The 88,891-nt window shown below is 49.1% G+C and carries 72 protein-coding genes, 2 tRNA genes and 8 pseudogenes; 44 read left to right on the plus strand and 38 right to left on the minus strand.

What is annotated here, in order from left to right; all coding sequences use genetic code 11:
- Positions 1–52: 52 nt before the first annotated feature.
- From ACTHTQ_RS04630 to tgt, 4 genes are all read right to left on the minus strand, one after another.
- The gene (locus tag ACTHTQ_RS04630) at positions 53–403 is read right to left on the minus strand and encodes a helix-turn-helix domain-containing protein (protein ID WP_440363242.1); all 351 of its coding nucleotides are present in this window, start codon (positions 401–403) and stop codon (positions 53–55) included.
- Positions 404–493: 90 nt separating this feature from the next.
- Positions 494–892 carry a c-type cytochrome gene (locus tag ACTHTQ_RS04635; RefSeq protein WP_440363243.1) on the minus strand — a complete coding sequence of 133 codons (399 nt, stop codon included), beginning with the start codon at positions 890–892 and terminating at the stop codon, positions 494–496.
- A gap of 123 nt (positions 893–1,015) precedes the next feature.
- On the minus strand, positions 1,016–2,026 hold the full coding sequence (hemH, locus tag ACTHTQ_RS04640; protein ID WP_440363244.1) for a ferrochelatase: 1,011 nt from the start codon (positions 2,024–2,026) through the stop codon (positions 1,016–1,018).
- Positions 2,027–2,111: 85 nt separating this feature from the next.
- Positions 2,112–3,227, minus strand: coding sequence for a tRNA guanosine(34) transglycosylase Tgt (tgt, locus tag ACTHTQ_RS04645; RefSeq protein ID WP_440363245.1), 1,116 nt, complete (start codon positions 3,225–3,227; stop codon positions 2,112–2,114).
- 237 nt (positions 3,228–3,464) lie between these two features.
- Between tgt and ACTHTQ_RS04650 the strand changes: the two genes are divergently transcribed.
- The 11 genes from ACTHTQ_RS04650 (at position 3,465) to accD (ending at position 13,265) form a co-directional block, all read left to right on the plus strand.
- Positions 3,465–3,541, plus strand: a tRNA-Val gene (locus ACTHTQ_RS04650).
- A 52-nt stretch (positions 3,542–3,593) separates the two neighbouring features.
- Positions 3,594–5,507, plus strand: coding sequence for a threonine--tRNA ligase (gene thrS, locus ACTHTQ_RS04655; RefSeq protein ID WP_440363246.1), 1,914 nt, complete (start codon positions 3,594–3,596; stop codon positions 5,505–5,507).
- Positions 5,508–5,524: 17 nt separating this feature from the next.
- Positions 5,525–6,046 carry a translation initiation factor IF-3 gene (gene infC, locus ACTHTQ_RS04660; RefSeq protein ID WP_440363285.1) on the plus strand — a complete coding sequence of 174 codons (522 nt, stop codon included), beginning with the start codon at positions 5,525–5,527 and terminating at the stop codon, positions 6,044–6,046.
- A gap of 142 nt (positions 6,047–6,188) precedes the next feature.
- Positions 6,189–6,386 (plus strand): 50S ribosomal protein L35, encoded by a 198-nt coding sequence (rpmI, locus tag ACTHTQ_RS04665; RefSeq protein WP_003675505.1) that lies wholly within the window; start codon positions 6,189–6,191, stop codon positions 6,384–6,386.
- 12 nt (positions 6,387–6,398) lie between these two features.
- Positions 6,399–6,758 (plus strand): 50S ribosomal protein L20, encoded by a 360-nt coding sequence (rplT, locus tag ACTHTQ_RS04670; protein WP_003675502.1) that lies wholly within the window; start codon positions 6,399–6,401, stop codon positions 6,756–6,758.
- Between the two features lie 248 nt (positions 6,759–7,006).
- The gene (gene pheS, locus ACTHTQ_RS04675) at positions 7,007–7,996 is read left to right on the plus strand and encodes a phenylalanine--tRNA ligase subunit alpha (protein WP_003683075.1); all 990 of its coding nucleotides are present in this window, start codon (positions 7,007–7,009) and stop codon (positions 7,994–7,996) included.
- Positions 7,997–8,099: 103 nt separating this feature from the next.
- Entirely contained in the window at positions 8,100–10,463 is a 2,364-nt protein-coding gene (gene pheT, locus ACTHTQ_RS04680; RefSeq protein ID WP_440363247.1) for a phenylalanine--tRNA ligase subunit beta, read from the plus strand.
- Between the two features lie 114 nt (positions 10,464–10,577).
- A complete protein-coding gene (locus ACTHTQ_RS04685; protein WP_003680933.1) occupies positions 10,578–10,880 on the plus strand; it encodes an integration host factor subunit alpha in 303 nt (100 codons plus the stop codon).
- The gene (locus tag ACTHTQ_RS04690) at positions 10,864–11,211 is read left to right on the plus strand and encodes a hypothetical protein (protein ID WP_049344100.1); all 348 of its coding nucleotides are present in this window, start codon (positions 10,864–10,866) and stop codon (positions 11,209–11,211) included. The genes ACTHTQ_RS04685 and ACTHTQ_RS04690 overlap by 17 nt, the downstream gene beginning before the upstream one ends.
- A gap of 326 nt (positions 11,212–11,537) precedes the next feature.
- The gene (gene trpA / locus ACTHTQ_RS04695; protein ID WP_137040538.1) at positions 11,538–12,323 is read left to right on the plus strand and encodes a tryptophan synthase subunit alpha; all 786 of its coding nucleotides are present in this window, start codon (positions 11,538–11,540) and stop codon (positions 12,321–12,323) included.
- A gap of 75 nt (positions 12,324–12,398) precedes the next feature.
- Positions 12,399–13,265: an acetyl-CoA carboxylase, carboxyltransferase subunit beta gene (accD, locus tag ACTHTQ_RS04700; RefSeq protein ID WP_440363248.1), complete on the plus strand. Its 867-nt coding sequence runs from the start codon at positions 12,399–12,401 to the stop codon at positions 13,263–13,265.
- 63 nt (positions 13,266–13,328) lie between these two features.
- Here accD and ACTHTQ_RS04705 read toward each other — a convergent pair whose 3' ends face one another.
- The 6 genes from ACTHTQ_RS04705 to ACTHTQ_RS04730 form a co-directional block, all read right to left on the minus strand.
- A complete protein-coding gene (locus ACTHTQ_RS04705; protein WP_070749644.1) occupies positions 13,329–13,775 on the minus strand; it encodes a GatB/YqeY domain-containing protein in 447 nt (148 codons plus the stop codon).
- Positions 13,776–13,872: 97 nt separating this feature from the next.
- Positions 13,873–14,085, minus strand: coding sequence for a 30S ribosomal protein S21 (gene rpsU, locus ACTHTQ_RS04710; RefSeq protein ID WP_003680926.1), 213 nt, complete (start codon positions 14,083–14,085; stop codon positions 13,873–13,875).
- A 277-nt stretch (positions 14,086–14,362) separates the two neighbouring features.
- Positions 14,363–16,210, minus strand: a complete 1,848-nt coding sequence (locus tag ACTHTQ_RS04715; protein ID WP_440363249.1) for a transglycosylase SLT domain-containing protein — start codon at positions 16,208–16,210, stop codon at positions 14,363–14,365.
- A gap of 178 nt (positions 16,211–16,388) precedes the next feature.
- Positions 16,389–16,856, minus strand: coding sequence for an FxsA family protein (locus tag ACTHTQ_RS04720; protein ID WP_049329207.1), 468 nt, complete (start codon positions 16,854–16,856; stop codon positions 16,389–16,391).
- Positions 16,857–17,023: 167 nt separating this feature from the next.
- A complete protein-coding gene (locus tag ACTHTQ_RS04725; RefSeq protein WP_440363286.1) occupies positions 17,024–18,541 on the minus strand; it encodes a polyamine aminopropyltransferase in 1,518 nt (505 codons plus the stop codon).
- A 124-nt stretch (positions 18,542–18,665) separates the two neighbouring features.
- Entirely contained in the window at positions 18,666–19,736 is a 1,071-nt protein-coding gene (locus ACTHTQ_RS04730; RefSeq protein WP_440363250.1) for a porin, read from the minus strand.
- Positions 19,737–20,064: 328 nt separating this feature from the next.
- Between ACTHTQ_RS04730 and ACTHTQ_RS04735 the strand changes: the two are divergent.
- The 5 genes and pseudogenes from ACTHTQ_RS04735 to ACTHTQ_RS04755 all read left to right on the plus strand — a co-directional run bounded on the left by ACTHTQ_RS04735 (position 20,065) and on the right by ACTHTQ_RS04755 (position 27,319).
- Positions 20,065–21,684, plus strand: a pseudogene (locus tag ACTHTQ_RS04735) (ABC transporter substrate-binding protein).
- Positions 21,685–21,759: 75 nt separating this feature from the next.
- Complete coding sequence (locus tag ACTHTQ_RS04740) at positions 21,760–23,556, plus strand: aminopeptidase P family protein (protein ID WP_440363251.1); 1,797 nt, start codon at positions 21,760–21,762, stop codon at positions 23,554–23,556.
- Between the two features lie 232 nt (positions 23,557–23,788).
- Positions 23,789–24,709 carry an oligopeptide ABC transporter permease OppB gene (gene oppB, locus ACTHTQ_RS04745; protein ID WP_036472303.1) on the plus strand — a complete coding sequence of 307 codons (921 nt, stop codon included), beginning with the start codon at positions 23,789–23,791 and terminating at the stop codon, positions 24,707–24,709.
- 72 nt (positions 24,710–24,781) lie between these two features.
- Entirely contained in the window at positions 24,782–25,690 is a 909-nt protein-coding gene (oppC, locus tag ACTHTQ_RS04750; RefSeq protein WP_003683112.1) for an oligopeptide ABC transporter permease OppC, read from the plus strand.
- A 24-nt stretch (positions 25,691–25,714) separates the two neighbouring features.
- Entirely contained in the window at positions 25,715–27,319 is a 1,605-nt protein-coding gene (locus ACTHTQ_RS04755) for an ABC transporter ATP-binding protein (RefSeq protein ID WP_440363252.1), read from the plus strand.
- 84 nt (positions 27,320–27,403) lie between these two features.
- Here the strand turns inward: ACTHTQ_RS04755 and ACTHTQ_RS04760 are convergent, their stop codons facing one another.
- On the minus strand, positions 27,404–28,681 hold the full coding sequence (locus ACTHTQ_RS04760; RefSeq protein ID WP_440363253.1) for an O-acetylhomoserine aminocarboxypropyltransferase/cysteine synthase family protein: 1,278 nt from the start codon (positions 28,679–28,681) through the stop codon (positions 27,404–27,406).
- A 194-nt stretch (positions 28,682–28,875) separates the two neighbouring features.
- Here ACTHTQ_RS04760 and ACTHTQ_RS04765 point away from each other — a divergent pair.
- Positions 28,876–29,088: pseudogene (locus ACTHTQ_RS04765) on the plus strand (IS30 family transposase); the annotation flags it as partial.
- Between the two features lie 245 nt (positions 29,089–29,333).
- Here the strand turns inward: ACTHTQ_RS04765 and ACTHTQ_RS04770 are convergent.
- A tRNA-Ser gene (locus ACTHTQ_RS04770) sits at positions 29,334–29,424 on the minus strand.
- 79 nt (positions 29,425–29,503) lie between these two features.
- Complete coding sequence (gene yaaA / locus ACTHTQ_RS04775) at positions 29,504–30,283, minus strand: peroxide stress protein YaaA (RefSeq protein WP_440363254.1); 780 nt, start codon at positions 30,281–30,283, stop codon at positions 29,504–29,506.
- A gap of 170 nt (positions 30,284–30,453) precedes the next feature.
- Between yaaA and ACTHTQ_RS04780 the strand changes: the two genes are divergently transcribed.
- Positions 30,454–30,843 (plus strand): RidA family protein, encoded by a 390-nt coding sequence (locus ACTHTQ_RS04780; RefSeq protein WP_036472307.1) that lies wholly within the window; start codon positions 30,454–30,456, stop codon positions 30,841–30,843.
- Between the two features lie 70 nt (positions 30,844–30,913).
- Positions 30,914–31,744: a symmetrical bis(5'-nucleosyl)-tetraphosphatase gene (locus ACTHTQ_RS04785; RefSeq protein ID WP_070849511.1), complete on the plus strand. Its 831-nt coding sequence runs from the start codon at positions 30,914–30,916 to the stop codon at positions 31,742–31,744.
- Positions 31,745–31,799: 55 nt separating this feature from the next.
- Here ACTHTQ_RS04785 and ACTHTQ_RS04790 read toward each other — a convergent pair whose 3' ends face one another.
- Together ACTHTQ_RS04790 and ACTHTQ_RS04795 are read right to left on the minus strand one after the other, a co-directional pair.
- Positions 31,800–33,173 (minus strand): FAD-binding oxidoreductase, encoded by a 1,374-nt coding sequence (locus ACTHTQ_RS04790; protein ID WP_440363255.1) that lies wholly within the window; start codon positions 33,171–33,173, stop codon positions 31,800–31,802.
- Positions 33,174–33,268: 95 nt separating this feature from the next.
- Positions 33,269–33,535 carry a hypothetical protein gene (locus ACTHTQ_RS04795; RefSeq protein ID WP_440363256.1) on the minus strand — a complete coding sequence of 89 codons (267 nt, stop codon included), beginning with the start codon at positions 33,533–33,535 and terminating at the stop codon, positions 33,269–33,271.
- Positions 33,536–34,042: 507 nt separating this feature from the next.
- On the opposite strand from ACTHTQ_RS04795, the gene ACTHTQ_RS04800 reads away from it, so the two are divergent.
- From ACTHTQ_RS04800 to ACTHTQ_RS04820, 5 genes and pseudogenes are all read left to right on the plus strand, one after another.
- Positions 34,043–34,525 carry an FKBP-type peptidyl-prolyl cis-trans isomerase gene (locus ACTHTQ_RS04800; RefSeq protein WP_003683125.1) on the plus strand — a complete coding sequence of 161 codons (483 nt, stop codon included), beginning with the start codon at positions 34,043–34,045 and terminating at the stop codon, positions 34,523–34,525.
- A 217-nt stretch (positions 34,526–34,742) separates the two neighbouring features.
- Positions 34,743–39,030, plus strand: a pseudogene (gene glgB / locus ACTHTQ_RS04805) (1,4-alpha-glucan branching protein GlgB).
- A 145-nt stretch (positions 39,031–39,175) separates the two neighbouring features.
- Positions 39,176–41,161, plus strand: a pseudogene (gene glgX / locus ACTHTQ_RS04810) (glycogen debranching protein GlgX).
- A 312-nt stretch (positions 41,162–41,473) separates the two neighbouring features.
- Positions 41,474–43,954 (plus strand): annotated as a pseudogene (locus ACTHTQ_RS04815) (glycogen/starch/alpha-glucan phosphorylase).
- 157 nt (positions 43,955–44,111) lie between these two features.
- Entirely contained in the window at positions 44,112–45,224 is a 1,113-nt protein-coding gene (locus ACTHTQ_RS04820) for an IS5 family transposase (RefSeq protein WP_440363257.1), read from the plus strand.
- Positions 45,225–45,368: 144 nt separating this feature from the next.
- On the opposite strand, the pseudogene ACTHTQ_RS04825 reads toward ACTHTQ_RS04820, so the two are convergent.
- Positions 45,369–45,785, minus strand: a pseudogene (locus ACTHTQ_RS04825) (gamma carbonic anhydrase family protein); the annotation flags it as partial.
- A gap of 452 nt (positions 45,786–46,237) precedes the next feature.
- Between ACTHTQ_RS04825 and ACTHTQ_RS04830 the strand changes: the two are divergent.
- The 3 genes and pseudogenes from ACTHTQ_RS04830 to ACTHTQ_RS04840 all read left to right on the plus strand — a co-directional run.
- A complete protein-coding gene (locus ACTHTQ_RS04830) occupies positions 46,238–46,861 on the plus strand; it encodes a biliverdin-producing heme oxygenase (protein WP_440363258.1) in 624 nt (207 codons plus the stop codon).
- Positions 46,862–47,073: 212 nt separating this feature from the next.
- On the plus strand, positions 47,074–48,996 hold the full coding sequence (locus ACTHTQ_RS04835) for a transferrin-binding protein-like solute binding protein (protein ID WP_440363259.1): 1,923 nt from the start codon (positions 47,074–47,076) through the stop codon (positions 48,994–48,996).
- Between the two features lie 237 nt (positions 48,997–49,233).
- Positions 49,234–49,842, plus strand: a pseudogene (locus tag ACTHTQ_RS04840) (IS5 family transposase); the annotation flags it as partial.
- Between the two features lie 221 nt (positions 49,843–50,063).
- Here ACTHTQ_RS04840 and ribBA read toward each other — a convergent pair.
- Positions 50,064–51,403 (minus strand): annotated as a pseudogene (gene ribBA, locus ACTHTQ_RS04845) (bifunctional 3,4-dihydroxy-2-butanone-4-phosphate synthase/GTP cyclohydrolase II).
- Positions 51,404–51,592: 189 nt separating this feature from the next.
- Between ribBA and ACTHTQ_RS04850 the strand changes: the two are divergent.
- Positions 51,593–52,204, plus strand: a complete 612-nt coding sequence (locus ACTHTQ_RS04850) for a DUF4230 domain-containing protein (RefSeq protein ID WP_440363260.1) — start codon at positions 51,593–51,595, stop codon at positions 52,202–52,204.
- 66 nt (positions 52,205–52,270) lie between these two features.
- Here ACTHTQ_RS04850 and ACTHTQ_RS04855 read toward each other — a convergent pair whose 3' ends face one another.
- Positions 52,271–53,518 carry an N-acetylmuramoyl-L-alanine amidase gene (locus ACTHTQ_RS04855; RefSeq protein WP_250590200.1) on the minus strand — a complete coding sequence of 416 codons (1,248 nt, stop codon included), beginning with the start codon at positions 53,516–53,518 and terminating at the stop codon, positions 52,271–52,273.
- Positions 53,506–53,976, minus strand: a complete 471-nt coding sequence (tsaE, locus tag ACTHTQ_RS04860) for a tRNA (adenosine(37)-N6)-threonylcarbamoyltransferase complex ATPase subunit type 1 TsaE (protein WP_063076419.1) — start codon at positions 53,974–53,976, stop codon at positions 53,506–53,508. The genes ACTHTQ_RS04855 and tsaE overlap by 13 nt, the downstream gene beginning before the upstream one ends.
- A 171-nt stretch (positions 53,977–54,147) precedes the next feature.
- Here tsaE and pheA point away from each other — a divergent pair, with 171 nt between their 5' ends.
- From pheA to ACTHTQ_RS04875, 3 genes are all read left to right on the plus strand, one after another.
- Positions 54,148–55,236: a prephenate dehydratase gene (pheA, locus tag ACTHTQ_RS04865; protein ID WP_440363261.1), complete on the plus strand. Its 1,089-nt coding sequence runs from the start codon at positions 54,148–54,150 to the stop codon at positions 55,234–55,236.
- A gap of 237 nt (positions 55,237–55,473) precedes the next feature.
- Positions 55,474–55,812 (plus strand): hypothetical protein, encoded by a 339-nt coding sequence (locus ACTHTQ_RS04870; RefSeq protein WP_440363262.1) that lies wholly within the window; start codon positions 55,474–55,476, stop codon positions 55,810–55,812.
- 75 nt (positions 55,813–55,887) lie between these two features.
- Positions 55,888–56,658: a putative phage abortive infection protein gene (locus ACTHTQ_RS04875; RefSeq protein WP_440363263.1), complete on the plus strand. Its 771-nt coding sequence runs from the start codon at positions 55,888–55,890 to the stop codon at positions 56,656–56,658.
- 63 nt (positions 56,659–56,721) lie between these two features.
- On the opposite strand, the gene ACTHTQ_RS04880 is transcribed toward ACTHTQ_RS04875, so the two are convergent.
- The 6 genes from ACTHTQ_RS04880 to ACTHTQ_RS04905 form a co-directional block, all read right to left on the minus strand.
- Positions 56,722–57,951, minus strand: a complete 1,230-nt coding sequence (locus tag ACTHTQ_RS04880; RefSeq protein ID WP_440363264.1) for an HlyD family type I secretion periplasmic adaptor subunit — start codon at positions 57,949–57,951, stop codon at positions 56,722–56,724.
- Between the two features lie 88 nt (positions 57,952–58,039).
- Positions 58,040–60,253: a type I secretion system permease/ATPase gene (locus tag ACTHTQ_RS04885; RefSeq protein ID WP_137040562.1), complete on the minus strand. Its 2,214-nt coding sequence runs from the start codon at positions 60,251–60,253 to the stop codon at positions 58,040–58,042.
- A 43-nt stretch (positions 60,254–60,296) separates the two neighbouring features.
- Positions 60,297–61,526: a TolC family protein gene (locus ACTHTQ_RS04890; protein WP_440363265.1), complete on the minus strand. Its 1,230-nt coding sequence runs from the start codon at positions 61,524–61,526 to the stop codon at positions 60,297–60,299.
- Positions 61,527–61,829: 303 nt separating this feature from the next.
- Positions 61,830–63,089 carry an RsmB/NOP family class I SAM-dependent RNA methyltransferase gene (locus ACTHTQ_RS04895; protein WP_440363266.1) on the minus strand — a complete coding sequence of 420 codons (1,260 nt, stop codon included), beginning with the start codon at positions 63,087–63,089 and terminating at the stop codon, positions 61,830–61,832.
- Positions 63,090–63,123: 34 nt separating this feature from the next.
- A complete protein-coding gene (locus ACTHTQ_RS04900) occupies positions 63,124–63,972 on the minus strand; it encodes a DUF1853 family protein (RefSeq protein WP_440363267.1) in 849 nt (282 codons plus the stop codon).
- Positions 63,973–64,032: 60 nt separating this feature from the next.
- Positions 64,033–64,848 carry an RNA methyltransferase gene (locus ACTHTQ_RS04905; protein WP_440363268.1) on the minus strand — a complete coding sequence of 272 codons (816 nt, stop codon included), beginning with the start codon at positions 64,846–64,848 and terminating at the stop codon, positions 64,033–64,035.
- Positions 64,849–65,023: 175 nt separating this feature from the next.
- On the opposite strand from ACTHTQ_RS04905, the gene ACTHTQ_RS04910 reads away from it, so the two are divergent.
- The 6 genes from ACTHTQ_RS04910 (at position 65,024) to ACTHTQ_RS04935 (ending at position 69,726) form a co-directional block, all read left to right on the plus strand.
- The gene (locus ACTHTQ_RS04910) at positions 65,024–65,809 is read left to right on the plus strand and encodes an inositol monophosphatase family protein (protein WP_036490235.1); all 786 of its coding nucleotides are present in this window, start codon (positions 65,024–65,026) and stop codon (positions 65,807–65,809) included.
- 264 nt (positions 65,810–66,073) lie between these two features.
- On the plus strand, positions 66,074–66,877 hold the full coding sequence (proB, locus tag ACTHTQ_RS04915; RefSeq protein ID WP_440363269.1) for a glutamate 5-kinase: 804 nt from the start codon (positions 66,074–66,076) through the stop codon (positions 66,875–66,877).
- A 6-nt stretch (positions 66,878–66,883) separates the two neighbouring features.
- Positions 66,884–68,137, plus strand: coding sequence for a glutamate-5-semialdehyde dehydrogenase (locus ACTHTQ_RS04920; protein ID WP_440363270.1), 1,254 nt, complete (start codon positions 66,884–66,886; stop codon positions 68,135–68,137).
- An 87-nt stretch (positions 68,138–68,224) separates the two neighbouring features.
- Entirely contained in the window at positions 68,225–68,536 is a 312-nt protein-coding gene (gene grxD / locus ACTHTQ_RS04925) for a Grx4 family monothiol glutaredoxin (protein ID WP_003681608.1), read from the plus strand.
- Positions 68,537–68,684: 148 nt separating this feature from the next.
- Positions 68,685–69,311: a uracil phosphoribosyltransferase gene (gene upp, locus ACTHTQ_RS04930; RefSeq protein ID WP_039864255.1), complete on the plus strand. Its 627-nt coding sequence runs from the start codon at positions 68,685–68,687 to the stop codon at positions 69,309–69,311.
- A gap of 97 nt (positions 69,312–69,408) precedes the next feature.
- Positions 69,409–69,726, plus strand: a complete 318-nt coding sequence (locus ACTHTQ_RS04935) for a DUF2322 family protein (RefSeq protein WP_440363271.1) — start codon at positions 69,409–69,411, stop codon at positions 69,724–69,726.
- Positions 69,727–69,787: 61 nt separating this feature from the next.
- Here ACTHTQ_RS04935 and trxA read toward each other — a convergent pair whose 3' ends face one another.
- The 10 genes from trxA to ACTHTQ_RS04985 all read right to left on the minus strand — a co-directional run bounded on the left by trxA (position 69,788) and on the right by ACTHTQ_RS04985 (position 78,030).
- Positions 69,788–70,120 carry a thioredoxin TrxA gene (trxA, locus tag ACTHTQ_RS04940; protein WP_070585756.1) on the minus strand — a complete coding sequence of 111 codons (333 nt, stop codon included), beginning with the start codon at positions 70,118–70,120 and terminating at the stop codon, positions 69,788–69,790.
- 125 nt (positions 70,121–70,245) lie between these two features.
- Complete coding sequence (locus ACTHTQ_RS04945) at positions 70,246–71,811, minus strand: ABC transporter ATP-binding protein (protein WP_440363272.1); 1,566 nt, start codon at positions 71,809–71,811, stop codon at positions 70,246–70,248.
- An 81-nt stretch (positions 71,812–71,892) separates the two neighbouring features.
- Positions 71,893–73,446, minus strand: a complete 1,554-nt coding sequence (locus ACTHTQ_RS04950) for a fatty acid--CoA ligase (RefSeq protein ID WP_440363273.1) — start codon at positions 73,444–73,446, stop codon at positions 71,893–71,895.
- A 181-nt stretch (positions 73,447–73,627) separates the two neighbouring features.
- Positions 73,628–73,774 carry a DUF333 domain-containing protein gene (locus ACTHTQ_RS04955; protein WP_440363274.1) on the minus strand — a complete coding sequence of 49 codons (147 nt, stop codon included), beginning with the start codon at positions 73,772–73,774 and terminating at the stop codon, positions 73,628–73,630.
- Positions 73,767–74,552 (minus strand): TatD family hydrolase, encoded by a 786-nt coding sequence (locus tag ACTHTQ_RS04960; protein ID WP_440363275.1) that lies wholly within the window; start codon positions 74,550–74,552, stop codon positions 73,767–73,769. The genes ACTHTQ_RS04955 and ACTHTQ_RS04960 overlap by 8 nt, the downstream gene beginning before the upstream one ends.
- A gap of 4 nt (positions 74,553–74,556) precedes the next feature.
- The gene (locus tag ACTHTQ_RS04965) at positions 74,557–74,910 is read right to left on the minus strand and encodes a PilZ domain-containing protein (RefSeq protein WP_003682949.1); all 354 of its coding nucleotides are present in this window, start codon (positions 74,908–74,910) and stop codon (positions 74,557–74,559) included.
- A gap of 10 nt (positions 74,911–74,920) precedes the next feature.
- The gene (locus tag ACTHTQ_RS04970) at positions 74,921–75,901 is read right to left on the minus strand and encodes a DNA polymerase III subunit delta' (RefSeq protein ID WP_440363276.1); all 981 of its coding nucleotides are present in this window, start codon (positions 75,899–75,901) and stop codon (positions 74,921–74,923) included.
- 322 nt (positions 75,902–76,223) lie between these two features.
- Entirely contained in the window at positions 76,224–77,540 is a 1,317-nt protein-coding gene (locus tag ACTHTQ_RS04975; RefSeq protein ID WP_440363277.1) for an MFS transporter, read from the minus strand.
- Positions 77,537–77,725 (minus strand): cbb3-type cytochrome oxidase assembly protein CcoS, encoded by a 189-nt coding sequence (ccoS, locus tag ACTHTQ_RS04980; RefSeq protein WP_003681462.1) that lies wholly within the window; start codon positions 77,723–77,725, stop codon positions 77,537–77,539. The genes ACTHTQ_RS04975 and ccoS overlap by 4 nt, the downstream gene beginning before the upstream one ends.
- Positions 77,725–78,030: an HLGFF motif protein gene (locus ACTHTQ_RS04985; RefSeq protein WP_440363278.1), complete on the minus strand. Its 306-nt coding sequence runs from the start codon at positions 78,028–78,030 to the stop codon at positions 77,725–77,727. Before ACTHTQ_RS04985 ends, ccoS begins: the two co-directional genes overlap by 1 nt.
- Positions 78,031–78,266: 236 nt before the next feature.
- On the opposite strand from ACTHTQ_RS04985, the gene ACTHTQ_RS04990 reads away from it, so the two are divergent.
- Positions 78,267–79,463 (plus strand): acetate kinase, encoded by a 1,197-nt coding sequence (locus ACTHTQ_RS04990; protein ID WP_440363279.1) that lies wholly within the window; start codon positions 78,267–78,269, stop codon positions 79,461–79,463.
- 149 nt (positions 79,464–79,612) lie between these two features.
- Here ACTHTQ_RS04990 and ACTHTQ_RS04995 read toward each other — a convergent pair whose 3' ends face one another.
- A complete protein-coding gene (locus ACTHTQ_RS04995) occupies positions 79,613–82,375 on the minus strand; it encodes a TonB-dependent receptor domain-containing protein (protein WP_440363280.1) in 2,763 nt (920 codons plus the stop codon).
- 385 nt (positions 82,376–82,760) lie between these two features.
- Positions 82,761–83,222: a c-type cytochrome gene (locus tag ACTHTQ_RS05000; RefSeq protein ID WP_440363281.1), complete on the minus strand. Its 462-nt coding sequence runs from the start codon at positions 83,220–83,222 to the stop codon at positions 82,761–82,763.
- A 132-nt stretch (positions 83,223–83,354) separates the two neighbouring features.
- On the opposite strand from ACTHTQ_RS05000, the gene ACTHTQ_RS05005 reads away from it, so the two are divergent.
- The 6 genes from ACTHTQ_RS05005 to ACTHTQ_RS05030 all read left to right on the plus strand — a co-directional run bounded on the left by ACTHTQ_RS05005 (position 83,355) and on the right by ACTHTQ_RS05030 (position 88,706).
- Positions 83,355–84,179, plus strand: coding sequence for an SDR family oxidoreductase (locus tag ACTHTQ_RS05005; protein WP_070633432.1), 825 nt, complete (start codon positions 83,355–83,357; stop codon positions 84,177–84,179).
- Positions 84,180–84,292: 113 nt separating this feature from the next.
- The gene (locus ACTHTQ_RS05010; protein ID WP_283122017.1) at positions 84,293–84,766 is read left to right on the plus strand and encodes a Fur family transcriptional regulator; all 474 of its coding nucleotides are present in this window, start codon (positions 84,293–84,295) and stop codon (positions 84,764–84,766) included.
- Positions 84,754–85,683, plus strand: coding sequence for a CobW family GTP-binding protein (locus ACTHTQ_RS05015; RefSeq protein ID WP_440363282.1), 930 nt, complete (start codon positions 84,754–84,756; stop codon positions 85,681–85,683). The genes ACTHTQ_RS05010 and ACTHTQ_RS05015 overlap by 13 nt, the downstream gene beginning before the upstream one ends.
- Positions 85,684–85,782: 99 nt before the next feature.
- Positions 85,783–86,838 (plus strand): ABC transporter permease subunit, encoded by a 1,056-nt coding sequence (locus tag ACTHTQ_RS05020; RefSeq protein ID WP_440363283.1) that lies wholly within the window; start codon positions 85,783–85,785, stop codon positions 86,836–86,838.
- A gap of 36 nt (positions 86,839–86,874) precedes the next feature.
- Positions 86,875–87,915 carry an ABC transporter permease gene (locus ACTHTQ_RS05025; protein ID WP_049333261.1) on the plus strand — a complete coding sequence of 347 codons (1,041 nt, stop codon included), beginning with the start codon at positions 86,875–86,877 and terminating at the stop codon, positions 87,913–87,915.
- 110 nt (positions 87,916–88,025) lie between these two features.
- A complete protein-coding gene (locus tag ACTHTQ_RS05030) occupies positions 88,026–88,706 on the plus strand; it encodes a sulfite exporter TauE/SafE family protein (protein ID WP_440363284.1) in 681 nt (226 codons plus the stop codon).
- Between the two features lie 98 nt (positions 88,707–88,804).
- Here ACTHTQ_RS05030 and ACTHTQ_RS05035 read toward each other — a convergent pair.
- Positions 88,805–88,891 (minus strand): IS3 family transposase (locus ACTHTQ_RS05035; protein ID WP_159069391.1); only part of this gene is annotated, 87 nt, incomplete at its 5' end.

The raw sequence follows: 88,891 nt of genomic DNA on the forward strand, positions 1-88,891 counted from the left end.
CTTTTGGGCAGGTTTGCGATGTGCAGCAGGTATTTGAGCGGGTGTTGCGCCCTCAGTGTTTGGACGGTTTGGCTTTGTCCTTTTCAGTCCGCTTTTGGCCGAGGGCTTTTAACTCCTTTAGGTAGGCAACCTTTGCGCGCATATAGCACAACTCTTCGATAAGCTCTGCCTGTGTTTTTTCGTGGTCGGGTTTATCGGCGATGAAGGGGTTTTTGCGGTGTTGGGGCATGGTTTTGGATTGGGGATGTTCGAGTGCGCCGATACCGCCTTCTTGATAGGCGCGTATCCATCGTCGCAGGTGGGTTCGGGAGATGCCGTAATGATCTGCGGTACGCTGTTGGCTGCGTATATGCAGGTAGTGGAGTACGGCTTGGTATTTGAAGTGTAATGTATATTTGCTCATAAAAAAACTGCACCTTGTGAGTTGGAGGGGGGATGTCCAACTTTTGGGGTGCAGTTCAATCTTTCAGACGGCCTTTAGGGGAGAGACGTTTTATTTTTTCCCGTGAGATTTTTTGACATCTGCTTCAGTAATCGTACCGTCGCCATTATTGAAGGCGTTCATGATGTAAGTGGCAACGGCGGCAACATCGGCATCGTTGATGGCGGTAGAAGGCATAAAGCCGTTGTAGGATTTGCCGTTTACTTTAATCGGGCCGTTGATGCCTTTGGTCATGCTTTGCAACAGGGCTTGCGGTTTTTTGTTGATATAGTCGGACTGGAATAAAGGCGGGAACATGGCACCCCGGCCTTCACCTTTTTTACCATGGCAGGCAGCGCAGTTGGTTTCGTAAATTTTTTGTCCTTTGCTCATCAGCGCGGCATCAGCGGCAAAAGCGGTTGGGATGCTGAGTGCGGTCAGAAGGAGTAGGATAGGGCGGAGTGCAGTCATGATGTGTTCCTTTTTGAGTAGTGTTGTTTTTGATGGCTACACGCTTGGTTTGCGTTTTAATAGCTTGATGATAACGCTAAAGGCCGTCTGAAAGTGAATTTTTCAGACGGCCTTTGGTTTAGGTCAAATCCAGCCTTGCAGATTGGCCCGACTTAATTGTGCAAGTGCGGCAATCCAGTCAGCGGAATCGTTGAGGCAGGGGATGTAACGGTATTCTTTGCCGCCTGCGGCGTGGAATTGTTCGCGTCCCATAATGGCGATTTCTTCCATGGTTTCGAGGCAGTCGGCCAGGAAGCCGGGGCAGAATACGTCGAGTTTGGTTGTGCCTTGTTTCGGTAGCTGATCAAACAGGGCTTGTGTGCTGGGCTTGACCCATTGGGATTTGCCAAACTGGCTTTGGAAAGAAACGATGTATTCTTGTTCGGACAAGCCCAATGCTTGCGCCAACAGCTTGGCGGTATGGTGGCACTCGTTAGGATAAGGGTCGCCGTCGTCGTGATGCTTTTGCGGAATGCCGTGGAAACTCAACATCAGTTTTTCGCTGCGTCCGTTTTGAGCCCAATAGGCTTCAATATGCTGCTTCATGGCTTGAATATAGGCGGCATCGTCGTAATAACGGGAGACGGTGCGGACGCTCATTTGGTTGCGTTGCAGCAATAACTCTTGAAACACTTTGTCCAAAGCCGCGCCGGTAGAAGAACCGGCATATTGCGGATAGAGCGGAATGACCAGCAATTTGCCCACGCCTTGGGCTTTGAGTTCCGCCAAAACATCAGCAACGCTTGGATTGCCGTAAGTCATGGCATGACGGACGATGACATCGGGCAAATGTTTGGCCAGGGCTTCTGCTTGGCGGTGTGTGTAAACCTCAAGCGGCGAACCTTCTTTAAACCAAACTTTTTCATAGGCATGCGCGCTTTTTTTCGGGCGAAAAGTCAATACCAAGCCACGCAATATCGGTTGCCATAAGAGCTTGGGCAGTTCGACAACGCGTTGATCGGACAGAAATTCTTTCAAGTAAGGCTTGACTGCGGCAGCAGTGGGCGCGTCAGGCGTACCGAGGTTGAGCAGCAGGACGGCGGTACGGTTTTGTGCGGTGTAGGCTAAGGGCGGTTCGATATGGAAACGGGGCATGATTGTGCTTTATTAATTAAGAATATTGAGGCCGTCTGAAAAGCAGTTTGAATCCAAACCTAATTTCAGACGGCCTTTAAAAGGATTAATCCACACCGTGGGCGCGGTTTTCATGGAATTGCGCCTGCCAATCGGCAAATTTGCTTTGTTCGATGGCTTCGCGCATTTCTGCCATGATGACTTGGTAGAAGTGCAGGTTGTGGATGGTGTTGAGCTGTGCGCCCAAGATTTCGCCGACTCGGTGCAGATGATGTAGGTAGGAGCGGCTGAAATTCTGGCAGGAGTAGCAGGTGCAGCTTTCATCAATCGGACGCTTGTCGAGTTTGTGTTTGGCGTTTTTGATTTTCAAATCGCCAAAACGGGTAAACAGCCAGCCGTTACGCGCATTGCGGGTAGGCATGACGCAGTCGAACATATCCACGCCGTGTGCCACGCCGTACACCAAGTCTTCAGGCGTGCCGACGCCCATCAAATAATGAGGTTTGTGTTCCGGCAAGATAGGGCCGACAGCGCGCAACATACGGTACATTTCGGGCTTAGGTTCGCCAACGGACAAGCCGCCGATGGCCAAGCCGGGGAAGTCGAGCTCTTCCAAACCTTTCAGCGATTCTTCGCGCAAATCTTCATACATCGCGCCTTGTACAATGCCAAACAGCACATTCGGATTTTTCAGGTCTTCAAAAGCCTTTTTGCTGCGTTCCGCCCAGCGCAGGCTCATTTGCAGCGATTTTTGCGCTTGACTGTGCGTTGCTTCGCCAGGGGTGCACTCGTCCAACTGCATCACGATGTCGGAATTCAACACGGTTTGGATTTTCATCGACACTTCGGGCGAGAGGAATAGTTTGTCGCCGTTGATCGGGCTTTGGAATGTACATCCTTCTTCGGTCAGCTTGCGCATATCGGATAACGAGAATACTTGGAAACCGCCCGAGTCGGTCAAAATCGGCTTATTCCAACCGATAAATTCGTGCAGGCCGCCGAATTGTTCGATGACTTCCAAACCCGGGCGCAGCCACAGATGGTAAGTGTTGCCTAAGATGATTTGCGCTTTGATGTCATGCAGGTTTTGCGGGTTCATCGCTTTGACCGAACCATAAGTGCCGACCGGCATAAATACCGGCGTTTCGATTTTGCCGTGGTTCAGTTCTAAAGTGCCGCGTCTGGCATGACCGTCTTTTTTGTGTAAGGTGAATTTGAGCATAGTAATAATAGATTGGACGTTCGCGTGTGTGCGAAATGAAAGGGCAGATTATAAAGGATTTTTCGTTGGTTGACGGCTGGATTTTATCTTTGTCAAAACAATGCTTCAGACGGCCTGAATGACGGAGGAAATAAAAAATGAGGTATAAATCAAACAAAAATATTCAGGCCGTCTGAAAAGTATTTACAGATGCTTGCAAAAGGGAACACGCTTCGTTACAATAAGCGACTTAGATGAAGGCACATAGCTCAGTTGGTTAGAGCACCACCTTGACATGGTGGGGGTCGTTGGTTCGAGTCCAATTGTGCCTACCAAATTTCCATAACGGCTTTATGCCGTTATTTTTTAATGTTTTGGAGCTTTCTGATGTTGAACATTACCTTGCCGGACGGTTCGGTCCGCCAATATGAATCACCCGTTACCGTGGCGCAAATTGCAGCGTCTATCGGTGCAGGTTTGGCAAAGGCAACGGTAGCGGGCAAGGTTAACGGTAGATTGGTGGATGCTTGCGATCCGATTACCGAAGATGCCCATGTTCAAATCATTACGCCTAAAGACAAAGAAGGCGTAGAAATTATCCGCCACTCCTGCGCGCACTTGGTTGGTCATGCAGTCAAGCAGCTCTATCCTGATGCCAAAATGGTTATCGGCCCGGTGATTGAAGACGGGTTCTATTACGATATCGCAACTGAAAAACCATTTACGCCTGATGATGTGGCCGCTATCGAAGCGCGCATGAAAGAGTTGATTGCACAAGACTATGACGTTATTAAAGTGATGACGCCTCGTGCAGAAACCATCAAAATTTTCCAAGATCGCGGCGAAGAGTACAAATTGCGTCTGATTGAAGACATGCCTGAAGTGGAAGCAATGGGTATGTATCACCATCAAGAATACGTCGATATGTGCCGCGGTCCTCACGTTCCCAATACCCGTTTCTTGAAAAACTTCAAGCTGACCAAGCTGGCAGGCGCATACTGGCGCGGCGACAGCAATAATGAAATGCTGCAACGTATTTACGGTACGGCTTGGGCAAGTAAAGACGAATTGAAAGCCTATATCCAACGCATCGAGGAAGCAGAAAAACGCGACCACCGTAAGCTGGGTAAACAATTGGATTTGTTCCACCTGCAAGATGAAGCGCCGGGTATGGTGTTCTGGCATCCTAAAGGCTGGGCTTTGTGGCAAGTGATTGAGCAGCATATGCGCAAAGAGCTGAATGCTGCAGGTTATAAAGAGGTGAAAACGCCTCAGATTATGGATAAAACCTTCTGGGAAAAATCCGGCCACTGGGAAAACTATAAAGACAATATGTTCGTGACCAGTTCCGAAAAACGCGAATACGCGGTTAAACCGATGAACTGTCCGGGTCATGTGCAAATTTTCAATAACGGCTTGCGCTCATATCGCGATTTGCCGATGCGTTTGGCTGAGTTCGGTTCTTGCCACCGCAATGAACCAAGCGGTGCGTTGCATGGTCTGATGCGTGTTCGCGGTTTTGTGCAGGATGATGCACACATCTTCTGTACTGAAGATCAAATCGTTGATGAGGCACGTGCATTCAATGAATTGCTGGTTCGCATTTACAAACAATTCGGCTTCCATGATGTTGCCGTGAAGTTGTCTCTCCGCCCAGAACAACGTGCAGGTTCTGACGAAGTTTGGGATAAAGCCGAACAAGGCCTGCGTGATGCATTGACCGCTTGCGGCGTAGAGTGGGAAGAATTGCCTGGCGAAGGCGCATTCTATGGTCCTAAGATTGAATATCATGTCAAAGATGCCTTGGGTCGCTCTTGGCAGTGCGGCACCCTGCAGTTAGACTTTGTATTGCCGGAGCGTTTGAATGCAGAATATGTAACAGAAAACAACGACCGTGTGCGTCCTGTAATGTTGCACCGTGCTATTTTGGGTTCATTGGAACGCTTCATCGGTATTTTGATTGAAAACCATGCAGGCTCATTCCCATTGTGGCTTGCACCGGTTCAAATGGTGATTATGAATATCACCGAGAACCAAGCAGATTATTGTCGCGAAGTGGCTGCTAAATTACAGGCAGCGGGCTTCCGTGTCGAATTGGATTTGCGTAACGAAAAAATCGGTTACAAAATCCGTGACAACAGCCAATACCGTTTCCCTTATCAAATCGTCGTCGGCGATAAAGAGAAACAAGAAAACAAAGTTGCGGTACGCCGCAAAGCAGAAGATTTGGGTTCTTTGAATGTAGATGATTTTATTGCACAATTGCAGCAAGAAATCACTGACGCCCTCGTCAATCATTAATTTTTATAGGAGTATTCATCATCGCTCAAGAACGCGAAGCACGAATCAATGGTGAAATTACCGCCAAAGAAGTGCGATTAATCAGTGAGTCAGGCGATCAGCTTGGTGTCGTTTCAGTTCGTGAAGCTCTGGCTATGGCCGAAGAGCAAGATGTCGATTTGGTAGAAATTTCCCCGACTGCCAAACCGCCCGTATGCAAACTGATAGATTACGGTAAATACAAATACCAACAAGCCAAGAAGCGCGACGAAGCCAAGAAAAACCAAAAGCAGGTACAAATCAAGGAAATTAAATTCCGTCCGGGTACTGATGAAGGCGACTATCAAATCAAGATGCGCAACATCAACCGCTTCCTTGCCGATGGTGACAAAGTTAAAGTGACATTGCGTTTCCGCGGTCGTGAGATGGCACACCAACAATTGGGCGCCCAACTGCTTGAACGCGTAAAAGAAGAGTTGGCTGAAGTGGCACAAATCGAGTCCTTCCCTAAAATGGAAGGCCGCCAAATGGTGATGATGATTGCGCCTAAGAAAAAATAAAGCTATAATGCAAGGCTTATTTCGATTGCCGCTCGAAATAAGGTTTAATTAGCGGCAAAAACCGTGGTATTTTGGGTTCCAAGTGTTTGAAATTTATTTCAAAACCCCTTATACCTTATCTAATAACGAATGGAGTTTTCCAATGCCTAAAATGAAAACCAAGTCTAGCGCGAAAAAACGCTTTAAAGTACTGGGTAACGGTGGTGTAAAACGCGGTCATGCGTTCAAAAGTCACATCCTGACCAAAAAAACCACTAAAACTAAACGTCAATTGCGCGGCACCGCTATGGTTGATTCACGCGATTTGGCTTCTGTTGCTAAAATGTTGCCCTACGCTTAAGGAGTTTAGAATATGCCACGCGTAAAACGCGGTGTTACCGCTCGTGCTCGTCACCAAAAAGTCTTCGCGTTAGCCAAAGGCTACCGCGGTCGTCGTAAAAACGTTTACCGTGTTGCCAAACAAGCGGTAATGAAAGCCGGTCAATACGCATACCGTGACCGTCGCCAACGCAAACGTCAATTCCGTCAACTGTGGATCGTTCGTATCAACGCAGGTGCCCGTGAAAATGGTCTGTCTTACAGCAAATTCATGAACGGCCTGAAACGCGCTGCTATCGAAATCGACCGCAAAGTATTGGCTGATTTGGCTGTATTCGACAAAGCTGCATTTGCACAATTGGTTGAAAAAGCTAAAGCTGCTTTGGCTGCTTAATTCGATAAGATTATTTAAAAAGGAAGCTTATGCTTCCTTTTTTCTTTTCTTAAAGAAATCCTATGTAGTTGATTTTCTTTCTTTAAACTCTATTTTTTTATACTAATTTGCGATAAAATAGGCCTCTCTTATCAAACGGATTGGCCGCAGTAAGACAAAAGGCCGTCTGAACGGGTTTGAAATCAAATCCAACAGACGGCTTTGTTGTTTTAGACGGCCTGCTATCAACAAACAGACGATAAACCACTATGGAAAATGTAAACCGTATCGTTGCAGAAGGTATTGCCGCTATTGAAGCCGCGCAAGACTTCAATGCTTTAGAACAAATTAAAGCACGCTATCTTGGTAAAACCGGCGAATTGACCGGACTTTTGAAAACTTTGGGTCAAATGTCTCCTGAAGAGCGTAAAACCATAGGTGCGCACATCAACGAATGCAAAAATCAGTTTCAGACGGCCTTTAATGCCAAACGCGATGCCCTAAATGAAGCCAAGCTGCAAGCTCAATTGGCTGCAGAAGCCTTGGATATTACTTTGCCGGGCCGTGCGCAAGAACATGGCGGTTTGCATCCAGTTACTTTAACTTTGCAACGTGTGGTCGAGCTGTTTCACGGTATGGGTTTTGAAGTAGCGGACGGCCCTGAAATCGAAGACGATTTCCATAATTTCCAAGCCTTGAATATTCCTGCAAATCACCCAGCGCGTGCGATGCAAGATACTTTCTACGTTGAAAACGGCGACGTTTTGCGCACACACACTTCGCCTATTCAAATCCGCTATATGCTCGACAAAAAAGAGCCGCCTATCCGCATTATTGCCCCCGGCCGCGTTTACCGTGTAGACAGTGATGCCACTCACTCGCCTATGTTCCATCAGGCTGAAGGTTTGTGGGTAGAAGAGGGTGTGACTTTTGCCGACTTGAAAGCTGTGTTTACTGATTTTATCCGTCGCTTCTTTGAACGTGATGACCTGCAAGTGCGTTTCCGTCCGTCTTTCTTCCCGTTTACTGAGCCTTCAGCCGAAATCGATATCATGGGTGAAAATGGCAAATGGTTGGAAGTAGGCGGTTGCGGTATGGTACATCCTAACGTGTTGAAAAACGTCAATATTGACCCTGAAAAATATACCGGTTTCGCCTTTGGTATCGGTCTTGACCGCTTCGCTATGCTGCGTTACAACGTGAACGACTTGCGCCTGTTCTTTGATAACGATTTGAACTTCTTGAAGCAGTTTAAATAAATTTCAGATGGTCTTTTGATAGGCCGTCTGAAAAGTGAATAGATATTACTGATTTCGTCTGATAAAAATTTGTTTCAGACGGCCTGATAGTAGAGAAAATAATATGCAATTTCCTTATTCATGGCTGAGAACCCAAGCCAATCCTGATCTTTCTGCCGATAAACTGGAACATCTTTTGACCATGGCCGGTTTGGAAGTGGAAGAAATCGATACTGCTGCCCCTGCTTTCAGTGGTGTGGTTGTTGCCGAAGTGAAATCCGTTGAGAAACATCCTGATGCAGACCGTTTGAACGTTACCCAAGTTGATGCCGGTACGGGTGAGTTGGTTCAGATTGTTTGTGGTGCGCCGAATGTCAAGCCGGGTATTAAAGTGCCGTGTTCGTTGCCGGGTGCAGTTTTGCCGGGCAATTTCAAAATTAAGCCGACTAAAATGCGTGGTGTACCATCAAACGGTATGTTGTGTTCGACCAATGAACTGGGTTTGCCTGATGATGGTGTAGACGGTCTGCATATTCTGCCTGAAGATGCGCCTGTCGGTGCCAATATCCGCGAATACTTGGATTTGGACGATACGCTGTTTACGTTGAAAATTACGCCTAACCGCGCTGATTGCTTGAGTGTTAAGGGCATTGCGCGTGAGGTTTCTGCGTTGACTCAATGTGCGTTTACGCCTGTTGAAATTCAGACGGCCTCTATCGGCAGTGAGAAAAAACAGGCTGTCCGTATTGATGCACCGGCTGACTGTGGCCGTTTTATCAGTCGCGTGATTGAAAATGTCAATGCGAAAGCGGCTACCCCTGATTGGATGAAACAACGTTTGGAGCGCAGCGGTATCCGCAGCATTTCCGCATTGGTGGACATCGGCAACTATGTGATGCTGGAAATCGGTCAGCCTATGCACGTTTTCGATGCTGACAAGCTGTCAGGCAGTTTGATTGTCCGCCGTGCTCAAAATGGCGAGACTTTGGCGTGTCTGAACGAGAAGACGGTTACTTTGGCTGACAATACACTGGTGGTCGCTGATGAAAAAGGTGCGTTGAGCTTGGCCGGCTTGATGGGCGGCGAGGCAAGCTCGGTTTCAGACGACACGCAAAATATTGTGTTGGAAGCAGCTTGGTTTGCTCCGGAGATTATTGCCGGTAAATCCCGTCAATACGGTTTTGGCTCGGATTCGTCGTTCCGCTTTGAGCGCGGTGTGGATTACCGTTTGCAGGCCGATGCCATTGAGCGTGCTACCGAATTGGTTTTGCAAATCTGCGGCGGTGAGGCAGGCGAAATGGTGGAAGCGTTGGGCAGGCTACCTGAAAACAAACAGGTCGAATTGCGTTTGGGTCGTCTGAAAACCGTGTTGGGCGTGGACATTCCTGCCGAACAGGTGGAAACCATTTTGCAGCACTTGGGCTTGCAGCCTGAAAAAACGGCGGAAGGTTTCCGTGTTACCGCGCCGAGTTTCCGTTTCGACATCGAAATCGAAGCTGATTTGATTGAAGAAATCGGCCGCGTTTACGGTTATGAAAATATTCCTGACGACTATACTTCAGGCCGTCTGAAAATGTTGGTTTTGCCTGAAACCAAACGCCCGCGTTTTGCGGTTTATAACGAAATGGCAGCTCGCGGTTACCGCGAAGTGGTCAGCTATGCGTTTGTGGATGAGCAATGGGAGCAAGACTTTGCTGCCAATACCAATCCTATCCGCCTGCAAAATCCGTTGGCGGCTCAGTATGCCGTCATGCGTTCTACGCTTATCGGCGGTTTGGTGGAAGTTTTGCAAAACAATTTGAACCGTAAGCAAAACCGTGTACGCGTATTTGAGATTGCCCGTGTGTTCAGCAAAGATTCGGCTGATCAATTTGTTCAAAACGAACGTATTGGCGGTTTGTGGTATGGCTCTGTGCTGCCTGAGCAATGGGGCGAGAAAACACGCAACGTAGATTTCTACGATATGAAAGCCGATGTTGAGAGCCTCTTGAAAAACAAGGAAGTAACATTTGTTAAAACTGAACATCCGGCATTGCATCCGGGACGTGCCGCCAATATTGTTTCAGACGGCCAAGTAGTTGGTTTTGTTGGCGAGTTGCATCCGAAATGGCTGCAAAAATATGATTTGCCGCAAGCGCCGCTGGTGTTTGAAATCGATATGGATGCGGTATTGGGTCGTGAGAAAACCCGTTATCAGTCCGTATCCAAATTCCAACCTGTACGCCGAGATTTGGCATTTGTAATGCCTGAGGCTGTAACGCATGATGATTTGTTAAATGCCCTGAAAGCGGCGGCGAACAAGCTGGTTCAAGAAATCAGCGTGTTTGACGTTTACCGCGGTACGGGAGTGCCTGAAGGCATGAAGAGCGTTGCCGTCAAAATCATTTTGCAAGATATGGAAAACACGCTGACAGATGAAGTCATCGAGCCTTTGGTTGCGAAAATGATTAAAGCGGCAGCCGAAAAAGACGCACAGCTTCGCGCTTAACATAAGACAAAAGTTGTCGCCAAAAATCGCCAATAATATTTGATTTTTTGGTGAGGACTTGATTTTTAAAAGAATTTTGGTAATAATTGCACCAGTTTGAATGAAGGTAAACACATGACACTAACTAAAGCAGAATTGGCTGATATTTTGGTCGACAAAGTCAGCAACGTCACCAAGAATGATGCCAAAGAAATCGTCGAGCTCTTTTTTGAAGAAATCCGCAGCACTTTGGCGCGTGGTGAAGAAATTAAAATTTCCGGTTTCGGCAATTTCCAATTGCGCGACAAACCTCAACGCCCTGGCCGTAACCCTAAAACAGGCGAAGAAGTGCCGATTACCGCACGCCGTGTGGTAACTTTCCATGCCAGCCAAAAACTCAAAGGCATGGTGGAGCATTACTATGACAAACAACAATAATCCGGTTATTCCTGCTAAGCGTTATTTTACGTTGGATGAGATGTGCCAATTGGTGCAAATCAGTCCGGCTCAGTTTGCACAATGGCAACATGAAAATAATGTTGTAATTGGATACGGTGGCGATCGATATACGCGCTCAGATGTGGTTAAGTTGTTGAAACTGAAAGATACGTTTGAACCATATATCGATACGTTCAGCCGTGGCGCTTTGGATGCAAACGGCAATCCTGCCGCCAATGCCGAAGAAGTGCGTCATGGTCTGATGCAGGTTTTGTCTGATTTGGAGCGTCATCTGGGTTCTGAACAACAAAACCACCATGTCGAGCTATAATCGATAAGGAAATTGTGATCAAAAGTGCGAAGGCATACAAAGATTTGCATAATTGATTCTAATAAAGGCTGTTTGAATGATTTTCAGACGGCCTTTATTGTTTTATATTGCTTTCAAAATATCAGAATCTTGATTGCAAATGATTCTATGAAATAGCCGTAAATGTTATACTTAGCCTCTTGTTTGCCGATTGGGAAGAAACAGTCATTAGATAATGCGGATAGACGCCGCCTTTTCATGGCAGACTGAGGTTTTTAAAACAAATGTAACGGTAGAATAAACAGGCTGCCGGACAACATTCAAATCGATGAAATGGATAGCAGAAAATGAGCAGAATCCAACAAACTTTCTCAGCGCTCAATGGCGCAAAAGCACTGATTCCTTATATTACGGTGGGTGATCCTAGCCTTGAGACAACCTTGGCATTGATGCATAGCCTGGTGGCTAATGGTGCTGATATTTTGGAACTGGGTGTGCCGTTTTCTGACCCGATGGCGGATGGCCCGACTATTCAACGTGCGGCTGAAAGGGCGTTGGCAAATCATGTTTCTTTGCGAGATGTATTGGAAACAGTACGCTTGTTTCGCCAAACCAATGATAAAACGCCGGTTGTGTTAATGGGCTATTTGAACCCAGTACATAAAATGGGCTATCAGGCGTTTGCGCAAGCGGCTGCCGAAGCAGGCGTAGATGGCGTGTTGACCGTGGATTCTCCGGTAGAAACCATTGCGCCTTTACATGAGTCGTTGAAAGCACAAGGTATTGATTGTATTTTCCTTATTGCGCCAACGACAACTGAGGAGCGTATTCAAATTATTGCCAAAGTGGCCGGCGGTTTTGTGTATTATGTATCGCTCAAAGGCGTGACTGGTGCGGCAAGTTTGGACACTGAAGAAGTTTCGCGTAAAATAGAGCTTTTGCGCAAATACATCGATATTCCGATTGGTGTCGGCTTCGGCATCAATAATGCGGAGAGTGCGCGTAAGATTGGTGCGGTGGCGGATGCCGTTATTGTCGGCAGCCGTATCGTCAAAGAGATTGAAAGCCACGCAGGTAGCGAGGCTGAAGCAGTAGGCGCGTTGGTTAAAGAGTTGAAAGACGCGATTCGCTAAATTTTTCCATTCCATTGTTTCAGACGGCCTTACGTTCAACTGGCCGTCTGAATTCTGAATCCTAAGGAGTCATTCATGAGCTGGCTAGATAAAATTCTTCCTCCGAAAATTAAAAACCGAAGCAGTTCGTCCAGCGTCCCTGAAGGTCTGTGGCACAAATGTCCGTCTTGTTCGGCAACGGTTTACTCAACCGAGTTGAAACAAAACAGCGAAGTCTGCCCGAAATGTAATCATCACAATCCGCTTTCTGCGCGCGAACGTTTGGACCTGCTTTTGGATGAAGAAGGCCGTGAAGAGATTGCAGCCAATATTAAACCGACAGACCCGCTGAAATTTAAAGACAGCAAAAAATATCCGGATCGCCTCGTTGCTGCGCGTAAAGCAACCGGTGAAGACGATGCTTTGGTCGTTATGAAAGGCACCATGAACGGCCTGCCTGTCGTGGTGGCTGCGTTTGAATTTCGCTTTATCGGCGGATCCATGGGTTCGGTAGTGGGCGAGCGTTTCGTGCAGGGTGTACGCCGTGCTATTGCAGATAATTGTTCGTTTATTTGCGTGGCGGCTTCCGGTGGTGCGCGTATGCAGGAGGGTTTGAACTCTTTGATGCAGATGACGAAAACCAGTGCGGCTTTGCATTTGCTGACTGAAAAACGTCTGCCGTTTATTTCCGTATTGACCGACCCGACCATGGGCGGCGTATCTGCCAGCTTTGCCTTCTTGGGCGATGTGGTTTTGGCAGAGCCGAATGCTCTGATTGGTTTTGCAGGTCCGCGCGTTATCGAGCAGACTGTACGCGAAACCTTGCCGGAAGGTTTCCAGCGTGCAGAATTTTTGTTGGAGAAGGGCGCAATCGACCAAATTGTCGATCGTCGTTCCATGAAAAAACGTATCAGCGATTTGATTACTTTGTTGCGTCATGAAAGTAAAGTAACTGCTGCTTGATTAGCACAATAAGAAAGGCCGTCTGAAAGTAATATTTCAGACGGCCTTTTTGATTATTGATGATTAAGCAGTCAATGCGGCTTTCAAAACCTTGTTGACTTCACCCATGTCGGCTTTTCCGGCCAGACGGGTTTTCAGTACACCCATAACTTTGCCCATATCGGCCATGCCTGATGCACCGGTTTCTGTAATGACTGCTTCAACGACAGTCTTGATTTCTTCTGCGGACATCATTTGCGGCAGGTAGCGGTTGAGGATTTCGATTTCCGCGTTTTCTTTATCAGCCAAATCTTGACGGCCGGCTTCGGTATAGATTTTGGCGCTGTCTTTGCGCTGTTTCACCATCTTGGTCAGGATGGAGATGACTTTTGCGTCATCGGCTTCGGTACGCTCATCTACTTCAAATTGTTTGATGGCGGCATTAATCAGGCGGATGGTGCTTAAAGACACTTGGTCTTTGGCACGCATGGCGGTTTTCATGTCTTCGGTTAATTGTGTTTTTAGGCTCATAATGTTCTCACTTTATATAAAAAATGCTGTCTGAAAAACCAAACACACCGCAAAGCTGCCCTTGCGGTGTGTTGTTTATCACAGGGCAGGCCTGTAATTAGTACATTTTAGGAGGCAGTTGTTGGCTGCGCAGACGTTTTTGCAGACGTTTAGCTGCAGCAGCTTTTTTGCGTTTGCGTTCGGTAGTTGGTTTTTCGTACGCTTCACGGGCGCGCAGCTCGGTCAACAGACCGGTTTTTTCTACGGCACGTTTGAAACGACGCATGGCAACTTCAAATGGTTCATTCTCTTTAACACGAATAGCAGGCATTTTATTTCCTTTAAATTTTGTTTAATCAAACCGTTTTAAGAAATAGAGGACGGTTTGTCATAATGGGGGAGTTGTTGTATCGCTGGTTTGCCTAGGGCAGGGCGGGATACGCGCCGTGATGTAAACATCACCTCCTAACAAGTCGGCTTTTGCCGTGCAAGTGACCTTTTCGGTCAGAAACAATCGGGCGATTATCTTATAAACCCGATAGTCTGTCAAGATTGCAGGTCGTCTGAACGTTTGATTCTGTCTCACTTTTCAGACGGCCTATTAGGTATTAATAGCGGCCGGGAACCGTACCCATACGTTGTTTCAACGAAGTTTGCGGTTCGTTGAATAATGACGCGTAATAAGTCGCGTTGGTCATGACTTTTTTCACGTAGTCGCGGGTTTCGGTGAATGGGATGGTCTCGGCATAGATTGCGCCTTCCAAAGGCGAAGAAGCCTGCCAGTTGCGGGCGCGGCCGGGGCCGGCGTTGTAGCCTGCGGTAGCCATTACTTCGTTATTTTGCAGGCGGCGTTTGGCATCTACCATGTACCAAGTACCCATGCGGATGTTGCCGTCCATAGTGTAGAGTTCGCTGCTGCTCATACCGATTTTACCGGCGATTTCGCGGGCGGTTGCAGGCATGACCTGCATCAGGCCTTGCGCGCCGACGCTGGATTGCGCGCCCATGACAAAGCGGCTCTCTTGGCGAATCAAACCGTAAACCCATGCAGGGTCAACGCCTGCCTGTGCGGCATAGCGGACGGTAATATCCTTAAATGGCGAGAGATAGCGCAGTTTGTAGTTGAGTTTATGGTCAGTACGGTCGGCGCTGTTGATTGCCATGTCGTAGAACTGGTTGTCAAAAGCGACTTGTGCGGCAGTCAGCAGGTTGTCTTCGTTGAAATCGCGAGTGGCAAAACGCCATTCTGCCTGTGCCTGACGGCGCATTTTGGAATCGCCGTTGCTTTGGCTGTTTTTAAATAGAACCAATGCGCGTTTGATGGCACCGTCTTCGCTCATGCGGCGGACGTCTCTGGCATCGGCATCAGAAACGTTGTTGCGCGTATTGATGCGGCGGCCCAATTCTTCACCTGCCATTACGGCGTAGAAATTGCGGCCGGAAGCGACGGCTTTTTCGTACATTTCTTTGGCTTGGCTGCTTTTGCCTTGTGCGGCAAAGCTGCGGCCCAGCCAATATTGCCATGTCGGGTCTTTTTGCAGTTTTTCAGGCATATGCTGAATCACGCTTGCCAATTCGTCCCAACGTTGCAGGCGCAAAGCGGCGCGTGCGTACCATTCCAATTGTTCGTCGGTCAGTTGTTTGCGGTCGGAAACGCGGCCGTAGTAGCTCAAAGCAGTCGGCATGTTTTGGCTTTGTGCATGGTAGTGGCCCAGTACGCCCCATGCGAAGCTGCGTTGTTCGCGGCTGAGGCCGGATTCCATGTCGGACAGGGTGGCGGCGGCAGAAGCGGATTTGCGTGCATCTTTGCCGATCACGCTCAACAGGCTGTATTCGGTCGCACCTTGCGCGCCACCTTCAAATGGGCTGCCCAATGCGGCGGCGAGGTTGCGTGCATCTGTGGTTTGGCTGTTGCTCAACAAGCCACGCACGCGACGCCATGCGTCGTTGGTGTTCAGACGGCCTGAAGCTGCCGCGCTTTCAACCAAGCGGGTACAGCCGGCAGGCAGTTTACCGGTAACGCGAACCAGTTCGGCAGCTTTGCTGTAATTGTCGCTGCTCAAATCGGCATAACATTGCACTTCTTGTGCGACGCCGGCGGCGTTCAATTTACTGAATTCTTGACGGAACAAATCCCATTGGCCGCGCGTGCCCAAGGTTTTCAGCCATTCGTTGCGGACGTTTTCAGCCATTGCGCTGTCACTGGCTTGGGATAAAAATTGTTGTACCCAAGCATCGTCGCCACGTTTGGCGGCATCGATGGCGCTTTGGTATTGGCTGTAATCGGACAGGACTTTGGATTCGCTGTCGGCGCGGCGTGAAGGTATAGAAGTAGATTTAGGCTGAACGACGGTTTCGGTATTCGAAGCAGTCTGTGTGTTTTGGGTGGCGCACGCCGATAAAACAGCGGCGGTAATCAAGCTGAGGAAGAGAGGGAAAAGACGTTGAACGTTCATTGGATACCGTGTCGTTTTTATAATCAAAATAACTGCTTATTTTAAATGATTTATGCGGAATAACCGAATTACAAACCGATATTTACATTTTCAAAGCCCGGAAATGACTAAGGCCGTCTGAAATATGAAACACTTTTGAGGTATTCTTATTTCAGACGGCCTTTTATGAAGGAAGTCGTCAATCGGGTTTGTGTTCGATATAGTCTTGCGGTTTGTCGGCTTTGCCGGTGCGCGTAACCGTATATTCGCCTTCGATAATATCTTCATCATCTTTGGCGGAGCTGTAAGTCTGGCGGCTTTGGAAAGACTGCGTAGAAGAAACGGCCGCGTTACCTTTAAATGGAATCAGCAAGAGCAGGGCAACGGCGGTTGAAATAAAGCCGGGGCTGAGCAGGAAAACCGCGGCGGCAGTATAGCGAATCGGCCACAGCATCTGATAGAGGGAAATGTTTTGTCCGCTGCGGACGGCTGCGCCTGCGAGCAATAAGCCGGAGATGCCGGTATGGCGCAGCATAAAGATACCGCTGATAAAGCTGAGAGCCATCAAAAATAGCGTCCAACCGCCGCCAAGCCAGTCGGCAACCCAGACGATGGACATGATTTCCAAAAAGATTAAAACCAAAAAACCGATTCCAAAATACTGCATAAGTGTTTGTTCCTTCATTCAACGGATAGTGTCGATTGTGTTCTATCTAGATAAAGATAAACCTTATTTTTTCAAGCAAATGCTGTGTGAAAAAGGGTAAACGGGCGATGAGGCCGTCTGAACGGAGATAAAAAGAAGACGGATGTTTCAGACGGCCTTTAGATATTCTATCGCATCACATTGTTCCAATCGCTTTCAAAATAACTGACGAGAATTTGGTTGTTCAAATAATTTGCTTCCACCTTGCGCCTTGCCATATCGGGCGGAAAGCGGAACATTTCGGCAACAGTCTGGGCATTGAGATAGCGTGTGGGTACGTCGAATTTTTGCGGAATGGGGAAGCTTTGGTCAAACCCTGCCAACACAAATCCCCATTCGCCAAAGGAAGGGACGTAAACATGATAGGGCGCGGTATTCAACTTGGCCGCTTCGAGGGTGGCAACGACCGACCAGTAGGCGTTGGGGGCGAAGTAGGGCGAGGTGGATTGGACGACGATTTTGCCCTGCGGCTGAAGATGGCGGGCGACGAGGCGGTACATGGGGACGGAGTAGAGTTTGCCCAGCGAGAAATTGGACGGGTCGGGCAGGTCGATGATGATAACGTCGAATTTTTCAGACGACCTTTCCAGCCATTTGGCGGCATCGTCGTTGACGACGTGCATTTTGGGATGGGACAGCGAACCTTGGTTGAGCGCGCTCAAGGTGGCAGAGGTTTTAAAGGTGGCGGTCATGTCGGGGTCGAGATCGACCAAAGTAACATTTTTGATCTGCGGATATTTTAAGACTTCGCGTGCCGCTAATCCATCGCCGCCGCCAAGAATCAGGACGCGTTCGGCGTTCGGCACCATCTGCATGGCAGGCAGAACGAGTGCTTCATGGTAACGTGCTTCGTCGCGTGAGGAGAATTGCAGGTTGCCGTTGATATAGAGGCGGGTGTCGTCTTTCCAGCGTGTAACGACCAGCCGTTGGTAGGGCGAATGGCTTTGATAGACGACGGGGTCGCCGAAATAGCTTTGTTCGGCTTTGAAAGAGATACGGTCGGCGTAGACGAAGGCGGCGGCGAGGACGGACAAGACAATCAGCGCGCGCAGGCGGATGGCGTGGTAGCGGGGTAATTCGGATTTGAATACACGCGCGGTCAGATAGGCGACGGCGGCGTTGAAAATGCCAAACAACAAGGCGGAACGTGCCATGCCGAGTTTGGGGGCGAGCAAAAGCGGAAACAACAGAGAGACGGCAAGTGCGCCCAAGTAATCGAAGGTCAATACTTTGGAAACGAGTTCTTTAAATTCCGCACCTTTTTGGTTTAACACGCGCATGACTAAAGGAATTTCCATGCCGACAACCATGCCGACAATCAGTACAAAAGCGTAGAGCAGGGTGCGGAACGGGGCGGCGGATAAACCGAAGGCCACAAATAATGCCAGCGCGGAGATGCCGCCGATGATGCCGACCAGAAGTTCGATTTCGATAAAGCGGTGCAATACGTCTTTATCTTTAATGTATTGGGTCAGGTGTGCGCCGATACCCATTGAAAACAGATAAAGCCCGATGACGGAGGAAAACTGCAAAATACTGTCGCCCAAAAGATAGCTTGCGAGCGCGGCGATGATGAGCTCGTAAGCAAGGCCGCAGCTGGCGACGATAAAAACGGAGATGATGAGGGTGCGGTGGGCGGTCATGATGACGTTTTTGTTGCTTGAGTGTGGGCAATGTAATGATTTTTAAGGTGGGCTGCAAGTTTATTTATAGGATGTAGAAAAGGCCGTCTGAACAAATTGTTTCAGACGGCCTTTAATCTGTCAGGCATTAATAGCGGTGTTTAAATACCATGCCCACTGCGTAAGAAGATTTTTTCGGCAAATCTTTGTCGTATTTCGGATTGACGTTTTCTTTCAACCAGCCGGCGCCGAGTGTGGCAGTTGTCCGTTTGGAGAAGCTGTAATCAGTGCTGACGGCAACGTGTTTGTAGTCTTCGCCGATAGAGCTTTTACCGTAGGCGAAGCCGATTTGAGGTTTGAAATTGCCTACTTTGTATGAGCCGGACACCATAAACTCTTTGGTGTTGTTGATTTCTTTGTCGTAAGAACCAGCTACGTTGCCTGCCGCATCTTTCCATACGCCCCAGCAGCTGAAGCCGTCGCAAGTGTTTTTGGCGTATTGGAACGCGGCATCGACGGAGATTTTGTCTTTGCTGTATCCGGCCATGAATGCATGGGCTTGGAAGTCTTTGGTTTCGTTCGGAGAGTCGTTGGGTGCGTATTCGGCAGCGTAGTGGGCGTTAAAGCCGTTGTTTGGGTGGTTGTAGTCCACACCCCAGCCGAAAACCCAGTCGCCGTCACGTTTTTTGTCCGGATTCCAGTCGTTGTTGTTGCGTGCGGCATTGGAACCAGGGGAGACGTTGAATTTGAATTGGAAACCGTTTTTCCAAGGAGACTCATAAGCCATAGAAACGCGGCGTTGGCCGAAGCGGGAAATTTTGCCGAACTCCAAAATCGAGCTATTGGTGTCGAACGGGTTCAGATAAATGCTGTTCATGGGTGTACTGATGTAACCCATTTTGACGGTACCAAGGTTTTTGTAGCTGTTGAGCGCGACGTATGAGTCGGCAGTGCCCCAGCCGCCCCAGCGGTCGGAATCGAAGTAAATAAAGGAGCCAAGTTGCCATTTCAGCCATAAGTCGTTGTTGAGTCGTACTTCATCGGAGAGATAAAGACTGGAACTTTTATCGGAAATGGTTGTATTGGTTACGCCGGTTTTATTGTTGTGTTCGACCTCGGTCATAATGTATATGGTACCGCTCATTTTAGGTTCGGCGTGGGCGATGCTCATGGAAGAGCCGATGAGGGTAATGGCAACAAAACAAGATAACTTGTTCATTTTGTTCTCCTTTTATGTCTTTTTCTTAATTGGGGACGGGGTATTCGGATAATCTTATTTGACAAATTATAAAAAATCAATACATTTGTAATTTATCGTAGGATAAATTGAAAAATAGTTTTCAGTTACGTATTTTTGTGTTAATTTGCCAACAATCTTGGATGGCTCACTATTATCCTGATGGAATATGTGGTTTAAAACACTATTTTCATGACTTGAAATAGATGATTTAACTGCACTGGAAAAATTCTAAATAAATGTAGTCGAGTGTAGTTTGAATCATCAGGCCGTCTGAAAAAGAAGAATACCCAAAAAGAAGGAATGAAATATGGCCGGAAAAACCTATCCGCTGTTGGCTGCATCATTGGCTGCCGTATTCGCGTTGTCGGCGTGCAGCCGTGATGTCAAGCCTGCTCCTGAGTTTAAGCGTACCGATTATGAGCGCGTGGTGGTCAGCAACGGCGTCGAGCCGGGTACGCTGGATCCTCAAATGAGCGGCGATATGGCGGCCGGTGCGATTATCCGTCAGTTGATGGATGGTTTGGTCGGTACGGATGCCGAAGGCAAAACCATTCCTGCTTTGGCGGAAAAATGGGAGAGCGAGGGCAAGCGTATTTGGACCTTCCATCTGCGTGATGCCAAATAGAGCAATGGCGATCCGATTACTGCCGAAGATTTTGTATACAGCTTCCGCCGTCTTGCCGATCCGGCCACTGGCGCACCTTTCGGCAGCTATTTGGTCGATGCCCAAGTGGAAAATGCGGAAGATATATTAAACGGCAAAGCCAAGCCTGAGACATTGGGCGTCAAGGCGTTGGACGCGAAGACCCTGCAATTTACGCTGATTGCGCCCGTGCCTTATTTCCCCGATATGCTGATTCAGCAATTCACATTTCCGGTTCACCGCGCCACTGTTGAAAAATACGGCAATAAGTGGACGCAGCCCGGTCATTACGTTTCCAGTGGCGCCTATCTTTTAACGGATTGGAAAGTCAACAGCCACATCAATATGGAACGCAATCCCAATTATTACGATAAAGACAAAGTGGCCATTCCGAAGGCGGTGTTCTTATCAGGCAGCGGCGAGTACAACCGTTATCGCGCCAATGAAATTGATGTGACCTACGGTATTCCCAGCGATCAGGTCAAAGTGGCGGATATTGAGTTTCCGGGACAAGTAAGACGCACGACTTCTTTGTGCAGTTGGTATTTGGAGCCGAACCACGAAGCGGCGCCGTTTAATGATCCGCGCGTCCGCAAGGCGCTCAATATGCTGACGCGCCGTGACATCGTCGTCAAAGTGGGCGGCCGAGGCGATACGCCTGCGTTCCAATTGACGCCGCCGCAAATGCAGGGCGTGATTCCTGTGTATCCTGAGTGGAAAGAGTGGACGCCTGAAAAACGTATTGAAACTGCGCGCAAACTGTTGAACGAGGCAGGCTACAACGATGACCATCCGCTTGAGTTCGATATTTTGTACAGCACCAGCGAAGCGTCCAAAAAACAAATTACTGCCGTGCAGTCGGTGTGGAAAGCCGCCATTCCGTTTATCCGTCCGACTTTGTCCAACGAGGAATGGAAAACTTATTTGGATACGCGCGCGCAAGGCAATTTCAAGGTTTCGTTCAGCGGCTGGTGTTCCGATTTCAACGATCCGGCGGGTATGCTCAATATCTTGAAATCCAACAACTCAAACAATGCATTCCGCTACAAAAGCGCGGCGTTTGACACATTTATGAACAATACGCTGAAAGATGGTGTCAGCAAGGAAGCGCGCAGCCAGCTCTATGCCGATGCGGAGAAGCAGCTTCAAGAAGACGCTGCACTGATTCCGCTGTATCATCAGGTTGAAGTGCGTATGGTCAAACCTGATATCATCGGCTATTCCGACAAAGACCCTTTGCGGAACTATACAGTCAAGAACTGGTCGTTCGCACCGAAAAAATAGATTGATTATAGACAGTACAAGTTTTCAGACGGCATTGATGACAGAGGCCGTCTGAAACAATAGGAGATATAACACATGAAATCTGTACAACAACGTTTGTCCGCTTTACGCGAAGCCATGAAAAAACATGGCGTGGACGCGTTTGTCATTCCTTCCGCCGATCCGCACCTTTCCGAATACCTGCCCGAGCATTGGCAGGCACGCCGCGATTTTTCCGGCTTTACCGGTTCGGCCGGTACTTTGGTGGTGACCGCCGATAAAGCAGGCGTGTGGACGGACAGCCGCTATTGGGAACAGGCCGGCCAACAGCTTGCGCCGAACGGCATTGAGTTGCAAAAAATGGGCGTTGATGCGCCTTATACCGAGTGGTTGGCACAAAATCTGCCCGAGGGCGCAGTGGTCGGCGCGCCTGCCGATATGTTCGCACTCAGCGGCGAGCGCGGTTTGAAACAGGCACTTGCCGCCAAAAACATTCGCCTCGAATATCCTGAAACCTTGTTGGACGAAGTTTGGGACGACCGTCCTGCATTGCCGACTCCGGAAATCTACGTTCACCATCCCGACTATGTTTCCGAAACGGCGGCCGAAAAACTGGCCCGTATCCGTGCGGCCATGAAAGAGCAGGGCGCAGAGGCGCATTTGGTTTCTTCTTTGGACGACATCGCTTGGATTACCAATCTGCGCGGCGATGATGTGCCGTTCAACCCCGTGTTCTTGTCCCATTTGTTTATCAGCCAAGACAAAGCTGTATTGTTTACCGATGCAGGCCGTCTGAAAGCCGAATCTGCCGAAGCTTTGAAAGCAGCAGGTTTTGAAGTATTGCCTTATGCGCAAGCGGCGGACTATTTGGCAGGCGTTAACGGCACATTGCTGATTGATCCGAACAAAACCGCTGTCGGCACTTTGCGCCGCCTGCCTGAAGACGTCCGTTTGATTGAAGCCATCCACCCAAGCACATTCTTCAAATCTGTTAAATCCGATGCCGACATCGCCCATATCCGCAATACCATGGCGGAAGACGGCGCGGCATTGTGCGGCTTTTTTGCCGAGTTTGAACAAATTTTGGCGGACGGCGGCGAATTGAGTGAGCTGGACATCGACGGCATGCTCTACAAACACCGCAGCCAACGTCCCGGCTTTATTTCGCCAAGTTTCGACACCATCGCCGGCTATAATGCCAATGCCGCATTGCCTCATTACAGCGCGACACCGGAAAACAACAGCAAAATCAAAGGCGACGGTATGCTGCTGATTGACTCCGGCGGCCAATACTGGGGCGGTACGACCGACATCACGCGCGTGGTGCCTGTCGGCAATCCGAGTGCGGCCATGAAGCGCGATTACACTTTGGTGTTGAAAGCGCATATTTCTCTGGCGGAAACCATTTTCCCCGAAAACATCAAAGGCCCGATGATTGATGCCATCTGCCGCAAATCACTCTGGCAGGCACAATGCGATTACGGTCACGGTACAGGTCATGGCGTGGGCTATTTCCTCAATGTGCATGAAGGCCCGCAAAGCATTGCCGTTGCCGCCGTGCCGCAACCGCATCACGCGATGAAGTCAGGCATGCTGACTTCCAACGAGCCGGGTCTTTACCGTCCGGGCAAATGGGGTATCCGTATCGAAAGCCTGGTAATCAACCGTCCGGTTGAAAACCCAGAGGAAACCGAGTTCGGCAAATTCCTGTATTTTGAAACCGTTACCCTCTGCCCAATCGATACGCGCCTGATCGATACCAAACTGATGACCGGCAGCGAAATCGAATGGCTGAACCAATATCACGCCGAAGTGCGCCGCCGTCTTGAGCCTTTGACAGAAGGCGCGGCCAAAGCATGGCTGATTGAACGCACCGAACCTTTGGCGCGTTAACGTGAAAGGCCGTCTGAAACGGCGGATACAAAGTTTCAGACGGCCTTATAACAACAATTATCTAAAAACTAAAAAAACCTTACCCGACTCCGAATAAAAACAATAACCCGGTCGGAATAGAGAGAGAAACCGGCGCGGCGACGTTACAGATGCCTGCTGCCATTCATTCGATTTCCGCTTCAGGTCAGCTTGTTTTCACGAGTCCGGTATGTTCAAACAGGACAGCCTGATTATGTTGAAATTCATCATCAAACGGATATGTGCTTCCATCCCGACCATGCTGGTGTTGATTACCGTATCGTTTTTCCTGATGCGGCTTGCACCGGGCAGCCCGTTCACAGGCGAACGCAATTTGCCGCCTGCGGTCATGGCCAACATCGAAGCGAAATATCACCTCAATGACCCGATGTACCTCCAATATTTCCACTACCTCAAGCAGTTGGCGCAGGGGGATTTGGGACCGTCGTTCAAATATAAAGATTTCAGCGTTAATGAGTTGCTTGCCCAATCCCTGCCGGTATCGGCAGAACTTGGTTTTTACGCCTTTTTAATCGCCGCCATCTTCGGCATGTTTATCGGCATTATCGCCGCCTTAAAACAAAACAGCTGGCTGGATTATTCGCTGATGAGCGGCGCGATGACCGGTATCGTCGTTCCCAGTTTTGTGATGGCGCCGGTATTGGTGCTGGTGTTTGCCGTCAGATTGCAATGGCTGCCTGCGGGTGGCTGGAACGATGGCGCACTGATGAACTTGATTCTGCCTGTCGTTACTTTGTCCATCGGTTATGTGTCCAGTATTGCGCGGATTACGCGCGGCGCGATGATCGAAGTATTGAACAGCCCCTTTATCCGCACGGCACGCGCCAAAGGCCTGCCCATGAGCCGCATCATTCTGCGCCATGCGCTGCGTCCCGCCATGTTGCCGATTGTTTCTTTCTTAGGCCCGGCATTCGTCGGCATCATCACCGGCTCCATTGTGATTGAAAACGTGTTCGGTATTCCCGGCGTCGGACAATTGTTTGTCAACGGCGCGCTCAACCGCGACTACGGCATGATTTTGGGTTTGACGATTTTGGTCGGCATTATGACCATTTTGTTCAACGCCATCCTCGATATTCTGTATGCCATTATTGACCCGAAAATCCGTTATTAATCCCATTTGCGCAAAGGCCGTCTGAAACGTTCAGACGGCCTGAAGAAAGAATAAAAAGCGAGAGAGAATATTATGTTATTCAAAAAGAAGCAGACTCAGGCCCTTGCAGAGGCAGCAGAATACGCCCAAGTACACGGCAAAAGCCTGTGGAGCGACGCATGGCGGCGTTTTAAACAGAACAAAGCGGCGGTGTACAGCATTATCATCCTGTTGTTGATCAGTATTTTTGTGATTGTGGCACCATGGATTGTCCGCTACACCTACGACTTCACCGACTGGGACAATATGCAGATTCCGCCGTCCTTTTCTACCCATCACTATCTGGGTACGGATTTGCTCGGCCGCGATTTGTTGTCGCGTGCGGCAACCGGCGGACGTATTTCCTTGCTGGTCGGTGTTGCCGGCGCATTGGTGGCCGTTGTTATCGGTACGCTTTATGGTGCGATTGCCGGCTTTATCGGTGGTAAGCTCGATTCGCTGATGATGCGCTTTTTGGAAATTTTGAACGCGTTTCCGTTTATGTTTTTCGTGATTCTGCTGACTACGTTCTTCGGCCGCAACCTGCTTTTGATTTTTGCCGCCGTGGGTTTGGTGTCTTGGCTGGACGTGGCGCGTATCGTGCGCGGTCAAACCTTGAGCTTGAAGCATAAAGAGTTTGTCGAAGCGGCGCGTGTGAGCGGCGTGGCAAAACGTAAAATCGTGACGCGCCACATTATTCCGAATGTTTTGGGTGTGGTGATGGTGTATGCCTCTTTGCTGGTGCCGGGCATGATTATGTTTGAATCCTTTTTGAGCTTCTTGGGCTTGGGAGTGCAAGAGCCGATGACCAGTTGGGGTTCGATGTTGCAAGAAGGCGCGATTTCGATGGAAGCCGCACCTTGGCAGCTGCTTGTGCCGAGTTTCTTCTTGGTAACCACTTTGTTCTGTTTCAACTTTATCGGCGACGGCCTGCGCGATGCGCTCGACCCGAAAGACCGCTAAACCACAACCAAAAGGATAATCAAAATGACAAAACAGTTACTGGTTGTAGAAAATCTGGACATCAATTTTGAGCTGCATGAGAAAACCGTTCATGCCGTGCGTAATGTCAGCTTTAAAGTGGCAGAGGGCGAAACATTGGCTTTGGTCGGCGAGTCCGGCTCGGGCAAGTCTGTAACGTCCATGTCCGTTATGCGCCTGTTGCCTGAAAAATTTGCCCGATACAGCAAAGATTCGCGCATTACTTTTGACGGCATTTCCATTTTGGATGCCGATGAGAAAACCCTGCGTGATTTGCGCGGCAACCGCATCAGCGTGATTTTCCAAGAGCCGATGACCTCGCTCAATCCGTTTATGCGTATCGGTGCGCAGCTGATTGAAGCGGCGCGTGTGCACAATAAAAAGCTCGGCAAAAAAGAAGCCGGGCAGAAGGCATTGGCATTGCTGGAGCGTGTGGGCATCAAAGAAGCCGAACGCCGCATGAAGCAATATCCGCACGAGTTTTCCGGCGGTCAGCTGCAACGCATCATGATTGCCATGGCACTCATCAATGAACCTGACTTGCTGATTGCCGACGAACCGACCACGGCTTTGGATGTGACCATTCAAGCCGAGATTCTCGATTTGCTCCACGATTTGCAACAGCAAATGGGCATGGCGATTATCTTCATTACCCACGATTTGGGTTTGGCGGAACACTATTCCAAAACCGTCTGCGTCATGCGTAACGGCGAAATTGTCGAGCGTGGCAAAATCAAAGAAGTATTTGTTCATCCGAAACACGAATATACTGCCGAACTCATCAATGCCATTCCAAAAGGCATGAAAGAGCCGGAAGAAAACAATGCCGGTGTGTTAATCGATGCCGATAATGTCAATGTTTCTTTCGTATTGAAGCAAAACTTTTTCGGCAAACCGCTCAAAACTTTTGATGCCGTCAAAGGCATCAGCTTCAAAATTAAAGAAGGCGAAACATTGGGCGTCGTCGGCGAGTCCGGTTCCGGCAAATCCACGCTGGGCAAAGCCGTCATGCAGATGCTGCCTTATACCGGCCATATCTCCTTTGAAGGCAAAGACCTGAAAAACTATACCGCCGAAGAAGCACGCCGTCTGAAATCGCAACGGCAAATTGTGTTCCAAGATCCGTTCGGTTCGCTTTCACCGCGCCTGACCGTTGGCGAAATTATTGGCGAAGGTTTGACGGTTCATCATCCTGAAATGACCAAAAAAGAACGTATCCAGCGTGTTTTGGAAGTCATGAAGGAAGTGTCCCTGCCGCTTGACGCGCTCAACCGCTATCCGCATGAATTCTCCGGCGGCCAGCGTCAGCGTATCGCGATTGCACGCGCCGTTATCCTGCGCCCGAAATTCATTCTTTTGGACGAGCCGACCTCTGCACTTGACCGCTCCGTACAATCCAAAGTGGTCGAACTTTTGCGTGACTTGCAGAAGAAATACGGTCTGACTTATATGTTCATCAGTCATGATTTGTCTGTTGTGCGCGCCGTCAGCGACAACGTGATTGTGATGAAGCAGGGCGAAATGGTTGAGTACGGCAGCGCGGATCAGATTTTCCACCATCCGCAAAACGACTACACCAAACGTTTGATTAACGCCGCATTTGATTTGTAGAAAAGGAAAAGGCCGTCTGAAAAGAAATTTTCAGACGGCCTTTTTAAGCGGAGGCTTTTTTCATCTAATTAGCGCAGCTATTACCTATACCTGTGCGGCATCCAATGCCTGTGCCAAGTCGGCAAGCAAATCGTCGATATGCTCGATACCCACGCTCAGGCGTACCATGTCGGGGCTGACGCCTGCTGCGGCGAGTTCTGCATCGTCAAGCTGACGGTGGGTCGTTGTAGCGGGATGGGTAGCCAGTGATTTGGCATCGCCGATATTCACCAAGCGCAGGAAGAGTTGCAATGCGTCAATAAACTTCGCGCCGGCTTCACGACCGCCTTTAATACCAAAACTCAGCAAACCTGAGGCTTTTCCGCCGTAGTCTCGGTCAATCAAGGCTTTATATGGACTGTCAGGCAGGGCGGGATAGTTTACCCATTCGACCTGCGGATGTTTCCTTAAGAATTCGGCTACTTTTAGGGCGTTTTCGCAATGACGTTCCATACGCAGGGCGAGGGTTTCCAAACCTTGAAGCAGTAAAAATGCGCTGTGCGGAGACAGGGCGGCGCCGGTATTACGCAATGGGACGACACGGGCACGGGCGATATAGGCTGCCGCACCAAAATGTTCGCAGTAGTTTACGCCGTGGTAAGACGAATCAGGCTGATTGAAGGTTTTTTCAAAACGCGGATTGCCTGCCCATTGGAATTTACCGCCGTCGATAATGGAACCGCCAATCGTTGTGCCGTGGCCGCCGATGTATTTGGTCAGGGATTGGATAACGATGTCGGCGCCGTGCTCGATCGGGCGGAATAATGTGGGCGTAGCAACGGTATTATCTACCATTAAAGGCAGACCTTGAGCGTGTGCGGCTTGGGCGAATGCCTGAATATCGACAACATTGATGGCGGGATTGCCGATGGATTCGCAATACACCAGTTTGGTTCGGCTGTCGGTATTGGCGGCGATTTCTTCGGGTTTGGCAGGATCGATAAAGCGCACTTCTATGCCTTGGCGCGGCAGGCTGTGGGCAAAGAAATTGTATGTGCCGCCGTAGAGGGTTTTGGTTGCGATGATGTTGTCGCCTGCTTCAACCAAAGTTTGAACGGCATAGGTAATTGCAGCCATACCGCTGGCGACAGCCAATGCGGCGATACCTCCTTCCAAACGGGCAACGCGTTCTTCCAGAACGGCAGTGGTCGGATTCATGATTCGGGTGTAGATATTGCCCGCAACCTCAAGGTTGAACAAGTCTGCGCCGTGTTGCGTGTTGTCGAAAGTGTAGGAAGTGGTTTGGTAAATGGGGACGGCAGCGGATTTGGTAGTCGGTTCGGATTGATAGCCTGCATGCAGGGCAATGGTTTCCCGTTTCATTTAAATATCCTTGTAGCGATTAAATAATGATAAATAGAGGCCAGCAGATTTGGATTTGAAGGGCAAACTTTCCATAACGGAAAAGTTTGGATATAGCAACATACGGTCTTTTATATAAGAAAGATTACCATGAGTGATACGCAACTGACCCAAGAAGAACGATACCACATTCAAGACCTGTCCTGCCACCACACCATCATCGAATGACACCCCATCACGCTACCGTTTGCCGCGACCTCCTCTAAAGATAAAAGCGACGGCGGTACTTTGTGGCAACATCTCAGAATATGCAGCAAATCCTACTGCAAACGATACGGCAGCACATGGCTCTGAGGCAAAATGCACGATCGCGTCAGCATGGAAAATGCCTCTCCATTGTCGAGCAAAAATTCCGCATTGGTAATGGGTAGGGCGATACCATTGGTGGCAAAGATCAGAAAAGCGAATACCTATGCAAAAATCCCCCAAATTCCTAAATGTCTGGGTAGGACTTTAGGAATTTGGGGGATTTTTCAAAGGTATTAGGCCGTCTGAAACTGCGTTATAGAAAGTTTCAGACGGCCCTTGGGTATTCTTTGGATTTGAAAATAAAAAAAGACTTGAATCATCAAGTCTCGCATTTCATTTTCAGTAGATAAAAAAATATCAAGAATGGCGGAAGCGGTGAGATTCGAACTCACGGAGGGCTATCAACCCTCGACGGTTTTCAAGACCGTTGCATTAAACCGCTCTGCCACGCTTCCATTCTTGAAGCCGTAATATTAATGGAACTTACGGCCTTTGCCAAGAGGTATTTTAGAAAAAATATCTAGGATTCTGTTTTTATTTAGATTGTTCTTCACGCATGAATACCCATTCGGCTTCGTTTGAAGCTGCTTCATTGAATGAATAGCCCTCGTAGTCGAAGTTTTTCAGCATTTCAGGATCGGTAATTCCGTGTTCTGCCGCGTAGCGCACCATCAAACCGCGCGCACGTTTGGCGTAGAAGCTGATGATTTTGTATTTGCCGTTTTTCTCGTCTTTAAAAATCGGTGTAATCAGGCGTGCGTTGAGTTTTTTGGTGTTGACGGATTTGAAATATTCTTGTGAGGCGAGGTTGATTAAAACGTCGCTGCCGGCTTGCTTCAGTGTTTGGTTGAGCAGGTCGGTGATTTTATCGCCCCAAAATTCGTAGAGGTTTTTGCCGCGTGAGTTGGCAAAGGCCGTACCCATTTCCAAGCGGTAGGGCTGCATCAAGTCGAGCGGGCGCAGTACGCCGTATAAGCCGGAGAGCAGGCGGACGTGTTGTTGCAGGTAGTCGATTTGCTCCGGCTTGAACGTATCGGCGGCGATGCCTTCGTAGACGTCGCCGTTGAACATAAATACGGCCTGTTTGGCGTTTTCAGGGGTAAACGGCGTGTGCCATACGGCATTGCGTTCGGCGTTGAGCAGGGCGATTTTGTCGGAAACATGCATCAGCTCGGCGATTTGTTGAGGGGCAAGCTGGCGCAACTCTTGCATCAGGATTTCTGCTTCGGGCAAAAGGTCGGGCTGGGTAAAGCTGCTGACGGGGGAGGGGTCTTTTTCGTTGAGGTTTTTGGCTGGGGATAAGACAAAAAACATGATAATTTCGGCTTTGAAATGAATAATGTGTGGAATTGTAGGTTTAAAATCGGGGAAGAACAAGACGGGCTAAACGCATTAATTGAATGCTTTTATTGAAACGTATTTCTGTTGAAAGTAAAATTCGAAGCTTCCACCTGATTCTGACATTTCTACTTGAGGAGAATATCATGTCTAAAACCATTATCCATACCGACAAAGCCCCTGCCGCGATTGGGGCATACAGCCAAGCAGTGCGTGCAGGCGATACGGTTTATATGAGCGGTCAGATTCCTTTGGATCCGGCTACGATGACTGTGGTCGGTGATGGCGACTTCCGCGCCGAAGCAGTGCAAGTATTTAAAAACCTGCAAGCCGTAGCCGAAGCGGCAGGCGGTTCTTTGAACGATATCGTCAAACTCAATGCTTATTTGACTGATTTGGCCAACTTTGCCGTGTTCAATGAAGTGATGGCTGAATTTATCGAACAGCCTTTCCCTGCGCGTGCGGCGGTTGGCGTAGCCAGTCTTCCTAAAGGTGTTCAGGTTGAAGCAGAGGCAGTATTGGTTTTAAATGCATAATTGATGTTTTCAGACGGCCTGGGCTGGGCTTGAGGCCGTCTGAAAATAAGAACAACGGAAAACAATAATAATGGCACATTACGCAATCGGAGACATTCAAGGCTGCTTTGACGAGCTGACTTTGCTGCTTGCCAAAATCGGCTTTAATCATGGTACGGACACCCTTTGGCTGGTCGGCGATATTGTTAATCGCGGCCCGAAGTCATTGGAAACCCTGAAATTTGCCAAAGAGCATGACAGCAGTGTGCAAATGGTTTTGGGCAATCATGATTTGCATCTCTTGGCAGTCGGTTGCGGTGAAGGAACGCTCAAGCGCAGCGATACGGTTGAGCCAATTTTGACTCATCCCGAGAGTCAATCCCTATTGGACTGGCTGCGTCATCAACCGCTTTTGGTGCGCGGCAACAGGCATGTGATGGTGCATGCCGGCATTTTGCCACAATGGTCGGTTGATAAGGCCGAAAGCCTTGCCCGTGAAGCTGAGGATGAATTGCAAGGTAAAAAATACAGGAAATTTTTTGGCAAAATGTACGGCAACAAGCCGACTGCATGGACGGATGATTTGACCGGCTATGAGCGCCTACGCATGATTATTAATGTCTTTACCCGTATGCGTGCGCTGACGTACAAAGGCGAGTTGGATTACGAATATAAATCCACTTTGAAGAAAATGCCGCTTTACCTGCGCCCTTGGTTTAAAGCGCCTGATAGGCAGAATTTGGATTATATTACCGTGTTCGGACATTGGTCGTCATTGGGCTACGTTAATACCGATCAGGTTATCGCTTTGGATACCGGCGCGTTGTGGGGCGGAGAGCTGACAGCGGTCAATTTGGATACCAACGAAGTGATACAGGTACCGTCGTTGGGCGGATTGGACTGGAAAACGGCATTAAAATAGTTTGGATAAGACAAAAAGGCCGTCTGAAATGTTTCAGACGGCCTTCTTGTCTGTGTTAATCCAAAGAAGGCAGGAGTTTGCCCGGATTCATGATGCCGTAAGGGTCAAGCTGATTTTTGATGGCATGCATCAGAGCAAGTTCGGCTTGTGTGCGCACTCGGGGCAGCCAATGTTTTTTAATAATGCCTACGCCGTGTTCGGCGGCAATGGTACCGTGGCAGGCAAGGATGTTTTCATAAACAATGGTATTGACGGCATCTTCGTATTGGTAGGCTTCGTTGCTCAATACGTTGGGTAGGAATGTATTGTAATGCAGGCTGCCGTCGCCCAAATGTCCGAAGCAGACAATTTGTATGCCGGGAAAACGGGTTTCCAAGGCAGGCGCGCATTGGCGGACAAAGGCGGCTACTTGGGCGATAGGGACGGCGATATCGTGTTTGATGCTGGTGCCGAGTTTGCGTTGGGAAGCGGAAATATTTTCACGCAAGGTCCATAAGTCGGATCGCTCTTGTTCGGATTGCACCAAGATGCTGTTTTCCCATCCGTTTTGATAGAGAAATTCGGCAAGCTTTTCATCCAGTCCGGCATCGGGAACGGAATCGGCAAGTTCAATCAAAATATGCCATTGCGCATCGGCAGGCTTTTTGAGTTGGCTGAATTCCGAAGATAAATCAAGGGCAAAGCGGCTGATCAGCTCGAAGCTGGTCAAGCGCTCGGCAAAATGACCTTGCACCGCAGTTAAAAGCGAGACGGCGGATTCAATATCATCTAAACCTACCCATACGGTTGCTTTGGTTTTGGGTTGGGCAAAGAGTTTGAGTGTGGCGGCGGTAATAATGCCCAATGTTCCTTCGCTGCCGATAAAAAGATGGCGCAAGTCGTAGCCCGTTGTGTTTTTGTGCAGGGGCTGAAGATGGGAAACCAGTTCGCCGTTTGGTAAAACGACTTCCAAACCCAATACCAAATCACGCATACTGCCGTAACGCAAGACATTTAAACCGCCGGCATTACAGGCAATATTGCCGCCGATTTGGCAAGAGCCTTCGCTGGCAAGGCTGAGTGGAAACAGTCGTCCGGCTTCGGCTGCCACATTTTGAGCATTCTGCAAAATCACGCCTGCTTCAACCGTCATGCTGTTGTCGGCAAGGTTGATATCGCGGATGCGGTTGAGCTTGGAGAGATTGAGCAGTACGCCTTCGGTGGTTACCGTTGCGCCGCATAATCCGGTATTGCCGCCTTGCGGGGTTACGCGGATACGGTTTTCAAAACAGAAACGCATGATTTTCTGCATGCTCTCGACAGAGTTCGGCTGTAAGACAATATCCGGCGAAGAAACAAAACGACGGCGTTGGTCGTTTAACAAGGCCGGAGTAGCTTCAATGATTTCAGAGGCGGAAAGAAACTCAGCAAAACGGTCGTGAAGGTGCATGGCAGTCAGGCGGAAAAGTCGGGAAGGGGTGTGTGAGGAATGTAAAAAAGCAGGATACGCAATGGTATCCTGCTTTTCTTATATTCAAAAGAATATTATTTAGCAGCTTCAGAAGCAGCGGCTTCAGTAGCAGAAGCAGCAGCTTCAGTAGCAGATGCAGCAGCTTCGGTAGCAGAAGCAGCGGCTTCAGTAGCTTCGGTAGCAGCAGAAGCGGTAGCTTCGGTAGCAGATGCAGCAGCTTCAGTAGCAGAAGCAGCGGCTTCAGAAGCAGCAGAAGCAGCAGTTTCAGCAGCTTTATCAGCACCGCCACAAGCGGCCAAAGCTAAAGACAACAAAGCAGCAGCGAACAGAGATTTTTTCATTTTTGAGGACCTTTTTTAAATCGATTTAAACTAAAAATAGCCGTTAAACGGCCTGTACAGTAGAAATTCATTGCTGAATTTTCGTTATTATGCCCCACGGGGTTGGTCAATGCAACGTTGCTTAACCTTTTATGGACTAAAATCAATACAAAATTAGCGAAAATAATGTAAATCAGGGAGGCAGGTAAAAAATCATCTAAAAATATTCATAATTAATGAAAATTTTAAAAATCATTTATATTCAATAGCTTGATTATTTTCAACTGTTGTTGGTTTTAAGGGTTTGGAATGTTTTTGCGTTTGGGGAAATTTTTGTAATTTAGCAACTTTGTGTTGTGAAAAAGCAACTTTTATGGATTGGAATCATTCAATTTGGTTTTTTATATGGGCTTTTTTGGTTTTGTTGTGTTTGCCAAAAGTATTTGTTTAAGGTAAACCGATTGTTGAGTTACAGCTGTGATAGAATAGCCTGAACTTGACTTTTAAATATTGATTAAGGACGACATGATGTCTATTGTTAAAAATTCCGTAGTTTCCCTGCATTATGAAATGTACGATGCAAACAACCAGCTGTTGGACAAAACTGAAGAGCCGATTGCTTACCTGCATGGCGGTTATGACGGTATTTTCCCTTTGGTGGAAGAAGCGTTGCACGGCAAAAATGTAGGCGATACCGTTGAAGTGGCTTTGTCGCCTGATGATGCCTTTGGCGAACAAGATCCTGAGCTGGTGCGTATTGAAGATGTAAGCGTGTTCCCTGTCGAAGTTGAAGTCGGCATGATGTTTGAAGCCGATGATCCGGAAACCGGCGATGTATTGATTTATCGTGTAACCGATGTTGCCGACGGTAAAGCCGTAGTGGACGGCAACCATCCTTTGGCCGGTATGAAAGTATTGTTCAAAGCGACTGTTGAAGGTGTACGCGATGCGACTGAGGAAGAAATTGCCCACGGTCACGTACATGGCCCGCACGGTCATCACCACCACTAATCAGGTTTGAAGCATGATAAAGGCCGTCTGAAAAGGAATGAAACCTTCCTTTTCAGACGGCCTTTAAGTTTTTACAAGACAGATAAATAGGAAATTTTGGCGCAGGTCAAATCAAACAGGGAAATCTGGATTTTGTTAGAGACTACAATAAACTACATGTAACGGTGCGACACAATCTGTATTAAGATTCAGATATTGGTAAAACAGGCAGAATGCAATGAGTGAAACATTGGAGCAGCAGGCTGTAGAGGCCGGTATTGATTTAGGCTACCACGACATCAACGGTACATATCATGCGACCAAACCTGAAGTGTTGGAATCGATCGTTGCTGTTTTGGACAAAAGCAAACCGGATTCAGACGGCCTTTATCTGAATACGATGGTCGCGCATGAAAACGGCGAAGAATCTTTACAGATGCCGTCTGAATTTCATGGTGCGGAAGTGGTCGTATTGAGTGATGAGGCGGATGAGTGCCAGAGCTTGACTTTATATCCGGGCGACAACGATACGCTTTGGGTTAAGCTGCCCCGACTGGCTTGCGGTTATTACACTTTGTCGGCCGAGACCGGCGGAAAATGTTGCCTTGTACGCCTGATTGTTGCTCCTGAATCGGTTTACCAACCCAAACTGCTTGCCAATGGCGGTCGGATGAATGGTTTGACCATGCATTTGTACAGCCTGCGTTCCGAGCACAACTGGGGTATAGGCGACTTTACCGATTTGCTGAACCTGATGAAATATGCGGCAGAGAAAAAGCTGGATTTTGTCGGTATCAACCCTTTGCACGCCTTGTTTACCAGCAAGCCTGTCTTTGCCAGCCCGTATAGCCCTTCTTCGCGCGAATGGCTTAATCCGATTTACTTGGATATCGAGAAAGTCGGTGCGTTTACTTATAACGAGCAACTGAAAAACTGGCTGGCACAACCGAAAATTCGTCAGCGCATTGCTGCTTTGCGTGTTACGGAAACGGTGACTTATACGGCGGTTTGGGCATGCAAACGTGATGCGCTGCATATGGCGTTTAACGCGTTTGAACAGGATACTTGCGAAGCTGCGGCAAATGAACGTGCTGCATTTGAAGCATTTGTATTAGAAAAAGGCAAGGCTTTGCAAGGCTTCAGTTTGTTTGAGGCTTTGGACCAGTATTACAGCCGTCCCGGACAAGTGGGCTGGCAGTCATGGCCGTCTGAATTTCATCAGCCTGATGGCGAAGCAGTAGAAAAATTTGCGCGCAGTCATGAGCGGGAAATCCGTTTTTATATGTGGCTGCAATGGCTTTGCGCGGAGCAGTTGCAAGAAGTTAACCAAGCTGCTGCCGAATACGGTGTCAAGCTTGGTATTTACGGCGATTTAGCAGTCGGCGTGGCGCGAGGCAGCGCGGATACTTGGTTACACCACCAAGATTATTGTATGGACGTATCGGTCGGTGCGCCACCCGATCCTTTAGGGCCAACAGGGCAGAATTGGAATTTGCCGCCGCTTAATCCGTCGATGTTGAAACATACGGGCTATGAAAAGTTTGCCCATCTGTTGCGCGAAAACATGCGCCTGTATGGCGTGTTGCGGATTGACCATGTGATGGCGCTGTGTCGTTTGTGGTGGGTTTTAAACGATAAAACAGCAGATTTCGGTGCATACGTGCATTACGACACCGAAGTGACTTTTGCCATATTGGCTTTGGAAAGCCAGCGAAACCGTTGCGTCATCATTGGCGAAGATTTGGGTACGGTACCCGATCAAGCGCGTTATCTGCTCAACCGCTATCAAGTGTTCTCCTACAAAGTGATGTATTTCAGCAAGGGCTGGAACGGTTTCCAACTGCCTGAAGAATACCCTGAGCAGGCGATTACGGTCATCAGTACCCACGATGTCGCGCCGCTGGCAGGTTATTGGATGGGCAAAGATTTGGATACGATGTTCAAACTCGGTACTTTGCCTGATGCAGCCGCTTTTCAGACGGCCTTGGATGAGCGCGAACACGATAAAGCCGATTTGCTGGACAAATTGAAATATACCGGCTGTCTGGGTGCAGACGTGCAAATGCCGGCAAAAGCCGATGAAACTTTGCTGGCGGCTTTGCACAAATACGGCGCATTGAGCCGCAGCAAGCTTTACGCCATACAACTGGAAAACCTGCTGGGCATCATTGACAATTTGAATGTCCCCGGCGTGCCGGACGGTTATCCGAACTGGGCGCAAAAAATGCCGGTTTCTTTGGAAGATTTCCTACAACACCGCCTCATGGGCGGCCAACTTGCCATTATTGACGAGGTACGCATGAAAACAAACAGCTAAATCAAGGCTTATCATGAACTTGACCAAATCGAGCGCGATACGGTCGAAAGCCTGTTTCTTGCCACCCACAGCGACTTGTTCGCTTATCTGGGACGACACCGCCTTGCAGAGGGCGATGAAGTGGTGCGCGTTTTAATTCCCGGCGCAGTAAGTGTGAATATTGTGAACCGCCGCAGCGGCGAACTCATCGTGCCGTCTGAAAAAATTGATGAACGCGGTTTCTTTGTGGCTGTTTTGCCCGATGATGCACCCGATTACGCTTTGAGTATCCGTTATACCGAAGACTCCGAGCCTGTGATTGAAGAAGACCCTTATCATTTCAGCTCTGCGTTGCAAGACATGGATTCCTGGCTGTTGGCCGAAGGCAAGCACCTGCGTCCTTATGAGACTTTAGGCGCGCATTTTGCCGAGTTGGACGGCGTGAAGGGCGTACGCTTTGCCGTATGGGCGCCAAATGCGCAACGCGTTTCCGTTATCGGCGAATTTAATAACTGGGATGGCCGCCGCCATGTGATGCGTTTCCACCGCGACAACGGCATTTGGGACATCTTTATTCCGGCAGTCAAACTCAACGCCCTCTACAAATTTGAAATCCGCGATGCCAACGGCGATGTTCGTGAAAAAGCTGACCCGTATGCCTTTGGTGCAGAGTTGCGTCCGAATACCGCGTCTGTCGTGCGCGGTTTGCCGGAAAAAGTGGAAGCACCCGACTTTCCGCGCCCGTGCCAACGCCATTGATGCGCCGATCAGCATTTATGAAGTGCATTTGGGTTCTTGGAAACGCAATCCCGAAAATAATTTCTGGTTGACTTACGAAGAGCTGGCCAAAGAATTGGTGGCATACGTCAAAGACATGGGCTTTACCCATATCGAGTTCCTGCCTGTTTCCGAATATCCGTTTGACGGCTCATGGGGCTATCAGGCAACCGGTTTGTATGCGCCGACCAGCCGTTTCGGTTCGCCGGAAGAATTGCGCGCATTGATTAAAGCCGCGCACGACGAGGGTATCAGCGTTATCCTCGACTGGGTGGTCGGCCATTTCCCAACCGATGATCACGGCCTGGCCAAATTTGACGGCACCGCGCTTTACGAACATGCCGACCCGCGCGAAGGCTACCACCAAGACTGGAACACCCTGATTTACAACTTCGGCAGAAACGAAGTGAAAAACTTCCTGCAAGGCAACGCCCTGTATTGGATAGAACGTTTCGGCTTTGACGGTATCCGCGTTGACGCGGTGGCTTCGATGATTTACCGCAACTATTCGCGCAAAGACGGCGAGTGGATTCCAAACCAATACGGCGGCCATGAAAACCTTGAAGCCATCGCTTTCCTGCGCGATACCAACACCATATTGAAAGAGGAAGTTCCGGCTGCGACTGAAATCGCCGAAGAATCTACTTCGTTTGCCAATGTAACCCGCCAAGAAGGTTTGAATTTCAGCTTCAAATGGGATATGGGCTGGATGAACGATACTTTGCGTTACATGATGGAAGACCCCATCAACCGCAAATACCACCATAACAAAATGACCTTCGGCATGATGTACCAGTACAGCGAAAACTTTGTCCTGCCGCTTTCACACGATGAAGTCGTGCACGGCAAACGCTCGCTGCTCGGCCGTATGCCCGGCGACTGCTGGCAACAATTTGCCAACCTGCGCGCCTACTACGGCTTTATGTACGGCTTCCCCGGCAAAAAACTGTTGTTTATGGGCAACGAGTTTGCACAAGGCCGCGAGTGGAACTACAACGAAGGACTGGATTGGTTCCTGCTGGAGCAAGAGGGCGGCTGGCACAAAGGCGTACAAGACTTTGTGCGCGAGTTGAACCATGTCTATAAAGACACCGCGCCGCTTTACCAATTAGACCAATGGCCTGAAGGCTTTGAGTGGCTGGTTGCCGATGACGGCGACAATTCCGTATTCGTCTTCGAGCGCCGCGACCGCGAAGGCAACCGCGTTATCGTCATCAGCAACTTCATGTCTGTGGTGCGTGAAGGCTACCGTTTTGGTGTGAATTCTGCCGGCGAATACCGCGAAATCCTCAATTCAGACGACCTGCATTACAAAGGCAGCGGCGTTTCTGCCGGCGCAACGGTGGAGACAGAAGAAGTTTGGTCGCATGGCAAACCAAATTCCCTGTCTGTTACCGTACCGCCGTTGGCAACCGTTTACCTGTATCAGGCGGCAGTCAAAGACGAAGCGTAAATCAACTTTGAGGGTGGGCATTATGTCGGCCTAATCAGCTGAAAATTAAAAGATAGTGACATCAATATGACTCAAGGCCGTCTGAAAGATTTTCAGACGGCCTTATATTGGACACGAAACCAAATACATACCAAGGAATCATTCTATGACTGCCAAATCATGGCATATCGAGGAAGGTAAGCCTTATCCCATGGGCGCGACCCTGACAAGCAAGGGCGCGAATTTCGCCTTGTTTTCCATCAATGCTGAAAAGGTAGAATTGTGTCTGTTTGATAAAGATAAAGAAACCCGTTTGGAGATGCCTTCGCGGCGCGGTTCGGTATTTTACGGATTCGTGCCGGACGTTAAGGCAGGGCAGCGATACGGTTTTCGTGTGTATGGACGTGAAAACGCAGAATACGGCTCATGTTTTAATCCCAACAAATTGCTGATTGACCCGTATTCCAAAAAAATTGACGGCAAACCAAGCTACCGTACCGCCGAAGAAATGGCATGGTTCAGGCCGGAAGATGAACGCGACAATGCCGCCGTTGCACCGAAAAGCGTCGTGATCGGACGCAGCCGATTTAATTGGGCCAAAGATTGCCGTCCGGAGATACCGTGGGGCAAAACCGTTATTTATGAAGCCCATGTCAAAGGGTTTACCAAGCAGTTCCCCGATTTGAAATATGCAGGCACTTATAAGGCCTTGAGTGATAAACGGTTTTTGGCTTATCTGCAAGAATTGGGGGTGACGACGGTCGAGCTGCTGCCGATTCATTATCATCTGGACGAATACCATTTTCAGCAGATGGGTTTGAGCAATTATTGGGGCTACAACACTTACTCCCATTTTGCCGTCGAGCCGTCTTATGCCGATAATCCCGAGCGTGCGGCGGCGGAGTTTAAACAGGCAGTCAAAGCCTTGCATCAGGCAGGTTTGGAAGTGATTTTGGATATCGTGTACAACCACACGGCAGAGCAGGACGACAAAGGCCCGATGCTGTGTCAGCGCGGTATCGACAACACCTTATGGTATTGGCACACCTCTTACTGCAGCTATGAAAACTGGTCAGGTTGCGGCAATACGCTCAATATTGTCCGTCGCGACGTTACCCGTTGGGCGGCAGACAGCCTGCGCTATTGGGCCGAAGAGTTTCATGTTGACGGCTTCCGTTTCAACTTGGGAACCGTATTGGGACGCGAACCCGATTTCCAATCGTACGGCCGTTTTTTCCAAGTTCTGTATCAAGACCCTATATTGGCTGGTTTGAAGTTGATTGTCGAAGCCTGGGACATCGGCGAGGGCGGCTATCACTTGGGCAATTTCCCGCAACCTTTTGCCGAATGGAACGGCCGTTTCCGTGATGATATGCGCGCGTTTTGGTCTTGGGAAAGCGGTAATTTGGGCGCATTTGCCGAACGCTTGGCCGGGTCGTCCGATATTTTCAACCACAGCGGCCGCCGACCGTCTGCCAGCATCAACTTCATTACTGCACACGACGGCTTCACTCTGCGCGATTTGGTCAGCTACAACAAAAAACACAACGAAGCCAACGGTGAAAACAACCGCGATGGGCATAATGAAAACATCAGCTACAACCACGGCGTAGAAGGCGAAACCGATGATGAAGAGGTTTTGCTCAACCGCGAATACACTTCCAAAGCGTTGCTTGCCTCCTTATTTTTATCTAACGGTACGCCCATGCTTTTGGCCGGCGATGAGTTCGGCAACAGTCAGCAAGGCAACAACAACAGCTACTGCCAAGATAATCCGATTACATGGTTGGATTGGCAAAATGAGTCCTATGTGTTGCAAGATTACACTTAAGAGCTGATACGCGTCCGCAGCCGAATCAAGCTGCTGACAGATGATTGCTGGTGGGGAGAAGAGCGTGTGCAATGGCTCAATGCCGATAGCAGTCCGATGACCGAATATTGTTGGCACAACAGGGGCAGTAAGGCGATTCAGATTGTTTTGGACGACGAGTGGCTACTGTTGGTAAATGCCAAACGTAGTCGCCAGTTATTTAATCCGCCTCAAGGTAATTGGGAGATTTCTTGCGTACCATCAGAGAAATTAAATTACGAAGAACCAGGAAAATGTGTTGTTGAGCATATGGGTATTTTGATTTTGCATAAAATAAAGTAAATGATAATCAAACTATTATTTAATTAACTCTTTGATATGTTGTTGGTATTTGTTCATTTTAGCTTTATGGTATAAATCGAAAATGCCGATAAAATGATTAATGGTTTAATTGTTAATTAAATGTTTTGTAAAGAAAAAATATACTTTTTTTAAATCTTTTCGCTATAATCCCCTTGGTTTGTAACAAACCTACGCATCATTCCTTTCAGACGGCCTGTTGCCGTTGTCAGGCCGTCTGAAAACCGAGTTTTGTTGTTTTTAATAAAACCATCAGGCGCGTTGTCCAGTGCCTCACGCTAGAGAAAGGCTTCCATGGCTAAGAAAAAACTCCCCATCTCCGGTTACGATTACGTAATGCCTAAACCGGACGCCGAAACCATCCGTAAATCCATCGTTTACAAGCTGATTTCATCTTGGGCGTAGATCCGAAGGAGGCAACTTCACACCAATGGCTCAACGCCGCCATGCTTGCCGCGCGTGACCTGATTGCGGAAGATTTCCTCAAAACACGCCGCGCCACATCGACAACAGCAAACGCATGGTTTATTACCTGTCTATGGAATTCCTGCTCGGCCGTTCGTTTGTCAACGCGCTGATTAACGAAGGCGTTTACGCCGAATTTGAAGAAGCCTTCAAGCAACTGGGCAAAGAATTTGCCGATGTCTGCGAACAAGAAGAAGATCCAGGTTTGGGTAACGGCGGTTTAGGCCGTCTGGCCGCCTGCTTCCTCGACTCTTTGGCAACCCTGCGCATTCCGGCCATGGGCTACGGTATCCGTTACCAATACGGTATGTTCAAACAAGAAATCGTGGATGGCCAACAAGTTGAAAAAACCGATTTGTGGCTCGACCAAGATTTGGCATGGCAGTTTGCCCGTCCGAACAAACAATATTCCGTCCGTTTCGGCGGTCAAGTGTTGAACTTGGGCGACAAAAAATAATGGCAGCCGAGCGAAGAAATTTCCGCTTGGGCATACGATGAAATCATTCCTGGCTATGGCGGCGAATGTGCCAACCCATTGCGCTTGTGGACTGCACACGCAGGCAACCTGTTTGACCTTGCCGACTTCAACCGAGGCGACTATGCCTCTGCTGTTCGCGCACAAAACAGCGACGAAAACATCTCACGCGTCCTGTATCCGAACGACTCTACCGAATCTGGCCGTGAATTGCGCTTGAAACAAGAATACTTCTTGGTTTCCGCATCCGTACAAGACATCGTAGCGCGCCATAAATGCCGTTTCCCCAGCATCAAAAACCTTGCCGACAAAGTCGCTATCCATCTGAACGACACCCACCCCGTGCTGGCGATTCCTGAGCTGATGCGCATCCTGATTGACGAAGAAGGCATTGCGTGGACCGAAGCATGGAATATGTGCTGCAAGATTTTCTCTTACACCAACCACACATTGATGAGCGAAGCCTTGGAAACTTGGCCGGTCGATTTGATGGGCCGCCTGCTGCCGCACCATTTGGACATCATCTTTGAAATCAACGCCTACTTCCTCAATGCCTTACGCGCCATCGGTAACTTCGACGACGACTTTGTCCGTCGTGTATCCATCATTGACGAAACCCATGGTCGTCGCGTCCGCATGGCATGGCTTGCCGTAATCGGTTCGCACAAAGTCAACGGCGTGGCAAAAATCCACTCCGATTTGATGACCACATCCATCTTTGCCGACTTTGCCAAAGTATTTCCGGAACGCTTTACCAACGTAACCAACGGCGTGACCCCACGACGCTGGATTAACATCGCCAATCCGGGCTTGACCAATTTCTTGGACAAACATCTGGGCGACGAAGACTGGCGTCTGCATTTGGACAACCTGACCAAGCTCAACGATAAAGTGGACGATGCCTCCGTACAGGCAGAATTCGGCGAAGTGAAAAAAGCCGCCAAAGAGCGCCTTGCCAAATACATCGAAACCGAGCTGGGCATCAAAGTTAACACCGATGCACTTTTCGACATCCAAATCAAACGTATCCACGAGTACAAACGTCAAGCATTGAACGTGATGCACATCGTTGACCGCTACAACACAAAATCCTGGAGAACCCGGATTTCGATTGGCAGCCGCGCGTGTTCATCTTTTCCGGTAAAGCCGCTTCCGCCTATTACATGGCGAAGAAAATCATCCGACTGATTAACGACGTTGCCAAAGTCATCAACAACGACCCCCGTATCCGCGACCTGATTAAAGTCGTTTACATCCCGAACTACAGCGTCAGCCTTGCACAAATCATCATTCCTGCCGCCGATTTGCACGAACAAATCTCACTGGCAGGTACGGAAGCATCCGGTACCAGTAACATGAAATTTGCTCTCAACGGCGCAATCTGTATGGGCACACTGGACGGCGCGAACGTTGAGATTTTGGAAAAAGTCGGTGCGGACAACTGCTATATCTTCGGTAACACCGTAGAACAAGTCGAAGAAATCCGCCATAACGGTTACGACCCGTTGAGCTATATCGAGCGAGACAGCGACCTGCGCCGCGTCGTCAATCAAATCAGCCAAGGCACTTTCTCTCCGGAAGAGCCAAACCGCTACAACGACGTGTTGCAACCATACGGCGACTTCTATCAGCTGATGGCGGATTTCCGCAGCTACATTGACACGCAATACAAAGCGGACGAACACTACCGCAACGTATCCGCATGGCGCAAATCAGCCTTGATCAACATCGCCAACATGGGCTTCTTCTCATCCGACCGATCCATCGCCGACTACTGCCGCGATATTTGGTACATCAAACCATTGAGCGAAAAAGAATTGCCCAGCAAAAATTAAGCGTTGAGCAGATAGCGAAAGCCGATACATCGGGAAGGTGTATCGGCTTTTTTATATTCGCTGTTTTTGAATTGGATAACAAACTTAAAAGGCCGAGACCTTTGCAAAATTCCCCAAAATCCCCTAAATTCCCACCAAGACATTTAGGGGATTTCTCATGAGCACCTTCTTCCGGCAAACCGCACAAGCCATGATTGCCAAACACATCGACCGCTTCCCACTATTGAAGTTGGATCAAGTGATTGATTGGCAGCCGATCGAACAATACCTGAATCGTCAAAGAACCCGCTACCTTAAAGACCATCGCGGCCGTCCCGCCTATCCCCTTTTGTCCATGTTCAAAGCCGTCCTGCTCGGACAATGGCACAGCCTCTCCGATCCCGAACTCGAACACAGCCTCATCACCCGCATCGACTTCAACCTGTTTTGCCGTTTCGACGAGTTGAGCATCCCCGATTACAGCACCTTATGCCGCTACCGCAACTGGCTGGCGCAAGACGACACCCTGTCCGAATTGCTGCAACTGATTAACCACCAACTGACCGAAAAAGGCCTAAAAGTAGAGAAAGCATCCGCCGCCGTCATTGACGCCACCATTATCCAGACCACCGGCAGCAAACAGCGCCAGGCCATAGAAGTCGATGAAGAAGGGCAAGTCAGCGGCCAAACCACACCGAGTAAAGACAGCGATGCCCGTTGGATAAAGAAAAACGGCCTCTACAAACTCGGTTACAAACAACATACCCGTACTGATGAAGAAGGCTATAGTGGATTAAATTTAAATCAGGACAAGGCGACGAAGCCGCAGACAGTACAATTAGTACGGCAAGGCGAGGCAACGTCGTACTGGTTTAAATTTAATCCACTATATATTGAGAAATTGCACATCACTCCCGCCAATACCCATGAGTGCAACCACCTGTCGCCTTTGCTGGAAGGTATAGCCGAAGGCACGACCGTCTATGCCGACAAAGGCTACGACAGTGAGGAAAACCGACAACATCTGAAAGAACACCAGTTGCAGGACGGCATTGTGCGCAAAGCCCACCGCAACCGTCCGCTAACGGAAGCGCAAACCAAACGCAACCGATATTTGTCGAAAACCCGTTATGTGGTCGAACAAAGCTTCGGTACGCTGCACCGTAAATTCCGCTATGCACGGGCAGCCTACTTCGGGCTGCTCAAAGTGAGTGCACAAAGCCATCTGAAGGCGATGTGTTTGAACCTGTTGAAAGCGGCTAACAGGCTAAGTGTGCCTGCTGCCGCCTAAAAGGCGGCCCGGATGCCTGATATCAGGTATCCAAGGGGGATTAAGGGGGTATTTGAATAGAATCAGTGGATATTTGAAACAAAAACAGCCGAAAATCTTTGTTTAGGTTTCGGCTGTCGGGGAAAAAGGAATTTTGCAAAGGTCCCAGCCGCTTTCCAAACGTTTGCGTGGCGGCACCAAGCTGCCTGCGCCTATCATCACGTCGTCTTCAATGACGGTATCGTCCAGAATAATTGTACCCATCCCGATCAACACACGATCGCCGATGCGGCAGCCGTGCAGCATGACTTTGTGTCCGACGGTTACGTCTTCGCCGATGATAAGGGGCGAACCTTCAGGCTTTTCCGCGTTTTTGTGCGAAACGTGCAAGACACTGCCGTCCTGTACATTGCTGCGCGCGCCGATGCTGATGCTGTTTACGTCGCCGCGCAACACGGCATACGGCCAAACGGATACGTCTTCGGCAAGCGATACTTCGCCGATGATGACGGAGGTCTCGTCGATGAGGCAGGATTCGTGGATTTGGGGAGTATGGTCTAAGAAGGGGCGGATAGGGTTCATGTTGTTTCTTTCTTTTTGATAGTGTGGCAGGTTTCAGACGACCTGCGGCTCGGTATGGCGAAAGTATGCCGTTTTGACGCAGGTGAGGCAAGGGCGGTGTCTCCCGAGATGTCGTCATGTCTTTGTAAACAATATTTTTTATGGTTATAGAACCATTTTCCGTTAGGCCTGCATCTCTTGTTTACCGAAGGTGAAAAATTGTCCGTTATTATCTTGTAGTTACAAGTAGCTGCAAATCATTCTCTTGCCATTTGAATTGGAATGATATATATTTTAAAAAAATATTTCATAAAATAACGAAACCCGATGGTTTGTTTTCAAACAGGTTTGGTGGGTTTCCAATCTCACAAACCTTGGCTTCCATCCCATATCCGTTTTCAAATCTATCTAATCCACCTTGTTTAAATAAAGGCGGCCGGAAGGTTGTTTGAAACTGTATGAAGGATATTCACATGAGCGAAACACAAGAGCTGACTTTTGCCAAACGGCTGAAAGAGCAGACTACAACTATTCACGATAGCGTGGACAACTTAGTTATGTCTGTCGAGCCGTTTACCAACAAAGAGAATTACATCAAATTTTTGAAACTGCAATCCGTGTTCCACAAAGCGGTCGATCATATTTATAAAGACTCCGAGTTGAACAAAGCCATTCCTGAGCTGGAATACATGGCGCGTTACGATGCGGTAACGCAAGACTTGGCTGATTTGGGCGACAAACCTTACGAATACGGCAAACCGCTGCCGCATGAAACCGGCAATAAAGCCATCGGTTGGCTGTATTGCGCCGAAGGTTCCAATTTGGGCGCGGCATTTTTGTTTAAACACGCGCAAAAGCTGGATTACACCGGCGAACACGGCGCGCGCCACCTCGCTCCCCATCCGAACGGCCGCGGCAAACATTGGCGTGCTTTTGTCGAGCATCTGAATGCTTTGGGTTTAAGCCCTGAAGCTGAAGCCGAAGCGATTCAAGGTGCAAAAGATGCATTTGCGTTCTACAAAGTCGTTCTGCGCGAAATATTTGACCTGCCTGCAGGTGTGGAAGCTCCGGAAGGCTTTGTTCCGCACCGTCATTAATGGTTTGACGATATAAGTAGAGGTCGTCTGAAACACATCTATATACGCGGATTCATAAATTCTGTTTTCAGACGACCTTCATGCTGGTGTAAGTGTTGTATTGTTTGGTTATCCGCATCTGCGGTATTTTTTAATTGGTTTGATGTAAATAATTATCAAATATTTTATCACCATCATTCCAAAATACCATTATCACATTCAGGAGTTTTACCATGAAGGAATCATTTAAATTAAGTATGTTGGCGATTGCCTGCAGCATCGCATTGAGTGCATGCGGTTCAAGCGGTGGTGGCACGCCGTCTGCACAGCCTGCACCGACCCCGCAACAGCCGGGCAATAATTCCGGCTCGGGCGGAGGAGGTGATTCAAAACAAACAGAAGAAGCTAAGAAAGCTGAAGAAGCTAAGAAAGCTGAAGAAGCTAAGAAAGCTGAAGAGGCCAAGAAAGCTGAAGAAGCTAAGAAAGCTGAAGAAGCCAAGAAAGCTGAAGAAGCCAAGAAAGCTGAAGAAGCCAAGAAAGCTGAAGAGGCCAAGAAAGCTGAGGAAGCTAAGAAAGCTGAGGAAGCTAAGAAAGCCAATGAGGCCAATTCAGGTCAAGGTTTTGGCGGCGAAGGCAAAGTAATGGGCAAGGCTTTGGATGGCGGTGTCTTGGTAGCGAAAAAACATGAAACTGGCGATTTGGAATATGCCAAAACCGAAGCTCCGACTGCCTCGGATAAAAACAGCGTCGTACTTGATGGTGTCGCCATTAATACCAAAGACGTTAAAGCGGGTGAGTTTACGTTGGGCGAAAAAAGTATGAACGGCGGTAAAGCCGATGCAGCACAATATGCGGTACACAGCGGCGACCTGTTGCCTGACGTTCGTTACGGCGGTGTTGCCGATGTCAGCGATCTGCGTGATGTGAAACAGGCGTTGTTTGTCCAAGGCACACCGTCAGGCAGTGATACCGTTGCAGCCCAAAGAGGGGATGCAACCTATAAAGGCATCGGCCTGCATTTCCAAAACGGACTGCCGATCAATACAAGAGATCTGCAAGAAATTTTTGAAACCGGTTCGCAAGCCAAGCTGGCCAATCTGTATCCTGCCGCCAAAGCAACCGATGTTACCGCAAAAGTCAATTTCGACCAAAAAACCATCAATGTCAGCATCAACCGCTATTCCGATCAAACGGTTGGCGGTGGTAGTGGTGGCAACAGGATTGCAGGTGTCGTCAAATCCAATGCGCGCGATATGGCGGAAAATCTGTCTTTCAATGGCGATTTGCACGGCAACACCTTCTCCAACAAGCAAGGTACGATGCAAGGCGGATTCTTTGGCGCGAAGGCAGACCAACTTGCCGGTACATATAGTGCGGCAGGCAAAAACCAACGTGATGAAGACGTAGTGGCGCGCGGTGTGTTTGGTGCAAAACGCCAAGATGCGGCAGCTCAAGCAGGCGGACAGCCTGATGTGCCGGTTGCCAAACCCGATACGCCCGTAACCAAACCTAAAGGTGATGCCGCTGCGGCCGAATTGAAAAAAGGTGAAACAGGCGAGCAATATATCTTATCGAATATCGCGGACTTGACCAAAGTCATTATCAACGGTACGGCAATCGCTTTGGCACCTGTTACCAACAAGCTCCATCAAACTGAATTGGGTTCGGACTACAAATCGTTTGTTGCTTCAGGCAATTTGAGCAATGTTGTCTTCGGTGCGGCAAAACTTGCCGATAATGCCTACTCCTTGTTTGTTCAGGGGGTAATGAGTACCTCTCTACCGTCCGGTACGGCTAAATACGCAGGCGAGGTGTTGAATTTCCGTGCCCGCAACTTGGATGATAAGGAAAACTGGGTGGATGCCGGCAACACCTACCGTACCACCGGTTCGTTTACCGCAGATGTCAACTTCGATACCAAGACTATCGCAGGTAAAATCAATAGTGGTGACAGATGGTTCATGAATGAACGAGCCTTTACCGCAGGTATTACAGGTAGCAGCTTTAATGGTAAATGGACTTCAGATGCACAAGGCTCTGTAACCGGCGGATTCTACGGTGACAAAGCTGCCGAAATGGCTGGGCGATACAGTTATCATGACAAAGAAGATAAAAGTAACAATGCCTTCGGTGTATTCGGCGGTAAAAAACAATAACCGTCTGTTTAAGCTGAAAACAAACCGCCTGAAAAGGCGGTTTGTTTTTGAGTGGGTAGGATTTTCAGACGACCTTTTACGGTAACAACAATCTAGAGAGCAATTTACCCGCTAAAAGGTCGTCTGAAAACCTTGAATCTTATTTTCAGATAATCTGAGACCTTTGCAAAATTCCCCAAAATCCCCTAAATTCCTACCAAGACATTTAGGGGATTTTGGGGAATTTTGCAAAGGTCTCAAATAGAGAAAGCATCCGCCGCCGTCATTGACGCCACCATTATTCAGACCGCCGGCAGCAAACAGCGTCAGGCCATAGAAGTCGATGACGAAGGACAAGTCAGCGGCCAAACCACACCAAGCAAAGACAAAGATGCCCGTTGGACAAAGAAAAACGGCCTCTACAAACTCGGTTACAAACAACATACCCGTACCGATGCGGAAGGCTATATCGAGAAACTGCACATTACCCCCGCCAATACCCATGAGTGCAAACACCTATCGCCTTTGTTGGAAGGATTACCCAAAGGTACGACCGTCTATGCCGACAAAGGCTATGACAGTGCGGAAAACCGACAACATCTGAAAGAACACCAGTTGCTGGACGGCATTATGCGCAAAGCCCACCGCAACCGTCCGCTGACGGAAGCGCAAACCAAACGTAACCGATATTTGTCGAAAACCCGTTATGTGGTCGAACAGAGCTTCGGTACGCTGCACCGTAAATTCCGCTATGCCCGGGTAGCCTATTTCGGGCTGATTAAAGTGAGTGCGCAAAGCCATCTGAAGGCAATGTGTTTAAACCTGTTGAAGGCGGCTAACAGGCTAAGTGTGCCTGTTGCTGCCTAAAAGGCGGCCGGATGCCTGATTATGGGGCGTCCGGGGAGGATTAAGGGGGCATTTGGGTAAAATTAGGAGGTATTGGGGGAGGGAAATAGTCGAAAACCTTTGTTTAGGTTTCGGTTGTTGGGGGAAAGGCTTTTTTGCAAAGGTCTCAGGCCGTCTGAAACATCATTTGATGTTTCAGACGGCCTTTTGTTTCATTTGCTTTGAGAATCAATTAAGCAAGATTATTTTTCAGCTTCTTCGAAACCGACGACTTCGAGGCCGAAGCCGGTGAGACCGGTGAAGGATGAAGGCTGGCCGAGGACGCGCAGTTTTTTGACGTTGAGGCCGGCGAGGATTTGTGCGCCTATGCCGTAGCTTTTGCTGTCCCATTTGTAGGCTTGGTTTGCGCCTTTGGGCAGGGTGCGGTCGAGTAGGGTGGCGCCGTCTTCGGTACGGTGCAAGAGGATGACTACGCCGCTTTCGGCTTGTTGGATGCGCTCAAGGGCTTTGGGCAATGACCATGAATGGCGCGGGTTGGCTTGGATGAAGTCCATTACGCTGAAGGGTTCGTGGACGCGGACAAGGGTTTCTTCGTCGGCGGTTGGTGTGCCTTTGACGAGGGCGAGGTGGGTTTCGCCGGAGAGTTTGTCGACGTAAACGTGTTGTTGGAACTCGCCCCACGGGGTTTGTACGGGTGCGTTACCCATGTCTTCGAGCAGGCTTTCGGTACGGCTGCGGTATTCGATGAGGTCGGTAATGGTGCCGATTTTGAGATTGTGTTCTTCGGCGAATTTCATCAGTTCGGGCATGCGCGCCATGGTGCCGTCGTCGTTGATGATTTCGCAGATGACGGCGGCGGGAATCAGGCCGTTCATTTGTGCCAGGTCAACGCCGGCTTCTGTGTGTCCTGCGCGGACGAGTACGCCGCCTTTTTGGGCACGCAGTGGGAAGATGTGGCCGGGTTGGACGATGTCTTCTGGTTTAGCGGATGGGGAAACGGCGGTTTGAATAGTCAGGGCGCGATCGGCGGCGGAAATGCCGGTGGTAATGCCGTGGGCGGCTTCGATGGAGACGGTAAAGTTGGTGCCGTATTGCGCGCCGTTTTTCTGGGTCATCATGGGCAGGCCGAGTTTTTCGACCATTTCACCGTCCATCGGCAGGCAGACCAGGCCGCGTGCATGTTTAATCATGAAGTTGATGGCTTCAGGGGTAACGAATTGGGCGGCCATCAGCAAGTCGCCTTCGTTTTCGCGGTCTTCGGCATCGGTGATGATGACCATTTTGCCGGCTTTGATGTCTGCTAGGATTTTGGGGATGGTGGAGATGTGGGACATGGTATTTCTTTCTTGGCTGATGGTGGGGGCGTGGCGGTCTTGGTGGTCTTGTCCAGCCACATGTCAGGCATATTGGCTGCCTGCTCGATTTTTCGGGCTTTTTTCTCGCCGAAAGATTTGTTTTTCAGCAGGGCGGACAGCTCGCCTTGGTTGATGGCGATGGCTTGGGCAAACTTGGTCTGCTGGCCGTTGTGGTGTTGTGTTATCCATTGCCGCAGGTTGTGGCGGCGCAGGTCGGTGGTATTCATGATGAGATGAAATTGAATTGTGTGTAATGGATTGTAGTCTTGTCTTTACCAAAAGGCAAACTTTGTTTGTTGAGATTTTTTATTACTTTTTGGTAATAAGTTTTAATGTTTCAGACGGCCTGGGTAGGGCTTGAAATTGACGGTTTTGGGAGAATATGGGGAATGTTTTGATGATTATTTTAACGGGGGATGTTTGAAATGAAAATGCTTGGGCGCGTATTGGTCGTGCTGGTGTTGTGTGCGCTGACGGCTGCAGGCGGCTGGTTTTATGCCATGCATGGTCAGAATGAAGAACATCAGGTTTTGTCCCGTGATGGGGTTTTGATGCAGATTAAGCAGATGAACCGCTTGGAAAGTACGGCATTTTATATCGATACGATTATCCGTACGGAGAAAAAAGGGGATTGGCGCAGGCTGTGGCAGGATTCGCAAAGCGGTATTTTTATTGTGCACGGCAAGGTGTTGGCTGGTTTGGACTTGGATAAATTAGGCGCGGACAATGTCAATATTGTGGACGACAAGGTATTGATCAGCCTGCCGGCGGTGGAAATCTTGAGCGTGGATTTGGAAAATATCGAAGTGTACGATATTCAGACTGGCTCGTTTAATTTGTTGCCTATGGATAAGTCTGTATTCAAGACGGTGCAGGAAGAGGCAAAACGGCAGGTATTGCAAAGCGCGTGCAAGGCTGAGATTTTGGAACATGCCAACCGTCAGGCGCAAACGCAGTTGGAAAACCTGTTTGCATTGACGCAGACGAAGGTGTCCGTCTATCCGGCTGCGGTAGGGAAGTGCGGTTAAATAGATTGCTTGAAAAGATAAGACCGTCTGAAAAAATTTCAGACGACCTTTGTTTCATCAAGCCATTTAACCGCGTCGTAAAACGGCGGTATTGATGTATTTTTGAATACCGGTGGCAATGGCTTGGGCGCATTGTTGTCGGAAGGACTCGCTGCCGAGCAGCCGCTCTTCGGTAGGGTTGGAGAGGAAGGCGGTTTCCACCAGAATGGACGGAACATCCGGTGCGCGGAGAACGGCAAAGTTAGCCTCGTCAACGCGGCCTTTGTGCAGTTGGTTGAGTTTGCCTAATTCGGTCAGGACGGAATGGCCGAGCTTGCGGCTGTCGCGCAGGGTCGCGGTTTGGGTCATGTCCAAAATGGCGTTGTCGACATTGGGGTTGCCGCTGGTTTGTACGCCGCCGATGGCGTCGGCGTTGTTTTGGGTTTGGGCAAGGAATTTTGCCGCCGAGCTGGTCGCGCCTTTGGTATTGAGCATATATACGCCGGTACCGCGAGCGGACGGGCTGGTAAAGGCATCGGCGTGGATGGAGACGAATACGTCTGCATTGCGTGCACGGCCTTTGGCAACGCGTACGCCCAATGGGATAAAGATGTCTTCGTTGCGCGTCATGAATACGTTGTAACCCAAGGCTTCGAGGCGTTTTTTGGTTTCGCGTGCAATGGAGAGTACGACGTTTTTCTCTTTGAGGCCGCTCGGGCCGATTGCGCCGGGGTCTTCGCCGCCATGCCCGGGGTCGATCATAATCACGGGACGGCGGTTGCCGCCGCTGCCGCGATTGCTTTTAGGGGCAGGGGTGTCGTATGCGATATTGGTATTCGGACGTTGTTTGGGGATATTGCCGTTGAGCAAGGCCATCATCGGGTCGTTGGCATCTGCGCCATGCGGATAGAGGTCGATAACCAAGCGGTTTTTGAAGTTGCCGACGGGTGCGAGTGCAAAGACTTGCGGATGGGTGCTTTGTTTCAGGTCGATAACGATACGCACGGTGCTGGGCGTATTTTGACCGGCGCGAATGCTGCGGATAAAAGGGTCGTTAGACAGTACTTTGCTGGAAATGCCTTGCAGGACGCTGTTGATTTCCGCTCCTTGAATATCCACGACCAACCGGCTGGGGTTGTCCAACATAAAATGTTGGTATTTCATCGAGTGGTTGCTCTCAAGGGTAACGCGTGTGTAGGCGTGCGCCGGCCAAATGCGGACGGCAAGGAATTGCGCAGGAGAGGCCGGTTTGGCCAATGCGGCACCAACGGGCGTGAGGGTGAGAAATAGTCCTGTGCCTTGACGGAGAATGTGTCTTCTAGTTAATTTGACCATGATTCTAAACTTTTTCGGCCTTGGTTTGTGTGGGCGGAAAAGGTGCAGGTTCTGCCCTTATCAGTGTACGTCAATGTAATGGTAATGTCTGCCGGAGGCGTGAATTCCCCGCCTTGCTGCGGCCATTCGATGAGGCAGATGCTGTCGGGCGCAAACAATTCGTCCAAACCGGCATCTTCCCATTCCTCGGGCATGGTAAAGCGGTAGAGGTCGAAATGGTGGAGGGTGAATGTATCCAGCGGATAAGATTCGACAATGGTGTAAGTAGGGCTTTTGACTGCGCCCGTATGCCCCAGTCCGCGCAAAATCCCGCGTGTCAGCGTGGTTTTGCCTGCACCCAGCCCGCCTTCAAGATAGATGGTCAGCGGAGCGGAAAGTTGCTTGCTCCATTCTTCACCCAGTTTCAGGGTTGCTTCTTCATCGGGCAGAAAACGGGTGTACAGTCCGTTTGAGTGCATGGAATAGGCCTTGTCGTTCAAAAGGCTTAATTATGATGGAATTGGCGGCGTTTGCAAACCTGATAGACGATAAAGTTAGATAAAGATAGTGTTGAGGCCGTCTGAAAACGGAATTCAGACGGCCTTTAATGTTAAAATGAAAATATCCCTCACAAAATTGCGAGACAGCTTATGCCTTTATCTATAGACGAACAATTATTGCCGCACCGCAATGCCATCGACAGCATCGATGCGGAAATCCTCCGCTTGCTCAACGAGCGCGCCGGTCATGCGCATGCTATCGGCGAATTGAAAGGGACAGGCGCGGTGTACCGTCCTGAACGGGAAGTGGCCGTTTTGCGCCGGATTCAGGATTTGAACCACGGCCCTTTGCCTAATGAATCGGTCACCCGGCTGTTTCGCGAGATTATGAGCGAATGTTTGGCAGTGGAGCGTCCGTTGACGATTGCCTATTTGGGCCCGAAGGGAACATTTACCCAGCAAGCCGCCATCAAACATTTCGGCCACGCCGCACACACCATGGCGTGTACCACCATCGACAACTGCTTCAAACAAGTTGAAACGCGTCAAGCCGATTATTTGGTGGCACCGGTAGAAAATTCGACCGAGGGCTCGGTGGGGCGAACTTTGGACTTGTTGGCCGTAACTGCGTTGAAAGCCTGCGGCGAAGTGGTTGTCCGCATTCATCACAACCTGTTGCGTAAAGACAGCCACGAAATCGGCGGCATTACCAAAGTTTTCGCCCATGCCCAAGCCTTAGCGCAATGCAATGACTGGCTCGGCCGCAACCTGCCCAATGCCGAGCGTATCGCCGTAGCCAGCAATGCCGAAGCAGCGCGTTTGGTTGCCGAATCTGACAGCCCGAATGTGGCCGCCATTGCCGGACGTATCGCCGCGGAAATTTATCAGTTGAGTTTTGCCGCCGAGTGCATCGAAGACGAACCGAACAACACCACGCGCTTCTTGGTGATGGGTCATCAAGAAACCGGCCGCAGCGGCAACGACAAAACCTCTTTGGTCGTATCTGCGCCCAACCGTGCCGGTGCCGTTACTTCCTTGTTGCAACCCTTCACCGAGTTGGGCATTTCCATGACCAAATTTGAAAGCCGCCCAAGCAAATCGGTTTTGTGGGAATACCTGTTCTTCATCGATATCGAAGGCCATCAAAGCGATGAAAATGTCCAAAAAGCCTTGCAGCTTTTGGGCGAACGCGCTTCCTTCGTGAAAGTTGTCGGCTCTTATCCGACCGTTGTTTTATAAGGATTATTGGGTATCAAAGGCCGTCTGAAAAGTTTTCAGACGGCCTTTGTTTATCCTATATAATAGATAAACTTAAATTTTAATATAATATTATATGCTTTAAAGTAGATATTATTTTTTTATTAATGTTAAAATACTAAATCAATTAATTTCATTAATATGCTTGCATTGCCTATAATTAATGGTTTTGCTGTACTCTTAGAAATAAAGTTACTTCACATAGAAATAGGAAAAGTCATGAGTAAAGAAAATATTCCCCAAACAAAAAAGTTAATATGTATACTATTGGTTTTTGCATTATTGGCATTTTTTTTCGTTTTAGGGGTATATATTTATTATTTTAATGCATTATCTATTATTAAGGATACTGCTACATGGGGGACGTTTGGTGATTATTTTGGTGGCACCCTAAATCCTATTATTAGCCTTCTAGCCCTTATAGGCCTGCTTTATACCATTCATCAGCAAGCACAGGAAATGAAAGCAACACGTGAGGAATTAAAACAGGCGTCAGAGCAGCAACGCAAGCAGGTAGAACAACAAAGTCGTCAATCTGAAATTTTTAATCTTCAATAATTTGAATCAACATTTTTTTCACTATTAGAACAACATAATAATATTCTTGAAAAAATCATTGTAAATAATAACAAGATGATTAGTAGTTTAAATGAAAAATGTAAAAAATATGAAAAATGTAGTATTTTATATAAAAAATATAAGGAAATTTATGAATTAGAAGAATCACATTTAATGGTTAGCAACCAATATATAAGAAATAATATACGTCAAGACCCTGAATTAAGAAGGTACTTTATTATACTGTTCCAACTTCTTAAGCTAATCTCAATAAGTTTATCTACAAATCGAGAAGCTATAACAGAATGTTTTTCTAAGAATGATGAAGAATCTAGAAAAGGTATAAGTAAATTATTTATTGATCCTAAGGAGAAAATATATAGTAATATACTTCGTTCATTCATTCCTAATGAAATACTCAAATTACTGGCTTTAAATTGTCTCACTTTAGATAATTCATCTGATATGCAAAATTTAAAAACTTTTTTTAATTTTCAAGGATTGCTAAATAGATATGCTTTTTTAGAACATTTACAATTAGGAGCTAGTAATGATGTACGCCCACTTGAAAATCATAGTGACTTCATATGGTTATTTCTTGTAAAAACAATAGGTATAGATGATTTGGAAATGGCTTTTTCAAAAAATTATACATCTACGGCAATAATAGATTTATTTAATCGGTATAAAAAAGAATTTATTTCAATATTAGAAAAAGAAAGTGATTGGATAAATATAACCAAAGGAAATAAATACAGTAATATTAATAAAGAAGATTTGGAACCTATATTAAGGGAGTTAGTAAAAATGAAACGTTTTTTAGAATTAAAAGATGTAAACAACTAGTGTAAAATTTACTCAAAAAAGGCCGTCTGAAAACTTTCAGACGGCCTTTTATCGTTTTATCAATTAGCGTTCACTTAACGCTTGTTTCATACGCGTAATTGGTTTGATCAGGTATTGGAAGATGGTTTTTTCACCGGTTTTGATGTCCACCGTTGCAACCATGCCCGGAATAATCGGCATAGGTTTGCCGTTTTTGTCTTTCAGGGAGTTGTTTTCGGTTTGGACGAGAACACGGTAATAGACTTGGTTCGGGTCAAGTTTCAAGTCGTTGGCACGGTTTTGCATAGAGTTGCTGACGGTATCGGCGCCGACGAGGGTAACTTTGCCTTCTAAACCGCCGTAGATGGAGTAGTCATAGGCACTGACTTTAACCAATGCAGGTTGGCCTGCGCGGATAAAGGCGATGTCTTGCGGACGGATATAGGCTTCGACCAGCAGTTTGTCGTCAACGGGGATGATTTGCATGATGTCTTCGCCTGCATTCACAACGCCGCCGATGGTGGTGACTTTTATGCCTTTGACGATGCCGCGCATAGGCGCACGGATTTGCGAGCGTTCAACCGGATCGGCACGCATGGCAACGTTTTCTTTGGATTGCGCCAGCTCGGATTCGGCTTGCAAGAGTTCGTTGTTGGCATCGGCTTTATAGCGGTTGCGGCGTTCGGAGATTTGGGTGGCCAAGTCTGCGGAATCGCGGCGCATTCTTAAAAGTTCGACTTCGGAAACCACGCCTTCGGCAACCATAGGTGCGGTAATGGCGATTTCGCGGTCAAGCGCGGCCTTGCTTTGGGAGAGGCCGCTGACAGCGTCGGTCATGGCTTGACGGCGTGCTTTGTAGGCGGCAATTTCGCGACGGCGAAGCTCAGGGTCCACGCTGTCAGGGAAGGAGAGCTTGATGCCGTAGGCTTCGGCTTTAAGACGGGCAATAGTGGCTTCGAGGTTTTCGACTTTGGCTTCGCTTTCTCGTAAAACGGCAGAGCTGCGCGTGTCGTCGAGTTTCATCAGAATCTGATCTTTCTCGACCATGTCGCCTTCTTTAACCATGATTTCGGTTACGATGCCGGGGTCGAGGCTTTGGATTACTTGCTCACGGCTGCTGGGAATGATATTGCCGTTGCCGCGGGTCACTTCTTCGACAGGGCTGTTGTATGCCCAGACGACGAAGACAATCAGGAAAAGGAAGAATAGGATGATGACCCAAAATTGGCCGCTGTGTTTTTCTTTTTGAAGGGCGGCATTGAGGTCGTTGATGAGGTGTAGGTCTTTGGATTTGACGTTGTTTTCGCGGCTCATAATCGTGTATCTTTATTGTGTTTGGTGGATTTTAACCATTAGGGCAGGCCGTCTGAAAGGGTAAGTAGGTTTCAGACGGCCTTTTGCTTTATTGTGCTGCCGATTGAGGGGCGGCGGCAGCTTGTTGTTGCTGCTGTTTGACTGCAGCAGCTTGTTGCTGTTGTTTGACGTTGGCTGCTTTGGCCTGTTCGTTTTGCATGAGTTTTTGCAATACCAGATCACGCGGGCCGTCCATCACGACTTTGCCATTGTCCATCACAATGATTCGGTTGACGATTTGCAGCACTTGCGGACGGTGGGTCACCAAAAGCATGGTGCGGTTGCGGCCCCATTGGGCAATGGCATTGAGCGCCATACGCTCAGTGGCTTGATCCAGGCTGGTGGTCGGCTCGTCCAGCAAGACGACTCTCGGGTTGCGCAAGGTCATGCGCGCCAGGGCGATGATTTGTTTTTGACCGCCGGATAAGCCCAAACCGTCTTCACCCAAAGGCATATCCAAACCACGCGGATGGTTGCGGATGATTTTGTCGAGGCCGAAACGGTTGAGCGCAGTCAGTAAGTCTTGGTCGGTAGAGTAGCTGCCGGTACGTGCCAAGTCCATGTTTTCACGCAATGTGCCGAGGAACAGGCGTGGCGATTGGCTCAGCAGCAGGACTTGATCGCGCAGGAAGTTGGGGTCAAGCTGGCGCATATCGACTCCGTCAAGGGTAACGTTGCCTTTTTCAGTGTCGTACAGACCGCTGGCCAGTTTGAGCATGGTGCTTTTACCGCTGCCGATGCGGCCCAAAATACCGACTTTTTCGCCCGGTTTGATGGTCAGGCGCAAATCTTCGACGGCGCTGTTGTTGTCGGCTTGATATTTGAACGATACGTTTTCAAAGGTAATACTGCCTTGAACGTTGTCTAAAGTAATGTATTTGCGTTCCGGATTGCGCTCGATAGGGCGGGTAACGATATCGTTTACGCCTTTGAGGGCAAGTTTGGCCTGTTGGAAGCGGGTCGCCAGACCGGCGATTTGTGCCAACGGCGCCAAGGCGCGGCCGGACAGAATCACGGAGGCAATCAATGCACCCATGGTGATGCGTTCCGCATGGTTGTCGGCATGAATCAGATAGGTACCGACGACGACCAAAAAGACGGTATTGAGCTGCTGCATGGCAACGGCGAAGTTGACCATGAAGTTGCTGGTGTCTTTGACTTTGATGGAAGAAGCGGAAGTTTTAGCGGTGTATTCGTCCCAACGTTGTTGCGCCCAAGATGTGGCGTTGTTGGTTTTCAGGGTTTCGATGCCTTCGATGGCTTCAACGGCAAGGCCGGAACGTTGCGAACCTTCTTTCATCGATTCGTTGATGTGGCGAGAGAGCGGGCGTTGTACGACAAAACCGACAATCACGACAATTGGAATGATGGTCAGGGGAACAAGTGCCAGTTTGCCGCCGACCATGGAAATCACGAAGATAAACAGCAACAGGAAAGGTAAGTCGACAATAGTCAACAAGCTGGCACTGGTCATGAACTCGCGCACGGCTTCAAATTCGCGCAGGTTGCTGGCGTATGAACCGGAAGAAGCAGGACGGTCTGCCAGACGCAATGCCATCACGCGGCGGAACAGGGCGGAGCTGATGATCAAATCGGCTTTTTTACCGGCAATATCGGTCAAGTGGCCGCGAATCATCTTGGCGGCAAATTCAAATAAAATCGCCAAGACCACGCCGATGCTCAATACCCACAAGGTTTCATAGGCCTGGTTGGGAATCACGCGGTCGTAAACGTTCATCACATACAGGGAGCTGACGAGCGCAAGAAAGTTGATGATAATGGTGGCCAAAATGACTTGGTAGTAGTAGCTGCGGAAACGCCAAATGACTTTCCAAAACCATGCTTTGGGCAAATGGTATTCAGGCAGCTCCGAGCGCATATCGGTCGCCATTTTAGGTTTGATAAACCAGCAGTAGCCCAAATACAGGCCGGAGAGCTGCTCATGGCTGAGTTCCTGTTCCAAACCGTCAACCTGGCGGATATGGTATTTGCGCTCTTGGCCGGAACCTTCGATTTGGGTGATGACCGCAGCCTCTTCGTTGTGCAGGATAATCATGACCGGCACGGCGAGCGAGGGGATGTCTTCCAGATTGCGTTTGGATAAGGTATTTTCAAAGCCGTGGCTGCGCAGGACTTCGACCAGTGAGTGATAGTTGACTTTGAGCTTTTTGTCGCGTACGACTTCGGCGGACAAAGCGGCTTCGGATACGGGCGCACCCAAAAGGCGGGTCACTAAAACGATGTGTTCAATGATGGCTTTCATATTTTTTCGCGTAATGTTTTTGGTTTAACCGGCGGATATGGCTTTATTTTTGTGCCAAACCGACCCAAGCGGAGATTTTGGCCTGGGTATTTAAATAGTCGAGTGCCGCATCGCGGAAATCGTTGCGGGCGGCAACGTAATCCTGTTCGATGGAGGATAACTCGCTGTATGCGCTCAAAACGTCAGTCAGCGTACGTCGGGCGATTTTAAACTGCAATTCGTACACTTTGATGACTTCTTTTTGGGCGGCGATGTGTTGCGCCGTCAGCACGGTACGCTGTTCGCTTTCCTGCATATCGATGGCGGATGTTTGAACGCGTTCGTTCATGTCGCGCAGGATTTGTTCGGACTTGGCTTCTGCGGCAATCAATGATTTGGCATTGCGTTCCACATTGTGGCGTGCGGCAATATCCAGCACATTCCATGCAACGTTTAAATAAAGCTGTCTGGTGTTGCGCGTTGCACTGCCTTCCAAATTGAGGGCAGGCAGGCGTTCGGCTTTGGAAGCGTCCAAATCGGCACGGACGCTGTCGCGTTCGGCCAATTGCGCCTGATAGGACGGATTGTTGTTGCGGTTGGGGTTGTTGAAGCGTTCGCTGATGGATTTCGCCGTGTCGTTTTTAAACGGATCTTCCAAGTCGTTGGCAGTCAGCTGGCGCGAGGTATAGCGGGACAGGCGGCTCAGTGCCAAATCCATGGTGCGGCGTTGTTGGGCGATAATGTTTGCCACTTGCAGTTGGCGCGCGCGCGCTTCAATCAGCTCGGAACGGCGGCCGGCATCATATTTGACGATGGTGTCCAAGTCTTTTAAGAGGTTGTTGTGGCGCGCCAAAGTCTGTTCGTTGAGGACCAGGGTTTCTTTTGCACGCAATGCGCTCAGATAGAGGCGGCCGATATCGCTGCCCAGCTGCTCTTGGCTTTCGGTGTATTTGTGTTGATAGTATTCTTCGCGGCTGCGGTCGCGGCGGACGGCGGCTTCAATCGCACCCCATGAGTAAATGTTCACGCTGCCGCGCACGCCGACACCGTCTTCCATGTTGTTGCTGGAATATTTATTGTGTTGCGCCAGCACTTTCGTGCCTGTCAGGGTAACGACAGGATAATGGCGCGCACGCGTGGCTTTGGTCGTGCTTTGCGCTGCTTCTTGAGTGGCTTTGGCTTCACGCACAATCGGGTCGCTGATTAAAGCGTCCCTGAGGATGTCTTGCAGGCTGTATGCAGAGGCCGTCTGAAACGGCAACAGACAGCATGCAACGGCAACGGCCGATGACAATAAACGGGGCTTTGTGGGGGAAGAATAAATATGCGACATGATTTTCAACCAAATAATTTATATATTATCGTTGTCCGTATCGGGTATCGCCTGAGGTATGACCGGGCGAATTTTGAACGAGAACACATACATTTACAAAGCATAAAGCATTTTTTCCAGCTTTTCACAATATTCTGATGAAAGGTCGAGATACATGCCTTAAAGTATATTATTGCAGAGCGCGACTATCGTATCTAAGGATTTTAATGTAAAAAATCTATCAAAAAGGCCGTCTGAAAGGATTTCAGACGGCCTTTTTCAACCTTAATCCTTACGTTGCAATACAGCGGCAAAGAAGCCGTCGGTTTGGTGTTCTCCGGAGTTGAGGCGCAGGTATTTTCCGGTATCCAAATTGACCTTCAGGCTTTGCAGCAGTTCGGCACAGTTAACGAGTTCAAATTCGGGATGTTCGGACAGGAAACGTTCGACTTGCAACTCGTTTTCTTCCGGCAACACGCTACAGGTGGCGTACACCAAGCGGCCTTGAGGTTTCACCAGTTTGGAGGCGGCATCGAGGATGCTGTGTTGCTGTTCCAAAAGGTTGGCCACGGTCTCGGCGGATTGGCGGTATTTGAGGTCGGGATTACGACGCAGCGTGCCTAAGCCGGAGCAGGGAGCATCCACCAACACACGGTCGGCTTTGCCTGCCAGTCGGGCGATACGGGTGTCGTGTTCGCTGCTGATGCGTTCGGGGTGGATATTGGTCAGTCCGGCGCGGGTCATGCGCGGTTTGAGGTTGGCAAGGCGTTTTTCGGCGATGTCGAAGGCGTAGATTCTGCCTTTGTTGGCCATTTGCGCGCCGACAGCCAAGGTTTTACCGCCGGCACCGGCGCAGAAATCGACAATGATTTCGCCGCGTTTTGCGCCCACCAATAAGGCAAGCAGTTGGCTACCTTCGTCTTGAACTTCCAGCGTGCCGTCCAAAAACAGCTCATGTTTGTTAAGCGCGATTTTGTTTTTCAGGCGGATGCCCCAAGGCGAATAAGGCGTGGCCTCTGCATCGGCACTTTCGGCTTGCAACAATGGCAATACTTTGTCGCGTTTGCCTTTCAAGGTATTGACGCGGATGTCGAGCGGGGCAGGTTGGTTGATGCTGCGGCCGAAAGCGAGGATTTCTTCTTCGCTCCAATGCTGTTGCAGTTGTTCCACCAGCCATTGCGGCAATTCCGCGGCGGTATTCAGGCCGTCTGAAAACTCGGTTTTACGGGCTTTCAAATTGCCGAGGAACTCTGTTTCTTCTTCATCAAGCAGGTCTTTAATTTGGCTGATGTTGGTGCTTCTGCCGAGAACCAGTGCGGCGAGTGCGGCTTTGCGCGGTTGCGCGTGCGGACGGCGCAGGGCAGTACTGATTTTTTGATAGTGGCGCAGCGCGGCAAAGGCGGTTTCGGCGATTTCGTGGCGGTCTTGGCGGCCGAGCTTTTTGTGTTCGCGGAAGTAGGCGGAGAGGACGGCATCGGCAGGCTGTTTGAAAGTCAGCATTTCAGCCAAAACTTTGGCGGTATGGTCGAGTTGTGCGGCGTTCATAATGTAATGGGTTCTCTTAAGTGGGTAAATAGTTTCAGACGGCCTTCATGATGCGTTCGATTTCGTGCCAAAAGCCGTCCGGCCGTAATTCCAAAACGGCAATCAAGCCTTGCTCGATACAGCGGATTTCGGTTTCGTTCAATGTTTCGGTTTCGGCGACACGAGCAGGCGCGAGGTAGGCCATACGGTCGAGCAAATGGTAGCGTGCTTCTTGGCGTTCAAACCCATATTCCGCCCAATCTTGAATATAGATGCCGCGCCAACCGTATGGGTTAAGCGGCGGCTCAAAAGCATGGAAACTTTGTGGAAAAAATCCGATGCCGCGCACGATGGAAGCATGAAGCGGATTCTCCGGCAGGCCTTGTGCGGCTAAGGTCGCTTTGCCTTGCGGCGTATGTAGTAGCTGAGATTGCTGTACCAATTTGGCGGCTTTGTCCGTCAGCGTATCTTTAGGATTGAGGCCGCGCAGGTTCTGCACTTGGTCTCCGCCGTAGTATTTACACGCCAGCTCGATATGGTAGGGCTGTTGGTTGAGGGAAACGACAAAATCCGCAGCGCCCAAAGTTTGGCCGTCTGAAAAAACGGGCAGATTGTATGCGTGCAGTTTGGCGTGCGGCGCGTTGGCAAACCAGAAAGCCAACAGCTCTTCGGCATAAATGCCGAGACGATGGCCGAACGGGGCGCGTTGGGCAAGGTAATCCGTTAGCGGCGCGGGATCGGCATCCAATGCCAAAAGGTAACGGAAACCGTGTTCCCCCAATAATTCGCGTACGCTCAATTCGCAACCGCTTTGCCACAAAGGCGGCGTAGTCAGCAGCGAGGCGAGGTCACGGACGGGTTGGCTGGTGAGTTTCCACCATAATGCGTCTAGGGCGTAATTCATGCTTATCCGAATATCAGTTATGCCGTCTGAAAAGCTGGAAATGTTTTCAGACGGCCTTAATCAGTCTTTTTTATGGATACGGTGGCTGACGGTATTGAAAAAACCGCGCAGGATATCGATGTCTTCGGTTTGCGTGTTGGCGCGTCCGAACAGGCTCTGCATGCGGCGCATCAGGCGCTCGCCGTTGCGGCGGTTGAAGAAGCCGATGTCGTTCATCACGCTTTCCATGTGGGCGACCATGCCTTTGATTTGCTCGTGGGTCGCGGCGTGGTCTTCCTGTTGCAGGTGGGTCATGGGCGAATCGGTTTGGCTGAAGATTTCGTAGCACACGACCTGCACGGCTTGGGCAAGGTTGAGCGAGAAATAGTCGGGATTGCCGTTGATGGTCATCAATCGGTTGCAGGCTTGGACTTCTTCGATGCTTAAGCCGAAAGTTTCGTTGCCGAAAACCAGCGCCACTTTCTCGCCGCGGTTGGCAGCATGCAGTAATTCGGGCACCAAGTCGCGCGGGGTTTGCAGCGGCGCGGTGATTTCGCGGCGGCGGCTGGTCAGGGCGCAGGCGATGGTGGTGTAGGCAAGGGCTTCGTCCAAAGAGGCGGCAATGGTGGCATTTTCCAAAACGTCTGCCGCGCCGGAAGCGAGGATGAAACTTTCTTCCGGTAATTTAAACGATTGCGGATGCTCCGGATCGAATGCGGGCGGATTTTCCGTCATCGGCGTTGCCATCAGATTAGGGGCGACGATGGTCAATTTGTGCAGGCCCATTGTTTTCATGGCGCGCGCGGCGGAACCGATATTGGCGGGATGGCTGGTGCGCGTGAGGATGATGCGGATGTTGTCCAGATAAGCGGGCAGGGCGGGTTTTTCGGAAGTCATGTTTTGTTTTCTGTTTGTACGGGAATCAGGTATAATGCGCCATCTTTTTGTTTTCAGACGGCCTTTTTCCATGCCGTCTGAAATGTTCTTTAACAGCATCGGAAACGATAAACAGCCTCTTGTGTGCCTTGTTCGGCGCATTAGGGCGTATTTTACCTGAATTAGGAAGAAAACCATGAATCCGTTTTTAAATACCGCTTTCAAAGCCGCCCGTAAAGCAGGGCAAATGATGATTCGCGCCGCCGGCAATCTGGATGCCGTCAAAGTAGACAGCAAAGCATTCAACGACTTCGTTTCCGATGTTGACCGCAGCTCCGAAATGATTTTGGTGGAAGCGCTTAAAGAAGCCTATCCGCATCACAAAATCACTTGCGAAGAAGGCGGCTCCCACGGTAAAGCCACCGCCGAGTACGAATGGATTATCGACCCGCTCGACGGCACAACCAATTTCCTCCACGGCCATCCTCAATACGCTATCTCTATGGCACTCCTGCACAAAGGCGTGTTGCAAGAAGCTTTGGTATACGCACCTGAGCGCAACGACGTATACATGGCTTCCCGCGGCAAAGGCGCGTTGCTCAACGACCGCCGTATCCGCGTTTCCAACCGCATTGAATTGAACCGCTGCCTGATTGGTACCGGCTTCCCTGTTGTCGATCAAAGCATGATGGACAAGTATCTGGCGATTTTGAAAGATTTCTTGGCAAAAACCGCCGGCGGCCGTCGTGAAGGCGCGGCTTCTTTGGATTTGTGTGCCGTTGCGGCCGGCCGTTTGGACGGTTTCTTCGAGTTCAACCTCAAACCTTGGGATATTGCCGCCGGTGCATTGATTGTCCAAGAAGCAGGCGGCATCGTTACCGATATGTCCGGTGATGAAGGCTGGCTGGAAAGCGGCGACATCGTTGCGGCCAATCCTAAAGTATTGGCGCAAATGTTGAAAATTATTTCTGACCATCAATAAGCGTTTATAGGGAACAGTCTGTTTTTCTCGTGGCAGGTCGGATTCTTAATAATCGGAAAAAGGCCGTCTGAAACCTGAAATTGGGTTTCAGACGGCCTTTTGTTTTGTTGTTAACGGATTCGGATAAAAGCTGAAAATACAGCTTTTAAAGGAGGCGTTTTTTAATTTTATCTGTATTTTCGATTGCTTCGCAGTTATGATGTAGATACGTTTGGCTAAAATAATGCCGTATGCAATCATAAAAATAGAAAGCAGAGGAGAATAATGAAACGAGATTTTGAAGCAGTAAAGCGCATTGTCATTAAGATTGGAACCAGTTCTTTGGTGTTGCCAAACGGCAAAATCAATTTGGCAAAAATCGACCAACTGGCCTTTGTCATTTCCAGCTTGGTCAGTAAGGGCAAAGAAATTGTGCTGGTGTCTTCCGGCGCGATGGGCTTTGGGCTGAATGTCCTCAACATGGAAAAACGTCCGGTGGAAATGGCGCAGCAGCAGGCTGTTTCCAGCGTCGGCCAAGTGGCCATGATGAGCCTTTATTCGCAGATTTTTTCCCATTATCGAATGACGGTATCGCAAATCCTGCTGACGCGTGATGTGGTAGAATATCCGGAAAGTTTGGCAAACGTTACCAATGCTTTTGAATCCCTGCTTTCCATCGGCGTCATCCCTATTGTCAATGAGAACGATGCGGTCAGCGTGGATGAGATGGACCATGCGACCAAATTTGGCGATAACGACCGTTTGTCGGCAGTTGTAGCGAAAATCGTTAAAGCCGATTTGCTGATTATGTTGTCCGATATTGACGGTTTGTTTGATAAAAATCCGGCTATTCACGCCGATGCCAAGCTGCGCAGCCATGTGGCCGATATTACCGAAGAAATTATTGCTTCTGCCGGCGGCTCGGGCAGTAAATTTGGTACGGGCGGCATGCTCAGTAAGATTAAGAGTGCGCAGATGATGTTTGAACATCATGGCCAGATGGTGTTGATGAACAGCGCCAATCCGCGCGATATCCTTCAGGTTTTAGATGGCACGCCTATCGGAACGTGGTTTGCACAAGAGAAATAGGGAGGTTTGATGAACTATATCGAACAGTTGGGCAAGAATGCTCAAAAAGCCAGTAAAACGTTAATCAGTTTGGGAAGCGTGGAAAAAAACAATCTGCTGCGTCAGGTTGCGGCAGCATTGGTTGAACAGGCTGAGATGATTTTGGCGGAAAATGCCCGCGATTTGGCCGCTGCAAAAGAAAACGGCATTTCGGACATTATGCTCGACAGGCTGCGCTTGAATCACGAACGCATCAAAGGCATTGCGGAAGGCGTTGAGCAGGTTGCCGATTTGCAGGACCCGATTGGGCAGGTTGTCCGCGGCTATACCAATTTGGACGATTTGAAGATTGTTCAAAAGCGCGTGCCTTTGGGCGTGGTTGCCATGATTTTTGAAAGCCGCCCGAATGTTTCAGTCGATGCGTTTTCTTTGGCCTTTAAAACCGGCAATGCCATTATTTTGCGCGGCGGTCGCGATGCCATCCATTCCAATACCGCATTGATTGCCGTCATCAGGCAGACTTTGGTAAAAGCGGGAATGGATGCCGATGTGGTGCAGCTGGTCGAAGATACCAGTCATGCCGCCGCCGAGGAATTGATGCAGGCAGTCGATTATATTGATGTACTAATTCCACGCGGCGGCGCGCGCTTGATTCAGACGGTAAAAGAGAAATCGAAAGTTCCCGTCATTGAAACCGGGGTCGGTAATTGCCATATTTATGTGGATGACAGTGCTGATTTGGAGATGGCGGTCAATATCGTCGTGAACGCGAAAACGCAGCGTCCGAGCGTGTGCAATGCCGCGGAGTCTTTGGTTGTCCACGAAAAGATAGCGGAAGCGTTTTTGCCCAAATTGGAAGAAGCCGTTGCTAAAGTACATCCGGTCGAATTTAGAGCCGATCAGGAAGCGCTGCGTATTTTTAAAAATGCTGTTTTGGCAACTGAGGAAGATTACAGCACCGAGTTTCTTGACTATATTATGTCGGTCAAAATAGTGAAAACAGTGGAAGAAGCCGTCGATTGGATTAACGGCCATACGACGCATCACTCGGAAGCGATTGTGACCCAAAGCATTGCCCATGCCGAGTATTTCCAAGAAAGCATTGATGCGGCGGCAGTTTATGTCAATGCGTCCACACGGTTTACTGACGGCTTTGTTTTCGGATTGGGCGCGGAAATCGGGATTTCCACCCAAAAAATGCACGCCCGTGGCCCGATGGGTTTGGAAGCACTGACTTCGACCAAATTCTATATCAACGGCAACGGTCAGATCCGACGTTGAGAAACACCCCCTCAACTCCATCAATTTGCGTATAATGGCGGGAAATTTGATTTTCCCCGAACAACCGATTTAGTAAAAGGAACACACATGTCCTCTATCCACGATCAAATCAAAGAAGTCGTAACCACCCACCGCGTCGTATTGTTCATGAAAGGCACGAAGCAGTTCCCACAATGCGGTTTCTCTTCCCGTGCCGTACAAATCCTGAATGCGGCAGGTTGCACCGACTATGTGACTGTCAACGTATTGGAAAACGATGCCGTACGCCAAGGCATTAAAGAATACAGCGACTGGCCGACTATTCCTCAACTGTACGTTAACGGCGAATTTGTCGGCGGTTCTGACATTTTGATGGAAATGTACGAAGCCGGCGAACTGCAAGAATTGCTGAAAGCTTAATCATCTACAATATTCCATAATGTAAAATTGTTGACAAAGGCCGTCTGAAACCCTGATTCAGACGGCCTTTCGTACGAAACATCCCCTTTTCGCCATTCGTGAAAAAAAGTATAATTCACTCCGTCAACGAAACTCGGAAATACAGAAAATGAACGTTACCGTCATCAATCATCCCCTCGTCCGCCACAAACTGACTTTGATGCGCGAGGCAGAATGCAGCACCTACAAATTCCGCACACTCACTACCGAGCTGGCACGCCTGATGGCATATGAAGCCAGCCGCGACTTTGAAACCGAAAAATACATCATCGACGGTTGGTGTGGCTCCATCGAAGGCGACCGTATCAAAGGCAAAACCTTGACCGTTGTCCCTATTTTGCGTGCCGGTTTGGGTATGCTCGACGGCGTACTCGACCTGATTCCTACCGCTAAAATCAGCGTTGTCGGCTTGCAGCGTGATGAAGAAACGCTGAAACCGGTTTCTTACTTTGAAAAATTCGTTGACAGCATGGCTGAGCGTCCCGCCCTGATTATCGACCCGATGTTGGCGACCGGCGGCTCTATGGTTGCGACCATCGACTTGCTGAAAGCCAAAGGTTGCAGCAATATCAAAGCATTGGTATTGGTTGCCGCTCCGGAAGGCGTGAAAGCCGTCAATGACGCGCATCCTGATGTAACCATCTACACTGCCGCGCTCGACAGCCACTTGAACGAACACGGCTACATCATCCCAGGCTTGGGCGATGCCGGCGATAAGATTTTCGGTACACGTTAATTGAAATGTTTAAGGCCGTCTGAAAAGTGTCAAACATCAACTTTCAGACGGCCTTGTTATATGGTTTGCTTTAAAACCTACATCAGAAAGGACAATCATGATCTTCCAAGATAATTTGGCCACCATGCCTGCCATCGACCATTTGAGCGGCTTGGATATTCTCGATAAAGAGGGCAATGTGGTTCATCACATTCCCAATGCGCCCGGCAAACAAGGCTCGCTCAAGCTTTACCATGCTTTGGCGCAAGAGTTTGACGGCAAGCTGGAAGCAGCGGCAGCAGAACGCGGCCTGGCATGGTTTGCCGAACATGTTGCCGATGCCGAAGCCAATCCGGGCAAGCATCCGAATATTGATTTGCTGTTTAAAGTGAAAGCTGAAAATGCCAGCCTGACTTTGAAACCCTTGGCTGCTTAATGAATATAAAAAAGGCCGTCTGAAAATAATTTTCAGACGGCCTTTTTATATGCTTAAAGCCTTAGGCGATAGAAGCTTCAACGAATGCAGTCAGTTGACCTTTAGCCAATGCGCCGACTTTAGTGGCAACGTTTTCACCGTTTTTGAACACCATCAGGGTAGGGATGCCGCGAACGCCGAATTTGGCAGGAGTGGCTTCATTGTCGTCGATGTTGATTTTAACGACTTTCAGACGGCCTTGGAATTCGGAGGCGATGTCGTCCAAGATTGGGGCAATCATTTTGCAAGGGCCGCACCATGGTGCCCAGAAGTCCAGCAATACAGGTACGTCGGATTTCAAAACGTCTTGTTCGAAGCTGGCATCGCTGGTATGGATAATCAATTCGCTGCTCATGTTATTTCCTTTCAAATCGGGATTAATAAAGATGTTGTTCAGAATAGTGGCAGACAGGGAAAATTTCAAGTGCCGCCACCCGGCAATAGTTTTTTTGAAATGCGTCTATCGTAATCCTTAAAGATTCAGACGGCCTCTTGAACCATGTGGCCGGAGTGGGCAATCAAATGGCACGTATAGTCGCTGCTTGGATTGGCAAACACATTTTCGCATTCGCCTTCTTCAACGATTTTGCCGTCTTTCAACACCATCACGCGGTGGGAAATGGCGCGGATGACGGCGAGGTCGTGGCTGATGATGATGAAGGCGAGGCCGTATTCTTTTTGCAGGCCGCTGAGCAATTCAAGGATTTGTTGTTGCCATTGGACATCAAGCGCGCTGGTTGGTTCGTCCAATACGAGGATTTTCGGGCGGACAATGATGGCGCGGGCGATGGCGAGGCGTTGGCGCTGGCCGCCGGAGAATGCGTGCGGATAGCGTTCGAGAGCATCTTTGGGCAGGCCGACTTGTTTGAGGACTTCTTCGACACGGCGGCGCATTTCTTCGCGCGGCATACTAGGCTCGTGAACGCGTAAGGCTTCGGAAACGGTATCAAAGACGTTCATGCGCGGATTGAATGCGCCGAACGGGTCTTGGAACACCATTTGGATTTCGCGGCGCAATTCATGTTGCCATGACTCGCCGTTGATGTGCAGGCTGCCTTCGGAGTCGATAAGGTGCATAACGGCTTTTGCCAGCGTGGTTTTGCCGCAGCCACTTTCGCCGATGATGCCCAATGTTTCCCCCGATTTGAGATCGAAAGAAACGGGGTTGAGAATGGTTTTGTCGCGTTTTTTAAACCAGCCGTCTGATTCTTTGACGGAGAAGGCGATTTGTTCGGCCTTAAGGACGGTAGCAGGGTTTTCAGGCAAAGGGGCGACGCGGCGCGTTGTGCCGGCATTGAGCAGCATTTTGGTGTATTCGTGCTGCGGATTGGCGAAAACTTCGGTTGCTTTGCCGGTTTCGAGGATACGGCCGTTGCGCATAACGGCGACATCGTCAGTAAAACGGCGCACAAGGTTTAAGTCGTGCGTAATGTAGAGCATGGTCATGCCGTGTTCTTCCTGCAGGCGTGAGAGCAGGTCGAGGATTTGGGCTTGGACGGCAACGTCCAAAGCGGTGGTCGGTTCGTCGGCAATCAGGAGCTTGGGCTGGGCTGATACGGCCATGGCAATCATGGCGCGTTGGCGTTGGCCGCCGGAAAGTTGGAAAGGGTAGGCTTGGGCTTTTTGCTCGGGCTGGTGGATGCCGGTTTCGTCTAGGAGTTCGATAGCGCGCGCCCATGCCTGTTTTTTATCCAAACCCAAATGCAGGGACAGGACTTCGGCGATTTGTTCGCCGACACGCATGACGGGGTTGAGGGCGGTCATGGGTTCTTGAAACACCATGCCGATTTCGCGGCCGCGCAGTTTTTGCAGGGCACGTTCGGGCTGAGTCAGCAGATCGGTTCCGCAATATTTCAGACTGCCTTCAAAGGTAACCATCGGATTTAGGCGCATAATGCCTTGCGACAATACGGTTTTGCCGCTGCCACTCTCGCCGACCAATGCCAGTTTGCGGCCGGGTTGCAAGGTCAGGTTGATATCGTGCAGGACTTGCTTGCTCGGAAAGGAGCCGTTTAGGTTTTCGATTTCGAGTATAGGTGTCGTCATGGTCGTGGCCGTCTGAAAAGTTTGTTGATGACAGGTTTTCAGACGGCCTGCATGAATCAAGGGGCCGTCTGAAACAGCGGTTTAGTCTTGAAACTGTTCTTTGAGTTTGCGTTTTAACACTTTGCCGGTGGCATTGCGTGGCAGCTCGTCTTGGAAGATGACTTGTTTGGGGATTTTAAAGTTTGCCAACAGGCCGCGCAGGTGGCTACGGACTTCGGCTTCTTCCAGCTTCATGCCTTCTTTGAGTTGGATAAAGGCAATGATTTCTTCATCGGCGTATTGGTCTTTCACGCCGATTACGGCGGCGGCTTCCACGGCATCGAGTTTGTAAATGGCTTCTTCGATTTCGCGCGGATAGACGTTTTGGCCTTTGGAGATAATTAGGTCTTTTTTGCGGTCAACGATGAAGATGAAGCCGTCTTCGTCTATGGTGACAAAGTCGCCGGTTTTCAGCCAACCGTTGACGATGGTTTCATCTGTGGCGTCAGGCATATTGAGGTAGCCTTGCATTACTGAGCCGCCTTTGATGATGAGTTCGCCCACTTCGCCGCGCGGCACTTCGATCAATTCGTCATCGACGGCTTTTACGGTCAGGCCGGGCAGGGCGACACCGACGCTGGCGGTTTTTTGGCGCTCAGGCGTATTGACGGCCACAACGGGCGAGCATTCGCTCAAGCCGTAGCCTTCCAGCAATTTGGCGCGTGGGAATTTGGCTTTAAAGTCGTCGATGGTTTGTCCGGCCAGAGGCGCGCCGCCGCTGATAAACAGACGGACGCGGTTGAACCATCTGAAATACCAAGGGATTTTGGCTTTGCTCATGGCAGTGTAAATAGCCGGTACGCCGAGGAAAATGGTGGCGCGTTTGAGCAAAACCTGTTTCAACACGTTGGAGAACGGGAAAACGGATTTGACCAAAATAATCGAGCAGGCTTGATATATCGGCAGTAAAACCATGGCGGTCAGCGTAAAGCTGTGGAACATGGGCAAGAAGACGACAAAGCGGTCTTTTTGCGAAATTTGGAAAATTTGTTCTATACCCGAAAGGTTGGAAAACAGGTTGCTGTAACTGATTAATGCGCCTTTGGGGTGGCCGGTTGTGCCGGAGGTGTAGATAATGTGCGCCAAATCGTTGGCTGACGGCTGACGGCTCAGATTCGGCTTGCCGGGGAATGTACGCGCGGCATCGAAATAGCTGTCATCGCCACTGGCGGCGTTGGTTTCACCAATCCAGATGATTTTATTGATTTTGGTTTTGGCTTTGATGTTTTTGAGTTCTTTGGCCAACGGCGCAGAGGCGAACATAAAGCGTGCGCCGCAGTCATTAAGGATGTAGGAAAATTCTTCGCTTTTCAAAAAGACGTTGAGGGGGACGGCTACCGCGCCGATGGAAGTAATGGCGAAATAGGCGGCAATAAATTCGGGAGAGTTGGAAACGACAAGGGCGACCCTGTCGCCAAATTGTACGCCTTGGTGTTGCAGATAGGCGGCGACGGTTTCTACTTCGCGTTTGAGGGAGGAATAGCTGATTTTTTCTTTGTCGTTGAAAATGACTGTGCCTTTACCGTTTTTTTGGCAGGCTGCAGTCAGCATAGCGTAAAAATTAGGGTGGGTGTGCATTTCGGAGTTTGTGTCCATATTGTGTCGATTGATGTACGGTTTCGATGAACCGTTTATTTCGAAGGATAGGTTTTACATCCTATCGGTAAAATAAGCAAGAGGCCGTCTGAAAATACTTTCAGACGGCCTTGAGCTTTGCTGGGCTTAGGAAAGCAATATTTTGAATTTAAACTTATTTATTGTGCTGATGGGAAAATTCTCATTCTTCAAAAGTCTGGCCGTTCGGAAAATAGCACAAGCCGATTGCGTTTCTGTCTCGGGTCATTTCGAGTTTACCGTTGAGTTTGAGGCAGAACCCGGATGACGGGTAGGCAGAGCCGATGGTAGAAGCTTTAGGCTTAGCCATTGTTCAGACGGCCATCGGGTACTTTCTTAAACAGGCGATAGAAATTGTCGCTGGTGTTTTGTGCTAATGTTTCCAAGCTCTCGCCGCGCAGATTGGCTAAGAACTCGGCCGTATAGCGGACGTAGGAAGGCTCGTTTTGTTTGCCGCGTTTGGGAACCGGCGCGAGGAAAGGTGCATCGGTTTCTACCAAGATTCTATCGGCAGGGACGTATTTGGCGGCTTCTTGTATCAGCGGCGCGTTTTTAAACGTCACAATGCCGGAGAAGGAGATATACATGCCTAAATCCAAAGCGGCTTTGGCAAAGGCGACGTCTTCAGAGAAGCAGTGAATCACGCCGGAGTGGGTGTGGCATTCTTTCAAAATCCGCAACGTGTCTCCGGCTGCATCGCGCGTGTGGACGATAACGGGCAGGCCGCTTTCGTTGGCGGCTTGGATATGGTCGGCAAAGCGTTGATGTTGCCATGACAAATCGCCTTTGCACCAGTAATAGTCCAAACCTGTTTCGCCGATACCGACGATTTTCGGATGCTTGGCCGCTTCTACCATTTCGGCAATGGTAAATTCTTCCGCTTCTTGGCTGTCGGGATGTATGCCGATGGTGCAGTAGATGTGGTCGTTTGCCTGGGCGATGTCGAAGACTTCGGCAAAACTTTGTTTGCTGACGCTGATGGCAAGTGCCTGCTTGACGCTTTGCGCTTCCATATTGGCAAAGACTTCGGGCAGGCGGTCTTTTAAGCCGTCAAAGTTGAGATGGCAATGTGAATCGATTAAATACATGGTATTACAGGGTAAAAGTAGTACGGTCGCTGCGCAGGCGCGGGCCAAGCTCGGCTTCGATCAGGTTTTTGGCCTGCAGGCAGCTTTCGTGTTCGGAGAATGCAAGGCCTACGCCTTTGGGGCGGTGGGCTGAAGTGCGCGCCGGATTGATCCAAACGACTTTGGTGGGCAGGAAGCGTTTGGGATAGTCGGCGATTTCTACGGCCAAGAGGATGTCTTCGCCCAGGGAGAATACGTCATCGGTCGGTACGAACAGGCCGCCGTGTTCTAAAAACGGCATATAGCAGTTGTACAGCAGATTGGGGTCTTTGAGTTGCAAAGCCAACATCTTCGCCGGAATGTCTTTTTTATTCATCATTTATTACCTGTTAGGGTTTGTTTTGCCAAAAATCTAAATATTCGATAAGCAGATACTCAAGCTGCATTTTAACACTCAAGGTATGGTATCCGTAAGGGTTGAGCGCGTTCAGACGGCCCAATAGGGCAAACAGCTTGCGTGAATCGGTTTTAGAGGCCGTCTGAAGCAGGGCTTGGGCATGGTGCGGATAATAAAGCGGTGCCATGTTTTGTTGTGCCAAGCCGACATCCATCAGCCACTTTTGCAGCCAGTCGATGAAAACGGCCAGCGGTTGCTTTTGTTTGTCGAACGCGGCGGCGTAGTCGAGTATGGCCAACAGGCGCGGGGCAGTCAGCAGTGTCAGCAACTCTTCGCGTAATGCGTCCAATTCGGGAGTCGGCGTGAATAAAGGCGCGCCGCTGTGAAATGCCAACAAGGCTTCGGCATTTTCCACACCCTGTTGGCGCAAGTATGTCGCAGCCTGCTCATGGGTAGGCGAGGGCAGCACCATCTGGCGGCAACGGCTTTTGATGGTGGGCAGGAGTTTGTCGCGCACATGGGTAACGAGCAGGAAAACGACGTGTTGCGGTGGTTCTTCCAGAGCTTTCAACAAACCGTTTGCCGCCTGTGTATTCATGCTTTCCGCCGGATGCACCAATACCACGCGCAGGCCGCCGCGGACAGCGGTCAGGTAAATGTTTTCCACAATATCGCGCACAGCATCGATTTTGATTTGCAGGAGTTTGCGTCCTGTTGCCTCGCCTTCGGGAATTTCCGGCGTGAGTTCGTAAAAGTCGGGATGCGTGTTTTGGCTGAACAAATGGCACGAAGCACACTCGCCGCAGGGTTCATGACCGGACTTGGGCGATTCGCACAGCAATGCCTGCGCGACAAAGCGGGCAAACTCGGTTTTACCGGTATTTTCTTTGCCGGTAAACAGCCAGGCGTTAGGACGGTTTTGCCAATGGGCGGCGAGCTGTTGCCATTGGGTTTCATGCCATGGATAAATCATATCGTTTGGGAACTATAAGTTAGGTGGTTATTATACTCTCAGGCCGTCTGAAAAAGGTTTCAGACGGCCTTTAATAAACTGCCTAAAAATTAATTAAATATATTTTTACTTTGAAATATCAACTATTAAGCTGACTTATTCACAGCCTTTGCACACGCTTGTTTGGGGAAAATGTGCATTTTGTTTTGAGGTGAAATTGTGCTTAAAATTTAGGCAGATGTGTTTTTTAATTTTAAATCAGACAGTAATCTGATTTATGCACAGGCTGTCCACGCGATTGAACAATGAAAATGTGCATGATGGGGATATATTTCAGACGGCCTTATTTGCTGATTTTCAACAAAGCGGTCAAATCTCCGATAAATTTCGGTTCTCGTTTGATGAGGTAAACAATCAACGGAAGATTACCCACGGCAACAATCAAATATAGCAGCGTAATGCTGTCAAACAACATCAGCAAAACCGCGCTCAAAATGGCGGCAGACACCATAAACACGCCGTTGATGATGTTGTTGGCGGCGACGGCGTGGGCGCGGAAGGTTTCGCTGCTGGCGGTTTGCAGCCAAGTGTAGAGCGGTACGGAGAAGAAGCCGCCGAAAAAGCCGATAGCCGACATCACCAGCATAATTGGATACGCTTGGACTTGTGATAAAAACCAAATAATGCCGTTTAATTCGGTAAAGCGTTGGCCGTGGGTCAGCCACACCAGCAATAATCCACAGACAGTCAGCCCCAGAGTACCGATGGTGACCAAGCCCAAAATCAGGCGCTCATGGCTGAGTTTGGCGCATAACACCGAGCCGATAGCGATACCTATGGAGAACAGCGCCAACATCAGGTTGAACACATTATCGTTGCCGCCCAAATGGATTTGTGTGAACGTCGGCAGTTGGGTGGTATAAACCGAGCCGATAAACCAAAACCATGAAATACCGATAATGGAAGTAAATACGGGACGGTCGGCCGCCGCTTCACGAATCAGTGAATTCGTGCCTTTGATGATATTCCATTCGATTTTTGTATCCGGCATTTTAGCGGGGACAGACGGCATAAACAGGCTGGTCATCGTGCCGCCGACGGCGACCAATAACACCAAACCGCCAACAATATACGGCGGAACGCCTGCGACTGCCGTGCCCAAAAGTTGGCCAAGCAAAATGGCGATAAACGTACCCGATTCAATCAGGCTGTTGCCCATAATCAGCTCTTTGTCGTTGAGGTAATCGGGCAAAATCGCGTATTTCAGCGGGCCGAACAAGGTCGATTGTGTGCCCATGCAAAACAGGCAGATTAAAAGCAAAGGTGCGGATTGGATATAGAAGCCATACGCCGCCACTGCCATGATGATGATTTCCAACAGCTTGATCCAGCGCGCCAAAACGGCTTTATCGAATTTGTTGCTCAGCTGCCCTGACAGCGCGGAAAACACGAAGTAGGGCAGGATAAACAGCATTGCGCCCAAGTTCAGCATTTGGCTGGGCGGCAGAAAGTCATTTTTGCCCAAACCGTAAAAACTGATCATCACGAATAATGCGGTTTTGAACATATTATCGTTAAACGCGCCCAAAAACTGCGTCCCAAAGAGCGGCGCAAAACGGCGGGTCGTGTGGAAATTCAGATTATCTTTTTTAAGGCTCATTGTTTGGATTCTTTGTCTTCGTCTTTTTCGATCAGTTTTTCAGTGGAGTCATCGTCCATCAAAATGCGGTGCGCAGGGCCTTCAAGGTCGTCAAACTGTCCGTTTTTACCCGACCACCAGAAAAACCAGCCGATGATAAAGGCCAAAATAATGCTGATGGGGACAAGGATAAACATACTTTCCATTACATCGCTCCGGTCAAATCGGTCAGGATAAAGGTTTTACCGCTGATGGTCAGGTATTCGTTGCGCAACGCACCGATATTTTTATCGTCAAAAAACAATTCGATACGCTCTTTAACCACGCGCCAGTATTGCGGGATATCGGTTTGCTCAAAAGGCGACAATACCGCCGCTTCGGCTGCATCTTCGCTTTGCAGCTTGATTGCGAAGCGTCCGCTTTGCGGCGGATTTTGCGATTCATCGTCTGCCAGCATAATAAAAAATCCGACGTGTTCGCCGTCTTGAGTGTGGATACTGAAATAATGCATATCGGGAAATCTTCAAAACCGCCGTCATTTTTTTCAGACGGCCTAAAATAAAATTCCGTCCATTTTACATCAAATATTAAGTCAAGCAGCCGATTACATTTTTTGTTAGAATACGGCGTTTACTTTGTTAATCTGTTCAGACCGCTACCCACTACGTCCCACAAGGGGTGCAACATAGCCGGAGCAGCAGTAAGGTCCCGACAAAAAATGCCGTCTGAAACCTCAAGGAGCATAAAATGACACAAAAATTAATCTTGGTTTTGAACTGCGGCAGCTCTTCCCTCAAAGGTGCCGTATTGGATAACGACAGCGGCGAAGTATTGCTGAGCTGCCTTGCCGAAAAACTCAATCTGCCCGATGCCTACATCACCTTCAAATTCAACGGCGAAAAACACAAAGTTGACCTGTCTGCCAAGCCCGACCACACCGGTGCAGTTGAAGCCCTGATGGAAGAACTCAAAGCCCACGGCCTCGATACCCGTATCGGCGCGATCGGCCACCGCGTGGTAAGCGGCGGCGAATTGTACAGCGAATCCATTTTGGTTACCGACGATGTTATCGCTGGTATCGAAAAATGTATTCCACTTGCACCTTTACACAACCCGGCCCACCTTTTGGGCCTGCGGGCTGCACAAAGCATCTTCAAAGGCCTGCCGAACGTTGTCGTATTCGACACTGCATTCCATCAAACCATGCCTGAACACGCTTACAAATATGCTGTTCCACATGAATTGTATGAAAAATACGGCTTGCGCCGCTACGGTGCGCACGGTACCAGCTACCGCTACGTTTCTGATGAAACCGCCCGTTTCCTCGGTAAAGACAAAAAAGACCTGCGCATGGTCATTGCTCACTTGGGTAACGGCGCATCTATCGCAGCAGTTGCCAACGGCGAATGTAAAGATACCAGCATGGGCCTGACTCCGCTGGAAGGTTTGGTAATGGGTACCCGTAGCGGCGATATCGACCCATCAGTTTTCAGTTTCTTGGCTGAAAACGCAAACATGACCATTTCCCAAATTACCGAAATGCTGAACAAAAAATCAGGCCTGCTCGGTATCTCCGGTTTGTCTAACGACTGCCGTACCATCGAAGAAGAAGCTGCCAACGGCCACGCAGGTGCCAAACTGGCTCTGGAAATCTTCATCTACCGCTTGGCTAAATACATCGGCAGCATGGCAGTAGCAGCCGGCGGTTTGGACGCATTGGTGTTTACCGGCGGCATCGGCGAAAACTCCGACATCATCCGCGAACGCGTATTGGGTTACTTGGGCTTCCTCGGTTTGCACATCGACCAAGAAGCCAACCTGAAAGCCCGTTTCGGTAACGCCGGCGTAATTACCACTGCCGACAGCAAAGCTGTTGCCGTTGTGATTCCTACCAACGAAGAATTGATGATTGCACACGATACAGCCCGTCTGAGCGGCCTGTAATCCGTCATTATTGAAAACCTGCCCGCAAGGGCAGGTTTTTTGTTGTGTATAGATAAAGAGAATTTTGAGAATATACTGAAAAAAGCCGGTAAACATTGTGTTTACCGGCTTTTTAATCAGTGCAATATTAAGAATGCTGACGGATAGGTTTAGAACTTATAACTGATGGTAAACAGCAAAGTCCTGCCTCGTGCGTAGTTGTTCAAGACGGAACGTGTCGTGCCGCCATATTTGCCATTGCATAAACCGTTGGCATCGCATTCGACTTCCTCATCATCTAAACCGCCTTTTCTTTCAAATACGCTGAAATAGCGCTGGGTTGCAGCATCGTTTGCAGCATCCAAAGGGTCGATATAGCGTTTATTGAACGCATTTTGAATGTCGAAACGAAGGATAAGGTTTTTCTTCGGTTCATAATTGGCATAGAAATCAAAAATCATCGGCTGTCTGTTGATGCTTTCTGTTTTTTTGATCACTCTTCTGCCCATTTGATGTGAAGAGTAGGTATTGGCACCGGTTGTACCGTCAACAAATTCCTCCTCAGTCGTCGCCCGTGTACTTTTGCCGTAATAGCGCATAATGCCGCCGATGGTCAATTTGTTGCCCAACCATCGGGACCCTAATTCAAACCGACCATAATCTCGGGGTAAGCGTGAAATTTTGCTTAAGCCGTAGCCCTGTTTAATTTGGTCTTCTTTAGAAGAATTACGGGGCGATTCGCTGGCATCGCTATAATTGGTCGGCTGGTTGGTTTTTTGATATGCGTAAGACAGGGTTGTAAAAAAGCGGCCGAAATCATAGTTCATTTCCACTTCCAAACCATTTTTATGGACAGGTTTGGCATAGTTTCGATGCTGGATAGAGTATTGCAGGCCGGTACTGGTTACCCAGCTGGGTGCTTGATCCAAATCCCACCATTTGCCATAAACATTGTGAATATAGTTGTTTATTCTGCTGCGATAGGCGACCAGTTTGAAACCCAATACATCGTCCGGCTTGAAAATCCCTTTTTTGAAGGTATTGAAGCCTATTTGGTAAGTATTGGCCTGTTCCGGCTTAAGGGCGGTATTGACGCCTGAGTCGCCGATTTGTGAAAAATACATTTCTTGAATATTCGGCATTCTATGCGTACGCGAATAGCTGATAAACGGCATAAAGTAATCGTTGACATTGATGTTTAATGCCACCGAATGGTTTACCGCATGCTTTTTACCGGATTTGGTATAAACCGGTTCGTAAAGGTCGCAGCTTGGCGTGCAATGCTGTTTATAAATTTCAGAATCTTCTCCAAATGCTTTTTTAAAGTCTTCTTGGGTATTGAAGTAGTCGGTATATTCGCCCTTGTAGCGGTAGTTGACCATATTGGCGCTGTAATTCAATTGATAAATGCCTTTTTTCAAGGAAGTATCAAAATAGAACGTATTGAATTTTTGCTGGCCTGAAGGTTGCAATATGGTTGATTTCTGAGGAAATATTCCTTTGTCGCCTTTGAAGCGGCCTAAAAAGCTATACAGGCCGGCATCTTGATCCGGGCCGTCGTAAAACAGGCTCAGCTCTTCCGGAAAGCGGTTTTTACTGTATTGGTTTTTAAAGAAATTGAAACCGACAGTAGCTTTTAAATCTGTTTTTTGGGGAAGTTTGAAAGAAAAACTGTTGTTGATATCCAAAAGATTGGCTGTATTTTTGGTTTCCAAATAATCAAGCAGTCCCCATCCTGAAAAACGTGAGTTTTTCGGATATTTTTGTTTTCCCAAATTATGGGCGGCCAACACGTTTAAATCGACATAATCGCCAATGTTTAAGTTGTAATTGGCTTGGTAGTTGCGGTTTTCTACTTTGCGGCTGCCGATACGGTTGTTCATGGTACGAAGCTGAAGGTCCAGCTTGTTGTTGTCGTTTTCGTATTCCACTTTGACCAAATGGCTGTTTGAGCGTTGTTGCAGGCTGGTCGGGTCGATTGGAGTCAGATCCCATTGCGGTGCCAAATTCTCTTTCCAGCCTCTTTCCAAGTCATCGACATAATCTCTTTGTAAAACTTCAGGATCGTTATATTTTTTGGAGAAAGGGTAGTCCCAATAACTTTTACCAACCGCATTGCGCTTAGAAAAGTCGCGAACCCAACGATTTTGCCCTTGGTCGAATTTTAATAAGTTGCTCTCAAAATATTCTTGTTTTTTACGGTCCAAATATTCTTCGCCAAAATTGCCGATACGCTGACCGCCGCCACCTACTTTATAGTTTTGCTCGACATTACGGTGGCTGTAGCCATATAACGCGCCAAGGCGCGCGCCACTGTCAAACCATTTTTGTACCGCTCCGGTTGCCATAAAGTTGCTTTTGGTGCTGTTTGTGCCGGTCAATCCTTTGGTCAAGAGTCCAAAAGTATTGTTTCCGTGTACCACATCGTCTACCCGTAAAGTACGGAAATTGGCTGTACCGGATAAGGTATTGATGCCGTTGGCACCCGAGAAACTGCCTTTGGTTACATCCACACCGGCAATAAAATTGGGATCCAGTGCCGTACCGAATTGCGAGGAGCTGCCGCTGCGTCCAGCATCGGCAGAAGTGGAATAGAAGGTTTGGGTTACGCCGTCAACCATCGTATTGACGCGACCCAAACCGCTATCGCCACGGATATTGACCGCCAATACCCCCGATCCCTTGTCTTGTTGGGTGAAAACACCGGGCATACTCCGCACGATGGCGTCGATGTTTTCGCTGGATTGATAAACGCGTTCACGCGAACTTTTGGCTTGGCCTTCGGTAAAAACTTTTTTCTCTTTGGCAATGTGTTTACCTTTGACTTGAATTTCATCAAGCTCTTGAGTTGAAAACTCTTCTTCTGCGTGTGCGATACTTGTTATAGCCAGTAAAGATAATGTTAGTAGATTTAATTTGAAATTCGGATTCATGATAGTTACCTCAGAAACGAAGCTGCTACTGTATAACATATTATTAAACTTTACAAATATTTTGATAATGGTTTTTATTTTTTAAAAAATAAAGTAGATTCTTGTTTCAGGAGATAATCCAACCGCATATGATTAATCTGGCTGAAAAGATAAAGCAGGTCTGAATTTGAATTGGGTTGGTCGAGAAAAGGGGAGATTTAATTGAATTTAAACAGCCGGAAGAAGAAAATTTGATTGCGCTATGTGAATTGAGCCGTCGGTTTCAAATGAAACCGGTAAAAAACATGAAATGCAAAATATAAAGTCGATATAGAAAGGTTTGAAGGCAGTTGAAGAAAAGGCCGTCTGAAAATGATATTTCAGACGGCCTTTATTGCTTTAAGCCTTATTCCGGACCGCGGAATGTATCGTGGCAAGATTTGCAGCTTGCACCGGTTTCGCCGTAAGCGGCTTTGATTTCTTCCAATTTGCCAGTTTGGGCGGCGGCGTTGAGTTTCTCAACTGCTGCGACGAATTTTTCTTCTTCGGCTTTGAATGTGGCTGTGTCTGTCCAAATGGCAGGCAGGGCGCGGCCGTTGCCTTGAGGGTCGGATTCAAACAGGGTGAACGGTTTTTTGCTGTTTTCAGCAAAAATGGCTGCAGCTTGTTTGAATTTCTCAACGTCGTAAGGCTCTTCGTCTTTGACCATTTTGCCCATACGGGTGAACTCAGGCATCATGGATTTGAACGCGGCCGTACGGTCTTCGGAAATAGGGCCTTTAGGCTGGGAAGGCGCACCGCTGCCGCCGCAGGCGGAAAGCGTAAGCGCTACTGCTGCCAGCGCAACAGGGAGAAAACGGGTTTTCATATGGAGTGTGTCCTATTGTAATGATATGATTATCGTTAAATTTAAAATCAGCCGGCCAACCACTCAGGCCGTCTGATGAGGCGTTATCATACCTTAAACCCAAGTCTGAAACGAGTACAGAAAGGAAACGATATGGCAATTTTGATTACCGGGGCATCGGCAGGATTCGGCGCGGCGATGTGCCGCACCTTTGTTGCGGCAGGCTATCATGTCATCGGCGCGGCACGGCGCGAAGATAAATTGCAGCAGTTGGCAGAGGAATTGGGCGAGCAGTTTTACCCGTTGGAAATGGATGTTTCGCGTACGGAGTCGATTCAAAACGCTTTGAACAGCCTGCCCGAGCATTTATCCGAAATCGATTGCCTGATCAACAACGCCGGTTTGGCTTTAGGTCTGGATTCCGCTGATAAAGCCGATTTTGGCGATTGGGAAACCATGATTCAAACCAATATCATCGGCCTGACTTTTCTGACCCGCCAGATTTTGCCGCAAATGGTAGCGCGCAAACAAGGCTACATCATTAATTTGGGTTCGATTGCCGGCAGTTATGCTTATTCCGGCAGTAATGTCTATGGCGCGACCAAGGCTTTTGTGCGTCAATTCAGTATGAACCTGCGCGCCGAATTGGCAGATAAAAATATCCGCATTACCAATATCGAACCGGGTTTGTGCGGCGATACCGAGTTTTCCAATGTCCGTTTCAAAGGCGACGATCAGCGTGCGGCCGAGGTTTATGAGAATGTCGAGTTTATCCAGCCGCAAGATATTGCCGATACCGCTTTATGGCTCTATCAGCGTCCGGCACGGATGAACGTCAATTCCATCGAAATCATGCCGGTTGCCCAGACCTTTGCAGGCATGAAAGTTTACCGCGATGAGCCAGCTCCGGTGAAGGAAGAAACGTTTGAAAAACAAAGCATGTCTTTGTTTGGAAAAATTAAATCTTGGTTTAAGTAATCGGCATCAGGCCGTCTGAAGGTTTCAGACGGCCTCTTTGTTATCTGAAATTGAACAAACACGTTATAATGTAATTTTTTATTAACAAGGCCGTCTGAAAGGCTGTTTCAGTTATGAACGCAATCAAACAAAAAATCTTAGAACAAGCGCAGCGCGATGGCGTGCAGGTAACCGCATTGCGCGAGCAAGTGCTTGATATTGTTTTGAAACAAAGCGGCGTGATTAAAGCCTATAACGTTCTGTCGCAGATGCAGCAGCAAAGCGAGGGCGTGGTTGCGCCGCCGACGGCCTACCGCGCCCTTGATTTTTGGGCCGAGCAGGGCGTTTTGCACAAAGTGGCGGCGGTCAACGGCTATATTTTGTGCAGCCACGCGCAGCATGAGTGCAACGACCATTGCCATGACCACGAAGAAGCCGAAGCGCACCACAGCGCGTTTATTTTGGTTTGTACCGAATGCGGTACGGCGGATGAGCAGACCTTGAGCCACGAATGGGCGGCATTGCGCGCAGGCGTTGCCGAAAGCGGCTTTGCGCTGAAAGAAGAACACGTTGTTTTAACTGGAATCTGTAAAAAATGTCAGAAGTGAAAAAAACCAAAGTCCACCTGATTTCAGGTTTTCTGGGAACAGGCAAAACCACCGCGCTTAAAAGCTTGATGGCGCAAAAAGACCCGAATGAAAAATGGGTCATCATCGTCAACGAATTTGGCGAAATCGGCATTGACGGCGCCGTCTTGAGCGACAACGGCATTCCCGTGGCAGAAATCGCCGGCGGCTGTTTGTGCTGCACTGCCGGCGCGCAAATGGGTACGACCGTACAAAAAATGCTGCGCGACGCCCAACCCGACCGCTTGATGATTGAAGCCAGCGGCCTGGCGCACGCCGCCAGTGTTATCGACGAATTGAAAGCCAAACCGCTCGACAGTATGCTGGAAATCGGCGCAGTCTTTACCGTTGTCGATCCGCGCCAATTCATTAATCCCGATTACGCGCAACAAGCCTTGTATAAAGACCAAATCGGCATTTGCGACGTATTGGTCGCCAGCAAAACCGACTTGTGCACCCCCGATCAGCTGGCTGAGTTTCACGATAAAGCGGCCAAGCTGTTCCCGCCTAAAGCCAAAGTGGTTGAAGTACAAAATGCGCAACTCGATATCCAATGGCTTGATATTCCCGTTGTCGAAAAATCGCGCTACCGCCTCAAAGCCCTGCCTGACAATACCATGGGCTTCCAGTCTCAAGGCTTCACTTTCCCTGCCGGACGTGATTTCGACGGCGAAAAACTGACCGATTTCTTCAACGACCTGCCCAAATTTACAGACGGCCTCGTCCGCGCCAAAGGCGTGTTCCAAGTGCTCGGCACATGGGTGTGGCTCAACTGGGTGGACGGTCAATGGGGCGCAAACCAAGTTTCATGGCGCCGTGATTCCCGTTTTGAATTGATTGCCAAATCGTTTGATGCGGATTTGATTGAGAAGAAATTGCAGGAGGCGTTGGAGAAGTAAATCATCGGCCAAACGCTTATTAATTCGTTACTATATGCCGTCTGAAGTCAGCGGTTTCAGACGGCCTTTAAATCAAAAAAAATAGAGGAACACTTAACCATGTGGCGTTATATCTTTCATCGTATGCTCCTTTTGATTCCCACGTTGTTGGGGATTTTGGCGATTACCTTCGCCGTGATTCAGTTTGTCCCCGGCGGTCCGGTGGAGCAGATGGTTCAGCAGCTGACGCAGGGTGCAGTTGGCGGTGAAACAGCAGGACACAGCATGCCCGGAACTTTGGCCAAAAACGGCAACCGCATCAGTGCGGAAGATTTGGCCGCGCTGAATGCTTTATACGGTTTCGACAAGCCGCCTGTGACGCGTTTTGTCGATATGGTATGGAAATTCGCCCGTTTCGATTTGGGCGAGAGCTTTTTCCATCATCAAACCGTATTTGAGCTGGTGAAAGAGAAAATGCCGGTATCGATGAGTTTGGGTTTGTGGACGTTCTTCCTGACTTATTTGATATGTATTCCGTTGGGTATTGCCAAGGCGGTCAGGGATGGCAGCCGATTTGATACGATTACGGGCATGGTGATTTTGGTCGGCTATACCGTACCGCCGTTTGTCTTGGGTTTGGTGTTGCTGGTGTTGTTTGGCGGCGGCAGCTTTTTTGCCTGGTTCCCACAGGGAGGCTTGGTCGGTGATGATTTCGATACGCTCTCTTGGGCAGGTAAAGTCAAAGATTATTTGTGGCATATGGCTTTGCCGATTACCGCTTCGGTGGCAGGAAACTTGGCGGTGATGACCGTATTGACGAAAAATGTGTTCCTTGAAGAAATCCGCCGTCAATATGTTTATACCGCGCGAGCCAAGGGCTTGCCTGAGAAGCAGATTTTGTGGAAGCATATTTTCCGCAACACCATGATTCCTCTGATTACCGGTTTCCCGGCCGCATTTATCGGCGCATTCTTTACCGGCAGCCTGTTGATTGAAACGTTGTTCTCGCTGGACGGGTTGGGTTTGTTGTCTTACGAGGCAGTGATGAAACGCGATTATCCTGTCGTAATGGGTACGCTGTATGTGTTCACGCTGATGGGGTTGTTGGCTAAATTGGTGTCGGATATTTCTTATTCATGGGTCGATCCGCGCATTCACTTTGGCGGACAGAAATAAGGCCGTCTGAAAATATCTTCAATCCATTATTAAAGAATGTTTCGAACCATGAAAAAGAAAAAATCTACTTCAAACCCTACTTGGCAAGCCTTTAAACAGCATAAGCGCGGTTGGTTGGCTTTGCGGATTTTGGCCGTTTTGTTTGTCGTCACTTTGCTTGCTCCTTTGTGGAGCAACGACAAACCTTTGTGGATACGCTATCAAGGCGAGTATTTCTTCCCCTTGGTAAACGAATATAACGAAACCGCATTTGGCGGCGATTTCGATACGCCGGCGGATTATCTGGATCCGCTTATCCGCCACAACATCACTTCAGACGGCAATTTTGCCCTTTACCTGCCCAATCCTTACGATGCCGATACCTTGAACGATTTTGATACGGCACCCGATCCGGCCAAACCGTCCGAACGGCATATCTTAGGAACGGACGACCGCGGCCGCGACCTGTTGGCGCGCTTGGTTTACGGTTTCCGCGATTCGCTGTTGTTTGCCTTGGTGTTGACCGTGGTGACTACCGTAATCGGCGTGGTTGCAGGCGCGGTGCAGGGTTATTTCGGCGGCAAAACCGACCTTCTGATGCAGCGTTTTATCGAGGTTTGGGGTGGTATGCCGGAGCTGTACCTCTTGATTATCCTGTCTTCGTTCTTTAATCCGGGACTGTTGATTTTGCTGGTGTTGCTGTCGCTTTTCGGCTGGATGGGCTTGTCCGACTATGTCCGTGCCGAGTTTTTGAAAAACCGTCAGACCGATTACGTTTTGGCGGCGCGCGCGATGGGCGTGGGCAACCGTGAAATCATGTGGCGCCATATCCTGCCCAACAGCTTGACGCCGGTACTGGCCTTCCTGCCTTTTCGTATTTCCGGTGCTGTACTTGCCCTGACCAGTTTGGACTTCTTGGGCTTGGGCGTACCTGCTTCACAGGCAAGTTTGGGCGAGTTGCTGGCGCAAGGCAAAGACAACTTGGACGCGTGGTGGATCGGCCTGTCTGCCGTTGCTACACTGACGGTGATGCTGCTTTTGCTGGTCATGATCGGCGAAGGTTTGCGTCAGGCATTTGACGTACGCGCACGCAGTTAATTGCTTTTCTAAAGCGTGAAGAGGGTGGGCAGCAAAGCTTATCCTGCATTCTTAGGGCCGTCTGAAAAGTTTCAGACGGCCTCATCCATTCGTTTGAATCATTAAAAACCATGAATCAAGAAATCACATTTCTTACTCTTTTTCTGCTCGGCTTTTTTGGCGGAACGCATTGCGTCGGCATGTGCGGCGGATTGAGCAGTGCATTCGCTTTGCAGCTGCCGCCACATTTAAACCGAATCGGGCTGATTGTATTGTTGAACTTGGGGCGAATCAGCAGCTATGTCGTCATTGGCCTGTTGGTCGGCTTGGTCGGGCAGGTCGGCATTTCCTTGGACGATACGCGCGCGGTTCAAAACGCTTTGTATATTGCCGCCAATGTCTTGCTGCTTTTGCTCGGGCTGTATCTTGCCGGTATTTCGACCGCCGCAACCAAAATCGAAGGCATCGGCAAACCGATATGGAAACGCCTGAATCCTTTGCTGAATAAATTGCTGCCGATTAAATCGGTTCCTGCCTGTTTCGGCGTGGGCATGCTTTGGGGGTGGCTGCCTTGCGGTTTGGTGTACAGCGCGTCTTTGTATGCCTTGGGTAGCGGCAATGCCTTGCACGGCGGGCTGTATATGCTGGCGTTTGCATTGGGGACCTTGCCGAACTTGCTTGCGATGGGCATATTTGCCGCGCAGTTGAAAACCTTTCTGCAAAAACGCATGGTTCGTTTGTGCGCCGGATTGTTGGTGGCAGGATGGGCGATATGGCGCTTGGCTGTATTTGCGATGGGGCAAATCGGGTAAGGTAAAAAGGTTTTATTTAGTTTGTTGTTTTGCAATCAAAAAGGCCGTCTGAAAGATTTGAACTGGCCCCCAAATCTTGGACACTCATAAAAGCCTATTCAGGCGCTCTGTGCAAGCTGGGTTCTGTATGCGACAGGACTCAGCTTTTTCAATTTCAAACTGCAACGCTCCCGGTTGTAGTAATC

Source organism: Neisseria sp. P0020.S003 (assembly GCF_051957095.1).
Lineage (GTDB): Bacteria > Pseudomonadota > Gammaproteobacteria > Burkholderiales > Neisseriaceae > Neisseria > Neisseria subflava.

Excerpts from the sequence above, each read along its gene's own strand:
- ACTHTQ_RS04830 (WP_440363258.1), top strand. The coding sequence starts at position 46,238 with ATGAGCGAAACACAAGAGCTGACTTTTGCCAAACGGCTGAAAGAGCAG.
- ACTHTQ_RS04900 (WP_440363267.1), bottom strand. The coding sequence starts at position 63,972 with ATGAATTACGCCCTAGACGCATTATGGTGGAAACTCACCAGCCAACCC.
- hemH (WP_440363244.1), bottom strand. The coding sequence starts at position 2,026 with ATGCCCCGTTTCCATATCGAACCGCCCTTAGCCTACACCGCACAAAAC.
- ACTHTQ_RS04995 (WP_440363280.1), bottom strand. The coding sequence starts at position 82,375 with ATGAATCCGAATTTCAAATTAAATCTACTAACATTATCTTTACTGGCT.
- ACTHTQ_RS04785 (WP_070849511.1), top strand. The coding sequence starts at position 30,914 with ATGGCACATTACGCAATCGGAGACATTCAAGGCTGCTTTGACGAGCTG.
- proB (WP_440363269.1), top strand. The coding sequence starts at position 66,074 with ATGAAACGAGATTTTGAAGCAGTAAAGCGCATTGTCATTAAGATTGGA.
- ACTHTQ_RS04985 (WP_440363278.1), bottom strand. The coding sequence starts at position 78,030 with ATGCATTATTTCAGTATCCACACTCAAGACGGCGAACACGTCGGATTT.
- ACTHTQ_RS04880 (WP_440363264.1), bottom strand. The coding sequence starts at position 57,951 with ATGAGCCGCGAAAACAACGTCAAATCCAAAGACCTACACCTCATCAAC.
- ACTHTQ_RS04945 (WP_440363272.1), bottom strand. The coding sequence starts at position 71,811 with ATGACGACACCTATACTCGAAATCGAAAACCTAAACGGCTCCTTTCCG.
- ACTHTQ_RS04965 (WP_003682949.1), bottom strand. The coding sequence starts at position 74,910 with ATGATGAATAAAAAAGACATTCCGGCGAAGATGTTGGCTTTGCAACTC.
- ACTHTQ_RS04730 (WP_440363250.1), bottom strand. The coding sequence starts at position 19,736 with ATGAACAAGTTATCTTGTTTTGTTGCCATTACCCTCATCGGCTCTTCC.
- pheA (WP_440363261.1), top strand. The coding sequence starts at position 54,148 with ATGCCTTTATCTATAGACGAACAATTATTGCCGCACCGCAATGCCATC.
- ACTHTQ_RS04870 (WP_440363262.1), top strand. The coding sequence starts at position 55,474 with ATGAGTAAAGAAAATATTCCCCAAACAAAAAAGTTAATATGTATACTA.
- trxA (WP_070585756.1), bottom strand. The coding sequence starts at position 70,120 with ATGAGCAGCGAATTGATTATCCATACCAGCGATGCCAGCTTCGAACAA.
- tsaE (WP_063076419.1), bottom strand. The coding sequence starts at position 53,976 with ATGCACTCAAACGGACTGTACACCCGTTTTCTGCCCGATGAAGAAGCA.
- ACTHTQ_RS04690 (WP_049344100.1), top strand. The coding sequence starts at position 10,864 with ATGACAAACAACAATAATCCGGTTATTCCTGCTAAGCGTTATTTTACG.
- ACTHTQ_RS05020 (WP_440363283.1), top strand. The coding sequence starts at position 85,783 with ATGTGGCGTTATATCTTTCATCGTATGCTCCTTTTGATTCCCACGTTG.
- thrS (WP_440363246.1), top strand. The coding sequence starts at position 3,594 with ATGTTGAACATTACCTTGCCGGACGGTTCGGTCCGCCAATATGAATCA.
- ACTHTQ_RS04960 (WP_440363275.1), bottom strand. The coding sequence starts at position 74,552 with ATGTATTTAATCGATTCACATTGCCATCTCAACTTTGACGGCTTAAAA.
- pheT (WP_440363247.1), top strand. The coding sequence starts at position 8,100 with ATGCAATTTCCTTATTCATGGCTGAGAACCCAAGCCAATCCTGATCTT.
- ACTHTQ_RS04630 (WP_440363242.1), bottom strand. The coding sequence starts at position 403 with ATGAGCAAATATACATTACACTTCAAATACCAAGCCGTACTCCACTAC.
- upp (WP_039864255.1), top strand. The coding sequence starts at position 68,685 with ATGAACGTTACCGTCATCAATCATCCCCTCGTCCGCCACAAACTGACT.
- tgt (WP_440363245.1), bottom strand. The coding sequence starts at position 3,227 with ATGCTCAAATTCACCTTACACAAAAAAGACGGTCATGCCAGACGCGGC.
- ACTHTQ_RS04760 (WP_440363253.1), bottom strand. The coding sequence starts at position 28,681 with ATGAAACGGGAAACCATTGCCCTGCATGCAGGCTATCAATCCGAACCG.
- ACTHTQ_RS04935 (WP_440363271.1), top strand. The coding sequence starts at position 69,409 with ATGATCTTCCAAGATAATTTGGCCACCATGCCTGCCATCGACCATTTG.
- ACTHTQ_RS04990 (WP_440363279.1), top strand. The coding sequence starts at position 78,267 with ATGACACAAAAATTAATCTTGGTTTTGAACTGCGGCAGCTCTTCCCTC.
- ACTHTQ_RS04950 (WP_440363273.1), bottom strand. The coding sequence starts at position 73,446 with ATGGACACAAACTCCGAAATGCACACCCACCCTAATTTTTACGCTATG.
- pheS (WP_003683075.1), top strand. The coding sequence starts at position 7,007 with ATGGAAAATGTAAACCGTATCGTTGCAGAAGGTATTGCCGCTATTGAA.
- ACTHTQ_RS04975 (WP_440363277.1), bottom strand. The coding sequence starts at position 77,540 with ATGAGCCTTAAAAAAGATAATCTGAATTTCCACACGACCCGCCGTTTT.
- rpsU (WP_003680926.1), bottom strand. The coding sequence starts at position 14,085 with ATGCCTGCTATTCGTGTTAAAGAGAATGAACCATTTGAAGTTGCCATG.
- ACTHTQ_RS04885 (WP_137040562.1), bottom strand. The coding sequence starts at position 60,253 with ATGAAAGCCATCATTGAACACATCGTTTTAGTGACCCGCCTTTTGGGT.
- rplT (WP_003675502.1), top strand. The coding sequence starts at position 6,399 with ATGCCACGCGTAAAACGCGGTGTTACCGCTCGTGCTCGTCACCAAAAA.
- ACTHTQ_RS04685 (WP_003680933.1), top strand. The coding sequence starts at position 10,578 with ATGACACTAACTAAAGCAGAATTGGCTGATATTTTGGTCGACAAAGTC.
- ACTHTQ_RS04955 (WP_440363274.1), bottom strand. The coding sequence starts at position 73,774 with ATGGCTAAGCCTAAAGCTTCTACCATCGGCTCTGCCTACCCGTCATCC.
- ACTHTQ_RS05000 (WP_440363281.1), bottom strand. The coding sequence starts at position 83,222 with ATGAAAACCCGTTTTCTCCCTGTTGCGCTGGCAGCAGTAGCGCTTACG.
- ACTHTQ_RS04635 (WP_440363243.1), bottom strand. The coding sequence starts at position 892 with ATGACTGCACTCCGCCCTATCCTACTCCTTCTGACCGCACTCAGCATC.
- ACTHTQ_RS04795 (WP_440363256.1), bottom strand. The coding sequence starts at position 33,535 with ATGAAAAAATCTCTGTTCGCTGCTGCTTTGTTGTCTTTAGCTTTGGCC.
- ACTHTQ_RS05015 (WP_440363282.1), top strand. The coding sequence starts at position 84,754 with ATGTCAGAAGTGAAAAAAACCAAAGTCCACCTGATTTCAGGTTTTCTG.
- ACTHTQ_RS04705 (WP_070749644.1), bottom strand. The coding sequence starts at position 13,775 with ATGAGCCTAAAAACACAATTAACCGAAGACATGAAAACCGCCATGCGT.
- ACTHTQ_RS04895 (WP_440363266.1), bottom strand. The coding sequence starts at position 63,089 with ATGAACGCCGCACAACTCGACCATACCGCCAAAGTTTTGGCTGAAATG.
- ACTHTQ_RS04835 (WP_440363259.1), top strand. The coding sequence starts at position 47,074 with ATGAAGGAATCATTTAAATTAAGTATGTTGGCGATTGCCTGCAGCATC.
- ACTHTQ_RS05005 (WP_070633432.1), top strand. The coding sequence starts at position 83,355 with ATGGCAATTTTGATTACCGGGGCATCGGCAGGATTCGGCGCGGCGATG.
- ACTHTQ_RS04875 (WP_440363263.1), top strand. The coding sequence starts at position 55,888 with ATGATTAGTAGTTTAAATGAAAAATGTAAAAAATATGAAAAATGTAGT.
- yaaA (WP_440363254.1), bottom strand. The coding sequence starts at position 30,283 with ATGTTTTTTGTCTTATCCCCAGCCAAAAACCTCAACGAAAAAGACCCC.
- ACTHTQ_RS04800 (WP_003683125.1), top strand. The coding sequence starts at position 34,043 with ATGTCTATTGTTAAAAATTCCGTAGTTTCCCTGCATTATGAAATGTAC.
- ACTHTQ_RS05030 (WP_440363284.1), top strand. The coding sequence starts at position 88,026 with ATGAATCAAGAAATCACATTTCTTACTCTTTTTCTGCTCGGCTTTTTT.
- ACTHTQ_RS04910 (WP_036490235.1), top strand. The coding sequence starts at position 65,024 with ATGAATCCGTTTTTAAATACCGCTTTCAAAGCCGCCCGTAAAGCAGGG.
- rpmI (WP_003675505.1), top strand. The coding sequence starts at position 6,189 with ATGCCTAAAATGAAAACCAAGTCTAGCGCGAAAAAACGCTTTAAAGTA.
- ACTHTQ_RS04855 (WP_250590200.1), bottom strand. The coding sequence starts at position 53,518 with ATGGTCAAATTAACTAGAAGACACATTCTCCGTCAAGGCACAGGACTA.
- oppC (WP_003683112.1), top strand. The coding sequence starts at position 24,782 with ATGTTATTCAAAAAGAAGCAGACTCAGGCCCTTGCAGAGGCAGCAGAA.
- ACTHTQ_RS04740 (WP_440363251.1), top strand. The coding sequence starts at position 21,760 with ATGAAATCTGTACAACAACGTTTGTCCGCTTTACGCGAAGCCATGAAA.
- ACTHTQ_RS04970 (WP_440363276.1), bottom strand. The coding sequence starts at position 75,901 with ATGATTTATCCATGGCATGAAACCCAATGGCAACAGCTCGCCGCCCAT.
- grxD (WP_003681608.1), top strand. The coding sequence starts at position 68,225 with ATGTCCTCTATCCACGATCAAATCAAAGAAGTCGTAACCACCCACCGC.
- ACTHTQ_RS04755 (WP_440363252.1), top strand. The coding sequence starts at position 25,715 with ATGACAAAACAGTTACTGGTTGTAGAAAATCTGGACATCAATTTTGAG.
- ACTHTQ_RS04720 (WP_049329207.1), bottom strand. The coding sequence starts at position 16,856 with ATGCAGTATTTTGGAATCGGTTTTTTGGTTTTAATCTTTTTGGAAATC.
- oppB (WP_036472303.1), top strand. The coding sequence starts at position 23,789 with ATGTTGAAATTCATCATCAAACGGATATGTGCTTCCATCCCGACCATG.
- ACTHTQ_RS04780 (WP_036472307.1), top strand. The coding sequence starts at position 30,454 with ATGTCTAAAACCATTATCCATACCGACAAAGCCCCTGCCGCGATTGGG.
- trpA (WP_137040538.1), top strand. The coding sequence starts at position 11,538 with ATGAGCAGAATCCAACAAACTTTCTCAGCGCTCAATGGCGCAAAAGCA.
- ACTHTQ_RS04820 (WP_440363257.1), top strand. The coding sequence starts at position 44,112 with ATGAGCACCTTCTTCCGGCAAACCGCACAAGCCATGATTGCCAAACAC.
- ACTHTQ_RS05010 (WP_283122017.1), top strand. The coding sequence starts at position 84,293 with ATGAACGCAATCAAACAAAAAATCTTAGAACAAGCGCAGCGCGATGGC.
- ccoS (WP_003681462.1), bottom strand. The coding sequence starts at position 77,725 with ATGGAAAGTATGTTTATCCTTGTCCCCATCAGCATTATTTTGGCCTTT.
- ACTHTQ_RS04905 (WP_440363268.1), bottom strand. The coding sequence starts at position 64,848 with ATGACTTCCGAAAAACCCGCCCTGCCCGCTTATCTGGACAACATCCGC.
- ACTHTQ_RS04715 (WP_440363249.1), bottom strand. The coding sequence starts at position 16,210 with ATGAACGTTCAACGTCTTTTCCCTCTCTTCCTCAGCTTGATTACCGCC.
- accD (WP_440363248.1), top strand. The coding sequence starts at position 12,399 with ATGAGCTGGCTAGATAAAATTCTTCCTCCGAAAATTAAAAACCGAAGC.
- ACTHTQ_RS04850 (WP_440363260.1), top strand. The coding sequence starts at position 51,593 with ATGTTTGAAATGAAAATGCTTGGGCGCGTATTGGTCGTGCTGGTGTTG.
- ACTHTQ_RS04790 (WP_440363255.1), bottom strand. The coding sequence starts at position 33,173 with ATGCACCTTCACGACCGTTTTGCTGAGTTTCTTTCCGCCTCTGAAATC.
- ACTHTQ_RS05025 (WP_049333261.1), top strand. The coding sequence starts at position 86,875 with ATGTTTCGAACCATGAAAAAGAAAAAATCTACTTCAAACCCTACTTGG.